The sequence below is a fragment of the Pseudomonas sp. W22_MBD1_FP4 genome, from assembly GCF_052113765.1.
Taxonomy (GTDB): domain Bacteria; phylum Pseudomonadota; class Gammaproteobacteria; order Pseudomonadales; family Pseudomonadaceae; genus Aquipseudomonas; species Aquipseudomonas sivasensis.
The window spans coordinates 1-114,484 of sequence record NZ_JBGQOI010000005.1 but is presented as its reverse complement, the minus strand read 5'-3'; the positions used below and the strand labels follow the sequence as shown (position 1 = coordinate 114,484).

Annotated in this window: 102 protein-coding genes and 2 pseudogenes (1 of these 104 cut by a window edge); 50 read left to right on the top strand and 54 right to left on the bottom strand. The window is 60.5% G+C overall.

All coding sequences use genetic code 11. The features are described 5' to 3' along the window. The 13 genes from ACEN2T_RS09085 to tssA form a co-directional block, all read right to left on the bottom strand. Nucleotides 1-2,582, bottom strand: the 5' portion of a protein-coding gene (locus ACEN2T_RS09085; protein WP_442116580.1) for an RHS repeat-associated core domain-containing protein. Its footprint begins 1,882 nt before the window's first position; only the first 2,582 of its 4,464 coding nucleotides appear in the window; its start codon is at nt 2,580-2,582; its stop codon lies off the left edge, out of view. Between the two features lie 152 nt (nt 2,583-2,734). Continuing rightward, nucleotides 2,735-3,745 (bottom strand): hypothetical protein, encoded by a 1,011-nt coding sequence (locus ACEN2T_RS09080; protein ID WP_032884443.1) that lies wholly within the window; start codon nt 3,743-3,745, stop codon nt 2,735-2,737. 6 nt (nt 3,746-3,751) lie between these two features. Beyond that, nucleotides 3,752-8,161 (bottom strand): RHS repeat-associated core domain-containing protein, encoded by a 4,410-nt coding sequence (locus ACEN2T_RS09075; protein WP_442116579.1) that lies wholly within the window; start codon nt 8,159-8,161, stop codon nt 3,752-3,754. Between the two features lie 12 nt (nt 8,162-8,173). Further along, the gene (locus tag ACEN2T_RS09070) at nt 8,174-8,605 is read right to left on the bottom strand and encodes a DcrB-related protein (protein ID WP_032884442.1); all 432 of its coding nucleotides are present in this window, start codon (nt 8,603-8,605) and stop codon (nt 8,174-8,176) included. A gap of 15 nt (nt 8,606-8,620) precedes the next feature. Then, a complete protein-coding gene (locus ACEN2T_RS09065) occupies nt 8,621-10,561 on the bottom strand; it encodes a type VI secretion system Vgr family protein (RefSeq protein ID WP_099601764.1) in 1,941 nt (646 codons plus the stop codon). A 159-nt stretch (nt 10,562-10,720) separates the two neighbouring features. Beyond that, nucleotides 10,721-13,396, bottom strand: a complete 2,676-nt coding sequence (tssH, locus tag ACEN2T_RS09060) for a type VI secretion system ATPase TssH (protein ID WP_032884440.1) — start codon at nt 13,394-13,396, stop codon at nt 10,721-10,723. Then, a complete protein-coding gene (tssG, locus tag ACEN2T_RS09055; protein ID WP_032884439.1) occupies nt 13,389-14,432 on the bottom strand; it encodes a type VI secretion system baseplate subunit TssG in 1,044 nt (347 codons plus the stop codon). The genes tssH and tssG overlap by 8 nt, the downstream gene beginning before the upstream one ends. Then, complete coding sequence (tssF, locus tag ACEN2T_RS09050) at nt 14,396-16,255, bottom strand: type VI secretion system baseplate subunit TssF (protein ID WP_095185221.1); 1,860 nt, start codon at nt 16,253-16,255, stop codon at nt 14,396-14,398. The genes tssG and tssF overlap by 37 nt, the downstream gene beginning before the upstream one ends. Next, entirely contained in the window at nt 16,252-16,767 is a 516-nt protein-coding gene (gene tssE / locus ACEN2T_RS09045; protein WP_005792513.1) for a type VI secretion system baseplate subunit TssE, read from the bottom strand. The genes tssF and tssE overlap by 4 nt, the downstream gene beginning before the upstream one ends. Nucleotides 16,768-16,859: 92 nt before the next feature. Then, nucleotides 16,860-17,348 carry an Hcp family type VI secretion system effector gene (locus ACEN2T_RS09040; protein ID WP_017735732.1) on the bottom strand — a complete coding sequence of 163 codons (489 nt, stop codon included), beginning with the start codon at nt 17,346-17,348 and terminating at the stop codon, nt 16,860-16,862. 171 nt (nt 17,349-17,519) lie between these two features. Next, nucleotides 17,520-19,016 (bottom strand): type VI secretion system contractile sheath large subunit, encoded by a 1,497-nt coding sequence (gene tssC / locus ACEN2T_RS09035; RefSeq protein WP_032884437.1) that lies wholly within the window; start codon nt 19,014-19,016, stop codon nt 17,520-17,522. 2 nt (nt 19,017-19,018) lie between these two features. After that, on the bottom strand, nt 19,019-19,525 hold the full coding sequence (tssB, locus tag ACEN2T_RS09030; protein ID WP_010207547.1) for a type VI secretion system contractile sheath small subunit: 507 nt from the start codon (nt 19,523-19,525) through the stop codon (nt 19,019-19,021). 54 nt (nt 19,526-19,579) lie between these two features. Further along, complete coding sequence (gene tssA, locus ACEN2T_RS09025) at nt 19,580-20,599, bottom strand: type VI secretion system protein TssA (protein ID WP_099601763.1); 1,020 nt, start codon at nt 20,597-20,599, stop codon at nt 19,580-19,582. A gap of 394 nt (nt 20,600-20,993) precedes the next feature. Between tssA and tagH the strand changes: the two genes are divergently transcribed. The 12 genes from tagH to tagQ all read left to right on the top strand — a co-directional run bounded on the left by tagH (nt 20,994) and on the right by tagQ (nt 37,981). Continuing rightward, nucleotides 20,994-22,325 carry a type VI secretion system-associated FHA domain protein TagH gene (gene tagH, locus ACEN2T_RS09020; protein ID WP_122681904.1) on the top strand — a complete coding sequence of 444 codons (1,332 nt, stop codon included), beginning with the start codon at nt 20,994-20,996 and terminating at the stop codon, nt 22,323-22,325. 57 nt (nt 22,326-22,382) lie between these two features. Next, a complete protein-coding gene (tssJ, locus tag ACEN2T_RS09015; RefSeq protein WP_122681905.1) occupies nt 22,383-22,892 on the top strand; it encodes a type VI secretion system lipoprotein TssJ in 510 nt (169 codons plus the stop codon). 18 nt (nt 22,893-22,910) lie between these two features. Then, complete coding sequence (gene tssK, locus ACEN2T_RS09010; protein ID WP_095185217.1) at nt 22,911-24,245, top strand: type VI secretion system baseplate subunit TssK; 1,335 nt, start codon at nt 22,911-22,913, stop codon at nt 24,243-24,245. A 6-nt stretch (nt 24,246-24,251) separates the two neighbouring features. After that, nucleotides 24,252-25,541 carry a DotU family type VI secretion system protein gene (locus ACEN2T_RS09005; protein ID WP_032884432.1) on the top strand — a complete coding sequence of 430 codons (1,290 nt, stop codon included), beginning with the start codon at nt 24,252-24,254 and terminating at the stop codon, nt 25,539-25,541. Then, on the top strand, nt 25,538-29,038 hold the full coding sequence (tssM, locus tag ACEN2T_RS09000; RefSeq protein ID WP_122681907.1) for a type VI secretion system membrane subunit TssM: 3,501 nt from the start codon (nt 25,538-25,540) through the stop codon (nt 29,036-29,038). The genes ACEN2T_RS09005 and tssM overlap by 4 nt, the downstream gene beginning before the upstream one ends. Beyond that, nucleotides 29,035-29,688, top strand: coding sequence for a type VI secretion system-associated protein TagF (gene tagF / locus ACEN2T_RS08995; RefSeq protein ID WP_095185215.1), 654 nt, complete (start codon nt 29,035-29,037; stop codon nt 29,686-29,688). The genes tssM and tagF overlap by 4 nt, the downstream gene beginning before the upstream one ends. Then, nucleotides 29,689-30,408 carry a PP2C family protein-serine/threonine phosphatase gene (locus ACEN2T_RS08990; protein WP_032884427.1) on the top strand — a complete coding sequence of 240 codons (720 nt, stop codon included), beginning with the start codon at nt 29,689-29,691 and terminating at the stop codon, nt 30,406-30,408. Then, nucleotides 30,405-33,377, top strand: a complete 2,973-nt coding sequence (locus ACEN2T_RS08985; protein ID WP_442116578.1) for a serine/threonine-protein kinase — start codon at nt 30,405-30,407, stop codon at nt 33,375-33,377. Before ACEN2T_RS08990 ends, ACEN2T_RS08985 begins: the two co-directional genes overlap by 4 nt. After that, nucleotides 33,377-34,081 carry an ABC transporter ATP-binding protein gene (locus tag ACEN2T_RS08980; RefSeq protein WP_032884425.1) on the top strand — a complete coding sequence of 235 codons (705 nt, stop codon included), beginning with the start codon at nt 33,377-33,379 and terminating at the stop codon, nt 34,079-34,081. Before ACEN2T_RS08985 ends, ACEN2T_RS08980 begins: the two co-directional genes overlap by 1 nt. Continuing rightward, complete coding sequence (locus tag ACEN2T_RS08975) at nt 34,081-35,265, top strand: ABC transporter permease (protein ID WP_442116577.1); 1,185 nt, start codon at nt 34,081-34,083, stop codon at nt 35,263-35,265. Before ACEN2T_RS08980 ends, ACEN2T_RS08975 begins: the two co-directional genes overlap by 1 nt. Beyond that, entirely contained in the window at nt 35,258-36,970 is a 1,713-nt protein-coding gene (locus ACEN2T_RS08970; RefSeq protein ID WP_442116576.1) for a formylglycine-generating enzyme family protein, read from the top strand. Before ACEN2T_RS08975 ends, ACEN2T_RS08970 begins: the two co-directional genes overlap by 8 nt. Before the next feature lie 84 nt (nt 36,971-37,054). Next, the gene (gene tagQ, locus ACEN2T_RS08965) at nt 37,055-37,981 is read left to right on the top strand and encodes a type VI secretion system-associated lipoprotein TagQ (RefSeq protein WP_442116575.1); all 927 of its coding nucleotides are present in this window, start codon (nt 37,055-37,057) and stop codon (nt 37,979-37,981) included. A gap of 70 nt (nt 37,982-38,051) precedes the next feature. Here tagQ and ACEN2T_RS08960 read toward each other — a convergent pair whose 3' ends face one another. Further along, on the bottom strand, nt 38,052-38,897 hold the full coding sequence (locus tag ACEN2T_RS08960) for a hypothetical protein (RefSeq protein WP_095185212.1): 846 nt from the start codon (nt 38,895-38,897) through the stop codon (nt 38,052-38,054). Between the two features lie 300 nt (nt 38,898-39,197). On the opposite strand from ACEN2T_RS08960, the gene ACEN2T_RS08955 reads away from it, so the two are divergent. Further along, nucleotides 39,198-39,572 (top strand): hypothetical protein, encoded by a 375-nt coding sequence (locus ACEN2T_RS08955; protein ID WP_003195530.1) that lies wholly within the window; start codon nt 39,198-39,200, stop codon nt 39,570-39,572. Nucleotides 39,573-39,648: 76 nt separating this feature from the next. Here ACEN2T_RS08955 and ACEN2T_RS08950 read toward each other — a convergent pair whose 3' ends face one another. From ACEN2T_RS08950 to exbB, 6 genes are all read right to left on the bottom strand, one after another. After that, nucleotides 39,649-41,049, bottom strand: a complete 1,401-nt coding sequence (locus ACEN2T_RS08950) for an aminoacyl-tRNA deacylase and HDOD domain-containing protein (protein ID WP_032884419.1) — start codon at nt 41,047-41,049, stop codon at nt 39,649-39,651. Between the two features lie 77 nt (nt 41,050-41,126). After that, complete coding sequence (gene recG / locus ACEN2T_RS08945; protein ID WP_032884418.1) at nt 41,127-43,202, bottom strand: ATP-dependent DNA helicase RecG; 2,076 nt, start codon at nt 43,200-43,202, stop codon at nt 41,127-41,129. Nucleotides 43,203-43,210: 8 nt separating this feature from the next. Further along, a complete protein-coding gene (locus tag ACEN2T_RS08940; RefSeq protein ID WP_003213305.1) occupies nt 43,211-44,131 on the bottom strand; it encodes a hydrogen peroxide-inducible genes activator in 921 nt (306 codons plus the stop codon). A 139-nt stretch (nt 44,132-44,270) separates the two neighbouring features. Beyond that, nucleotides 44,271-45,020: a TonB family protein gene (locus tag ACEN2T_RS08935; RefSeq protein WP_032884417.1), complete on the bottom strand. Its 750-nt coding sequence runs from the start codon at nt 45,018-45,020 to the stop codon at nt 44,271-44,273. Then, nucleotides 45,017-45,442: a TonB system transport protein ExbD gene (gene exbD / locus ACEN2T_RS08930; protein ID WP_032884416.1), complete on the bottom strand. Its 426-nt coding sequence runs from the start codon at nt 45,440-45,442 to the stop codon at nt 45,017-45,019. Before exbD ends, ACEN2T_RS08935 begins: the two co-directional genes overlap by 4 nt. A gap of 6 nt (nt 45,443-45,448) precedes the next feature. Continuing rightward, nucleotides 45,449-46,417, bottom strand: coding sequence for a tonB-system energizer ExbB (gene exbB / locus ACEN2T_RS08925; protein ID WP_032884415.1), 969 nt, complete (start codon nt 46,415-46,417; stop codon nt 45,449-45,451). Between the two features lie 189 nt (nt 46,418-46,606). On the opposite strand from exbB, the gene ACEN2T_RS08920 reads away from it, so the two are divergent. Next, complete coding sequence (locus ACEN2T_RS08920) at nt 46,607-47,458, top strand: SDR family oxidoreductase (protein ID WP_122756229.1); 852 nt, start codon at nt 46,607-46,609, stop codon at nt 47,456-47,458. Between the two features lie 26 nt (nt 47,459-47,484). Here ACEN2T_RS08920 and ACEN2T_RS08915 read toward each other — a convergent pair whose 3' ends face one another. From ACEN2T_RS08915 to ACEN2T_RS08885, 7 genes are all read right to left on the bottom strand, one after another. Further along, nucleotides 47,485-48,207 carry a hypothetical protein gene (locus ACEN2T_RS08915; protein ID WP_442116574.1) on the bottom strand — a complete coding sequence of 241 codons (723 nt, stop codon included), beginning with the start codon at nt 48,205-48,207 and terminating at the stop codon, nt 47,485-47,487. Nucleotides 48,208-48,284: 77 nt separating this feature from the next. Next, a complete protein-coding gene (locus ACEN2T_RS08910; protein ID WP_099601755.1) occupies nt 48,285-49,025 on the bottom strand; it encodes a hypothetical protein in 741 nt (246 codons plus the stop codon). Between the two features lie 56 nt (nt 49,026-49,081). Beyond that, a complete protein-coding gene (locus ACEN2T_RS08905) occupies nt 49,082-49,462 on the bottom strand; it encodes a RidA family protein (RefSeq protein WP_003176922.1) in 381 nt (126 codons plus the stop codon). Between the two features lie 40 nt (nt 49,463-49,502). Next, on the bottom strand, nt 49,503-51,608 hold the full coding sequence (spoT, locus tag ACEN2T_RS08900; protein WP_032884411.1) for a bifunctional GTP diphosphokinase/guanosine-3',5'-bis pyrophosphate 3'-pyrophosphohydrolase: 2,106 nt from the start codon (nt 51,606-51,608) through the stop codon (nt 49,503-49,505). Nucleotides 51,609-51,668: 60 nt separating this feature from the next. Then, the gene (gene rpoZ / locus ACEN2T_RS08895; protein ID WP_017735757.1) at nt 51,669-51,932 is read right to left on the bottom strand and encodes a DNA-directed RNA polymerase subunit omega; all 264 of its coding nucleotides are present in this window, start codon (nt 51,930-51,932) and stop codon (nt 51,669-51,671) included. Between the two features lie 167 nt (nt 51,933-52,099). Further along, a complete protein-coding gene (gene gmk / locus ACEN2T_RS08890; RefSeq protein WP_032884410.1) occupies nt 52,100-52,720 on the bottom strand; it encodes a guanylate kinase in 621 nt (206 codons plus the stop codon). Between the two features lie 10 nt (nt 52,721-52,730). Continuing rightward, on the bottom strand, nt 52,731-53,594 hold the full coding sequence (locus ACEN2T_RS08885; protein ID WP_095185208.1) for a YicC/YloC family endoribonuclease: 864 nt from the start codon (nt 53,592-53,594) through the stop codon (nt 52,731-52,733). Nucleotides 53,595-53,810: 216 nt separating this feature from the next. On the opposite strand from ACEN2T_RS08885, the gene rph reads away from it, so the two are divergent. After that, nucleotides 53,811-54,533 carry a ribonuclease PH gene (gene rph, locus ACEN2T_RS08880; RefSeq protein ID WP_017735760.1) on the top strand — a complete coding sequence of 241 codons (723 nt, stop codon included), beginning with the start codon at nt 53,811-53,813 and terminating at the stop codon, nt 54,531-54,533. 22 nt (nt 54,534-54,555) lie between these two features. Further along, entirely contained in the window at nt 54,556-54,924 is a 369-nt protein-coding gene (locus ACEN2T_RS08875; RefSeq protein WP_032884406.1) for a DUF4870 domain-containing protein, read from the top strand. Nucleotides 54,925-54,982: 58 nt separating this feature from the next. On the opposite strand, the gene ACEN2T_RS08870 is transcribed toward ACEN2T_RS08875, so the two are convergent. Then, nucleotides 54,983-55,762: an exodeoxyribonuclease III gene (locus tag ACEN2T_RS08870; protein WP_003195493.1), complete on the bottom strand. Its 780-nt coding sequence runs from the start codon at nt 55,760-55,762 to the stop codon at nt 54,983-54,985. An 82-nt stretch (nt 55,763-55,844) separates the two neighbouring features. Here ACEN2T_RS08870 and pyrE point away from each other — a divergent pair, with 82 nt between their 5' ends. Beyond that, on the top strand, nt 55,845-56,492 hold the full coding sequence (gene pyrE / locus ACEN2T_RS08865) for an orotate phosphoribosyltransferase (RefSeq protein WP_027608288.1): 648 nt from the start codon (nt 55,845-55,847) through the stop codon (nt 56,490-56,492). Between the two features lie 62 nt (nt 56,493-56,554). Here pyrE and argB read toward each other — a convergent pair whose 3' ends face one another. From argB to coaBC, 4 genes and pseudogenes are all read right to left on the bottom strand, one after another. After that, the gene (gene argB / locus ACEN2T_RS08860) at nt 56,555-57,460 is read right to left on the bottom strand and encodes an acetylglutamate kinase (protein WP_017735763.1); all 906 of its coding nucleotides are present in this window, start codon (nt 57,458-57,460) and stop codon (nt 56,555-56,557) included. A gap of 19 nt (nt 57,461-57,479) precedes the next feature. Next, nucleotides 57,480-58,901: pseudogene (locus ACEN2T_RS08855) on the bottom strand (phosphomannomutase/phosphoglucomutase); the annotation flags it as partial. A 240-nt stretch (nt 58,902-59,141) separates the two neighbouring features. Further along, nucleotides 59,142-59,597: a dUTP diphosphatase gene (gene dut / locus ACEN2T_RS08850; protein WP_442116573.1), complete on the bottom strand. Its 456-nt coding sequence runs from the start codon at nt 59,595-59,597 to the stop codon at nt 59,142-59,144. Nucleotides 59,598-59,602: 5 nt separating this feature from the next. Continuing rightward, complete coding sequence (gene coaBC / locus ACEN2T_RS08845; RefSeq protein WP_016970585.1) at nt 59,603-60,811, bottom strand: bifunctional phosphopantothenoylcysteine decarboxylase/phosphopantothenate--cysteine ligase CoaBC; 1,209 nt, start codon at nt 60,809-60,811, stop codon at nt 59,603-59,605. A gap of 143 nt (nt 60,812-60,954) precedes the next feature. Between coaBC and radC the strand changes: the two genes are divergently transcribed. After that, nucleotides 60,955-61,629, top strand: a complete 675-nt coding sequence (gene radC, locus ACEN2T_RS08840) for a RadC family protein (RefSeq protein ID WP_032884400.1) — start codon at nt 60,955-60,957, stop codon at nt 61,627-61,629. 27 nt (nt 61,630-61,656) lie between these two features. Here radC and ACEN2T_RS08835 read toward each other — a convergent pair whose 3' ends face one another. Further along, nucleotides 61,657-63,249 (bottom strand): ABC transporter substrate-binding protein, encoded by a 1,593-nt coding sequence (locus tag ACEN2T_RS08835; protein WP_032884399.1) that lies wholly within the window; start codon nt 63,247-63,249, stop codon nt 61,657-61,659. A 458-nt stretch (nt 63,250-63,707) separates the two neighbouring features. Between ACEN2T_RS08835 and rpmB the strand changes: the two genes are divergently transcribed. Then, a complete protein-coding gene (gene rpmB, locus ACEN2T_RS08830; RefSeq protein WP_003176907.1) occupies nt 63,708-63,941 on the top strand; it encodes a 50S ribosomal protein L28 in 234 nt (77 codons plus the stop codon). A gap of 11 nt (nt 63,942-63,952) precedes the next feature. After that, nucleotides 63,953-64,108: a 50S ribosomal protein L33 gene (rpmG, locus tag ACEN2T_RS08825; protein ID WP_003176906.1), complete on the top strand. Its 156-nt coding sequence runs from the start codon at nt 63,953-63,955 to the stop codon at nt 64,106-64,108. Between the two features lie 72 nt (nt 64,109-64,180). Here the strand turns inward: rpmG and ACEN2T_RS08820 are convergent, their stop codons facing one another. Beyond that, complete coding sequence (locus ACEN2T_RS08820) at nt 64,181-64,543, bottom strand: cupin domain-containing protein (protein WP_032884397.1); 363 nt, start codon at nt 64,541-64,543, stop codon at nt 64,181-64,183. Between the two features lie 230 nt (nt 64,544-64,773). Between ACEN2T_RS08820 and ACEN2T_RS08815 the strand changes: the two genes are divergently transcribed. Further along, nucleotides 64,774-66,267 carry an aldehyde dehydrogenase gene (locus tag ACEN2T_RS08815; protein WP_032884395.1) on the top strand — a complete coding sequence of 498 codons (1,494 nt, stop codon included), beginning with the start codon at nt 64,774-64,776 and terminating at the stop codon, nt 66,265-66,267. A gap of 150 nt (nt 66,268-66,417) precedes the next feature. After that, entirely contained in the window at nt 66,418-67,560 is a 1,143-nt protein-coding gene (locus ACEN2T_RS08810; protein WP_095185205.1) for an MFS transporter, read from the top strand. A 63-nt stretch (nt 67,561-67,623) separates the two neighbouring features. Here the strand turns inward: ACEN2T_RS08810 and ACEN2T_RS08805 are convergent, their stop codons facing one another. Together ACEN2T_RS08805 and ACEN2T_RS08800 are read right to left on the bottom strand one after the other, a co-directional pair. Next, on the bottom strand, nt 67,624-69,189 hold the full coding sequence (locus ACEN2T_RS08805) for a phospholipase D family protein (protein WP_442116572.1): 1,566 nt from the start codon (nt 69,187-69,189) through the stop codon (nt 67,624-67,626). Nucleotides 69,190-69,251: 62 nt separating this feature from the next. After that, a complete protein-coding gene (locus tag ACEN2T_RS08800; RefSeq protein WP_032884391.1) occupies nt 69,252-70,676 on the bottom strand; it encodes an aminotransferase-like domain-containing protein in 1,425 nt (474 codons plus the stop codon). Between the two features lie 166 nt (nt 70,677-70,842). Between ACEN2T_RS08800 and ACEN2T_RS08795 the strand changes: the two genes are divergently transcribed. Next, entirely contained in the window at nt 70,843-71,067 is a 225-nt protein-coding gene (locus ACEN2T_RS08795) for a DUF1127 domain-containing protein (protein ID WP_442116571.1), read from the top strand. Here the strand turns inward: ACEN2T_RS08795 and ACEN2T_RS08790 are convergent, their stop codons facing one another. Next, complete coding sequence (locus tag ACEN2T_RS08790) at nt 71,068-72,360, bottom strand: NAD(P)/FAD-dependent oxidoreductase (RefSeq protein ID WP_095185202.1); 1,293 nt, start codon at nt 72,358-72,360, stop codon at nt 71,068-71,070. Nucleotides 72,361-72,475: 115 nt separating this feature from the next. On the opposite strand from ACEN2T_RS08790, the gene ACEN2T_RS08785 reads away from it, so the two are divergent. After that, entirely contained in the window at nt 72,476-72,829 is a 354-nt protein-coding gene (locus ACEN2T_RS08785; protein WP_032884386.1) for a YkgJ family cysteine cluster protein, read from the top strand. Nucleotides 72,830-72,857: 28 nt separating this feature from the next. Here ACEN2T_RS08785 and ACEN2T_RS08780 read toward each other — a convergent pair whose 3' ends face one another. After that, nucleotides 72,858-73,346 (bottom strand): Lrp/AsnC ligand binding domain-containing protein, encoded by a 489-nt coding sequence (locus ACEN2T_RS08780; RefSeq protein ID WP_003176896.1) that lies wholly within the window; start codon nt 73,344-73,346, stop codon nt 72,858-72,860. A gap of 156 nt (nt 73,347-73,502) precedes the next feature. On the opposite strand from ACEN2T_RS08780, the gene dadA reads away from it, so the two are divergent. The 6 genes from dadA (at nt 73,503) to ACEN2T_RS08750 (ending at nt 79,603) form a co-directional block, all read left to right on the top strand. Then, nucleotides 73,503-74,804, top strand: a complete 1,302-nt coding sequence (gene dadA, locus ACEN2T_RS08775; RefSeq protein ID WP_032884384.1) for a D-amino acid dehydrogenase — start codon at nt 73,503-73,505, stop codon at nt 74,802-74,804. Further along, nucleotides 74,776-75,129 (top strand): RidA family protein, encoded by a 354-nt coding sequence (locus ACEN2T_RS08770; protein ID WP_017135862.1) that lies wholly within the window; start codon nt 74,776-74,778, stop codon nt 75,127-75,129. Before dadA ends, ACEN2T_RS08770 begins: the two co-directional genes overlap by 29 nt. A gap of 80 nt (nt 75,130-75,209) precedes the next feature. Then, the gene (gene alr, locus ACEN2T_RS08765) at nt 75,210-76,283 is read left to right on the top strand and encodes an alanine racemase (protein ID WP_442116570.1); all 1,074 of its coding nucleotides are present in this window, start codon (nt 75,210-75,212) and stop codon (nt 76,281-76,283) included. Nucleotides 76,284-76,399: 116 nt separating this feature from the next. Further along, the gene (locus ACEN2T_RS08760; RefSeq protein WP_003176893.1) at nt 76,400-76,948 is read left to right on the top strand and encodes a cupin domain-containing protein; all 549 of its coding nucleotides are present in this window, start codon (nt 76,400-76,402) and stop codon (nt 76,946-76,948) included. Nucleotides 76,949-77,129: 181 nt separating this feature from the next. Next, entirely contained in the window at nt 77,130-77,543 is a 414-nt protein-coding gene (locus ACEN2T_RS08755; RefSeq protein ID WP_032884380.1) for a c-type cytochrome, read from the top strand. A gap of 137 nt (nt 77,544-77,680) precedes the next feature. After that, nucleotides 77,681-79,603, top strand: coding sequence for an acetyl-CoA hydrolase/transferase C-terminal domain-containing protein (locus tag ACEN2T_RS08750; protein WP_442116569.1), 1,923 nt, complete (start codon nt 77,681-77,683; stop codon nt 79,601-79,603). Nucleotides 79,604-79,729: 126 nt separating this feature from the next. Here the strand turns inward: ACEN2T_RS08750 and ACEN2T_RS08745 are convergent, their stop codons facing one another. Further along, entirely contained in the window at nt 79,730-80,299 is a 570-nt protein-coding gene (locus tag ACEN2T_RS08745) for a xanthine phosphoribosyltransferase (RefSeq protein ID WP_003176890.1), read from the bottom strand. Between the two features lie 58 nt (nt 80,300-80,357). Beyond that, nucleotides 80,358-82,367 (bottom strand): DNA helicase Rep, encoded by a 2,010-nt coding sequence (gene rep, locus ACEN2T_RS08740; RefSeq protein WP_032884378.1) that lies wholly within the window; start codon nt 82,365-82,367, stop codon nt 80,358-80,360. Nucleotides 82,368-82,634: 267 nt separating this feature from the next. On the opposite strand from rep, the gene ACEN2T_RS08735 reads away from it, so the two are divergent. Then, nucleotides 82,635-84,308, top strand: coding sequence for a putative bifunctional diguanylate cyclase/phosphodiesterase (locus ACEN2T_RS08735; protein ID WP_032884377.1), 1,674 nt, complete (start codon nt 82,635-82,637; stop codon nt 84,306-84,308). On the opposite strand, the gene ACEN2T_RS08730 is transcribed toward ACEN2T_RS08735, so the two are convergent. Next, nucleotides 84,305-85,717 carry a NorM family multidrug efflux MATE transporter gene (locus ACEN2T_RS08730; protein ID WP_032884376.1) on the bottom strand — a complete coding sequence of 471 codons (1,413 nt, stop codon included), beginning with the start codon at nt 85,715-85,717 and terminating at the stop codon, nt 84,305-84,307. The two genes, ACEN2T_RS08735 and ACEN2T_RS08730, sit on opposite strands and share 4 nt — an antisense overlap. A 152-nt stretch (nt 85,718-85,869) precedes the next feature. Between ACEN2T_RS08730 and ACEN2T_RS08725 the strand changes: the two genes are divergently transcribed. Together ACEN2T_RS08725 and ACEN2T_RS08720 are read left to right on the top strand one after the other, a co-directional pair. Beyond that, on the top strand, nt 85,870-86,790 hold the full coding sequence (locus ACEN2T_RS08725; protein WP_032884375.1) for a LysR substrate-binding domain-containing protein: 921 nt from the start codon (nt 85,870-85,872) through the stop codon (nt 86,788-86,790). 177 nt (nt 86,791-86,967) lie between these two features. Continuing rightward, nucleotides 86,968-88,944, top strand: a complete 1,977-nt coding sequence (locus ACEN2T_RS08720) for a methyl-accepting chemotaxis protein (RefSeq protein WP_099601749.1) — start codon at nt 86,968-86,970, stop codon at nt 88,942-88,944. Between the two features lie 3 nt (nt 88,945-88,947). Here ACEN2T_RS08720 and ACEN2T_RS08715 read toward each other — a convergent pair whose 3' ends face one another. Together ACEN2T_RS08715 and ACEN2T_RS08710 are read right to left on the bottom strand one after the other, a co-directional pair. Then, nucleotides 88,948-90,444: a YifB family Mg chelatase-like AAA ATPase gene (locus ACEN2T_RS08715; protein WP_095185196.1), complete on the bottom strand. Its 1,497-nt coding sequence runs from the start codon at nt 90,442-90,444 to the stop codon at nt 88,948-88,950. A gap of 225 nt (nt 90,445-90,669) precedes the next feature. Then, nucleotides 90,670-90,930: an accessory factor UbiK family protein gene (locus tag ACEN2T_RS08710; protein WP_095185195.1), complete on the bottom strand. Its 261-nt coding sequence runs from the start codon at nt 90,928-90,930 to the stop codon at nt 90,670-90,672. A 421-nt stretch (nt 90,931-91,351) separates the two neighbouring features. On the opposite strand from ACEN2T_RS08710, the gene glnK reads away from it, so the two are divergent. The 4 genes from glnK (at nt 91,352) to sutA (ending at nt 94,128) form a co-directional block, all read left to right on the top strand. Next, on the top strand, nt 91,352-91,690 hold the full coding sequence (gene glnK / locus ACEN2T_RS08705; RefSeq protein ID WP_002555808.1) for a P-II family nitrogen regulator: 339 nt from the start codon (nt 91,352-91,354) through the stop codon (nt 91,688-91,690). Between the two features lie 34 nt (nt 91,691-91,724). Next, nucleotides 91,725-93,062 carry an ammonium transporter gene (locus ACEN2T_RS08700; protein ID WP_032884369.1) on the top strand — a complete coding sequence of 446 codons (1,338 nt, stop codon included), beginning with the start codon at nt 91,725-91,727 and terminating at the stop codon, nt 93,060-93,062. A 211-nt stretch (nt 93,063-93,273) separates the two neighbouring features. Further along, nucleotides 93,274-93,699, top strand: a complete 426-nt coding sequence (locus ACEN2T_RS08695; RefSeq protein WP_032884368.1) for a secondary thiamine-phosphate synthase enzyme YjbQ — start codon at nt 93,274-93,276, stop codon at nt 93,697-93,699. 102 nt (nt 93,700-93,801) lie between these two features. After that, nucleotides 93,802-94,128, top strand: a complete 327-nt coding sequence (sutA, locus tag ACEN2T_RS08690; RefSeq protein WP_032884367.1) for a transcriptional regulator SutA — start codon at nt 93,802-93,804, stop codon at nt 94,126-94,128. Nucleotides 94,129-94,234: 106 nt separating this feature from the next. Here the strand turns inward: sutA and ACEN2T_RS08685 are convergent, their stop codons facing one another. The 6 genes from ACEN2T_RS08685 to lptM are packed head-to-tail and all read right to left on the bottom strand — an operon-like array spanning nt 94,235 to nt 98,820. Then, entirely contained in the window at nt 94,235-94,930 is a 696-nt protein-coding gene (locus ACEN2T_RS08685; protein WP_032884366.1) for an HAD family hydrolase, read from the bottom strand. Then, nucleotides 94,927-95,826 (bottom strand): tyrosine recombinase XerC, encoded by a 900-nt coding sequence (gene xerC / locus ACEN2T_RS08680; protein WP_032884365.1) that lies wholly within the window; start codon nt 95,824-95,826, stop codon nt 94,927-94,929. Before xerC ends, ACEN2T_RS08685 begins: the two co-directional genes overlap by 4 nt. A gap of 2 nt (nt 95,827-95,828) precedes the next feature. Further along, the gene (locus tag ACEN2T_RS08675; protein WP_032884363.1) at nt 95,829-96,545 is read right to left on the bottom strand and encodes a DUF484 family protein; all 717 of its coding nucleotides are present in this window, start codon (nt 96,543-96,545) and stop codon (nt 95,829-95,831) included. A gap of 13 nt (nt 96,546-96,558) precedes the next feature. Next, a complete protein-coding gene (dapF, locus tag ACEN2T_RS08670; RefSeq protein ID WP_032884362.1) occupies nt 96,559-97,389 on the bottom strand; it encodes a diaminopimelate epimerase in 831 nt (276 codons plus the stop codon). A gap of 3 nt (nt 97,390-97,392) precedes the next feature. Then, entirely contained in the window at nt 97,393-98,640 is a 1,248-nt protein-coding gene (gene lysA, locus ACEN2T_RS08665) for a diaminopimelate decarboxylase (protein WP_032884361.1), read from the bottom strand. Nucleotides 98,641-98,649: 9 nt separating this feature from the next. Next, nucleotides 98,650-98,820 (bottom strand): LPS translocon maturation chaperone LptM, encoded by a 171-nt coding sequence (gene lptM / locus ACEN2T_RS08660; protein WP_010207449.1) that lies wholly within the window; start codon nt 98,818-98,820, stop codon nt 98,650-98,652. 238 nt (nt 98,821-99,058) lie between these two features. Here lptM and cyaY point away from each other — a divergent pair, with 238 nt between their 5' ends. The 3 genes from cyaY (at nt 99,059) to rnk (ending at nt 100,157) form a co-directional block, all read left to right on the top strand. Further along, nucleotides 99,059-99,391 carry an iron donor protein CyaY gene (gene cyaY / locus ACEN2T_RS08655; protein WP_032884360.1) on the top strand — a complete coding sequence of 111 codons (333 nt, stop codon included), beginning with the start codon at nt 99,059-99,061 and terminating at the stop codon, nt 99,389-99,391. A gap of 2 nt (nt 99,392-99,393) precedes the next feature. Next, nucleotides 99,394-99,612, top strand: a complete 219-nt coding sequence (locus tag ACEN2T_RS08650; protein WP_081797581.1) for a DUF1289 domain-containing protein — start codon at nt 99,394-99,396, stop codon at nt 99,610-99,612. Between the two features lie 131 nt (nt 99,613-99,743). After that, nucleotides 99,744-100,157, top strand: coding sequence for a nucleoside diphosphate kinase regulator (gene rnk / locus ACEN2T_RS08645; protein ID WP_032884359.1), 414 nt, complete (start codon nt 99,744-99,746; stop codon nt 100,155-100,157). Here the strand turns inward: rnk and ACEN2T_RS08640 are convergent. The 3 genes from ACEN2T_RS08640 to ACEN2T_RS08630 all read right to left on the bottom strand — a co-directional run bounded on the left by ACEN2T_RS08640 (nt 100,154) and on the right by ACEN2T_RS08630 (nt 103,796). Further along, a complete protein-coding gene (locus tag ACEN2T_RS08640) occupies nt 100,154-102,994 on the bottom strand; it encodes a class I adenylate cyclase (protein WP_442116568.1) in 2,841 nt (946 codons plus the stop codon). The genes rnk and ACEN2T_RS08640 overlap by 4 nt on opposite strands. A 167-nt stretch (nt 102,995-103,161) precedes the next feature. Beyond that, nucleotides 103,162-103,416, bottom strand: a complete 255-nt coding sequence (locus ACEN2T_RS08635) for a TIGR02647 family protein (RefSeq protein WP_003195403.1) — start codon at nt 103,414-103,416, stop codon at nt 103,162-103,164. Between the two features lie 95 nt (nt 103,417-103,511). Further along, nucleotides 103,512-103,796, bottom strand: coding sequence for a hypothetical protein (locus tag ACEN2T_RS08630; RefSeq protein WP_032884356.1), 285 nt, complete (start codon nt 103,794-103,796; stop codon nt 103,512-103,514). Between the two features lie 125 nt (nt 103,797-103,921). Between ACEN2T_RS08630 and ACEN2T_RS08625 the strand changes: the two genes are divergently transcribed. Then, the gene (locus ACEN2T_RS08625) at nt 103,922-104,581 is read left to right on the top strand and encodes a glutathione S-transferase family protein (protein ID WP_122756243.1); all 660 of its coding nucleotides are present in this window, start codon (nt 103,922-103,924) and stop codon (nt 104,579-104,581) included. A gap of 35 nt (nt 104,582-104,616) precedes the next feature. On the opposite strand, the gene argH is transcribed toward ACEN2T_RS08625, so the two are convergent. Further along, nucleotides 104,617-106,011, bottom strand: coding sequence for an argininosuccinate lyase (gene argH / locus ACEN2T_RS08620; protein ID WP_032884354.1), 1,395 nt, complete (start codon nt 106,009-106,011; stop codon nt 104,617-104,619). A gap of 390 nt (nt 106,012-106,401) precedes the next feature. On the opposite strand from argH, the pseudogene ACEN2T_RS08615 reads away from it, so the two are divergent. The 8 genes and pseudogenes from ACEN2T_RS08615 to ACEN2T_RS08580 all read left to right on the top strand — a co-directional run. Further along, nucleotides 106,402-106,518: pseudogene (locus ACEN2T_RS08615) on the top strand (sensor histidine kinase); the annotation flags it as partial. Beyond that, nucleotides 106,515-107,261: a LytR/AlgR family response regulator transcription factor gene (locus tag ACEN2T_RS08610; protein ID WP_095185190.1), complete on the top strand. Its 747-nt coding sequence runs from the start codon at nt 106,515-106,517 to the stop codon at nt 107,259-107,261. The pseudogene ACEN2T_RS08615 and the gene ACEN2T_RS08610, both read left to right, overlap by 4 nt. 138 nt (nt 107,262-107,399) lie before the next feature. Then, nucleotides 107,400-108,341, top strand: a complete 942-nt coding sequence (hemC, locus tag ACEN2T_RS08605; RefSeq protein WP_032884352.1) for a hydroxymethylbilane synthase — start codon at nt 107,400-107,402, stop codon at nt 108,339-108,341. After that, a complete protein-coding gene (locus ACEN2T_RS08600) occupies nt 108,338-109,099 on the top strand; it encodes a uroporphyrinogen-III synthase (RefSeq protein ID WP_442116567.1) in 762 nt (253 codons plus the stop codon). Before hemC ends, ACEN2T_RS08600 begins: the two co-directional genes overlap by 4 nt. A gap of 18 nt (nt 109,100-109,117) precedes the next feature. Then, nucleotides 109,118-110,233 (top strand): uroporphyrinogen-III C-methyltransferase, encoded by a 1,116-nt coding sequence (locus ACEN2T_RS08595; protein ID WP_032884350.1) that lies wholly within the window; start codon nt 109,118-109,120, stop codon nt 110,231-110,233. Between the two features lie 5 nt (nt 110,234-110,238). Further along, nucleotides 110,239-111,480, top strand: a complete 1,242-nt coding sequence (locus ACEN2T_RS08590) for a heme biosynthesis protein HemY (protein ID WP_442116566.1) — start codon at nt 110,239-110,241, stop codon at nt 111,478-111,480. 237 nt (nt 111,481-111,717) lie between these two features. Next, nucleotides 111,718-112,239, top strand: coding sequence for a disulfide bond formation protein B (locus tag ACEN2T_RS08585; protein ID WP_095185188.1), 522 nt, complete (start codon nt 111,718-111,720; stop codon nt 112,237-112,239). Between the two features lie 213 nt (nt 112,240-112,452). After that, entirely contained in the window at nt 112,453-112,911 is a 459-nt protein-coding gene (locus ACEN2T_RS08580; RefSeq protein WP_032884346.1) for an Rsd/AlgQ family anti-sigma factor, read from the top strand. A gap of 54 nt (nt 112,912-112,965) precedes the next feature. Here the strand turns inward: ACEN2T_RS08580 and ACEN2T_RS08575 are convergent, their stop codons facing one another. After that, nucleotides 112,966-113,643, bottom strand: a complete 678-nt coding sequence (locus ACEN2T_RS08575; RefSeq protein ID WP_099601744.1) for an FKBP-type peptidyl-prolyl cis-trans isomerase — start codon at nt 113,641-113,643, stop codon at nt 112,966-112,968. Between the two features lie 192 nt (nt 113,644-113,835). Here ACEN2T_RS08575 and ACEN2T_RS08570 point away from each other — a divergent pair. Further along, nucleotides 113,836-114,484 (top strand): AlgP family protein (locus tag ACEN2T_RS08570; RefSeq protein ID WP_442116565.1); only part of this gene is annotated, 649 nt, incomplete at its 3' end.

Here is a 114,484-nt window from a genome sequence, read left to right as displayed (position 1 = left end):
GTAACGCTGGTGATGCTGTTCAATGCATCGTAGTCATAGCGATGGGCGCTGCCATCTAGGTCGCGCTGCTCGACCAGGCGATCATTGGCATTCCACGTGAAACGATAACATTCGCCATTCTCGTTGGTCAGTGCTTGCAGCCGTGCGTAGCTGTCATAGCTGAATTGCACTTTGCGGCCGTGCGCATCCGTGCGCTGGCGAATGCGCCCGCGAGGGTTGTACTGATAATGAGTCGAGTGGCCTGACGGGTCGGTATGGACCGTCAATTGTCCACAGGCGTTACGTTGAAAATACTCGATACGACCATCTGGCAACTGCTGGCTGAGCATCCTGCCCATCGTGTCGTATGTGAAGGTTGTTCGTTCCCCTAGCGGGTCGGTAATGACCTGCAAATAACCGCGCTCGTCATAACTGAAACGCGTCGGGTAACCCGAACAATCAATATGCTCAACCAACTGCCCGAACGGGTTCCAGCGCATCTTCTTGCTTTTGCCGGTGGCGTCGATGATCTCCACGACCTGGCCGTGATCGTCATAGCGGTAGCGGGTGACGTAGCCCAGCGGATCGGTTTCGGCGATGCAGTTGCCGCGCTGATCGTAGCGATACGCCCAGCTATTATCGGCGGCGTCGGTCTCCACCAGCGGCAGTGCCCAGTGCTCAAGCCACAAGGTCGAGTCGCTGCGGCCCAGCGGGTCGGTCTCGCCGATCAGGTTGCCGGCGTCGTCGTAGCTGTATGCAAAGCGCCCGCCCAGCGGGTCGGTGGCGCTGAGCAATTGGCGCTCGTCGTTCCACTCGAACCGCCAGGTTTGCCCGAGGTTATCGCAGTAGCGAACGATCTGGTGCTGGGTGTTCCAGTGGCGGCTACTGACGCGTTGCAAGCCGTCGGTAATCCGCGTGATACCGGCCTGCAAGTCATAGTCGAACTGGTAGGCGTCGCCTTCGTCGGTCCAGTGCCGGACCACGCGCCATTCCACGTCTTCAACCAAGGCCCATTCGTAGAAACAGCGCAGACCGGTCGGCAACTGGTGCTCGACCATGCGCCGGCCGGCATCGTAGCTGAAGCGCCGCTGCACCTGGCCGGTGGCGTCGCGTACTTCAGCCAGATTACCGGCGGCATCATAGCCATAGCTGACCAGTACTTCGCGGCGTTGATCGGGGTAAAGACGTTCGAGCCGCATCACGTGGCCTTGATCGCGGATCAACTCCACTTGCGCCAAGTCGAACGTATCGCGCAGCCGGATCAGCCGCCCGGCTTCGTCGTAATCAACATGGATGCGGTTTTTGTTGCGGTTGCCGAGCTGGCTGAGGCGCAGCAAAGCCGGGTTGGTGGAAGGCTCAAATAAGCGATACAGACCGTCATCGCTTTCAATCAGCAACTGCCCGTTGAGGTGTCGCCGCACGGCCAGCCCTTCACCGGCGCTGAACACCGCGCCGCCCAGGGGAATACTGCCCATGTCGATAGGCCGGCCCTGTTCATCGGTGTAGACCAGCGTTTCGCCGCCCTCGGGATGGGGACGAATTTCGACGCACACCTCATACGGCACGCTCCAACCCGCACCGAACAAACCGCCCGTGCGTTCGTCACGGCTGTTGTAGAAACGCTGCCAATCAATCGGCAGGATGCCAGGCAGTACGAAATCCAGCTCATCATCGCCGCCCAACACCTTGGCGCCGGTGGCCGCATGCACCGGGTTCGACGAGCCCATCGCCGCGTTGGCCATGGCCCCCATCGCACTGCTCACGGCCATCGAGGTCGCGCCGCCGATCAACATGCACGGCAGCTTGCTGAAGAACTTGCCCTTGCCACCCTTGAGCATCAACAACGCTGTCACCGCCAGCCCCACACCCGGGGTCTTGCCGCTGCGAATCTCGCGCACCACCACCGAGCCGCCGCCGATGGTCACGTTCGATGAAATCAACCCGGACGACACCACGGTCGCATCGCACGTACTGCGATCACCACTGCGCACCGCCGGCTGGCCGTTGATCGTGACCTTGTTCGAGCCCTCGGCAAGGAACTGCGGTGGCATAGGTGGGTGCTTCATGCACACCACCAGGTCCAGCGGCTTGGGCACGGCGCCGGGAGCGGGGGTTGCCACTGTAGGACGCCACATCTGCGAGAAGAAACTCTCGGCCATGTCCAGGTAGCTGGCTTCTGGCTCAGGCTCGGGTTCTTCCAGCTCGGTGCCGGCCGGCGCGACGTGGGAGCTGATCGCCCCGGCGGCACGGGCGGCGGGGATGTTGTTGGTGAGGGTGTCGGTGGAGCCCGTGAGAATGTTCGCCTGCACCGTGGGCGGGAACAGCGCATTGCTGAAGCTATCGCATAAATTCGTCAGACCTTTATCTGCCCCCGTCTTGCTCATGGCCAGGCCGACAATCGTGCCCACCACCGCGCCCAGCAGGAAGCAACCCAGCCCGCCAGTGGCGACGGTAATGCCGGTGGCCGCAACCACGGCCGCGGTCGCCACGGCGGTGATCGCGATATTGGCCGCCACCTCCAGCACACCGCCAAGGATGTCGGCCATCATCGAAGTGTGGGAAAGCGCATCCCCCATCCGGGCCGCCCATAGGGCATCAGACATAGGCTGCTCTGCTGGGCCAATCGGTGTTTAGCACGTTACCTTCCATAGTCACAGGATCCTTGTGTTTTAAGGCATACAGGTCAATGCGGTCTTCAGGCGCTTGATCAGGATAGGGTTGCCCAGACAATCCAATGGCCTTGACGGCGTAGCGGCTATAGCGAATATAAAATGTTGTAGAACACGGTTGGGCTATCGTTTATCGAGGAAAGATCGTGATCTGTCAGAATATTCCTGAAGCATTCTTTTTTGACAGACATCCGGCGAGAGACGATTGCTTGCACCACTTTTTCGAACACGGCTTTATCACGGGTATGTTTTTTAAGTCTCAATATTTCTTGAGGTTTATTTTTAATAATATAAAAGGCGTAGTTCATTAGGATGATGTTGGAAACAAAAAGATTGTGTGTGGATTGAAGTGGGTTGACCGTATCAACGATAGCGTCAAATAACGTTTGCCTGTCGTTAGCGTAAGCATGCAGAAATACATCGGGATACATGAATTCGCTGTGGCAATCATTAAATCGGAAACGATAATTCGTGTCGTTGGGTTTTGTCAGTAGTGTAATAATACTTTTTTGGTAGTCTTTTAAGACGCTAAAGATTACATTTTCTTTTCGGTCGTCGGCCTTGATTGCCTGATAAATCAGGTCAATAACGTCCAGTAGTGGGGTTGGCCCTAGAATATCTGCGTTTAGTATCAGTTTATTATTTTTGATGCTGAAACGCTTATAAATTTCGTCTTCAATGCTCAGTTCGAAAAGCAGGGATTTGAGTATGTGGTTTTTGAACTGTTCATTCGCATCGATCTGATTGTTTTTCAAAGTGATCAATTGAATTATATAGAAGAAGATAAAGTAGTCTTTATTGGTCCGTTGACGGTTGTCTATTTCAAGTAAATAACCGAAGCGTGACAGGACTGACAGGAGGGCATAACAGTCCGGTTCTGTGAAGCCGAGCTTCGACATGGCTTTTTCGAAGGTACTGATGGAAAACAGGTCATGCCAGCGGCTCACATAAAGCGTAGTCCCATTGAGCTTTCTGGCGGCGACAGAGAGTAGAGAAGGCTCATCTTCTCGGTAAAAAACATCACCGAACTCTGTCGGACATGGCCGGATGTTCAGGAAATTTTCAAGCTTGTATGAAAGGAGGTTGAACAGGTCCATTTTCCGCTATCCGCATGTCTTCCACTTTCCGTTCGGGCCTTTTTTCTCGACTCGAAAGGAGGTAATGGTTTTGTTAAATTTGTCGAGTAATCGGTTACCGATTCCTTTTGCCTTGGGTTCATTCGTTTTTGACAGCACGCCATCTTTCAACCCTGTCTCTTTATAGTCAACGTCAGAAATATCCTTATGATTGTTGAGCATGCTGACCCCTTCATTGTTGACTGTGGCCACTACCCGATACTGTTCCTTTCCAGGGTTGAAGCCGGGGTTGCTGTCATGATTGACCCAGATGGCTTTCTCACCCCTAATATTCGGAACCAAGCCCCCCTTACCGCCGTTGGCAGCCTTAGAGGCGACAGTTTCGCTTTTGCCCATGTAGCGAATGATTTCGTCCTCTTTTAGTCCGAGCGGATCGATCCAGGTGAATGGATTCGGTGCATAGCGATAAAGATTGAGGCTTCCTGTCAGACCCAACGGGTCGGGGCTGGTGAAGCGTCCTATGTCTGGGTCATAGAAACGAAAGGTGTTGTAGTGCAATCCTGTTTCCCGGTCTAGGTACTGCCCCTGGAAACGCAGGTTCTGTTCCTCAATAAAGTAGGGCTCGCGGGTCTCATCGACTGTGTTGCCCCAAACCTGAAACTCTGCATGCCATAGCGGGTGACCGTCACTTTCCGTCAACGCGTGGGGCAGTCCATTGGGATCGTTGTGGTAGTAACGAATTCGTTGACCTTCACCAATACCATCGACCCTAGCCAGGGGCTCGTGACCATTATTGAGGTAGAGGTACAGGCTGATTTGACTATTTTTATGCTCTTTCAGTAATTGCAGGCCGTCCCAGTCGAAGCGGGTGTGGCCTATGAGCTGCCCTTTGCTGTTATGTTCGGTTTTCTCAATCCGTCGTCCCAGCGGGTCATAGCGCATTCTGACTACGCTTTCTCCCTCTGGTTTTTGCGTTCGGACTTCGATCAGCCGGTGATCAGTGTCATAGCTAAAATGCTGTAAACCGTGTCGTCTGCTGGATTTTTCAATCACTCTCCCGAACCCGTCGTAGCAGTACCGCTTATCCTGATAAGTGATCAGTTGGTTATGCGCTACCTGCTCTGTAGAACCGGATGAGCTGTCGAGAAGATTGGCAGCGGCATCGAAGCAAAATGATTCGTTCTGAGTTTGGCGGCCTCCCTGGGTTGCACGAATCCGCCCTGTCATATCGTAGTGCAGCAGTTGGCGTTGTTGTCCTTGTGGGCCCCGTTCGAGACGACCCACAAGATGGTCGCTGGGATCGAACTCAAAATGTATTTGTTCGGGCGCTGGCATCAAGGCCGCTAGGCTGGCATGCCGATGTTGGCGAGTGCGTAAGCGGCCGCTGCGGTCATATTCGCTTCGCGTACTGATGTGGCCTTGTGTCCGGATGACCTCTCGATACAGTCGATCATGCTCGAAGTCGCTTATTACATGGCCGTCGAGATTTAGCTGATGCAAATGGCCACTGCCATAGTGCAAGCGGTTAATCCGGCGGCCATCAGGCAATTGCGTCTGGATTAGATTGCCGAGTTCATCATAGTGATGCTTCAGGTTCCCGGCGGTGCTCTTTTCTTCGGTGAGATAACCCCGCGCGTCATAAGCGAAGCCCACTCGTTGTTGGTTGCCGTCGTTATCGATAGCGATTGCTTCGACTAACTGGTTCAACGGACTGTAGCGGAAGCAGGAGTGTCCATCTGGTGTGATTCGGGTTGTCAGTCGGCCCATCGCATCCCGTTGCAGATGCTGGACGATAGTTTTTTCATTGGTCTGCTGACCTGTTCGCATCGCCGCGATGGTCTCGACTCTGTTTACGTTATCGAGGGCATCGTATGTATAACGTTTCGCGCTGCCATCAAGGTTACGCTGCTCCGTCAACCGATCCCCATCATCCCAGGCAAACCGGTAACGTTCCCCGTTCTCGTTGACCAGCGCTTGCAGCCGACCAAAGTTGTCATACCCGAACTCCACTTGCCGGCCATGGGCATCGGTGCGTTGGCGCACCTGGCCCCGGCGGTTGTGTTGATAGCGCGTGGTGTGGCCGGCCGGGTCGGTATAAGCGGTCAGTTGGCCGCTGATATCTCGTTGGTACTGCTCGCTACGGCCGTCGGGTAATTGGCTGCTGAGCAAGCGGCCTTGGGCGTCGTAGTGGAATTGGGTACGTTCGCCGAGGGCGTCGGTGATGACTTGCAAAAAGCCCTGCTCGTTGTAGCTGAACCGGGTCGGGTACCCCGAGCAATCGATGTGCTCGATCAGTTGCCCGAACGGGTTCCAACGCAGCTTTTTGCTTTTACCCGTGGCGTCGATGATCTCGACGACCTGGCCATGGTCGTCATAGCGATAGCGGGTGACATGGCCCAGCGGGTCAATGGCGGCGGTGCAGTTGCCGCGCTGATCATAGCGGTAGCGCCAACTGTTGCCGGCGGCGTCGGTTTGCGCCAACGGCAGGGCCCAGTGCTCCAGCCATAACGTCGAGTTGCTGCGCCCCAGGGGGTCGGTTTCGCCGATGAGGTTGCCTGCCTCGTCGTAGCTGTATTCATAGCGGCCGCCCTGTGGGTCGGTGGCGTTGAGCAGTTGGCGCTCGTCGTTCCATTCGAACAGCCAGGTCTGGCCGAGGTTGTCGCTGTAGAGGGTGATCTGGTGTTGGCTGTTCCAGTGCCGGGTGCTGACACGCTGCAAGCTGTCGGTAATGCGTGTGGTGCCGGCCTGCAAGTCATAGTCGAACCGGTAGGCATCACCTTCATTGGTCCAATGTTTGACCACGCGCCATTCCAGACCATCTATCAGGGCCCACTCATAAAAGCAGTGCAAGCCGCTGGGCAACTGGTGCTCCACCATGCGTTGCCCGGTGTCATAGGCAAAGCGCCTTTGCACTTGGCCGCTGGCATCGCGTACCTCGGCCAGGTTGCCGATGGCGTCGTAATCGTAGCTTGCGAGTACTTCTCGGCGTTGATCGGGGTAGACGCGCTCGATGCGGGTCACGTGGAGTGGGTCGCGAATCAGTTCGACCTGAGTCAGGTCGAAGGTGTCGCGCAGCCTCACCAGGCCGTCGGCCTCGTCATAATCGAGATAGATGCGGTTGTCGTTACGGTCACCCAATTGGCTCAGGCGCAGCAGCGACGGGTTTGTCGGGGTGGGCTCGAACAAGCGGTACGCACCGTCGTCGCTTTCGATCAACAACTGCCCATTGCGGTTGCGCCGTACAGCAAGCCCCTCACCGGCGCTGAACACCGCGCCGCCCAAAGGAATGGTGCCCATATCGATGGGGCGCCCCTGTTCGTCGGTGTAGACCAGGGTGTCGCCGCCTTCGGGATGGGGCCGGATTTCGACGCACACTTCGTAGGCAACGCTCCAGCCCTTGCCGAACAGCGTGTTACGGCGTTCATCGCGGCTGTTGTAGAAGCGCTGCCAGTCAATCGGCAACAGGCCGGGTAGGACGAAATCCAGTTCGTCATCGCCGCCGAGCACCTTGGCCCCAGTGGCCGCATGGACCGGGTTCGACGAGCCCATGGCGGCGTTGGCCGCCGCGCCCATCGCACTGCTCACAGCCATCGACGCCGCCGCGCCGGCCAACATGCACGGCAATTTGCTGAAGAACTTGCCCTTGCCGCCCTTGAGCATCAGCAGCACAGTCACTGCCAACCCGACCCCCGGGGTTTTGCCGCTGCGAATCTCACGCACCACCACCGAGCCGCCGCCGATGGTGACGTCGGGGGAGATCAGACCGGAGGACACCACTTTCGCATCGCAGGTGCTGCGATCGCCGCTGCGCACCGCGGGCTGGCCGTTGATGGTCACCTTGTCCGAGCCTTCGGCCATGAACTGCGGCGGCATCGGTGGGTGCTTCATGCAAAGCACCAGGTCTTCGGGCTTAGTTTCTGTACCTGGCGCAGGCGAAGCCACGGTGGGGCGCCACATCTGTGAGAAGAACTCGCCGGCCATGTCCAGGTAACTGGCTTCGGCTTCAGGCTCTTCTTCCGGAGCCTGCATTTCCAACTCCGTGCCGGCCGGTGCTACATGGGAAACAACCGCCCCGGCAGCACGGGCAGAGGGGATGTTATTGGTAAAGGTATCGAGGGATCCTGTGAGGATATTGGCCTGTACCGTCGGTGGGAACAGCGCGTTGCCGATGCCCTCGCATAAATTGCTCAGGCCCTTGTCGGCTCCGGTCTTGCTCATCGCGAGGCCCACCACCACGCCGACTACTGCGCCCAGCAGGAAGCACCCCAACCCGCCCGTGACAACGGTGATCCCGGTGGCGGCCACCACCGCCGCCGTGGCCAGTGCGGTAATCGCGATGTTCGCCGCCACCTCCAGCACGCCGCCGAGAATGTCGGCCATCATCGAGGTATGGTCGAGCGCATCGCCCATCCGGGCCGCCCAAAGTGCGTCAGACATGCAGGCCGCTCATCAAAGCGCGTCGAACGACAGCGAGTTCTTGATCAACGCCCAATGCGCCGCCTCGGCATCACCCAGCTTATCCGCCTTCACATAACTCAACGCGAGCATCTTGCGTGTGCCCGGTATCACCAGGGCCAACTGATACTGGAACACCTTGTCATTGCCCTTGTTGAACTGGCTGCGCAGCTCGATGCCTTCGACCTCTTGCGCGGCGCCCAGGCGCACATCGACACCCGGTTGGTAGCGCAAGTCCTGCACCTGTTTTTCCAGGCGCTGGAGTTGGTCGTTGAAGTTGCTGTGCAGGGTTTCGCCTTCGGCCAGCAGGCTGCGGCTGACGATCAGGGACGTGCCCAGTTCGGGGAACTTGAGGATGTTGATCGTCGCGTCCTGCAACTCACTGGCGGGCAGTTGAAACTGGAATTCGTTGATACGGTACGTCATGGCAAACAGGTCTCGTCAGGAGCTTTTAGGTGCGGGGAACGCTGCCTTGATATTGGCGTCAATGGCGCCTTTCTGGCCTTGGCCATCCGGCGTGGCGCCGGGGCCGCCGCCGTTGTTCAGGTGCAGCACACCGCCGGTGTTGAACTCGGCATCGCCGCTGGCGTGGAAGCTGATATTGACGCCGCTCAGGTTGATCTGCCCGCTGGCGTTCAACTCCAGAATGCTTTTACCGCAGACCAGACGTAGGTTTTCGCCCACTTCAATCACGTAGCTCTGGCTGATACTGTCGGTTTTCCTCTTGCCCACAGAAAGGATGTCTTCCTGCTTGACGATGCGCACACGGTTATTCCCAATCGTCACCGTCTCGTCATGCCCAATGCTCTTATTGCGGTCATGCCCTACCGAGTGACTTTCGTCCACTTCGACGACGATGTCCTGGTTACGCTCGGCATGGATGTACAACTGCTCCAACCCCTTCTTGTCCTCCATGCGGATTTCATTGAAGTTGGCCGGTGTGCCGCCCTTGCTCGAACGGCTTTTCATGCCGCTCTGGGTCGCGTTTTCCGGCAGGTCGTACGGTACGGTCTGCTCAGCGTTGTACACGCGGCCGGTGATGATCGGCCGGTCGGGGTCGCCTTCAAGAAAGCTGACAATCACTTCCTGGCCAATCCGTGGAATCTGCATCGAGCCCCAGTTCTTGCCAGCCCAGGACTGCGATACGCGAATCCAGCACGAGCTGTTTTCGTTGGATTGGTCGTGGCGGTCCCAGTAGAAGTGCACCTTTACGCGGCCGTACTGGTCGGTCCAGATCTCCTCGCCTTTGGGGCCTACAACCAAGGCGGTCTGAGGGCCTTTGACGATGGGGCGGTGGGTGTTGGCCAGCGGGCGGAAGCTTTGTTGGGCGTCGATGCAGGTCAGGCTGCTTTCGAACTGCGCCGAGCCCGAGCCGCCGCCGCTTTCCAGGCTTTCCTGGACGATGTAATAGCGGCAGCCGACGATCAGGTATTCGCGGTTCTGGTCCTGGCGGCTGAAGCCAGTGAGGCTGAACAGGTGGCCAGAACCTAGCCCGCGCGCGTTGCCGGCGAACTCGATTTGCTCATGCAGGGTTTGCAGGGCTTCGATGCGGGTGCGCGCGTAGTGTTCGCCGTCGGCGCTTTGCACGTAGGTGCCGGGGTAGTCGTACAGCGGGTAGTCGCCGGCAGTGTGCGGGCGCGGCATGGCCGAGCGCACGTCGATGCTGGCGCTGGGGCGCTGGAAGTCGTAGTCGTTGAGCTCCAGGGAGCCCGGTTGCACTTCCTGCGCCAGGTGCCAGTTGTGCATGTGGTCGCGTTCGCGCTGCTGCTCGTCCTTGGGGTAATACGGGATAGACGCGTAGCCTGGCACCGTGGTGTGGGCGCCATAGGCGTCGGCCAGCACCAGCACGTGACGGTCCTGTTCATGGCGGAAGAAGTAGTAGATGCCTTCCTGCTCCATCAAGCGGCTGACGAAATCGAAGCTGGTCTCGCGGTACTGCACGCAGTACTCCCACTCGCGGTACGGCCGGCTCAGGGCGTCTTCGAAGTCGGAAAAACCCAGGTCGCGGAACACCTGCTTGATGATCTGCGGGATGCTCAGGTTCTGGAAGATCCGGCAATCGGAGGTGCGGCTGAGCAGCCAGAACCACGGGCGCAGCGTCACCTGATAACTGGCGAACTGACCCTGATCGATGTTCTGGCTGCAACGCGCGACGATGCCGTGGAAGTGCCGCTCGCCACCGTCCGCCAGTTGCACGCCGACGCTCATCGGCTTGCCCAGCAACTGGTTGAGGTCGATGTTGGCGTCCAGGGACGTCAGTTGCAGCTCATAGTTGAACAGTCGGCCCAGCTCTTCGCCGCCGCCCATTTCATTGAGCAGCAGCACATCCGGCCCGAGGGGGCTGGTGATCTTGGCCAGGCGTGAGGCTTGGTTGAATAGCATCGGGCGTCTCGAAAATGACCAAATAACCGAAGAAGCTGAGTTCAAATGTGGGAGGGGGCTTGCCCCCAATAGCAGTGTGTCAGTTGAGGTATCAGGCGACTGATTCACCGCCATCGGGGGCAAGCCCCCTCCCACACTTAAACCGCATTCCAACAGTCGTTATTCGGCGTCGCTGAAGTCGTAGTGCAATTCATTATCCCGGCTGCTGATGCGCACACCCGCCAGCGCCTTGCCCTCAAGCATGCGCGTGAGGAACTCACGGCTCATGTCCGGCAGCAGGCTGTTGGTGAGGATGGTGTCGATCATGCGTCCGCCGCTTTCGGTTTCGGTGCAGCGCGAGACGATCAGGTCGACCACCGCGTCGTCGTAGTCGAAAGCGACCTTGTGGGTATTCTCCACGCGCTTCTTGATGCGGTTGAGTTGCAGGCGGGTGATCGCCTTGAGCATCTCGTCGCTCAGCGGGTAGTAGGGGATCGTCACCAGGCGGCCGAGCAAGGCAGGCGGGAAGATCTCCAGCAATGGCTGACGCAGGGCCTTGGCGATTTCTTCCGGCTCGGGGATGTTCGCCGGGTCTTTGCAGACGCGGGAAATCAGCTCGGTACCGGCGTTGGTGGTCAGCAGGATCAGGGTGTTCTTGAAGTCGATCACCCGGCCTTCGCCGTCTTCCATCACGCCTTTGTCGAACACCTGGAAGAAAATTTCATGCACGTCCGGGTGGGCTTTCTCCACCTCGTCCAGCAGCACCACGCTGTAGGGTTTACGCCGCACTGCTTCGGTCAGCACGCCGCCTTCGCCGTAGCCGATATAGCCCGGTGGCGCGCCCTTGAGGGTCGACACCGTGTGAGCTTCCTGGAACTCGCTCATGTTGATGGTGATCACGTTCTGCTCACCGCCGTACATGGCCTCGGCCAAGGCCAGGGCGGTTTCGGTCTTGCCCACGCCGGAGGTGCCGGCGAGCATGAACACGCCAATCGGCTTGCTCGGGTTATCGAGGCCGGCTCGGGAGGTCTGGATGCGCTTGGCGATCATCTGCAGGGCGTGGTCCTGGCCGATGATGCGTTTCTTCAGGTGCTGGTCGAGGTTAAGCACCGTCTCCAGTTCATTGCGAGCCATGCGGCCCACCGGGATACCGGTCCAATCAGCGACCACCGAGGCCACGGCCTGGTAATCCACGGTCGGTAGGATCAGCGGAGTTTCGCCTTGCAGCGCGGTCAGTCGCTGTTGCAGATCGACCAGTTTCGCACGCAACTCATCGCTCTCGTTGTTACCCGCATCGCTGTCCACAACCCCGGCCTTTTCACGCAGGGTGGCACGGGTGGCGAGCAATTCATCCACCAGGGTTTTCTCTTCGGCCCAGCGGCTTTCCAGGGTCGCCAGGCGCTCACGCTCGGCGCTTAACAGGGTTTCGCTGTTGCTCTGGCGCGCACCAATGTCGATGCCGATGGCATGCTCGCGGGCGATGATTTGCAGCTCGGTTTCCAGGGCTTCGATGCGGCGGCGGCTGTCGTCCACTTCGGCCGGTACGGCGTGCAGGCTGATGGCGACGCGGGCGCAGGCGGTGTCCAGCAGGCTTACGGATTTATCGGGCAACTGGCGCGCCGGGATATAGCGGTGAGACAGCTTTACCGAGGCTTCAAGGGCTTCGTCGAGGATCTGCACCTGGTGGTGTTTCTCCATGGTCGAGGCCACGCCGCGCATCATCAGCAGAGCTTTGTCTTCCGACGGTTCAGCAACTTGCACGACCTGGAAGCGGCGGGTCAGCGCTGGGTCTTTCTCGATGTGCTTCTTGTACTCGGCCCAAGTGGTGGCGGCCACGGTACGCAAGGTGCCACGGGCAAGGGCGGGCTTGAGCAGGTTGGCCGCATCACCCGTCCCGGCGGCGCCACCGGCACCTACCAGGGTATGGGCTTCGTCGATAAACAGGATGATCGGCTTGGGCGAGGCTTGGACGTCTTCGATGACCTGGCGCAGGCGCTGTTCGAACTCGCCTTTCATGCTGGCGCCGGCTTGCAGCAGGCCGACATCAAGGCTGCGCAGTTCCACGTCTTTCAGTGCAGGCGGCACGTCACCGGCGACGATGCGAAGGGCGAAACCTTCGACCACGGCCGTCTTGCCGACGCCGGCTTCACCGGTGAGGATCGGGTTGTTCTGGCGGCGGCGCATGAGGATGTCCACCAGTTGGCGGATCTCTTCGTCACGGCCGACGATAGGGTCGAGCTTGCCGCTGCGAGCCTGTTCGGTCAGGTCGACGGTGAAACGCTTGAGGGCTTCCTGTTTGCCCATCGCACTCGGTGCCATGGCGCCGCTGGCCTCGCCTGGAACACCGGCGTTAAAGCCGTCGCTGGCGCTCAAGGCGTTTTCCGGCGAGTCGCCAACGTATTCATCAAAACGCTCGCTCAGTGCCTCGGCCTTGATCTTGTCGAATTCCGAAGACAACCCCAGCAGCGCGTGGCGCAAGCTTGGCGTCTTGAGGATGCCTAGCACCAGATAACCGGTGCGCACCTGGCTTTCGCCGAACATCAGGCTGCCGTATACCCAGCCGCGCTCCACGGCTTCTTCCACATGGGACGACAGGTCGGTGATCGACGTCGAGCCACGCGGTAGGCGGTCCAGGGCTTCGGTGAGGTCACGGGCCAGGCGCGCCGGCTCGACGTTGAACTGGCGGATGATGCGGTGCAGGTCCGAGTCCTGCAGTTGCAGCAACTGGTGAAACCAGTGGGCCAGTTCCACATACGGATTGCCCCGCAACTTGCAGAACACGGTGGCGGCTTCGATGGCCTTGTAGGCCACGCTGTTGAGTTTGCCGAACAGTGCGGCGCGACTGATTTCACCCATGCTCTGGATTCCTTGAGGTGGTGGCTTGATCGGCGTAATGCCGGGCCAGGATTAGGTCGTTGGCGTCATGCTCGGGATTGCCGAGCCAGGTGTTAAAGCCCAGGCGGAACTGGCCATTGAGTTGCAGCGCCGGTACTTCGGGTTGTTGCAAAACCAGGTTCAAGTCCCAGTCCAATTCATGGCCCAGGTACTCGGCCACCCACGCCACCAGCTCGTTGAACGGCTGACTGCCGGGCAGCATGCCCATGTAGTCGTCCAGCTTGAGCGGGCCCAGGCGGATACGGAATTTGTGCTGGCGGTCCCACACATGGCTGCCCAGGCAAAAGTCCACACCCAGCCGGTTGGCGCTGACACTCACACGGCTGCGCTCTGGCAGTTCCAGCCATTGGCCGACGTATTCTTCAATCTCCACCGGCAGGCCAAAATACTCGCCGAGGATTGCCTTCAAACCGTCTGGGTAACGGGTTTGCGCTGATAAGTGACCGCTGTAATGCAGCTTCGCCGTGTCGGGAATCAGCCCTTGGTTGAGCAGACTCGGCATGCCTCGACCACTTAAGGCGGCGAGGCGTGCAGACCAGTAGTCATCATCCGGTCGGTCATGGCTGACCGTCGGCCGCGCCTCGGCCCAAGCCCGATAAAACAGGCTTAGCAGGCGGTGGTGGAAGACGTCCAGGAACTGCTTGCTGGTGCTGTCAGCATTGTTGCGCTGGCGCTCGCGTACGTACTCGGTGATGTGCAGCGGCAACGGGCCGTTCGGGCCGCCGAGGCCAAAGAAGAACTGCTCCAGGCGTGCGGGTTTGCCATCGCCGCCGGGGTCGACCGACGCCAGGGTGGCCGGGGCGAACGTGCAATCGGCCTGTTGCCCCAAGCGTAGCGGGTCGTCTGCCAGGCGCAGGGAATGGCCCAGGCGCGGCAGGTCCGGCGATTCGCACTCGATACGCCGCAGCGCCTGGAAGAAATCGTATTCCCAGGGCTCCTGATGCATCGCATCCAAAGTACTCACAGGGTCGGACGACGCCCGGGCTTGGCTTTCCATCGCATGATCTCGCCGCGTTCGGTGGTACGGATCACCGTCTCGGTAAAACTGTTGATCGACACGTAGCGTGCCAGGAAGCGTTCCAGCACCGCACCGAGCAGGAACACGCCGGTACCGCGAAACGCGTTTTCATCGAACTCCAATGTGATCTCAAGACCGCGGCCAAATACGATCGGTCCGGGCATCGGCAGGCGCCGGGTGACGGCCTTGCTGCTGACGTCGCGCAGACCTTCGATCTGCAATTGCAGGGCGGCGTCATTGCTGTCGCCATACAGGCGCAGTAATTCGCGCAAGGCACCCGCGCCCTGGCCTTGTTCGCTCAGGGACAAATAGTTGAGCGACAACTGGCTGATCAGGCGCCAGGCCTTGGCATCATGGGCATGGCTGGCGCGCGGGCGACTTGGGCCGGCGACGCAACGCACGGATAAAACCGGCGCGCTGTCGGAGAGGGTGAAGTCGGTCTTGCCATTGCCCACGCTCATGAACAACGGCAAATCGCGATTCGTGCACAGCGCCGTCACGCCCAGTTGGCGCAGGTCGTGGCCGTAGGGCGCCTGGCGGCTGTCCACCAGGCTGACGAAGGTTTCGCTGCCCACGTAGGTAGAGCGTGGGCCATTGCGGCGTTGGTCGCTGGATAGCACGCGCGGCTCGCGACGCACCGTGTAGTACGCCTGGTCGCGGCCATAACGGGATGGATCGCGTACCGCATAGAACGGCAAGAATGGCTGCTCTGGCCCCGTACCGTGGCCGGTGATGCCGCTCAGCGAGTGAATCTCGAAATCCATCGGCCGTGTGCGGTCGGCGATCACGTGGTGCTCGTTGACCCGGTCGGACAAGTGGATGCGGTCCACGCGCTTCGGGAACAGGTTGATCGCCGGGGTGCAGAACGGCAGGAATTGCGCCGCGCCGACGCTGCCTTCCAGGCTCGGTTCGTGACGGTCGAACAGCACGATCAGCTCCAGCTCCTGGCCGTCGCAACGTTTGACCGCGCGGCTCAGTTCGGCGAATTCGACGAACAGGAAACGGTGGGGCAGGGCGAAGTATTCCTGCAACAACCGATAGCCCTGGAATGCGCGCGCAACGACCGGCATAGCCGCGTCGGCATCGTCGAAACCCCGGGAGCGCAGTGCGTCCTGGGGCAACCGCTCAACCCAATCGCCACCCGGCTTGCGCGCAAACACCGCGCAGGCGTTGCCCAGCAGTTGTTCGTAAAGGCGGAACGGCTGCTCGTCGGCGCCGCTGAGGTACAGCGGCAGGTTGTCCAGGTCGAGGCTGTTGAACGGCAATTCGGCGCCGGTGCGCAGGGTCAGGCGCAGGCCGGCCTTGGCTTTCGGCTCACTGGCGGCCAGGCGACCGAGTACGGCGGCGGGGTTGCCGAAGTACTCGGCATTGCTGACCTGCAACGGCCACAACGTCACCGGGTGTGCGGTGCGGTACTCGCAGCAGGTCTGGGTTTCGCGGCCCAGGGCGGCACGCAACACGGTATCGCGCGGCAGCGGGAAGCCGCTGGCCAGGGAGCCTTCGTCGGGGTCGGTCTGCAATTGCACCACGGTCATCGACGGGGTCGGCGCCAGGTAGTGCGGGTAAGCGATTTCCAGCAGGTTGTGGGTGAAGGTCGGGTACTCGGCGTCGAGTTTGAGCTGTACGCGGGCGGTGAGGTAAGCGAAGCCCTCAAGCAAACGTTCGACATACGGGTCGGCGCAGTCCATGCCAGACAACGTCAGCCGACTGGCGATCTTCGGGTATTCCTTGGCGAACTCGGCGGCGCTCTCGCGCACGTGATGCAGTTCTTGGTTGTACAGCTCCAGCAGACGCGGATTCATGGACGTCTCCGCTGGTCGGCATTGACCACGCGCACGTGGCCCGATTCAAGGTCGAGGTCGGTTTGCAGCAAAAGGCGCAACGGCACCGGCTGCGCCCACAGGTCGCCTTCGATCTCGAAACTCAGGGCGTTGTGATTCATCTCGCCATGGCCAACGCGGGCCTTCACCCGCAGGGTATGGCGAAGGATGCGCGGTTCAAAGGTGGCAATCGCCTGGTAGATCAGGGCTTCCAGAGCCTTGATATCGACACTGGAAACGCTGTTGCCCGCCAATGCAGGTAGGCCGTAATTGACCACCGAGGTACCGGCCGGGGTGTGCAGCGTGGCGTCGGCATCGAGCAACGACGTGGTATTGAGCAACCACGCCAGGTCGCGCAGCACCGAGGCTTTCAATTGGGTCAGGGACAGCACGCGTTTGTCGGCGCTTTCCTTGGGATTGGTTGGGTCGTCGTCAGTCAGCCGGTCCAGCAAGGACGGTTGCAGACGGTCGCGGGAAGCGATTTCAGTTACCACCAAAGCAGCTCCACGGACGGGTTGTGAGAGGGACGGTTGTTCTGAGGGGCAGGGCTAGTGGCCGTGGCATGAGACCACGGCCACCAGGGCTATCAGCGCTTGGTGTTGGAACGGATGTTCCAGCCAAACTTGATTGCGCCGCCGTCTTTGGTGCCGTCAGCTTTCTGCGGCTGGTAGTCAACCATCACTTGGGCGAAGTTCAGGGTAACGTTCTCGGTCAGGCGGTCATCGGAGCCCGAACCGCCGGTGCTCAGGGACGTGACCAGCACTTCTTCCAGGTTGATCACCATGTACTCGACCTGGCTTTCACCACCGGCCTTGCGCACAGTCAGCTTGACCTTGTCGATGTGCTTGCCGCTGGCGCAGTGCATCATCAGGTTCGGCGAAGCTTTGTCGACGTACTTGGTCAGCGACAGGTCCTGGATATTCACCTTGCCTGCACCACCACCACCGCCCACGTGCATGTTGCCGGACTGGGCCATGCCCCAGCTCCAGTTCAGTACGTCGATTTCGTCCTTGTGGGCCTTGTCCATGGACTCGCCCTTGATGTCGCCGATCTTGATGAAAATATCAACAGCCATGTTTTCTCCCTGTGTGGCGCTTGCCACTGAATTTGAGTAACTCCAAATGGGCAGTGCCTTTGTGTGGGAGGGGGCTTGCCCCCGATGCAGGCACCTCGGTGTGTCAGTCACACCCCAGTGATGCTATCGGGGGCAAGCCCCCTCCCACAGAAGAGCCAGCTCATCCGTGGGTTAGGCGCTTTTCGCCGAAGGCAGTTTCGATACCAGGCGCAGCGACACGGTCAGCCCTTCGAGCTGGTAGTGCGGGCGCAGGTAGAACTTGGAGTTGTAGTACCCCGGATTGCCTTCGACGTCTTCCACGATCACTTCGGCGGCAGCCAATGGGTGCTGGGCCTTGGTGGTTTCGGTGGAGTGCGCCGGGTCACCGTCGACGTAGTTGAGGATCCAGTCCTGCAACCAGCGCTGCATCTCGTCCTTCTCTTTGAAGGAACCGATTTTGTCGCGCACGATGCACTTCAAGTAATGCGCGAAACGGCAGGTGGCGAACAGGTACGGCAGGCGCGCGGCCAGGTTGGCGTTGGCGGTGGCGTCCGGGTCGTCGTATTCGGCCGGTTTCTGCAACGACTGGGCGCCGATGAACGCGGCGAAGTCGGTGTTTTTCTTGTGCAGCAGCGGCATGAAACCGTTCTTCGCCAGCTCCGCTTCACGGCGGTCGCTGATGGCGATTTCGGTCGGGCACTTCATGTCCACACCACCGTCGTCGGTAGGGAACGTGTGGGCCGGCAGGTTTTCCACTTCACCACCGGACTCCACGCCACGGATGCGCGAGCACCAGCCGTAGTGCTTGAACGAACGGTTGATGTTCACCGCCATCGCGTATGCGGCGTTGGCCCAGGTGTACTTGGAGCTGTCGGCGCCGTCGGTATTTTCTTCGAAGGCGAAAGCTTCCACCGGGTCGGTCTTGGCGCCATACGGCAGACGCGCCAGGAAGCGCGGCATGGTCAGGCCGATGTAACGCGAATCTTCCGATTCACGCAGCGAGCGCCAGCCGGCGTATTCCGGGGTGGTGAAGATCTTGGTCAGGTCGCGCGGGTTCGACAGTTCCTGCCACGAGCCCATGCCCATCACGGTCGGCGAGGCCGCAGCGATGAACGGGGAGTGCATGGCCGCGCAGACTTTCGACAGCTCGCCCAGCAACTCGACGTCCGGAGGCGACTGATCGAAGTAGTAGTCGCCGACCAGGCAACCATACGGTTCGCCGCCGAACTGGCCGTATTCTTCTTCGTACATTTTCTTGAAGATCGGGCTCTGGTCCCACGCGGTGCCCTTGAATTTCTTCAGGGTCTTGTGCAGGTCCGGCTTGGAGATGTTGAGCACGCGGATCTTGAGCTGCTCATCGCTCTCGGTGTTGTTGACCAGGTAGTGCAAGCCACGCCAGGCGCTTTCCAGCTGCTGGAAGTCCTGATGGTGGATGATCTGATTGACCTGGGCGGTGAGCTTGGCGTCGATGGCGGCGATGATCGATTCGATCGACTTGATCGCGTCGTTGGACACCAGGTCTGTTTGCGCCAGAGCCTGTTCGGCCAAGGTGCGCACAGCGGTTTCCACAGCTTCGCGGGCACGCTCGGTCTTGGGTTTGAACTCTTGCAGCAGCAGGTTGGCGAACTCGCTGGCTTCTTCGGTGGCACCCAGGATCTGGCTGCCTTCGCGGGCGGTATTGTCAGTCATGATTATTGGTCCCCTGCAGGCTTAGGCGCGCTGGCAAGTGCCTGAAGCAGTGCCGGGTCCTTGATTGCCTTCATGATGATTTCTTCAGCGCCGGTCTTGCCGTCCATGTAGGTCAGCAGGTTGGCCAGCTGGGTGCGGGCTTCGAGCAACTGGTTCAGCGAGTCGACTTTGCGCGCCACGGCGGCCGGGCTGAAGTCGTCCATGCTTTCGAACGTGATATCCAGGCTCAGGTTGCCTTCGCCGGTCAATTCGTTCGGTACGTGGAACGCTACGCGCGGCTGCATGGCCTTGAGGCGCGAGTCGAAGTTGTCGACGTCCACTTCAAGGAACTTGCGATCAGCCACTGGCGCCAGAGGCTCGGCAGGTTTGCCGGCGAGGTCGGCCATCACACCCATCACGAAGGGCAGCTGGACCTTTTTCTCGGCGCCGTAGAGCTCGACGTCGTACTCGATCTGCACCCGAGGCGCGCGGTTGCGCGCGATGAATTTCTGAGAACTTTGCTTCGCCACGTTGCTGCTCCTGGTCGCTTGAGCGACGGTGTTGTTACTGCGCAGTCGGACGGCTTACTCGCCGTCCGGCCCACGCAGGTTTTCAAATTGGGACATGCCATCGGGAATCAGATTGCGCACGATCGCGGCAAAGTCGGCATGCACCAGATTCTTCGCTCGGTTCAACAGCACCGGCAGCGGGCTCGAAGGCTCGTGACGGGTGTAGTACGCAAGGATCTTGTCCAGGCTGCGCAGTACATCATCGCGGCTGGCGATATCGCCGGCCGGGCGCGATGCCGCAGGGGCAGCGGCGTACTCGACCGAGGGGGCATTGTCGTCACTGACGGCCTCGGGTTCGCTGCTGCCTTGGGTGTCTGGAACCGCTTGATTAAGCACTTGCAGCGCCTGCTTGAGCGGTTGTTTCAAGAGGGTCAGGTCCACGCCTTGGGCTGAACCGACCTGGTCGCTGACCTGCTGCTCAATGGCTTCGCAAGCCGCACGCGCGGCGCTCAAGGCGTCGCGGGTGGCTTGCAGGTGTTCGGGGTCGCTGTCGAGGAATGCGGCGTTCAGTTGCTGGGCGCCGAGCTGTTCGTCGGGGAAATTCATCAGGCCGCTGGCATTCAGCGCGGCGCGCAGGCTCACGGGGCCGAAGGTGCGCGAGCGCGTGAGGATGCTTTCGCGCAGCAGGCGAATGGTCGCGTCACTGGTCAGGCCGGACAGGGCGTTGATGCGCACGGTCGGGTCGTTGTCGTCGTCGGCATCCAGGCGCGGGTGCAGGTCGGACCAGTATTCGCGCAACAGGGCGTCGATCAGTTTCAGGACGTCGGCCAGCCCGGCCACACCCTGGAGGGCGAGGGAACTTTGCAGGAGGAAATGGGTGATGCGCAGGTCTTTGCTGCGCTGCAGCAGGTCGAGGCTCTGCTGCTGGATGCTGCGCCAGTCCGGCGGCTCGGCGGGCAAGATGGAATCACCCATGCTGCGCTCAGGCTGGCCCTTGGCATCACGCTCCAGTTGGAGAAATTGCGCGTCATATTCCATGTCTTCGCCACAAGGCGAAGTCGCGGAAACGGCGGTGAGCAGCAACGGCACATCCACTGAAATTGATCTCCCTATCAGCCCGTTATATGGCGGGCAATTCATGCATTAGTTGCGCGAGGAACTTTGCATGTTTTCTTGGTCATATAAGCACGATGCTACTAATGTGCCATCATTGGTGTTCAAGAAGTTGTGCATTTTTGGTGTAGTAGTTAGGGCTTGTCAAGGTAAGCTATTCGCCCTCTGTGACAGATGTGCGGTGCTTAACAACCTGCGCGACTGGTGGGTCGAACGGCGCACCGGGACAGGATTTTTGTCATAGAGCCCAGTTAAGATCAGCGATCATGCTGGCATCGGCCGGTTGTAGACGGTCGGAGGCACGATCTGATGGGGAACTCGCGGGATTCTCTGTCCCGTGAATCGCTCGCGCGCGAAGTATCAGCAAGGAGGCAAGATGTCGCTGTGTTTGACTATCACTAGTTATCACAAGATTACCCCAGGGCAGTGCGCCGAAAAGTCCATGAACCAGGGCTCGATGGCGATCGGCCGCAGTTCGGATAATGACTGGGTATTGCCTGATCCTGAGCGGCTGGTGTCTTCACAACATTGCGTAATTCAATACAAAGATGGCCGTTATTATTTAACCGATAACAGCACAAACGGTGTGGAGTTGGTTAACGCCGGTGTTCGCATGCGCCGGGGTAATAGCGAGCTGCTGCAAAATGGCGAGCTGATCCGCATCGGCGATTACGAGATTCAAGCGCGTATCGACTTCAACGTTCAGGTCGCCGATAGCCAGCCGTTTGCCGGTGAATCGCCGAACAGCTTTGAGGCACTGATGGGGGCCGTGGTGAACGCTCCGGTGGCGACCCCAGTAATTGCGCCGCAGTTTCAGGGCGCCTCGTCGATGGACACCCTGCCGGACCTGTTCGACTTCCTCAGCCCCACCGCCGTGCCGCCGCCGACCGTGCCGGACCACGTGCCCTGCGAACAACACGACTTCCGTCCGCCGACACCTGTGGCTGTACCGGTGGTCGAAGCGCCCCCAGTGTCGGGCTCGGTGATTCCTGAAGACTGGGACTTGTTCGGCGACGCGCCAGCGCCGTTGGTCAGCGCGCCGCCACCCCCACCTCCAACCGCGCCGATCATCCCGCCGCCACCCGTGGTCGAGCCTATGCTCCCCGTGGCCGACAGCCAACAACCCGACCTCTTGCAAGCCTTCCTGCGCGGCGCTGGCCTCGACCAGTTGCGTCTGGACAAAGCCCAAGCAGAGGCCCAGATGGAAAGCATCGGCCGCAGCTACCGGCTGATGGTCGAAGGCTTGATCGATGTGTTGCGCGCACGCGCCAGCCTCAAGGGCGAATTCCGCATGCAGCAGACGATGATCCAGCCTGCTGAAAACAATCCGTTGAAATTTGCCCCGAATGCCGAGGAAGCGTTACTGCTTTTGCTTCGTCATGGAAACCAAGCGTTTATGGCGCCGGACCTTGCCGTGCGGGACAGTTTCGACGACTTGCGTGCCCATCAGTTGGCCGTGATGGCCGGGGTGGAAGCCGCAATCAAACACCTGCTCACGCGCTTCGAACCGGCTCAGCTGGAGGAACGCATGGGCAAGCCCGGCGGGCTGTCGAGCATTTTCAACGGCTCGCGCCAGGCCCAGTACTGGCAGCAGTTCACCGAGCTCTACAGCAATATTTCCCGCGAGGCCCAGGAAGACTTCCAGGACCTGTTCGGCCGCGAATTCAGCCGAGCCTACGAAGAACACAGCGCACGACAGCGTCGCTAATCGCCGCGCCGCAGCAATGGATCAACGGATAGCTAAGTACGTCATTGAGGACGCAGGATGATTCCCAGGTTTTTACTCGCAGTCGCCACCGCGCTGCTGCTGACGGCGTGTGCCAATGACGCCGTCAAACCCGAAGCGGCAGCCGAGGAGCAAGCGGATACCGCTGCGGTCGAGTTGCACTTCCACGCGATTTCCGGGCTTAACCCCGGCCCCAACGGCCAGGCCGCGCCGGTTCGGGTGCGCATTTTCGAGCTGAAAAACGCCGCCACCTTCGGCCGCTCCGACTACTTCGCCCTGGCGGACCGCGCCCAATCCACCCTCGGCCTGGACCTGCTGGACCAAGACGAAGTGATGGTCCAGCCCGGCCAACAACTGAGTATCCAGCGCGATCTCGACCCGTCCACGCGCCAGATCGGCTTGCTGGTGGGTTACCGCGAGTTGGACCGCGCGCAATGGCGCACGGTGATCAACGTGCCGGCGCGCCAGTACACCGAATACCAGATCAGCCTCGATGTGCGTGCCGTGCGCGCCGACGTCGTGGTTTCCCCATCCAGCCCTGCCCAATAACAAGCAATCGGAGCCCCCATGTCCTGGAACAATCGCGTGGTCTGGTCGGAAGGCATGTTCATCGGAACGCAGCACTTTCAGCAGCATGACCGTTACCTGGAAAACCTGATCGACGCCCGCAGCCGCCCGTTGGCCGCTGGTGCCTGGGGCTTTTCCGAGTTGCTGATCGACCAGGGCCTGCTGGCCCAGGGCAAGCTGGCCATCGTCTCGGCGCGTGGCCTTTTGCCCGACGGCACGCCGTTCAATATCCCCCAGGACGACCTGGCACCAAGCCCGCTGAACATCGACGACAACCTGCGCGATGGCCTGGTCTACCTGGCCTTGCCGCTCAAACGCGCGGGTGCGCGGGACACGGTTGACGAAGGTGAAGCGCTGGAAGCCGCACGTTACGTGAGCCAGGTGCGCGAAGTGCGCGACGACAACGCCCCGTTCGAAAACCGTGCGCCCGTGGCCGTGGGGTCCCGTGCCCTGCGCCTGCTCACTGCCCAGGATGGCATCAGCGATTACGCCGCCATCGGCCTGGTGCGTATCAAGGAAAAACGTGCAGACCGTGCCCTGGTGCTCGACGACACCTACATCCCTCCGGTACTGGACGTGGCCGCGAGCAAGCCGCTGACCGCGTTTCGCAGCGAACTGCTGGGCCTGTTGCACCAGCGCGGCGAAGCCCTGGCCGGCCGCGTGGTCGCCTCGGGCGCCGGTGGTGCGTCGGAGATTGCTGACTTCATGCTGCTGCAATTGGTCAACCGCGCCCAGCCGCTTATCCAGCATTTCAGCCAGTTGAGCCCACTGCATCCGGAGCGCTTCTTCAGCGAACTGGTGAGCCTGGCCGGTGAGTTCTCGACCTTTTCCACCTCGGGTCGTCGTCCCCAGGAATACCCGCAGTACCAGCACGATGACTTGGCCCTGAGCTACGCCCCGGTGATGGCGGCTCTGCGTGAAGCGCTGTCGATGTTGATCGATAGCAAAGCCACACCGATCCCGATTGTCGAGAAAGCCTACGGCATCCACGTGGCGATGCTCGCCGACAAAACCCTGCTCGACAACGCCAGTTTCATCCTGGTGGTGCGTGCCGATGTGCCTGGCGAAACCCTGCGCGGCCGCTTCGGCCAGCAGAGCAAGGTCGGCGCGGTGGAGCACATCCGCGACATGGTCAACCTGCAACTGCCGGGCATTGGCCTGGTGCCGTTGCCGGTGGCGCCGCGCCAACTGCCGTACCACGCGGGCAGCACTTATTACGAGCTGGACCGGGGCAGTGAGCATTGGCAGCAACTAAGCAACTCCGGCGGCTTTGCCTTCCATATCGCCGGGCAGTTCCCGGGCTTGAACTTGGCCTTCTGGGCGATCCGAGGATAATCCGCGATGCATCCCAATGATGACGACCGCACCCAGTTCATGCCCCGCCCAGGTGGCCGCGCGCCTGAACCTGTGCGCGCAGAGCCGGCTCCGCTGTCGATGCCGGCAGCACCGATGCTCACCGGCAAAAGCCAGGGCCTCAACCCGCTGGAAAGCGCCGCCGGCCCGCTGCTGGCTTTGCTGACGCGCCTGCGCAACACCATCGCCCACCCCGCGCCAGCTAGCCTGCGTGCGCAGTTGCTGGCCTACCTGCGTCAGTTCGAAGAGCGCGCCGAAGCCGCCGGCGTGGCGCGCAACGAAGTGCTGCTGGCCCGTTATGCGCTGTGTACCGCCCTTGATGAAGCCGTATTGAGCACGCCATGGGGCAGCACCAGCGATTGGGGTAAGCAAAGCCTGCTGATCACTGTGCACAACGAAGCCTGGGGCGGCGAAAAAGTCTTCCAGTTGCTCGACCACTGCCTGCAAAGCCCACGGGAACGTCTGTACCTGCTGGAGCTGTTGTACCTGTGCATGTGCCTGGGTTTCGAAGGCCGCTACCGCGTGATGAACGACGGTCGCAGCCAGTTGGAAGCCCTGCGCGAGCGCACCGCTGCGGCGATTCGCAGTGCTCGTGGCGAGCATGAGCGCGAGCTGTCGCCGCACTGGCGTGGTGTGACCGTGGCCCGTGATCGCCTGGCGCAATTCATGCCGCCGTGGATCGCCGTAGCCATTGGCGTGGCGCTGTTGTTGGCGTTGCTGTTCACCTTGCGCATGCTCCTGGCGTCGCAGGCGGAGCCGGTGTTCAAGAATATCCATGCCCTAGGCGAGATCCCGGTGCAGGCCATCGACCGTCCGGTGGCGCAGCCTAAAGTCATCGAGCGGCCGCGTTTGGCGGGGTTCCTGGCTGAAGACATCAAGGCCGGTCGCGTTGCCGTTGAAGATAAAGTCGACCGTTCCGTGGTCACCATTCGTGGCGATGAACTGTTCGCATCGGCCAGCTCCAGCATTGTCGATGACTACCAGCCGCTGATGCTGCGCATCGCCGATGCCATTCGCAAAGTGAAGGGCCAGGTGCGCGTGACCGGCCATAGCGACAATCGTCCGATTGCCACGCTGCGCTTCCCGTCCAACTGGGCGCTGTCCGAAGCACGGGCCAAGTCGGTGCTGGAAATCCTCGCGGCCAAGACTGGCCAAGCGGATCGCTTCAGTGCCGAGGGCAGAAGCGACACCGAGCCGTTGGCCACCAACAGCACAGCCGAAGGCCGCGCCCGCAATCGTCGGGTTGAAATCACCGTATTGGCGGAGGGCGTCGAGTGAAGGCGTTTTTCAGTTTTATGATTCGCTGGGTGATCCCGCTGCTGGGCCTGATCGCCTTGAGCCTGATCATCTGGTTTGTCGGGCCGTTGCTCGACGTGCTGATGCCGGAAGGGCGCCGTTGGGCGCTGATTATCCTGGTGTTCGCGGTGTGGATCGCCTACCGCGTGTTCCGCATCATCCAGGCGCGGCGCCAAGCGGCCGAAGTGATGCGCAGCCTGGCTGCCGAAACCCCGGCCGACCCCAACAGCGTGGCCACTGCCGAAGAGCTGACCACCCTGCGCCAGCGCATGGACGAAGCCCTGGCGCTGCTGAAAAAAGCCAAGCTCGGCGGTGACGAGCGCCGCAATCTCTATGAGCTGCCGTGGTACGTGATCATCGGCCCGCCGGGTTCGGGCAAGACCACCGCGCTGGTCAATTCCGGTTTGCACTTCCCGTTGGCTGCGCAGTTGGGCGCCGGTGCGGTGCGTGGCGTCGGCGGTACGCGCAACTGCGATTGGTGGTTCACCGATCAAGCAGTATTGCTCGACACCGCTGGCCGCTACACCACTCAGGACAGCAACTCCACGGTGGATAAAGCCGCGTGGCTGGGCTTCCTTGACCTGCTGAAAAAGCAGCGTTCACGCCGCCCTATCGACGGCGCATTTATCGCCATCAGCCTCTCGGATTTGCTGCTCGGCACTGATGCCGAGCGCGCTGCCCATGCTGCCGCGATTCGCCTGCGCATCCAGGAGCTGTACACCCAATTGGGCGTGCGTTTCCCGATCTACCTGATGCTGACCAAGCTCGACCTGGTGCCGGGTTTCATGGAGTACTTCGACAACCTGAGCAAGGAAGAGCGCGCCCAGGTGTGGGGCATGACCTTTGCCCTGGACGACGGTAAAAACAGCGACAGCCCTCTGGCCCATCTGCAAAGCGAATTCGCGGGTCTGGAGCAACGCCTCAATGAGCGTTTGGTTGAGCGTCTGCAACAGGAGCGCGACCCGGCGCGGCGCGACCTGATCTACGGCTTCCCGCAGCAGTTCGGCGCGTTGAAGGATTGCCTGCAAAGCTTCCTCGAAGGCGTGTTCAAACCCAACGCCTTTGAAGAGCGCGTGTTGCTGCGCGGTGTGTATTTCACCAGCGGTACCCAAGAAGGCAGCCCGATTGACCGCCTGATCGGCGCCATGGCCCAGAGCATGAACCTGGACCGCCAGCACCTGGCACGGCAGAGCGGCACCGGGCGCAGTTACTTCATCGAAAAACTCTTCACCGCGGTGGCGTTTGCCGAGCGTGGCTTGGTGGGGGTGAACCCGAAGGTCGAGCGGCGGCGCAAGTGGATTGCGCGCGGCGTGCTGGCGGCCACCGTGGCGTTGGTGGTGGTGGTCAGCGGCCTGTGGTGGGTGAGTTATCGCGCCAACCAGGCGTATATCGCCCAGGTCGACCAAAAGGTCGCGCCGTTGGGCCAGACGGTGCAGAACCTAAGCCCGGCGCAGCGTGAAGTCCTCGCCGTGCTGCCGTTGCTCAACGCGGTGAAGAACCTCGCGGGCGACTCGCCGAGCTGGTCCGAAGGTCTTGGCTTGTATCAGGGCGACATGCTCGAAGCCGAATCCGCCAGCGTGTACCGCAAGTTGTTGATCGCGGTCTTCGCGCCACGCTTGGTGACGCGCATCGAGGAGCAGCTGCACGGCGGTGGCAATTCCGATTTCCTCTACGAAGGCCTCAAGGCCTACCTGATGCTCGCCGACAGCGAGCATTACGACCCGGACTTCATCAAGGCCTGGATCGCCCTCGATTGGGACCGCAACCTGCCGCGCGACCTGCCGGCCGATCAGCGCCAGGCGCTGACCGGCCACTTGCAGGCGCTGTTTGATCGTCACCCTCCGAGCGCACGCCTCGATCCGCGCTTGATTGATGACCTGCGTCGCCAGTTGCAACAGCTGCCAGTGGCCCAGCGCGTCTACGACCGGGTCAAACGCCAGAAACTGCCTGAAGGCATCCCGGACTTCCGTATCAACGAAGCCGCTGGCCGAGATGCCGCGCTGGTGTTCAGCCGTAAAAGCGGCAAGCCGTTGGGCGAGCCGTTGAGTGGTTTTTTCACCGCCAAGGGCTATCGCCAGGCATTCCTGCTGAGCAGCCTGAACCAGACCGGCACCTTGGCTGAAGAGCAATGGGTGTTGGGCCGCGAGCAGGCCGATCAGCAGAACGTGGTCAGCCTCGCCGCCGATGTGCGTCGCCTGTACTTCCAGGACTACCAGCGCCAGTGGGATGCCTTGCTCGCCGACATCGACTTTGTGCCGATCACCAGCGTGGCCCAGGCGGCCGATGTCCTGCGGGTAATTTCCGGGCCGACTTCACCGCTGAAAAAGCTGCTGGTGGCGGTGGCCAAGGAAACCGATCTGCAAACTGAAGAGCGCCAATTGGCCGCCAAAGGCGTGCCGGTGGAAGGCGGCGTCGACAAGCTCAAGGAGCGCCTCGGCAGCCTGCTCGGCCAGGAGCAACCGACGGCCAATGCGCCGGCGGCGGCGGATGATCCGGTCACCGCGCACTTTGCCGAACTCAACAGCATCGTCAGTAAAAATGAAGGCGAGCCAGCCGCTATTGATGGCTTGTTGTCGGACATGAATGCGCTGTATGTGCAGGTCAGCGCCATGGTCGGTGCCAGTGGCGACGCGTTGCTCGGTGAGGCGAAGAACCAGGCGGCCGCTGCTGCCACGCGGGTCAGCCTGAACGCCGAACGCCAGCCGCCGCTGGTGCAGGGCATGGTCAAGTCGGTGGTCAACTCCACCACCAACAGCATGATGGGCGGGGTGCGTAACCAACTAAACGCGGCATGGGTCAGCGAAGTGGTCAACGTGTATCGCCAGTCCCTGGCGGGGCGTTATCCGATGTCGCCGGGCAGTGCGCGGGACGCCACGCTGGATGACTTCGGGCAGTTCTTTGGTGTGGGCGGGGTGATGGATAACTACTTCCGCAAATACCTGCAGCCGTATGTGGACACGTCTGCGCAGACTTGGCGCTGGCAGCCGGGCGCGGCGCAGAAGCTGGGGATCGCGCCGGGTGTTCTGCAAACCTTCCAGCGCGCCGCGACAATCCGCGATGCGTTTTTCCGCTCCGGGGGCACGCAGCCCATCGTTCGTTTCGAACTCAAGCCGGTGTCGATGGACCCGACCATCACCCAGTTCCTGCTCGACCTCGACGGCCAGCAACTGAGCTACGACCACGGTCCAAGCCGCCCGGTGGCGATGCAATGGCCGAACCCCGGCAGCATTGGCGTGGTGCGCATTTCCATCATGCCGCCATCGGCCAGCGGCCGTTCGGGCGTGACACTTGACGGCCCATGGGCGTGGTTCCGCCTGTTGGAGCAATCGGACCTCACCGCTGGCAACTCGCCGGACCGCTTCAACCTGCGGCTGCGGGTCGACGGCGCGAGCATCGCCTACGAGTTGCGCGCCAACAGTGCTTTCAACCCGTTCAAGAGCCGCGTGCTCAGTGGCTTCAGCCTGCCGGAGCGGCTATGACGACCCTGGGTTTCTACGGCAAGTTGGCCAGTCGCGGGGATTTTGTCAGCCGCGCCTTGCCCCAGAGTTTTGTCGGTCCGTGGGACAGTTGGCTGGCCGCGGGTTTGCTGGCCAGCCAGAACAGCCTGGGCGGTGATTGGCTCAACGTTTACCTGGTCAGTCCGCTTTGGCGTTTTGTACTGGCGCCGGGCGTGTGCGGGCCGGATGCGGCGGCGGGTGTGGTGATGCCGAGTATCGATCGGGTCGGGCGCTATTTTCCGTTGGCGGTGGTGGCCTTGCTTGATCACGACACCAATCCCGCCTCATTGGTAGGCGGGCCGGACACGTGGTTCGAGCATGCCGAAGAGCTCTTGCTCAGCACGCTGGACACCGGCGCGACCTTTGAAAGCTTCAACGATGGCCTCGATACCCTCGGCTTTCCAGCCAGTGAGCCGCGCGCGGTCGATAGCCGTTTCGCGGGCCTGCAAAGGGTGTCCGCCACCGTGCCCCATGGGCGCATGACCGCGCTCGCCGAACAGGCCTGCGAAGGCGCAAGCCTGTGGTGGGGCCGAGGCTCGGAACGTATTTCCCCTGGTTTATTACGGTGTCAGGGCTTGCCTGCCGCCGGTGATTTTGCGCAGTTTTTGCTCGGACAAGAAGGTGTGGTGTAGATGGGGGCGACGTACAAATCCGCGAGCAAAAGCCATGTGGGCATGGTGCGCCAAGTTAACGAAGACGCGTGCCTGGACCTGCCGGAAAACCGCCTGTGGGTGGTGGCCGATGGCATGGGCGGGCATGCGGCAGGGGACTATGTCAGCAGCCTGATCGTCGACAGCCTGCGCAGTGTGCCGTTGGGCCGCTCCCTGGACGAATACTCGGCGGCCCTACGCAATGACCTGATCCGCATCAACGCCGCCGTGCGCGAAGAAACCGCCAATCGTGGCGTGACCATGATGGGCAGCACCGTGGTCGTACTCGCCACGCGTGGCTTGCGCGGTGTATGCCTGTGGGCTGGTGACAGTCGCCTGTACCGCCTGCGCGATGGCGTGCTCGAAGGTATTTCCCGCGACCACAGCTACGTGCAAGACCTGCAAGACAGCGGCCTGCTCAGCGAAGCCGACGCTCGCGTGCATCCGCGCGCCAATATCGTCACTCGCGCCATTGGCGTGGAAGCCCAGCTTGAAGTGGCGGTGGTCGACCTGTTGATCGCCCCCGGCGACAGCTACCTGCTGTGCAGCGATGGCCTGAACAAGACCGTCGAAGACCATGAAATTCGCGAAGTGCTCAGCCACGACGCGCCGGATGAAATCGTGCGCAGCCTGGTGCACCTGGGGCTCAATCGCGGCGCGCCGGACAACATCACCGCCATCGTTGTGAAGGTATCGGCATGAACATTGTGATTCCTGGCTACGACATCGAAGGCGAGATCGGCGAAGGCGCCATGGCCAGCGTGTACCTGGCGACCCAGCGCTCGCTGGAGCGCAAGGTGGCATTGAAGGTGATGGCGGCGGCATTGGCAGCCGACCCGAGCTTCTGCGAGCGCTTCCTGCGCGAGGGCAAGACCCTGGCGCGCCTGTCGCACCCGCATACGGTGACCATCCATGACATCGGCAATGTCGGTGAGCTGTATTACATGGCCATGGAGTTCCTGCCCAACGGTACGCTCAAGGAGCGTATCGCCGCGGGTATGACGCCGGAACAGGGCGTGACATTGATCCGCCAGATCGCTTCGGCGCTGGGGTATGCCCACGCTCAAGGATTGGTACACCGGGACGTCAAGCCGGCGAACATCCTGTTCCGCGCTGACGGTACGGCGGTGCTCTCGGACTTTGGCATCGCCAAGTCCCTGGACGACCGCACCCAGTTCACCCAGGCCGGTTTCGCCGTCGGTACGCCGAGCTACATGAGCCCCGAACAGGCGCGGGGCCAGGAGATCGACGGGCGCGCCGACCTGTATGCGTTGGGCGTGGTGCTCTATGAAATTCTCGTCGGCAAGCTGCCGTATAGCGGCACCGACGCGCTCTCCACCGCGCTGGCGCACCTGACCGAACCGTTGCCGGAATTGCCGGTGCACCACGGTCGTTATCAGGGCGTGTTGCGTAAGTTGTTGGCCAAGGATCCGGCCGAGCGGTTCCCGGATGCAGCGGCATTGCTGCTGGCGCTGGACCAACTGCCGGCGGATTCGCCGGAAGCCACGCTGGTGCGACCACTGCCGATCCCGGTGAGTTTTGACCTGGCGGGTATCACGCCGGAGTCCATCGAAATCCCGACAGCCAAACCCGAGCCAGTGCGCCAACCGGTGGTGCCGACGACGCAGCACAGCGAGCAGCGTCGGGGGCCTGTGTTGGCGCTGGCAGCGGTGGCTGTGGCGGTTGCCCTGGCGATTGGCGGCGCTTCCTATTGGTGGCTGAGTGGCGATGATGAACCGGCCAAACCACCGGCCGCCGTAGTCCCCGCAGCAACACCCCCAGCAACACCCGCAGCGGCAGTGGTTGAGGCGGATGGCGGTCAACGTCCGCTGTTGATGGCGGGCAAGAAAACCCTGTTCCAGCGCGTCCTCAGTAAGCCGGGCGCGAAGCTTTCGGATGAGGCAGGCAGCGCGGCGGGCAAGGCGCTGCCGGCGTTCTCGGTGCTTTACGTGTACCAACGCAAAGACATTGAGGGTCAACCGTGGGTACGCGTCGGCACCGCCACCGATGGGCGCAGCGACGGTTGGTTGCCGGCCTCGCAAGTCAGCGACTGGAAACAAAGCCTGGTGCTCAAGTTCACCGAGCGCTCGGGCCGTGCGCCGGTGATGTTCCTGCGGCAATCGGGGGAAGTGGAAAAGCTGCTCGCCGACCCGGCCGCCGCCAAGAGCGCGCTGGCCAAAGCGCAGAAAAACAGCGAAGACAACGGGCAAATCCTTGCCCTGGAACCGACGGCCAGCGCCGTGCCGCAAAACCAGTTTTACCTGTTGCCGATCTTTGACTCCAAAGAGAGCTTCGACGAAAACGGTCAGCCGGTGCAGTTGCTCAATGTCGCTTCCATCGACCCCGGCAGCAGCGCCGTGGCCAAGCCCGCCACGCCGGTGATCAACGCCAATGCCGATGCCTTCCGCACTGCGGTGGTGCTGGTAGTGGATACCACCGTGTCGATGCAGCCGTATATCGACCAGATCCGTGACGTGGTTCATGAGCTGCAAACCCGCATCGCCGAACGCGGCGAACTCGATAGCGTCAGCTTCGGTATGGTCGGTTTTCGCAGCAGCATCAAGAAAACCCCTGGCCTGGAATACGTGGCCAAAACCCTGATCAGCCTCGACCAGGGGCGTGATCCACAACGCTTCCTCGACATGGCGCGGCAAGTCAAAGCGTCCAGCGTTTCCAGCCATTCGTTCAACGAAGACGCGTTTGCCGGGGTGATGCAGGCTGTGGACGGCATGGACTGGTCTGGTTATGGCGGGCGCATCATTCTGCTGGTCACCGATGCTGGCGCGCTGCGCAAGAACGACCCGTTCGCCGCCACCCAGATGAACGAAGCCGAAGTGCGCCAGGCCGCGCTGGGCAAGCAGATCAAGATCTACGCCCTGCACCTGCGCACCGACGCCGGCAAGAAAACTCACGCTGGCGCCGAGAGCCAGTACCGCATCCTCACCGCCGACGCCAACCCGCAGATCGGCGACTTGTACACACCGGTGCCCGGTGGTGATGTGCGCAAGTTGGGTGAGCGTGTCGACGAGATCGGCAGCGTATTCGCCAACCTGGTGCATCAAGTGCGCAGCAACACGCCGCAACCGGTCCCGCTGCTCAGTTCGGCACCGACCTTGGCGGATAAATCTGCCGCTGTTGGTTACGCCATGCACATGGACTTCCTCGGCCGCAAAACCGCGAGCCAGGCGCCGCAGCTGGTTAGCGCCTGGACTGCCGATCGCGACCTGACCAACCCGGCGCTGCCGGCGTTCCAGGTGTGCGTGATGCTGACCAAGTTGCAGCTCAACGATTTGCAGCAGTCGCTGAAACTGATCGTCGACGCGGCGCGCAAGACCCAGACGTCACCCAAGGATTTCTTCCAGGAAATCGCCAGCGCCTCTGCCTACATGAGCCGCGACCCGCAAGCCCTGCGCAAGGGCGGCAACTTGGCCGATGGCGGCATTCTCGGCGAATACCTGGAAGGCCTGCCGTACCGCAGCAAGTCGCTGAACATGACCCAGGACTTGTGGTTGTCGTTGAGCGTGGCCGAGCAGGAAGACTTTATCGACGAGCTGGATTCGAAAATCCGCCTCTACGAAACCTTCCATAACGACGTGGCCAATTGGGTCCGTTTCGGCGATGCCGAGCCGGGCGATGCGTTGTACCGCGTGCCGTTGTCGACGCTGCCGTAATGCTGACCCTGAGCGCGGTGCACAAGAGCCGGGGCGTCGGTAGCCAGCGCTATAGCCTGGTGATCCCGGCGCTGGCGCTGCGCGCGGGTGAGCAAGTGGCGATCGTTGGGCCCAGCGGTTGCGGCAAGAGCACCTTGCTGGATTTGCTGGCGTTGGTCCTGGCGCCGGATCAGGTGGGGCACTTCGAATTTAATGCGATCGACATTGGCAGTCTGTGGCGTGCGGATCAGCAATCGCGGCTGGCGCAGTTGCGCAGCCAGCACTTGGGCTACGTGCTGCAAACCGGTGGCCTGCTTGGCTTTCTCGATGTGCGCGGCAACATCGCCCTGTCCCGGCAACTGCTGGGCTTGAAAGACGATGGCAGTGTGGCGCGCCTGGCCGAGCAGTTGGAAATCAGTGACCAGTTGGCGAAGAAACCCTCGGCGCTGTCGGTGGGCCAGCGCCAGCGCGTGAGCTGCGCCCGAGCCCTGGCCCATGCACCGCAACTGGTGCTGGCGGATGAGCCGACCGCGTCCCTTGACCCGTTGAATGCCGAGCGCGTGATGCACGCCCTGTTGGCCCAGGCCCATGAGCACCGCGCCGCCTGTGTGATCGCCACCCATGACGAACCTCTGGCCCGTGCCAGTGGCTTGCAGATTCGGCGTATCAGTTGCCGCCGCGATGCCGACGGTGGCGTCACCGCCACCCTTGGGGAGGCGTGCTGATGCGCATCCCCTTGATCGCTTCCCTGGCCTGGCAGGATTACCGCAACGACGCGTGGCTGTCGGCCTGTTCGGTGCTGGCATTGGTGGCGGTGATCGCGCCGTTGCTGGTGTTATTCGGCCTGAAATTTGGACTGGTTAGCAGTTTGACCGAACGTTTACAGACCGACCCCGCCACCCGTGAAATTATTCCGTTGGGCGGTGGTCGATTCAGCAGCGCATTGATTGAGCAGCTTGCCCAGCGCCCCGATGTGGCGTTTGCCATACCGCGTACGCGGCAGATTGCGGCGACGGCGCAGGTGGGCGCGCTGACGTTGGAGATGCTGCCGACAGCGCCGGGTGATCCGTTGTTGGGTGCGCTGGTGCTGCCGCATGGCCTGAACCAGATCGTGCTGAGCCACACCGCTGCCGAGAAGCTTGCAGCGCGGCCAGGGGATCTATTGGAAACCCGCTTTGCCCGCCAGGTAGCAGGACGTGTCGAGGAGCAGCGCACAAAGGTACAGGTGGTTGCGGTACTGCCGCTGGAAGCCTTCGCGCGGGACGCTTTGTTCGCCGATCTGGCCCTGCTGGAAGCGGCGGAAGATTACCGCGATGGTCGCGCCGTACCGGCGTTGGGATGGACGGGCGAAGAGGTGGCGGTGGGCGAACTGCGGGTGTACCCGGCGTTTCGCCTGTACGCGCGCAATCTCACTGATGTAGAAACCTTGCGGGTGTATTTCGCTGGGCAGAACGTGTTGGTATCGACCCAGGCGAACACCATCGCCCAGGTGCAGTCGTTGAGCCGCAACCTGTCGATCGTATTCTGGGTCATCGCCGGGCTGGCGTTGGCGGGGGCGTTTGCGGCGATCTTCGCTGGGGCCTTGGCTGCCGTGGCGCGCAAGCGACGGGAATTGTCAGTGCTGCGCCTGTTGGGGTTTTCCACCGGCGGGTTGTTGTTGTTTGTAGTGGTGCAGGCGCTGTATAGCGCAGGGTTTGCGGCCTTGCTCAGCGCCGGGCTGTATGGCTTGGCCGAAGCAGCGTTGAACAAATTATTTGCGCAGGTGCCGGGCGAGTACGCCAGTCATCTGCTGGCGCGTCATTACGGCCTGGCCCTGGTTGCAGTCCTCGGCGTCAGCGCCGTGGCGGCGGCGTGTGGTGGCTGGCGAGTGGCGCGTATCCAGGCTTCTGAAGGAATCAGAGATGTATAAGTTACTGGGCGCCGTCATGGCGCTGAGCCTGGCCTCGATGGCCTGGGCCGATGAAGCCAGCGATAAACTGGACAACCCCAAACCGTTGCCGGATGACGTGAGCCTGCCGCTGCCATGCGAGGGCAACATGGTGTTCCGCTACGCCTACGTACTGGCCCAAGGCACGCTGGATGACCGCGAAATCAGCCTCGGCTACCCCTTCGCCGAAGGCGAGGCCGGTTACCAGCAGTCGTTTATTTCCGGCTATCGCCGCGACTTTATCAACGGCCAGTTCACCCTCAAGGATTTGCCGAAAGACTGGAACAAAGTCATCGCGCCGTTGATGCCGAAGACAGACGCCAAGACCCCACTCAAGCCGATGCTGTACTTCATCGGCAAGTACGAAGTGACCGCTCGCCAATACGCCCAAGTGATGGCCCAGGCGCAGTCCCTGGCCAGTGGCGAGCCGGCGCCGGCCTGCGATGCGCCGACCGGTATGGCCGGGCGTTTGCCCAAGGTGAAACTGTCGCGGTTTGAGGCCGAGCGGTTCTCTGCGGTGTACAGCGCCTGGCTGATGAAGTACCACCGCGACTTGCTACCGGTGAGCGGGCGCGGTTCGTCGGCGGAAGACGGCGGCCTTGGCTTTGTGCGCTTGCCCACTGAAGTGGAGTGGGAGTTTGCCGCACGCGGTGGCCAGGCGGTGAGCCGTCAGGATCTGGAGGGGCGTCTGTTTCCTCGTCGCACTGAAGGCAGCGAAAGCGATGGCCCTCTGGGTGATTACGCCGTGTTCAACCAAGTCGCCGGCGGCACTGGCCAGGCGGCGCGCCTGATGCCCATTGGCACCAAACTACCCAATCCAATTGGCATGTTCGACGTGATCGGCAATGCGGCGGAAATGGTCCAGGAGTCTTTCCAATTGGTCCATGCCGGTCGACGCCAGGGCACTTACGGCGGCTTTGTGGTCAAGGGCGGCAACTACCTGGAAGGCGAGGGCACGCTGTTCACTGGCATGCGCCGCGAATACCCGCTTTTCGCCGCCGACGGCACCGAGCAAAGCAATGAAACCACCGGTTTCCGCGTGGCAATTGGTGCGTTGTCGGCCCCGCGTTCACGTTACAAGGAGTTGTTTGCGCAGTGGCAAAAGGAAGGGCGCCTGGCCGCGCTGACCGACGCCATCGATGACGCCCAAGACCCGACCAAACGCCTGGACAGCATCATCGCCGCCAGCGTCGACCCCAAGCTGCAAGCCGAATTGGGGCTGGTTAACGAAGAGCTCAAGCGCAACGTCTCGCTGATCGCCCAGCAACGCGAAGAAGCGGCGGGCAACCTGATTCAGTCGGCTGCATTGGTGGCTGAGACCATCAGCAACTACAACATCCGCCTGGCCAACCTGCAGAAGAGCCGCCAACAGTCTCTGGACAATAAGGATGAGGCCAGCGCGAAGCTGTTTGATATGGCCATTGCCAACGGCCGCAGTGCCCTCGACGGCGCGGTCGCGATTTACATCGATAACTTGGCGACGGGCACGCGCTACACCGATGCGGTGATCCAGGCGCAGTTTCAAAGGATCAAGGAAGAGTTGGATCGCAAGCCAGTGCTCGGCAAGAGCCTGGTGACGCGCGCGACACTGTTCGTCCGCCATGTCGGCAACTACCGCAAACAACAGCGGGCTGACCCGGCGACGATCTTGAAGGAATTGCTCGCAGCGAGCGGTCAGCGGTCTTGATCGTTGGCTGTATAGCGAGCTTGGAAGGGACTCAGGCGGCAGTTGCCGCGCTGGGCAAGTCAAACTTAGAAGAGAACACAACCTATGCTTTTTTCCCGTAAGGCGGTTTCCAAGCGTCACCTGTTGCTGATTGCCGCTGGCTTCAGCACCGTGCTGACAGGCTGCGCCACATCGCCGGCCTCCAAGGTGGCGTCCAGCACCAAGGTCGAGTACTACCCCAACTGCTACGAGCCGGTGCAGCACTTGCGCGCCACCGATTCGAACATGACCAAGTCGGTTGTCACCGGCGCGGCCATCGGCGCGGCCGGCGGTGCACTGCTGGGCGCCCTGACCGGCGACTCCGAAAAGCGCGGCCGTAATGCTGCCATTGGCGCAGCGGGCGGCGCCCTCGCCGGCGGCGCGGCGGGTTACTACACCGAGCGTCAGAAGCAGATCGCCGACGACAACCAGCGCATTGCTTCGTATGCGGCTGACGTAAACAAAAGCGCCTCCGACATCGACCGCAGCACCGCGTATGCCAAAGCGTCGCAACAGTGCTATCAGAGCGCGTTCACCAAGCTGGTGGCTGACCGTAAGGCCAAGACCGTCAACGACACCGAAGGCCGCAAGCGCCTGGCGGAAATCGTCTCGGGCTTGAAGGAATCCAATGACCTGATTGTTGCAGTCAACGGCAAGGCCAGCGAAGACCTGAACAACTACACCCAGGCTTATGAGAAAGACCTGCAGCAGGTTGGCGTACAGCGTGCCGACGTGGTCACCGTGGCCCAGGCCGATTCAAAACCCGTTGTGACACAGGGCAAGAAGAAAGGTACAGGCACTAAACCGCCGAAGAAGCCGCCTCTTCCAACGGTCCCAACAGAAGCAGTGAGCACCGAAAAAACCTTCCAGACTGCCCAGACCAAGCAAGATGAGAGCAAGAAGGTCGCCAGCGCCGGTAAAGCGCAGATCGAAGGCACCTGCCGCGATCCAAACCTGGCCGACTGGGCGCCGGTGCCTTGCCCTAACGTTTAAGGGCGGCGCGTTGTCCTGACGCATTAACGCCAGTCGATAGTGGAATGATCGGCTGGCGGTTTTTGTGTATCTATGAGGCCGTCGGGGTCAGCCCGGCGATATCAAATTTGCCGTTTTCAAATTGGACAGTGGGTTGGCCGGGAACGAGAGCCTTGAAGCTCAGTTGGCCGCTCAGTCTTTGCGAGTCGGCATCGTACGTGTAAGTGACGGTTCCTTCGGTAGCCCGGTGTACGCCCGCAAATAATAACGTCGCAATCGCTGATTCCCCATTTTCGTTGTTGGTAATTGGCAGTGACGTTTCCCCTAGTTTTGATTTTGGAATGTGCAGGTAAACCCGCTTGTCGCCGTGCTTGTCAGTCACCGCGAGCACTTCGAGAAAGTGCGGGTGATTTTTAGGCTCTACAAACTGCATGCTCAGGATAGTTGAGTCAAAGGTATAGCCATCCGGGTCGACGGTGCCGCGCAGATACCCCTTAGTGTCTGTATCAAGTGATTGGCTGAATGTGACCTCACCCTCGGTTAACTCGGCTTCCTCACCACCAGACCCTACGCTTTTTACGGTGCAATCAAAGCTACCCTCGACCTGCTGCAACGATGCGTTCTCCTTGAGTCTGAATTCACCGGAAATGTCTTGGTAATAGTTCAGCAAGTTTGTATCCGGCGGAAGATAGATCAGGCCGACGATGTTTCCCGCTTGACCATCAAGCGTATAAGTACCCGGCGTGGCACCCAGGGCGACTTTCACGTCGAGGGAATAAATACGAAAGGGTGAAAAGGCATTCTGACTGGCATAAATCACCATATAGTTGTCTTTTACCGTAGCCCTGGTGATTTGTGAGACAAATTGATGAGTAGCACCGGACTGTGTGATTTTGACCCTTACTTGTCCCGCTCGAGTTGTTGTATTAGTTGTCATGCTGGCGCGCTCCTTTATACAGACTCTCTAAGGTTTAGTACTGGGCCAGACTAGTGCGCGTGCAGATCAAGGGATACTGTGATCCTTCACAGGTAATTAGAGTTTTTTTGAATACATGGTATTCGGGAATGGAATCAACGCGATATTGGCCGAGCGGACTTTAGAGGCTGAATTTAGACTGTTCAGTCATTGCGTGGCAGTAATAAAACGCAAGGAGGTGAACTAAAAAGCGATAGTGGCGTTCCCCAAAAGAATCGCTAAACTGCGCGAGCCGTTCACCTTTGCGAGGTCTGTGAGTTTATGAAATTTCGTCTTCTCCTCTGGGTGCTGGGCCTGATGATGGGCAAAGCCAGCCGGACCAATCCCGCCTTCCAGCAACAGTTGGGTGATAAAGACCTGGCGTTCCAGTTGCAGACCCTCGACGGCAAGGTTGCCCGTCACTTCATCGTCAAAGACCAACGTATTACCAGCCGCTCAGGTGTTCATCCTGCGCCGGCGTTCGCCATTGCGTTTAAAGATGCCGCGTACGGCTTCGCCACGATGCAGGCAAAGAACAAGCAACTGGCGTTCATGACGGGGATTCAGGACAAGTCGATCCAGATCAAGGGCAACCCGGCGCTGGTGATCTGGTTCCAGGGGTTGACCAAGTATTTGAAGCCGAAGAAAAAGAAGTAGGCGTTCAGGGAAACCAAGTTGGATTCATCGGGGGCAAGTCGCACCGCCCCCGATAGCTATCTGAGAGGCGACAGATTCAGTTTTGAGTGAACTGGGACGCCAACTCACGCAACAGCACTTCTGCATCCAGCACCTTGCTCACCACTTCTTCAGCCTTGTCACGGCTCAACCCCAGGCGCTCCAGCAACGCATCCGGGATCGCCTCATCCGGCCCAGAGCCAATCCCTCGGCTGCGCAACAGGCGCACGGCCAGGCAAACCAAATTCGGGTATTCGGCATATTGGCCGTCGTAGGTTGGGTCGTGCTGAAAGCGCAGGGCGGTGGACAGTTCGTCCGGCATGTCCCAGTAGCGCATCAACCAGGCACCGATCTGCTCGCGACTGATGCCCAGCAAATGTTGCTCCACGTAGCTGTGGCACAGATGCGGGTTGACCTCCAGGTGGCGGCAGATCAGCGAGAAGTGCGGCGGGAACACGTGGGCCAACAGCAGGTAACCGAAGTTATGCAGCAGGCCGGCCAGGTAGGTCAGGCCTGCTTCCGGGCGCTGGGCGCGGGGCATGGCACGGGTCAGGCCTTCGATCACGGCGGCGGTGTAGATCGACTGGTGCCAGTACGGCGTGGCCTGGTGAGGGTGGTCTTTGGGCAGGCTCAAGGTCTTGCCGAGGGCCAAGCCCAGTGCCAGGTTGATCACCAGATCGAAACCCAGTACGCGCACGATGGCGTCTTCTACTGAACGGATCTTGCCGGGCGACGCGTAGTACGGTGACGCGGCCCAACTGACCACTTGGGCCGCCAAGGCCGGGTCGGTCTCGACCACGCCGGTGATGTCGTCGATGGTGGCGTTAGGGTCGACGCGCAGCTTGATGATCTTCTGCGCGGTGTCAGCCAGTGGTGGAATCTCGATGGTCGCTTCCAGGCGCTGCTGGATACGGCGAGCGGTGAACGCCTGCATCGCCTGGGTGATTTCCTCACGGTCATCATTGGGGCGGTCGAGGTTCGGTCGGATATTACTCAGCGGCTCGCCGAAGTTTGCGGCGCTGGCTTTGGTGAGCATGGTCTTGAACGCATCGCTGGCGATCTCCAGCAGCAGCCCTGGCTCGCCCGAATGCACCAGCAGGCTCGGCTCGTCGAGCAGGCTGCCTTCGTACAGGCACGGCGAGCTGGTGAGTGCCGGCAGGCCTGGCAGCAGGCTCAGCTCATGCTTGTCCAGCATACGCTTGACGCGATCCGGCGACACCGCGATGAGGCGGCGACCGGTGAGTTCGGCGAGGCGGTTGAGGTCGAGCAACTGGTTTTGGGGGAACAGCACCATCAGTGCACCCACCGCATCTTCCAGCAGCACAGCCTGCACCTTTTGCGCAGGATTCAGGCCAGGGTGTTCAGCAACTTCCGTGTAGGGGATGGCGAGCTTTGCGAGCAGAGCCCGGATGACCGGTGGGGCGGTCAGCGGGGCTGTGGCGAGGGCAACTTCTGACATGGCCTGATCCAATTTCTTACAGTCATCGGAGTATAACCAGCTTGATACATTTGTAGGTCGCTTAAGTGAGTCAGGCGTCACACTTGGCCGTATTGCTGCCCATGGCGTAGCCAGCGATCCAACAGCGGGCTGACGTGATCCGGCCAGCGCTCCATCAGGGCCTGTGCCGCATCGCGCACGGCTGGCAGCAGGTCGGCGTCGCGCATGAGGTCGGCGACTTTGAATTGCAGCAGGCCGGTCTGGCGGGTGCCGAGCATTTCGCCGGGACCGCGCAGTTCGAGGTCTTTTTCGGCAATGACGAACCCGTCGTTGGTCTCGCGCATGATGCCCAGACGCTGGCGACCGATCTGCGACAGCGGCGGGTGATACAGCAGCACGCAGTGGCTGGCCGCGCTGCCCCGGCCGACGCGGCCGCGCAGTTGGTGCAGTTGCGCCAGGCCCAGGCGCTCGGGGTTTTCGATGATCATCAGGCTGGCGTTGGGCACGTCCACACCGACTTCGATCACCGTGGTGGCCACCAGCAGTTGAAGATTGCCGGCCTTGAAATCGGCCATCACGGCGGCTTTTTCGGCGGGCTTCATGCGCCCGTGGATCAGCCCGACCTTGAGTTCGCCGAGGGCACTGGTGAGGTCTTCATAGGTGGTCTCGGCGGCCTGGCAGGTCAGTTCTTCAGACTCTTCGATCAGCGTGCACACCCAGTAAGCCTGGCGCCCTTCGGCACAAGCGCCGCGTACCCGTTCGATCACTTCGACACGCCGGGTATCGGTGACCAGCACGGTGTTGACCGGGGTGCGGCCGGGCGGCAGTTCGTCGAGGATCGAGGTGTCGAGGTCGGCGTAGGCACTCATGGCCAGGGTGCGCGGGATCGGCGTGGCGGTCATGATCAACTGGTGCGGGTTCATGCGACCGCCCACGCCTTTCTGGCGCAGGGCCAGGCGCTGCTGCACGCCGAAGCGGTGTTGTTCGTCGATGATCACCAGGGCCAGGTTCTTGAACTTCACCTCCTCCTGAAACAGCGCATGGGTGCCCACCACCATCGGGGCGCCGCCGGCGATCTGCTCCAGTGCCGCTGCGCGGTTCTTGCCCTTGAGCTTGCCCGCCAGCCACGCGACTTCCAGGCCCAAGGGTTCGAGCCAGCGCTTGAAGGTGATGAAGTGCTGCTCGGCGAGAATCTCGGTGGGTGCCATCAGCGCCACTTGGTAACCGGCTTCCAGCGCCTGCAAGGCGGCGAGGGCGGCGACCACTGTCTTGCCTGCACCCACGTCACCCTGAATCAACCGGAGCATGGGCTCTTTTTGGCTGAGGTCGTAGGCGATTTCATTGCCTACACGTTGCTGGGCACCGGTCGGCGCGAAGCCAAGATTGGCCAGGTATTGCGCAGGCAGGCGCGTGGCCTTGGGCATCGCTGGGGCGCGCAGGGAACGCATGCTTTCGCGCAGGCGCTGCTGGGACAGTTGATGAGTGAGCAGTTCTTCGAAGGCCAGGCGGTGCTGGGCCCAGTGGTGACCCAGGGCCAACTCGTCGACGTCGGCGTCGGCCGGCGGGTGATGCAGGTAGCGAATTGCGTCGTCCAGCGGCGCCAGTTGGTAGTCGCGAGCCAGCTCCAGTGGGAGCCAGTCGGGCAGGCTTTTCGGGCCGAGCATGGTCAGGGTCTGCGTGCACAGTTGGCGCAGGCGTTGCTGGGTCAGGCCTTCGGTGAGCGGGTAGATCGGCGTGAGGGTGGTGTCCACCGGAGGCGGTTCGTCGCCGGTGATCGCGCGGTATTCCGGATGGTAAATCTCCAGGCCCGAGGCACCGGGTCGCGCCTCGCCATAGCAGCGCACGCGTGTGCCGCGTTTGAGGCCTTCCTTCTGCGCGTTGCTGAAATGGTAGAAGCGCAGGCTCAGACCGCCGGTGCCGTCCTGCAGGCGCACGACCAGGCTGCGGCGCTTGCCCATGACCACGTCGGCCCCGCTGACGGTGCCTTCCACTACAGCGTCTTGCCCTGGGCGCAACTGGCCGATGGGCACCACGCGGGTGCGGTCCTGATACCGCAAGGGCAGGTGGAACAATACGTCCTGGAGATTTTCCAGCCCGACCTTGGCCAGCTTCTCGGCCATGGCTTCACCGACACCCTTGAGTGCCGTCACCGACACCTGCGACAGCTCAGTCATACGGCTACTTAGCTCGCAGCAGGCGGCTTGGCCACCGAACAGAGGCGGATCGAGTCGGCGAGGATCTCAATGGCTTTAGGCCGTGGGAAGCTGGCACGCCAGGCGATTGCCACGGTGCGGAAGGGCACCGGAGGTGTGAGCGGGCGTACTGCAATAACGCCGGGGGCGTAGTGATGGCTATCCACCGCTGACAGCGGCAGGATCGAAATGCCCAGGCCGGAAGCGACCATATGGCGAATGGTTTCCAGGGAGCTGGATTCCACGGTGGTGTGCTTGGCGCCGTCGTTGCCTTTGGTCAGCGTCGGGCAGGCTTCCAGCACTTGGTCGCGGAAGCAGTGGCCCTCGCCAAGCAGCAGCAGGCTCTTGTCATTGAGCAGGCCAGCGTCGATGGTGTCTTTCTGCGTCCACGGGTGGGAGGCGGGCATCAGCACGTAGAACGGCTCGTCGTAGAGCGGCAGCGTGAGCACGTCGGCCTCGTTGAACGGCAGGGCGATGATGATCGCGTCCAGCTCGCCGTTGCGCAGTTTGTCGCGCAGCACGTGGGTGAAGTTTTCTTCGATATACAGCGGCATCTGCGGTGCGACGCGGTGCAGTTGCGGGATCAGGTGCGGGAACAGGTACGGGCCGACGGTGTAGATGGCGCCGACTTTCAGCGGAGCGGTCAGCTGGTTCTTACCGGCCTGGGCCAGCTCGCGAATGCTTTGCGCTTGTTCCAGGACTTTCTGGGCCTGGGCAACAATGCCTTCACCCACCGGGGTAAGGCGCACGGCGCTTTTGCTGCGCTCGAAAATCAGCACACCGAGTTCGTCTTCAAGCTTTTTCACGCCCACCGACAACGTCGGCTGGCTGACGTGGCAACGCTCGGCCGCATGGCCGAAGTGCTGCTCTTGGGCGAGGGTAACGATGTAGCGTAATTCTGTAAGAGTCATAGCAGGCGTCCATGAAGTTGCGGGCCAAGCATACCGGCTGCAATCGATAGACGCACGTTATCAGAAGTTTGTTGGGGATTGAGCGGGGGATTTTGCTGTTTGCTGAGAATGGCAAGGGTTGCCCCTTGCCACAGTCATATCAGCGGCGACGCTTTTCGATGTTGTACACGAACGGTGCAACGATCTCGACACTGCCGCTTTTCACCATGTCGGCCGGTGGCTTGGGCAGCGGTTGGGCACGACGGATCATGTCCAGGGTTGCACGGTCCAGGTCAGCGTTGCCGGAGCGGCCCACCAACTCGTAGGACAGCACGTTGCCTTCGGCATCGACCACGAAGCGCAAGCGGTTCAGGCCTTCCTTGCCACGGGCCTGGGCACCTGGCGGGTACTTTTTGTACTTCTGCAAATGCGCCAGCAGGGTGCCTTCCCAAGAGGCCTTGGCTGCAAGCTGCTGCGGCGACGGGCCTGGAGCCGGCTGCGCCGATTTTTCGGCCGGCGCTTTGGTCGGCGGAGCATCGCTCGGCGGATCCTCGGAAGGTTTCTCCTTGGGTGGCTCGATCTTTTTCTCTACCGGCTTGGGCGGCTGAGGTTTGGGCTTGGGCTTGACCGGCTTGGGCACCTGGATCGTCGGCTTGGGTGCCTCGGCCAGTTTCGGCAAAGGCAACTCTTCCACCGGTGCGGGCGGTTGCGGTGGCGTGACCACCTTCGGTGGAGCCGGTGGCGGCGGTGCTGGCATCGGCGCCAGGTCAATGACCATGGCGGCCGGCGGCAGCTGCACAGTGCGCGGCGCCGACCAATGGAGCGCGATAGCAATCGCGACGGCGTGCACGCCCAGCACGACGGCAAGGCTGGTGCCATAACGCGTCAGTTTGTGGCGCGTCGTGATCATTTCTTGGCTGCCGTCTCAAGTCCGACCAAGCCTACCTTGAGGTAGCCGGCTGCCCGCAGGGCATCCATCACGCTCATCAGGTCGCCGTAGTCCACGCCCTTGTCGGCCTGGAAGAAGATCGTCGTGTCTTTCTTGCCTTGGGTCTTGGCGTCGAGGACCTGGCCCAAGGTTTCAGCTTTGACTTCTTCTTCGCCCAGGAACAGGCGTTGGTCCGCCTTGACGCTGAGAAACACCGGTTTCTCGGGCCGCGGCGCAGGCTTGGCGCTGGACGCGGGCAGGTCGACCTTGATATCCACGGTGGCCAAGGGAGCGGCCACCATGAAGATGATCAGCAGTACCAGCATTACGTCGATAAACGGCGTGACGTTGATTTCGTGGTTCTCGACGAGTTCATCGTCGCCTTGATTCAAATGCAGGCCCATGGCCGATTACCCCACTTTCACCATGTGCGGTTGCGAGCTGCGCTCGGTAGGCAGGTGATCGAGGTCGCGGCTGACCAGCAGCAGGACTTCTGCCGACGCGTCGGATACCTGGGCTTTATAGCCGGCAATCGAACGGGCGAAGACGTTGTAGATCACCACCGCAGGAATTGCAGCAACCAGGCCCAGGGCGGTTGCCAGCAGGGCTTCGGCGATGCCCGGGGCAACGACGGCGAGGTTGGTGGTCTGGGTTTTAGCGATGCCGATAAAGCTGTTCATGATGCCCCACACGGTACCGAACAGACCGACGAACGGCGCGGTGGAACCGATGGTGGCGAGTACGCCGGTGCCGCTGCTCATGTTACGGCCGCAGGCTGCTACCAGTCGCTCCAGGCGGAACGCCACGCGCTCCTTGATGCCTTCCTTTTCACGGGTGTTGGCCGACAGGCGCATTTCTTCCAGTGCGTCATGCACTAAGGTATTGGCCAGGGTGCCCTTTTTGGTCGCGCTCTCGCTGGCTTCCTTGAGGGTAGTGGCCTTTTTCAGGTGGACGATTTCAGTACGCAGACGGCGCTTGGCACCCAGCAACTCGAAGCCTTTGGCGATCCAGATGGTCCACGTGATGATCGAGGCTATGGCCAGGCCGATCATCACGGCTTTCACCACGACGTCTGCGTTCTGGTACATGCCCCACGGCGACAGGTCATGGGCCATGCCCAGAGTGTTGTCTTCTTCCAGCACGACGCCAGTTTCGTCGGTGGCGGCTGGGGCAGCAGCCTGGGCTGGATCGGTGGCGGCTGGAGCGGCCGGGGCAGCAGCGTTTTGCTCGACGGCCGCCGGCGTGGCTGGGGCGTTGGCATCAGCGAATGCGGCGGTCGGCGCCAGCAGCACGCTGAACAGCATCGCAGCAATCGCGCGCCAGGCGCGGGACGGGCTGTGAAGCTTGGTTGGCGAAGCGGGGGTGGTATTACGTGTCATGCTGGCCGGACCTGAGAAGAAAAAATGAGTGATCGTCCTACCAGACCCTAGGCGGCCGAGGACAAATGGGCGGTCATTATTGCAAGTAATTCTTGTTAACAAAAGTAATACAGTAACTTTATTTGTGCTTTTTCTGGCCGCTGGTCAGCCGAGAAGGCTAACCTAGACCTTTGAGAATGGAGTTTTGTGATGTCTGCACCTTCTGTTGTGATTGCCGGATGCGGCGATGTGGGTAGTCGCCTGGCTAGCCAATTGCTGGCCTCGGAATGGGAGGTTTATGGCCTGCGACGCGACATTTCGCGTTTGCCCAACGGCGTGATCGGCATTGCCGGCGACCTCTTCAACAAGGATTGCCCCGACACCTGGCCTATTGGCGGGGTGGATTACCTGGTGTATTGCGCTGCCGCGACGGATCACGATGAGGCCGGTTATCGCGCGGCCTACGTGCAAGGATTGCAGCATGTGTTGGAGTGGCTAAAAGATTACGGTCAGGAACCCAAGCATTTGTTGTTTGTATCCAGCAGTAGCGTATATGGGCAACTGAATGGCGAGTGGGTCGACGAAACCTCTGAAACCAAGGCGAAGGGCTATTCCGGGCAGGTCATGCTGGAGGCCGAACAGGTCGCACTCAATAGCGGCATTCCTGCGAGCATTGTGCGTCTGACCGGCATTTACGGTCCGGGCCGCGAGTGGCTTCTGACCCAGGTACGCCAGGGTTATCGCGTGGCGATCGATCCACCTTTATATGGCAACCGCATTCACGCGGACGACGCGGCGGGTTTGCTGGCCTTCTTGTTGCGCCATGTGGAGCAGGGCGGTTCGCTGGATAAAATCTATATCGGCGTCGACGATGCGCCGGCTCCCTTGGCCGAGGTGGTGGCCTGGTTGCGTGACTACCTGGGCGTAACGGAGTGGTCCGAGGACGCCAGCGTGCGGCGTGCTGGTAGCAAGCAATGCAGCAATGCTCGCATCAAAGCGCTGGGTTGGGTGCCGACGTATCCGAGCTATCGAGAAGGGTATGCGGCCATTCTAAAAGGCTGAAGCCCCTCCCCACCGTTGGATCTGTGTTATTGCTGTTCTAGCAGCCATTGGCGCGGGCCGGGCGTGAACGTGGGTATTTCGTCGCTTTGCGCGCCGTTGATTGCCTGGAGGATTTCCATCTGCTTGCCCTTGCGCACGAAGATCCAGGTATTACCGACGTCTCCATTGGTCAGGAAAAGGGTGTTATTGCCTGCGCCTTGGGAGGCGCAGTCACCGTCCAGGCATAGTTCGTATCTGTCCGTTTTTGCAAGCCCTGAGACCTGGCCATCCGCAGCGAACGTTACAGTTTCACCTGTTCCTGGCCCCTCGATGATGCGCCATTTTCCACCCACGTAAGCGGCGTTCAGGGCCCTCCTGAAAGTGCTGCCCCACCTTTCTTCGGTTTTAGCGGTGTCGATAGGGCGGCTGAACACCTGTTCCTTCATATGCTCTTTGCCCAGTTGGATGAGCTGTTTGCCGTCGAGGCGCAGTGCGTCACTGCTATAGCCGCCATAGTCGACGGTCCAGGCGTCAGGGGATGTTTGCAACAGGTTGCCTTCGGCCATTTCGAAGCCGCTGCTCACCTGCGCCTTGCCGGCGTGGATATCGATATTCCATTCCAGATTTGAGCCCTGAGTGTTCAGCGATTGGCTCAACGCAGCGGCATCAAGGATTGTCTGGTTGATCCAGATGCCGCTGATATCCGTTTTCGGCGACGTATGGGTGCATCCGCCAAGCAGTAGCAGGCCGAAGGTAAGCAATGCGCGCATGGAGCCATCTCTGAGGGTAAGAAACCGTGGCGCAGGCTAAAGAAAAAGGAGCCTTTGGGCTCCTTTGTTCTGTATCACTATTTTTCCAGTAACCACTGACGTGGCCCAGGCGTAAACGAAGGCACCTCATCGGTCTGTGCAGTGTTGATCGCCTGGAAAATTTCCAGCTGTTTGCCTTTGCGGGCAAAAATCCATGGGTTACCCACGCCGTTGAGTTGCAGCCACATGCTGTCGTAGCCGCCGCTCATGGATGCGCAATCACCTGCCAGGCACAGTGAGTACCGATCGACGCCCGGTAAGCCGGCGACTTTGCCGTCAGACTGGAATTGCACCGTGGCCCCGCTGCCGAAGCCGTCGGTGATCTTCCAGTCGCCGCCCATATAGGCCGCATACAGCGCACGTTCGAAGTTCGCGCCCAGCGGCGCGCCTTCCGGGGCTGGATCTTTGGCGCGAGCAAACAGCTGTTCGGGCTCATTGTCGTTCGCCACTTGCAGCAGTTGTTTGCCTTTGCGCTTGAGCTCAGTGGCGGAGCTGCCGTAGAAATCCACGCTCCAGGCGCCGGATTGCTCGCCGAGCAGCTTGCCTTCGGCAACCTCAAAACCGTTGTAGTAGCGCGCCTGCGCCGCCTTGGAGTTGACCTCCCACTCGAGGTTCGGGCCAAAGCTCTGCAGTGCTTCGCGCAAAGGGCCGCCTTTGGCTGCCGCATCGATGGCGACCTGGTTGATCCAGGTGCCGCTCACATCCAGGTCGGCCGGGTTGCTGGCGCAGCCGCCGAGCATCAGGGCGAGCAACGAAGTGGCTACAAGCGCTTTGCGCATCATGAAATCCTTTTAAAACGAAGTCGGCGCGGCCTGTGAGGGCTGCGCCGGGTGTTTTACTCGATGACCAGAATCGCGTCCATCTCAACCTGCGCGCCCTTTGGCAGAGCAGCAACGCCGATGGCGGCGCGGGCTGGGTAAGGCTGTTCGAAGTACTTGCCCATGATCTCGTTGACCTTGGCGAAATGGCTCAGGTCGGTAAGAAAGATGTTCAGCTTGACGATGTCCTTGAACGAACCGCCGGCAGCTTCGGCGACGGACTTGAGGTTCTCGAAAACTTGCACGGTCTGTGCTTCGAAGCCTTCCACCAGTTCCATGGTCTTCGGGTCCAGGGGGATCTGGCCGGACATGTAGACAGTGTTGCCCGCCTTGATTGCCTGGGAGTAAGTACCGATGGCGGCCGGGGCCTTGTCGCTGGTGATAACAGTCTTGGTCATGAATGACTCCTTGTAATGGGGCGATGACTTATCTGAACAGCTATGCGCGCATGCGGGTGATGCGGATCACGCCGGTCAAGGCACGCAGCTTCTTGATCACGCGGGCCAGGTGCACGCGGTCGTGCACGCTGACCACCAGTTGGACAACGCTGATGCGACCATCGCGTTCGTCCATGCTGATTTTCTCGATATTGCCGTCGGCCGCGTTGACGCTGCTGGCCAGCAAGGCGATCAGGCCGCGCTGGTGTTCCAGCTCCACCCGCAGCTCAACGTTGAATTCGCCGGTGACATCCTTGGCCCACGAGAGCTGGATGCATTTTTCCGGGTTGTGGCGTATTTCGGTGATGTTGCGGCAGTTGTCCAGGTGCACGACCATGCCTTTGCCTGCGGACAGGTGGCCGACAATAGGGTCGCCCGGGATCGGCGTGCAGCACTTGGCGTAGCTGAGTACCAGGCCCTCGGTGCCGCGAATTGCCAGTGGGCCTTCGGGGCTTGGCAACTGCTCGCCTTCGCCAAGCAGGCGGCGGGCGACCACGTAAGCCATGCGGTTGCCCAGGCCGATATCTTCCAGTAAGTCTTCGACGGTTTCCTGGCGATACTCGTGGAGCATCGCTTGCACACGCTCCTGCGGGATCTTATCCAGAGCACTGTCGAAACCGTTGAGCACCTTGTTCAGTAGGCGTTCGCCGAGGCTGATGGACTCGGAGCGGCGCTGCAGTTTGAGGGCGTGACGGATGTGCGTACGCGCCTTGCCGGTGACCACGAAGTTGAGCCACGCCGGGTTCGGGCGTGCGCCAGGCGCGCTGACAATCTCCACGGTTGAGCCGCTTTGCAGCGGCTCGGACAGTGGGGCAAGGCGACGGTTGATCCGGCAGGCGATGCAGCTGTTGCCCACGTCGGTATGCACCGCGTAAGCGAAGTCGACCGCCGTGGAGCCTTTGGGCAGCTCCATGATCCGGCCTTTGGGCGTGAACACGTAGACCTCGTCCGGGAACAGGTCAATCTTCACGCTTTCAATGAATTCCAGGGAGTTGCCAGCACGTTGCTGCATTTCCAACACGCCTTTGACCCATTGGCGGGCGCGGGCATGGGTGCCTTTTGGCTGCTCGTCGCCACTGGACTTGTACAGCCAGTGGGCGGCGATGCCGTTGTTGGCCATCTCTTCCATTTCGCGGGTGCGGATCTGGATTTCTATCGGCACGCCATGCATACCGAACAGCGTGGTATGCAGTGACTGATAGCCGTTGGCCTTGGGAATCGCGATGTAGTCTTTGAAGCGGCCCGGCAGGGGTTTGTACAAATTATGTACAGCGCCCAGCACGCGGTAACAGGTATCAACCTTGTCGACGATGATCCGGAACGCGTACACGTCCATTATCTCGTTGAAGGCCCGACGCTTGCCGCGCATCTTCTTGTAGATGCCGTAGATGTGCTTCTGCCGCCCGCTGACTTCGCCCTCGATTTCGTCGATCGCCAGGCAATGGCTTAGCGACTCTTCGATCTTGTTGACGATTTCCTTGCGGTTGCCACGGGCACGCTTGACCGCTTGGTAGATGCGCGCCGAACGCATCGGGTGCATGGCCTTGAAGCCGAGGTCTTCGAACTCGATACGAATGGCGTGCATGCCCAGCCGGTTGGCGATGGGCGCATAGATTTCCAGGGTTTCCTTGGCGATGCGCCGACGTTTTTCGCCGGACAGCACTTCCAGCGTGCGCATGTTGTGCAGCCGGTCGGCCAGCTTGACCAAGATCACCCGGATGTCTCGGGCCATGGCCATGGCCATCTTCTGGAAGTTTTCCGCCTGGGCTTCAGCCTTGGTTTCGAAGTTCATCTGGGTCAGTTTGCTGACCCCGTCGACCAGTTCGGCCACGGTTTCGCCAAATTGCGCGCTGAGCGCTTCCTTGGCAATACCGGTGTCTTCGATCACGTCATGCAGCATCGCGGCCATCAGGCTCTGATGGTCCATGTGCATGTCGGCCAGGATATTCGCCACCGCAAGAGGATGGGTGACGTACGCCTCACCGCTTCGGCGGCGTTGGCCGTCGTGGGCTTGTTCGGCGTAGAAATACGCTCGGCGGACCAGGTTAACCTGGTCGGGGCCGAGGTAGGTCGATAAGCGATCGGCGAGGGCGTCTATGCTCGGCAAAGTGTGAACTCCTGCCGAAGGCTGTGACTCCGCGCCGTGCTACGTCGACCAGGCATAGGCTTAGACGGCCTCGTTGGACTCGTCCTCGAACGCTGCAAACAGCGGTTCGTCTTCAACGATCTCAGCGTTGGCGATGAACTCGTAGCTCATCAGGCCTTCAGCGATTTCACGCAGGGCTACAACGGTAGGTTTGTCGTTTTCCCACTGGACCAGGGGCTCTTTGCCGCCAGTGGCCAGTTGACGGGCACGCTTGGTAGAGAGCATGACCAGCTCAAAGCGGTTTGCCACGTGGTCTAGGCAGTCTTCAACGGTTACGCGGGCCATGATATTCCTCGGAGCGAATGCAAGATGCGCGCTGCCCGGTTGGGCGAGCGGACTGAGCAGTTTAAAAAATCACCAGCGTTTAGGGAAGCGCTGATTTTTCGCAGGCCCTCGCAAAACCGCTACAAGGGCCAATGTAAAGCCCTTACAGCCGTTTTGGGAAGACCCAATCAGCCAAGCAGTTCGGCCAGTAATTTGCCGAAACGCTGCTGTTGACGCTTTTGCTGGAGCTGATTCGTGCGGAAAATCGCCTTCAGGTCGTCCAGTGCGTGGGAAAAATCGTCGTTAATGATCAGGTAGTCGTAGTCGACGTAGTGACTCATTTCACTGACGGCTTCACGCATGCGGCCTTCGATGATCTCGTCACTGTCCTGACCACGATTGGTCAGGCGCTGATGCAAGGCTTCGAGCGACGGCGGCAGGATGAAGATCGAGCGTGCCTTGGGCATTAGCTGGCGAACTTGCTCGGCGCCCTGCCAGTCGATTTCCAGGATCAGGTCGTGGCCTTCGTCCAAGGTCTGCTGCAGGTGGCTCTGCGAAGTGCCATAGAGGTTGCCGAACACTTCGGCACGCTCCAAGAAGTCGCCGTGCTCAATCATTTTGACGAACTCGGTACGCTCGACGAAGTGGTAGTGCACGCCGTTCACCTCGCCCGGGCGCATGGCACGGGTGGTGTGGGAGACCGAGATGCGAATCTGCTCGTCAGCGTCGGTCAGGGCCTTGACCAGGCTGCTCTTGCCCGCGCCCGAAGGGGCGGAAATGATGTAAAGGGTGCCGGTGCTGTGGGTCATGTAGGTTGCCTTACTCAATATTCTGTACTTGTTCGCGCATTTGCTCGATCAACACTTTGAGGTTGACGGCAGCCGTGGTGCTGCGCGGGTCAAATGCCTTGGAGCCGAGTGTATTGGCTTCGCGGTTGAGTTCCTGCATCAGGAAGTCCAGGCGCCGACCGGCGGCGCCGCCGGATTTGAGCACGCGACGCACTTCGAGGATGTGGGTGCTCAAGCGGTCCAGCTCTTCGGCGACGTCGCTCTTTTGGGCCAGCAGGACCATTTCCTGCTCCAGGCGCGTCGGGTCGAGGTCGGCCTTCATGTCGGTGAAGCGGTCGAGAACCTTCTGACGTTGGGTGGCGAGCATCTGCGGCACCAGCTCGCGCAAGATGACCACGTCTGCTTCGATCGAAGTCAGGCGCTCGTTGATCAGGCGTGCCAGTTCGGCACCTTCGCGTTCGCGGCCGGCCTTGAGCTCCTTCAAGCCCTGATTAAACAGGGCGAGGGCTTCGGCATTGAGGGCTTGCGGATCGGAGGCGTCGGCCACCAGCACGCCGGGCCAAGCCAGCACTTCCAGAGGGTTCAGCGCTGCGGGCTGCTTGATCAGGCCGGCGATGGTTTCGGCGGCAGCGACCAGTTGCGCGGCGCGCTCGCGGTCTACCTGCAGCGGCTTGCCGGTGGTTTCTTCGGTAAAGCGCAGGGTGCATTCCAGCTTGCCGCGGGAGATGCCCTGGCGCAGTGCCTCACGCACGGCGCCTTCGAGGTCGCGGAAGGATTCCGGCAGGCGCAGGTGCGGCTCCAGGTAGCGGCTGTTGACCGAGCGCAGTTCCCAGCTCAGGGTGCCTTGGGCGCCTGCTTTTTCGACGCGGGCGAAGGCGGTCATGCTGTGCACCATGGAGGTACCTCGCGATGCAGTCCCGCAAACACGGGCTGATGGGTAAATTGAAGCCGACAGGCTGCGAAGGCGCAGGATTGTAGCGCAGTGGGGCGAGTGCGCCCAAACAATGGGCGATAGGCTGACCATTCGTAACCAGATTTTTAGAAGTGCCCCGAATCGGCTCGCGGCTCTATAATGCTCGGCAGTTTTTCGTCCTCAGTACAGGTATCCCCTATGAAACGTCCAAGTGGTCGCGTTGCCGATCAGCTCCGCTCGATCCGCATCACCCGCAACTACACCAAACACGCCGAGGGATCTGTACTGGTCGAGTTTGGCGATACCAAGGTTATCTGCACCGTCAGCGTTGAAAATGGCGTGCCGCGTTTCCTTAAAGGCCAGGGCCAGGGTTGGTTGACCGCCGAATACGGCATGCTGCCGCGCGCCACCGGCGAACGTAACCAGCGTGAAGCCAGCCGTGGCAAGCAAGGCGGCCGCACCCTGGAAATCCAGCGCCTGATCGGTCGCTCCCTGCGTGCAGCCCTGGACATGTCCAAGCTGGGCGACGTGACCCTTTACGTCGACTGCGACGTGATCCAGGCCGATGGCGGCACCCGCACTGCATCCATCACTGGCGCGATGGTGGCCTTGGTCGACGCACTGAAAGTGATCAAGAAACGTGGCGGCCTGAAAGGCGGCGACCCGCTCAAGCAAATGATTGCCGCTGTATCGGTGGGTATGTACCAGGGCGAGCCTGTGCTGGACCTGGACTATCTGGAAGATTCGGCTGCCGAGACTGACCTGAACGTCGTGATGACCAGCACCGGTGGTTTCATCGAAGTGCAGGGCACCGCTGAAGGCGCGCCATTCCAGCCGGCCGAGCTGAACGCCATGCTGGCCCTAGCCCAGAAAGGCATGACCGAGATCTTCGAACTGCAGAACGCCGCACTGGCTGACTAAGCTGACTTCAAGGAGAAGCGCCATGAGTGACAGTCAATTGCCGGTTCCGGCACCGACCAAGGAAGTTCGCCAATGGGCGATGTTGTGTCACTTCGCGGCGTTTCTGGGGTTGGTATTCCCCTTTGGCAGCCTTTTGGGGCCGTTGATCGTGTGGCAGATCAAGAAGGATATGGACCCGCTTATCGATGATCAGGGCAAGGAAGCCCTGAATTTCCAGATCACAGTGGCCATCGCCTGGCTGGTCTGCATGGTGCTGGGGTTTGTGGTGATCGGCTTTGTGTTGATGTTGGTGCTCGTGGTTGCGGCGCTGGTGCTGACGATCATTGGCGGCGTTAAAGCCAACAACGGCACAGCCTACCGATACCCATGGACCTGGCGTTTGGTCAAATAGTGATCGCCCACAAAAAAACCGACAGCGATGTCGGTTTTTTTGTGCCTGGAGAAAGACCTTAGATGGTCAGTGTCCAGTCGTAGTCCACGATCAGCGGCGCGTGCTGCGAGAAACGCGGCTGGCGCGGCAAACGTGCACTGCGTACGAACCGGCGCAGACCTGGGGTCAGCAACTGGTAGTCGAAGCGCCAGCCCAGGTTGAGCATTTCAGCCTGTTCATTGTCTGGCCACCAGCTGTACTGGTCGCCTTCGCGGCTGACTTCACGAAGGGCATCCACATAGCCCATGTTGCCGACAATCTCGTCCATCCAGGCCCGTTCCGGCGCCAGGAAACCTGGGGATTGCTGGCTGTCGCGCCAGTTCTTGATATCCAGCTTTTGTTGCGCCACGTACAGCGAGCCACAGTAAATGTACTCGCGACGTTTACGCCGCTGTTTATCCAGATAACGGGCGAAATCGTCCATTAGCTTGAACTTCTGGTTCAAGTCTTCATCGCCGTTCTGCCCCGAAGGAAGCAGCAAGGTCGCGATGCTGACCTTGTCGAAATCGGCTTGCAGGTAGCGCCCGTAGCGGTCGGCTGTCTCGAAGCCGAGGCCGCTGATGACCGCCTTGGGTTGCAACCGCGAGTACAAAGCCACGCCACCTTGGGTGGGCACTTCGGCATCGCAGGCATAAAGGAAGTAGCCATCCAGTTGGAAGGCTGGGTCGTCCAGTTCAAAGGCGGAGGCGCGGGTGTCCTGCAGGCAGATGACGTCGGCATTCTGAGCTTGCAGCCAACTGAGCAAACCACGCTCGACTGCAGCCTGAATACCATTAACGTTCACACTGATGATCCGCATAAATGGCCCCAAAAATCGCGTGCGTGTATGATACACGCCGTCTACCTAATTAGCTAAATCCGTGGTATCTGAGGCTTTTTTCATGCAGGCGTATCAACGCGATTTCATTCGTTTTGCCATCGATCGCGGGGTTTTGCGCTTCGGTGAGTTCACCCTCAAGTCCGGGCGCACCAGTCCGTACTTCTTCAATGCGGGCTTGTTCAACTCGGGTTCGGCCCTGGCTCAGTTGGGGCGTTTCTACGCGGCAGCCATTGTTGAAAGCGGTATTTCCTTCGACGTGCTGTTTGGCCCGGCCTACAAGGGTATCCCCCTGGCAGCTGCAACAGCCGTGGCCCTGGCGGAACACCATGGGCGCGATCTGCCATGGTGCTTCAACCGCAAGGAAGCCAAGGCTCATGGCGAAGGCGGCAGCCTGGTGGGCGCGCCGCTGACCGGCGACGTGCTGATCATTGACGACGTAATCACCGCCGGCACCGCCATCCGTGAAGTGATGCAGATTATCGCTTCCCAAGACGGCGCCAAGGCTGCTGGCGTGCTGATCGCGCTGAACCGCCAGGAGCGCGGCAACGGTGAGTTGTCGGCGATCCAGGAAGTGGAGCGTGATTTCGGTATTCCGGTGGTAAGCATCGTTTCGTTGAACCAGGTGTTGCAGTTCCTGGAAGATGATCCGCAGCTCAAGCAGCACTTGCCGGCAGTTAAGGCGTACCGCGAGCAGTTCGGCGTTCAGTAATCGCCGAACCATAAAAAAGCCCCGCTCAACCAAGTTGAGCGGGGCTTTTTGTTTTCAGCGTTTTAAGGGCGCTTGCGGTTGCTGATCAGCGTACCCACACCTGTATCGGTAAAGATTTCCAGCAGGATTGCATTCGGTACACGGCCATCAAGGATCAGCGAGCTGCCAACGCCGCCTTGCACTGCTTCCAGCGCGCAACGGATCTTCGGCAGCATGCCGCCGTAGATGGTGCCGTCGGCGATCAGTTCGTCCACCTGTTGAGTGGTCAAGCCGGTCAGCACCTTGCCTTCCTTGTCCATCAGGCCGGCGATGTTAGTCAGCAGCATCAGCTTTTCAGCCTTCAGCGCCTCGGCGACCTTGCCGGCGACGAGGTCGGCATTGATGTTGTAGGACTCACCGTTCGCACCCACGCCGATCGGCGCGATCACCGGGATGAAGTCACCCTTGACCAGCAGGTTCAGCAGGTCGGTGTTGATGCCGATCACTTCGCCTACCTGGCCGATATCGATGATTTCCGGCTGGGTCATTTCCGGCGTCTGACGGGTAACGGTCAGTTTTTTCGCGCGGATCAGCTCGGCGTCCTTGCCGGTCAGGCCGATGGCGCTGCCGCCGTGGCGGTTGATCAGGTTGACGATGTCTTTGTTCACCTGGCCGCCGAGGACCATCTCCACCACGTCCATGGTCTGCGCGTCAGTGACACGCATGCCATCGATGAAGTGACTCTCGATCGACAAGCGCTTGAGCAGGTCGCCGATCTGCGGGCCGCCACCGTGCACCACCACAGGGTTGATCCCCACGGCTTTCATCAACACGATGTCGCGGGCAAAGCCGGTTTTCAGCTCTTCGCTTTCCATGGCATTGCCGCCGTACTTGATCACCAGCGTCTTGCCGACGTAGCGTCGAATGTAAGGCAACGCTTCGGACAGGACCTTGGCGGTGTTGGCAGCGGCTTCGCGTTCGAGGGTCATTCAGGGCTCCGGTAAAAAATCAGAACGGTAATTGGAGATCAGGGGCAACACGTTTCAACTGGGCGTGGAACACGTCCTTGATGCGCTGCAACTCAGCCTCGGTATCCGCCTCGAAACGCAGCACCAGCACCGGTGTGGTGTTGGACGCGCGAACCAGGCCCCAGCCTTTGGCGTAATCGACTCGCACACCATCAATGGTGGTCAGATTGGCGCCTTCGCCCCATTGCGCGTCGTGCAGTGCGTCAATGATGCTGAATTTGCTCTCCTCGGTCACATGGATATTGATCTCTGGCGTAGAAATATCATTCGGGAAGGTCTGAAACAGCTCTTCGGCAGTGGATTTTTCCTTGCTGAGGATCTCCAGCAGACGAGCGGCGCTGTAGATACCGTCGTCAAAACCGAACCAGCGCTCTTTGAAGAACACGTGACCGCTCATTTCACCGGCCAACAGCGCGCCGGTTTCCTTCATTTTCTTTTTGATCAACGAGTGACCGGTCTTCCACATTAGCGGGCGGCCGCCGTATTCCTTGATCAGCGGCGTGAGGCGGCGGGTGCACTTCACGTCGAAGATGATTTCGGCGTTGGGATTGCGCGCCACTACGTCACGTGCGAACAGCATCAGCAGGCGGTCGGGGAATACGATCTCGCCGGTCTCGGTCACCACACCTACGCGGTCGCCGTCACCGTCGAAGGCCAGGCCTACATCGGCGCCGGTTTCCTTGACCTTGGCGATCAGGTCCACCAGATTTTCTGGCTTGCCTGGATCCGGGTGGTGGTTGGGGAAGTTGCCGTCAACCTCGCAGAACAACGGGATTACTTCGCAGTTCAAGGCTTCGAGCAGTTGCGGCGCGATCACACCGGCCGCGCCGTTGCCGCAGTCCACTACCACTTTGAGGCGGCGGGCGAGCTTGACGTCGCGGGTGATTTCGTCGGAGTAGCGCTGCAGGATGTCGACTTTGGTGATGCTGCCTTTGCCGCTGGTCAGGTCGTTGGTTTTCAGGCGGGTATGCAAGGCCTGGATCTGTTCGTTAGCCAGGGTGTCGCCAGCGATGACGATCTTGAAACCGTTGTAATCCGATGGGTTATGGCTGCCAGTGAGCATCACCCCGGACTTGCCGGCCAGGACGTTGGCGGCGTAGTACAGAGCTGGCGTTGGTACCAGGCCGACGTCGCTGACATGGCAGCCGGCGTCGGCCAGGCCTTGGATCAGTTGCTCCACCAGCTCCGGGCCGGACAAACGACCGTCACGGCCGACCGATACGTTGGGCTCATCCTGAGCCAGGCTCTGGGCGCCGATGGCGCGGCCGATCCAGTAGGCCGTTTCGGCAGTCAGGGTCTTGGGCACCACGCCACGGATGTCATAGGCGCGAAAGATGCTGTCGGGGAATGTCGGGGCTACTCGGGCTGCGGTACTCATCGCGGGGGGAAACTCCATCTGAAGGGGGCAAGGCTGGCCTTAAAGTGGCTGACCGGCAGGCTCAAACTGAAGGGTATGACGGTGTTTTCGGCAGAGAGTTCGTGGTGCAAAAATGCCATCGGCGTTTGGAAGCCAGGCTTATTTCTGCGTAATACGTTGATTTAGCTAGGGAAATCTCGCTGATAAATTCCGCGCATTCTTCATCCTGAAAAGCCATGCGGTGGCGTCTGGCCGGGCAAAAGCACCCGGCCACGTTCAGCTTAGTCAGAGACTGCCTGAATGCCCAAAGCCGCCTGCACCACGTTGGGTTTCGTCGAATTCCTGCACCAGTTCGAAGTGCGCCTGTACCACCGGCACAAGAACAAGCTGGGCAATGCGCTCGCCGACCACGATGTTGAATGCGGTTTGGCCGCGGTTCCAGCACGACACCATCAGCTCGCCTTGGTAGTCCGAGTCGATCAGGCCTACCAGGTTGCCCAGCACGATGCCGTGTTTGTGGCCCAGGCCGGAGCGCGGCAGGATCAGCGCAGCCAGACCAGGGTCGCCCACGTAGATCGACAGGCCGGTAGGGATCAGGACGGTCTGTCCCGGCTCAAGCAGGGTGTCTTGCTTGAGCATGGCACGCAGGTCCAGGCCTGCAGAGCCTGGGGTGGCGTAGGCCGGCAGTGGGAATTCGGTGCCGATGCGTGAGTCGAGGATCTTGGCTTGCAAAGCGTGCATGGAAATTAAACCTGGTTCAGCCGTTGGGCGATAAAAGAGATCAGTTGGCGGGCAATCTTGCCCTTGCTGGTCTGGGCGAAAAGGGTCGCGTGCAGGTCGCGGTCAATCACGCTGCAGGCGTTTTCCTCGCTGTTGAAGCCGATGCTCGGGTTGGCGACATCATTGGCAACGATCAGGTCGAGGTTTTTGTCTTTCAATTTGCGTGCGGCGTAGTCCAGCAGATGCTCGGTCTCGGCGGCGAAGCCGACGCTGAACGGGCGGTCAGGACGTGTGGCGATGGTGGCCAGGATGTCCGGGTTGCGCACCATTTGCAGGAGCAGGCCGTCGCCGCTTGTAGGGTCTTTCTTGAGCTTTTGCGGGGCGACGACTTCCGGGCGGTAGTCCGCAACCGCTGCCGAGGCGATAAAAAGGTCGCAGGGAATAGCCGCTTCGCAGGCCGCGAGCATGTCTCGGGCGCTGACTACATCGATTCGCGTGACGCGATCAGGGGTCGGTAGATGTACCGGTCCGGTGATCAGCGTGACGCGGGCGCCTGCCTCGACCGCGGCTTCTGCCAGCGCAAAGCCCATTTTTCCTGAGCTATGGTTGGTGATGTAACGCACAGGGTCGATGTTTTCCTGGGTCGGGCCGGCGGTGATCAACACGTGCTTGCCGGTCAGGGCCAAGTGCTGGAAGCACTCGGCGGCACACAGGGCCAGGTCGGTGGCTTCGAGCATGCGGCCCATGCCCACGTCGCCACATGCCTGGCTGCCCGATGCCGGGCCGAACACCTTGAGGCCGCGGCTTTGCAGGAGTTGGGTATTGGCCTGAGTGGCCGGATCGCGCCACATGGCCTGGTTCATCGCGGGGGCAATGGCAACGGTGGCGTCGGTGGCCAGTACCAAGGTAGTCAGCAGGTCATCGGCGATACCTTGGGCCAGGCGGGCGATCAGGTCGGCAGTGGCCGGGGCGATCAGCACCAGGTCGGCCCATTTGGCCAGTTCGATGTGGCCCATGGCGGCTTCGGCCGCCGGGTCCAGCAGGTCCAGATGAACCGGGTGGCCGGACAGGGCCTGCATGGTCAGGGGTGTGATGAACTCGCTCCCGCCACGGGTCATGACCACGCGCACTTCGGCACCTTGGTCCAGGAGCCTGCGAACCAACTCTGCGCTCTTGTAGGCGGCAATGCCGCCGCCGACGCCGAGAACGATGCGTTTCCGATACAGACGCTGCATTGGTTTGCCTTTCCAGTTCAGTGAAGCCAGTTCAGTGGTGCGTGCGATCTCCCCTCCCCAGGTGAAATCGCACGCAAAAAAGAGGGCCTACGATAACACAGCGTCTGCCCCGCAACAGCGGCGCACATGTACAGGGAGGTGGGATGAGTATTCGTGATTGGCCGGCGGCAGAGCGGCCCAGGGAGAAGCTTTTGGCGTGGGGCGCGGCGAGTCTGTCGGATGCTGAACTGCTGGCAATCTTCCTGCGCACCGGTGTCGCAGGTCGGAGCGCGGTGGACCTGGCGCGCCATCTGCTGGCGCAATTTGGCGGCTTACGCCCGCTGCTGGAAGCAAGCCAGGCGCTGTTCAATCAGCAACTGGGCTTGGGGCCGGCGAAGTTTGCCCAGTTGCAGGCGGTACTAGAGATGTCCCGGCGGCATATGGCCGAACAGTTGCGCAATGAATCGGCACTGGAAAGTCCGGAAGTCGTGCGGGGATACCTCAAGGCGCTGTTGCGTCATGAGCCCCACGAGATCTTTGGCTGCCTGTTTCTCGATTCAAAGCATCGGGTGTTGGGCTTCGAGGCGTTATCCGAGGGCACCATCGACGCTGCTGTGGTGTACCCCCGGCAAGTGGTCAAGCGCGCGTTGGCTTACAACGCGGCGGCGTTGATCCTTTGTCATAACCATCCTTCGGGAAGTGTGGAGCCGAGTGCAGCTGATCGAAAATTGACCAAAGTCCTGCAAAAAGCGCTGGAGATGGTGGATGTGCGGGTGCTGGATCACATCATCGTGGGAGATGGTGATCCGTTATCGATGGCGGAATACGGATGGATGTAACCCCACCCTTTCAGGTGGGGTTACGGTTCAGGGCTTGACGCTGACCTTCGAGAAATCCTGGCGCCCGAACGGACTTACTTGATAGCCGTCGACACTCTTGCGCGCGAGGGCGAACGCCGTCGGATGCGCCAGTGGCAGCCACAGCGCCTGCTGCTGGATTTGCGCCTGGGCCTGTTGATACAGCTTGCTGCGCACCCCTTGCTCGCTGGTGGTTTTGCCAGCACTGATCAGTTTGTCCAGCGCCGGGTCGCAGTAGCGAGCGAAGTTGGTGCCTGACTTCACTGCTGCGCAGGAAAACTGCGGGGTCAGGAAGTTATCCGGGTCACCGTTGTCGCCGGCCCAGCCCATGAACAGCAGGTCATGCTCGCCGGCTTTGGCGCGGCGAATCAGTTCGCCCCATTCGATCACTCGGATCTCGGCCTGGATGCCGACTTTGGCCAGGTCGGCTTGCAGCAATTGCGCGCCGAGGTTTGGGTTAGGGTTCAGCAGGCTGCCAGTCGGGCGTGTCCAGATGGTGGTCTTGAAGCCGTCCTTGAGCCCTGCGCGATTCAGCAGGGCCTTGGCCTTGGCGAGGTCCTGTGGATAACCCGGCAAGTCCTTGGCGTAGCTCCAGGTGTTGGGAGGATAAGGGCCGTTGGCGGCTTCGGCGGTGCCTTCAAATACGGCTTTGAGGTAGCTGGCCTTATCGAAGGCCAGATTGATCGCTTGACGTACTTCGGGTTTATCCAGGGGAGGGTGCTGGCTGTTGATCGCCACGAATGCAGTCATGAATGCAGCGGTCTTTTCCACCTTGAGGGCTGGGTCTTTCTCTGCCTCGCCTACATCCAGGGGCTTGGGCGACAGGGCGATCTGGCACTCATCGCGGTGCAGCTTCTGCAGGCGCACGTTGGCATCCGGCGTGATGGCGAAGATCAAGTTATCCACAGCCGGTTTGCCGCCGAAGTAGTCCGGGTTGGCTTTGTAACGAACCACAGCGTCTTTCTGGAAACGGCTGAAAATGAACGGGCCGGTACCAATCGGTTGGCTGTTGAGTTTCTCCGGCGTGCCGGCCTTGAGCAACTTGTCGGCGTATTCGGCCGGGTAAATCGAGGCGAAGCCCATGCTCAGGGCTGCGAGGAAGGTGGAGTCGGCATGATCCAGAGTGAAGCGCACCGTCAGCGGGTCGAGGGCATCGATCTTCTTGACCAGTGTTGGCAGTTGCAGAGACTGGGCGTGAGGGAAGCCGCTCTGGGCGATCTTGTGCCACGGGTTGGCCGGGTCGAGCATGCGTTCAAAGCTGAAGCGCACGTCTTCGGCGGTCAGGCTGCGGCTTGGGGTGAAATACTCGGTGCGGTGGAACTTCACATCCGGGTGCAGCTTGAAGGTGTAGGTCAGGCCGTCCGGCGACACTTCCCAGCTGTCCGCCAGACTTGGCACCAGCTTGCCGCTGGCGGCATCGAAGTCCACCAGGCGGTTCATCAGCACGTCGGCGGAGGCGTTGGTGGTGGTCAGCGAGTTGTATTGCACCACATCAAACCCTTCAGGGCTGGCCTCGGTGCACACGCTCAGGTTGGTGGCGGCAGAGGCCAGCGGCGCGATAAAGAGAGGGGCAAGCAACAGCGGTAGGGCAGCGAGGCGCATATTCGGTTTCCTTTGCAGATCGAAGGCCCATCTGCGAGTGCAGTCTGGAAAAGTCCTACCGTAGTGCTCTGATTGATAAATGACTAGCCCATTTTTGCCTGTGCTTTTGGCTCAAATGCTGTTTTGATGGCGCCTCAGATTGTTTCGCCGTGCACTTTACGGTGCGTGCGGGCGCTGAAAATCATTCTGTGCGACGAGCGGTCGGCTGTTGTGTCGGCCCCTCCTGGCAACGGTTCAGGCGCCAATGGTCGAGATTTACTCCGGTAAAAACACACTCGCTGTTGTTGCACCAAGGTCTTTCTGGTATAAAGCAGCGCTCTTTTCTAGGGGCCCGGTTCCTTCGCTTGTAGGTGTAGCCGGTAAGACCCTAAAGAAACGCGGCGCCTGGCGCCAAATGACTGAGAGATTAAGCGGCCAACCCATGCCGGGTTGGGCATGTGGTTTTAGAGGGCTGAGGCATGTCGAGAGTCTGTCAAGTTACCGGTAAGGGTCCGGTGACTGGGAATAACATTTCCCACGCAAATAACAAAACCCGTCGTCGTTTCCTGCCGAACCTGCAGCATCACCGCTTCTGGGTTGAAGAAGAGAAACGTTTTGTTCGCCTGCGTGTATCTGCTAAAGGCATGCGTATCATCGACAAGCGTGGCATCACTGTCGTGCTGGCCGAAATCCGTGCCGCTGGCAAGATCTAAGGAGCTCTATCATGCGTGAATTGATTCGAATGATCTCTAGCGCCGGTACTGGTCACTTCTACACTACCGACAAGAACAAGCGTACTACCCCGGACAAGCTCGAAAAGAAAATGTTCGACCCGCGCGTTCGCAAGCACGTGATCTACAAAGAAGGCAAAATCAAGTAATTGATTTTCTTCCTTGTGAAAAAAAGCCCGTCTCTCACGAGTCGGGCTTTTTTTTGCGTGGAATTTGGTTGATCAGGTCTTCTGTTCAAACACCACGTAGATCTTGCGGCATGGTTCCAGTACTTCCCAGGTGCCGCTGAAGCCAGCAGGAATCACAAAGCGGTCGCCGGCGCGCAAGGTCTTGGCATTTCCCTCGGCGTCGCGCAGCACGGACACACCCTGCACGATTTCGCAGTACTCATGCTCGGTGTAGCTGACCGTCCACTGCCCTACATCACCTTCCCAGACCCCGGCGCTCATCTGGCCGCATGGGCTGTTGTAGTGGTTGTAGACCGTTTGTTCGGGATCGCCCTTGAGGATTTTTTCGGCGGCAGGGCGATAGCGGTCGGGGGCGGTGGTGGCTTGGCTGAAGTCGACGATGTCCTGGATGCTCATGTGCGTGTCCCGTCTGGCCTGGGGTTGAAGTGCCCAAAGTCTATGTTTATTAAAATGAACATCGCAAGGGCGTTTACCCGCGTTATGTCAAATATATTGAAACATCCCCAGCCGCTGGTTTAGGGTGGCAGCTGCCTTTGAGCCGAACAGCTGGTTGGCGGGCAAGCATTCTTTGAGGCTGCCGGGGGACATCGCCTGGCCCTTGTATTCAATAAGAGGAGGACACTCGCATGACCACCCTGACCCGTGCCGATTGGGAACAACGCGCCAAGGATCTGAAGATCGAAGGCCGCGCCTACATCAATGGCGAGTACACCGACGCTGCTTCTGGCGACACCTTCGAATGCATCAGCCCGGTCGATGGCCGTCTGTTGGCCACTGTCGCCAGCTGTGACGCCGCCGACGCCCAGAGCGCAGTGGAAAATGCCCGCGCCACCTTCAATTCCGGTGTCTGGTCGCGCCTTGCGCCGGCCAAACGCAAAGCCACCATGATCCGTTTCGCTGCGCTGCTCAAGGCCAATGCCGAAGAGCTGGCACTGCTTGAAACCCTGGACATGGGCAAGCCAATCAGCGATTCCCTGAACATTGACGTACCCGGCGCGGCGAATGCCCTGAGCTGGAGCGGCGAGGCCATCGACAAGATCTATGACGAAGTCGCCGCCACGCCGCACGATCAACTGGGCCTGGTGACCCGCGAGCCGGTCGGCGTGGTTGGCGCCATTGTGCCGTGGAACTTCCCGCTGATGATGGCGTGCTGGAAACTCGGCCCGGCGCTGTCCACCGGTAACTCGGTGATCCTCAAGCCTTCCGAAAAATCTCCCCTGACGGCCATCCGCATCGCGGCCCTGGCTGTTGAGGCCGGTATTCCGAAAGGCGTTTTCAACGTGCTGCCGGGCTACGGCCACACCGTCGGAAATGCCCTGGCGCTGCACATGGACGTCGACACGCTGGTATTCACCGGTTCGACCAAGATCGCCAAGCAACTGTTGATCCGCTCCGGCGAGTCGAACATGAAGCGCGTATGGCTGGAAGCTGGCGGCAAGAGCCCTAATATCGTGTTCGCCGATGCGCCGGACCTGCAAGCTGCCGCCAACTCCGCAGCCAGCGCCATTGCCTTCAACCAGGGCGAAGTCTGTACCGCGGGTTCGCGCTTGCTGGTGGAGCGCTCGATCAAAGATACATTTCTGCCGCTGGTTATCGAGGCCCTCAAGGCCTGGAAACCTGGCAACCCGCTGGACCCGGCGACTACCGTCGGCGCGGTGGTGGATACCCAGCAGATGAACACCGTGCTGTCTTACATCGAAGCGGGTCACACCGATGGCGCCAAACTGGTGGCCGGTGGTAAGCGCATCCTGGAGGAAACCGGCGGTACCTACGTGGAGCCAACGATTTTCGATGGTGTGACCAACGCCATGAAGATCGCCCAGGAAGAGATCTTCGGCCCAGTCCTGTCGGTAATTACGTTCGACAGCGCCGAAGAGGCTATCAAGATCGCCAACGACACGGTGTATGGTCTGGCTGCAGCCGTGTGGACTGCTGATATTTCCAAAGCGCACCTGACCGCCAAGGCCCTGCGCGCCGGCAGCGTGTGGGTCAACCAATACGACGGCGGTGATATGACCGCGCCGTTCGGTGGCTTCAAGCAGTCGGGTAATGGTCGCGACAAGTCGCTGCACGCGTTCGACAAATACACCGAGCTGAAGTCGACCTGGATCAAGCTCTAAGCAACACCGCAGGCCAAATGTGGGAGGGGGCTTGCCCCCGATAGCCGTGTGTCAGGCACTAAAAGTGCCCAATGATTCACCGCGATCGGGGGCAATCCCCCTCCCACACTGCTTTGTGTGTCCTCAAGAATTATCCACAGGAGTGTGGCAATGCGTTGGGCGACCTATTTCGCCGTGTTGGCCTCGGTACTCAGTGTCGGTCTGGCCCTGGGGGTGAGCATGCCGCTGGTGTCCCTGCGCCTGGAAGGCTGGGGTTACGGCAGTTTCGCCATTGGCGTGATGGCCGCCATGCCGGCCTTCGGCGTATTGCTCGGTGCCAAGGTCTCCAGTCGGCTGGCCTCCTGGCTCGGCACTGCCAACCTGATGCGCCTGTGCCTGTGGGCCGGGGCTGTGTCCATCGGTTTGCTGGCGATTCTGCCCAGTTACCCGGTATGGCTGGTGCTGCGGCTGATGATCGGGGTGATTCTGACCATTGTGTTTATCCTCGGCGAAAGCTGGATCAACCAACTGGTGGTGGAGCAGTGGCGCGGCCGCCTGGTGGCGTTATATGGCTGCAGTTATGCCCTGAGCCAGCTCTCGGGGCCATTGCTGCTAGGCCTGATTGGGACCGACCATGACTACGGCTTCTGGGTCGGCGTTGGCCTGTTGCTGGTGGCGCCGCTGTTGCTGCTGGGACGCTCAGGTGCGCCCACCGCTGACTCGTTCAGCGTGACCTTCGCTGACCTGTGGCGCTTCTGTAAGAGCCTGCCGGCGATCGCCTGGGCGGTGGCGCTGTTCGCCGCGTTCGAGGCAATGATCCTGACGCTGCTGCCGGTGTATTGCCTGCAACAGGGTTTTACTGCCGAGATCGCCTTGGCGATGGTCAGCACGGTGGTGGTCGGCGATGCGCTGCTGCAATTGCCCATCGGTGCGCTGGCCGACTACCTGCCTCGACGTACGCTGTTTCTGAGTTGCGCGGTGCTGTTACTGGCGTCCAGCCTGGCGATCCCATTGACGTTGCACACGCTGTTGATCTGGCCGATATGGGTAGTGTTCGGCGCCAGTGCTGGCGGGTTGTTTACCCTCTCGTTGATCCTGATTGGCGAGCGCTATCGTGACGATGCGCTGGTGCGCGCCAATGCCCATATCGCTCAGTTGTGGGGAATCGGGTGCCTGGTTGGCCCGCTGGTGGCCGGTGCGGGCAGCCAGTGGATCAACGGGCATGCGCTGCCGCTGTTAATGGCAGCCGGGGCGTTGGGGTTGGTGGTGCTGTTGCTGCGCCAGGGCGCATTCGGTACCGCACAGCCAGCCTGATTTGAAAGGCGATCGAATGTGGAAGGGGGGCAAGCCCTCTCTCGCATTGGATCTTCATTGTGCTTAGAGCATGCGTTCCAGGCCGACCGAAGTGGCAAACCAGGCATTGAAGCGCCGCCACCAACTGCCAGGTTCGCGTGTCAGGGTGTGCAGTTGACCGTTATCTTCGGTCACCCACACCACTTTGCCGTCCTGCAGTTTCGCCTCATAACTCAAGGCGGGCGCCATGCCTCGCAGCGCCAGTTTGCGCACGTGTTCCGCCAGTTCGGGGCTGTCCACCAGGACACCGACTTCGGTGTTCCACAGCACAGAGCGTGGGTCGAAGTTGAACGAGCCGATAAACGATTTCGTCCGATCAAAGATCATTGCCTTGCTGTGCAGGCTGGAATCCGAACCTCGGAAGGTGCCCCGGCGAAACAAGTGCGGGCCGCTGCCACCCCCGTCGCCCGGTTGGCGGCGTAGTTCATAGAGTTTGACTCCGTGCTCCAGCAGCGCCTTGCGATACGGCGCATAGCCACCGTGCACCGCCGGCACGTCGGTGGCTTCAAGGGAGTTGGTCAGCAGGCTCACGGATACACCCGCGTCGGCGCGCCCCGTTAGGTACACCAGTCCTGGCTGCCCCGGTACGAAGTACGCCGAGATCATTATCAGCTCTTGGTTGACACCCTCCAGCTCCGGCGCCAGTTGGGTGGTCAGCAGCAGGCGTGGGTCTGGGTCGGCCTTGGACAGCACCTTGCTCGGCGCGTCCCACAACGCCTGATTCCAGGCCCAGATCAGCTCGCGACGCCAGATGTCCATGCGCGGTTGGGTCTGGTAGGCGCGCAGGCGGTTGTACAGCGCGTGATTCTGCTGGCGCGACTCGGCCAACGACGCCTCCAGGCGCACGCGCGCGACGGCCAGGTCGCCTTTGGAGGGGCTGTTTGAGACGAAGTCGTCGATGGGTTTGCTCAGGGCGCTGTTCCAGTACTGATCGAAACTGTGCCCGAGCTGCTCGGCCACCGGCCCGACGCTGAGCATGTCGATATCGGTGAAGTTCAGATTGGGCTCGGCGTCGAAATACTCATCCCCCAGATTTCGCCCGCCGACGATGGCCACGCTGTTGTCCGCCAGCCACAACTTGTTGTGCATGCGCCGGTGTTGCAGCGACAGGTCGAACAGGCGACCCATGGCCCGCGTCACACCCGTGCTGCGCCCCAGGTGCAGGGGGTTGAACAGGCGAATTTCGATCTTGGGGTGGGCGGCGAGGGTGGCGATGATTTGGTCGAGGCCGTCGCTGGTGGTGTCGTCCAGCAGGATGCGCACGCGCACGCCACGGTCGGCGGCTTTGAGCAGTTCATCTACCAGCATGCGCGTACTGATGCCGTCGTGGACGATGTAGTACTGCAGATCGAGGCTGGTCTGGGCGTTACGGATCAGCTCGGCGCGGGCCATGAAGGCTTCGCTGCTGTTGGGCAGCAGGCGGAAACCGGAGCGCCCTTGGTAAGGCGCGGCCTGGGCCTGGATCGAGCGGCCGAACGACGACTGTGCAGCCGGCAGTGCGTCGCTGGGGATGCGCTCAGTGCTCACCGTGGCGCAGCCACCCAGGCTCAGTGCTCCCAGCAGGAAAAGCGGTAAAAGCCGTCGAATCATCAAGGGAGGCGCTTCCAGATCAGGGCAGTTGTCGGCATATGACGGCAATTTCCCGCGAAAGGTCAGTCGGTCGACTCGGCCAACATCTTTATCGCGGCGGCACCGACCTTGCGTACCGCTTCTTCAATCTGCGGGGTTGGTTTAGCACCGTAGTTCATGCGCAGGCAGTTGCGGTACTTGCCCGACGCAGAAAAGATACTGCCTACCGCAATCTGTACACCCTGTTCCACCAGCACCCGGTTGAGCTTGAGGGTATCGAAGCCTTCCGGCAATTCCACCCAGAGCATGAAGCTGCCTTGGGGGCGGCTGGCGCGGGTGCCCGCCGGGAAATAGCGGCTGACCCAATCGAGCATCAAGTCGCGATTACGCTGGTATTGAGTGCGCATCCGCCGCAAATGAGGTTCGAAATGCCCGCCCTTGAGAAATTCGGCAATCGCGATCTGCGGTTGGGTCGCGGTGGAGCCGGTGCTGATGTATTTCATGTGCAGTACCCGCTCAAGGTAGCGCCCCGGTGCTACCCAGCCAATACGCAGGCCCGGCGCGAGGGTTTTCGAGAAGGAGCTGCAGAGCAGCACTCGGCCGTCTTCGTCGAAGGATTTGATAGTGCGCGGGCGCGGGTAGCTGTAGGCCAATTCGCCATAGACGTCGTCTTCGATGATTGCCACGTCAAAGCGTTGGGCCAGGGTCAGCAGTGCGCGTTTGCGTGCCTCCGGCATGATGTAGCCCAAGGGGTTATTGCAGTTGGGGGTCAACTGGATGACCTTGATCGGCCACTGCTCCAAGGCTAGTTCCAGTGCTTCAAGGCTGATGCCGGTGATGGGGTCGGTGGGAATCTCCAAGGCTTTCATGCCCAGCCCCTTGAGGGTCTGCATGGCGCCGTGAAAGCTCGGCGAGTCCACCGCGACGATATCGCCAGGATCACAGATAGCGTGGATGCTGGCGGACAGCGCCTCATGGCAGCCAGTGGTGATTACGATGTCTTCGGCGGTCAGTTGGCAGCCGGAATCCAATGACAGCCGTGCGATTTGCTCACGTAATTCCATACAGCCTAGGATGTTGTCGTAGTAGAGCCCTGGCAGATCCTGACGCCGGCTTACGCGGGCGAGGCTGCGCAACAAGGGCTTCAGGGTGGGCGACAATACATCCGGCATGCCGCGGCCCATCTGTATGACGTCTTTGCGTGGCACGGCGCGAATCAGTTCCAGCACTTGGTCCCACTGGGAGATTTCCACCGGCCGCTGTGCTGGCCGGCCCACCTCCGGCAATGCCGGCAGCTCGCGGCCGACGGGTACAAAGTAGCCGGACTTGGGCTTGGGCATCGCCAGACCGTTGTCTTCCAGCACGCGATAAGCCTGTTGCACGGTGCTCAGGCTGACCCCATGTTCCACGCTTAAGGCCCGTACAGATGGCAATCGATCACCGGGGCGATAGAAGCCCTGTTCGATACGAGTGCCCAGCAATTCGGCGAGGTTGACATAGAGGGTCATGACGGTCGCTCCCAATGGACCAGTACAGATAGGGGGAAAATACAGGATTCAGCCGCTCAGAGGCAGTGTCTGTATGGATTTAATAAAGGTGGGTTGAATCTGTAATGGTTTTTGCCGATCGCCCATTCTTGTCACTCAAGGCAACACGCCACTGAGGGGCAACAAAATGAACGGCATGAGCGATGTGAGGCTGGCGTTACACAGTCAGGAACTGGAAGCAGGGCAGCAGCGGGCACTGTCTGTGCTGACGGGTAACCGCTGGAGCCTGTTCTGGCATCGTCGCCATACCCGCAAGGCCCTGCTGACACTGACCTGCGAGCAATTGCAGGATATCGGGCTGACTGTCGAACAGGCCCGCCAGGAAGGCTTGAAGCCTTTCTGGCGCGGTTGATCACACCAGCTCTTTGAGGCGGTGCCAGAGCATCCCCAGCGCCAGAAGCGGCGAGCGCAGGTGCTTGCCGCCGGGGAAGGTGATGTGCGGCACCTTTGCGAACAGATCGAAACGCCCTTGCTGCTGGCCGCTGATGGCTTCGGCCAGCAGCTTGCCAGCCAGGTGCGTGGCGTTTAGGCCATGGCCCGCGTAGGCCTGGGCGTAATACACGTTGGGTTGATCCGCCAACCGGCCGATCTGCGGCAAGCGATTGGCGCCGATGCCGATCATGCCGCCCCACTGATAGTCGATTTTTGCGTCGGCCAACTGTGGGAATACCTGTAGCATTTTCGGCCGCATGTAGGCGCTGATGTCCTGGGGATCACGGCCGGAGTAGTGGCACGCCCCCCCGAACAGCAGGCGACGGTCGGCGGACAGGCGGAAGTAGTCCACCGTCACTCGTTGGTCGCACACCGCCATGTTTTGCGGTAACAGGCTGGCGGCCTGAGCTTCGCTCAAAGGTTCGGTGGCGATGATGTAGCTTCCGGCGGGCAGCACTTTGCCGCTCAGGTGTGGGTTGAGGCCGTTGAGGTAGGCGTTGCAGGCCAGCACCAGAGTCTTGGCACGCACATGGCCATTGGCGGTATACACCTTGACCTCGGGGCCGTAGTCGATGCGCGTCACTTCGGACTGCTCAAACAACTGTACGCCCAACCCCTGTGCGGCGGCCGCTTCGCCGAGCGCCAGGTTCAGCGGGTGCAGGTGGCCTGAACCCATGTCGATCATGCCGCCCACATAGCGGTCGGAACCGATCACACTGCCCATCTCGGCGGCTTGCAGCAGGCGCACCTCATGGCGATAGCCCAGGCTGCGCAGTTCTTCGGCGTCTTCGGCCAGGCCGTGCAGGTCACGAGGCCTGTTGGCAAGGTCGCAGTAGCCCCACGTCAGGTCGCAGGGGATCTGGTAGCGCTCGACACGCTCGCGCACGATCTCCACAGCCTCCAAGCCCATCAACTTCATCTCGCGCACGCCATCGGCGCCGATCACGTTGGTGAACTGGTCCAGGCCGTGGCCGACGCCGCGAATCAGTTGCCCGCCATTACGCCCGCTGGCGCCCCAGGCGATCTTGCGCGCTTCCAGCAACACCACGCGCAAGCCGCGCTCGGCCAGTTCCAGGGCGGTGTTAAGCCCGGAAAACCCCCCACCGATAACACACACGTCGGCAGTCACTTCGCCTGTCAACGCCGGGTAATCGGGTTGCGGCACGCTGCTGGCGGCGTAGTAGGAAGCGGTGTGCCGGGCGCTGGCGATCATGGGCGGAATCCCTGTTTGGAAAATTTGACGCAGGATACAACGGTCGGGCGAAGCTGTCTGCGCAGGGCGTTTTGCGTCAGAATCCACGCCTATTCGCCGTTTGGTACGTGTTTCGATGAGTTGCAACAGTCAGAAAGTCAGCGCATTGCGCCGTCAGATTCCTTCGTTCGAGTGCGTCCCCGGTTGTCACGACTGCTGTGGGCCGGTGACCACATCGCCCGAGGAAATGTCGCGCCTGCCGCGTAAGACCGCCGCCGAGCAGGACGCGGCCATGGACGAACTGAACTGCGTGCATCTAGGGCCCAACGGCTGCACGGTGTATGACGAACGGCCGCTGATCTGCCGGTTGTTCGGTACCACTTCGACCTTGCCGTGCCCTAATGGGCGGCGGCCGGTGGAGCTGATTCATCCACGGGTGGAGAAGCAGATCCATGAGTACATGGCGAGCACCCGGCAAGTACTCGTCTAGTGGGTGAGCTCGATCAAAATTGCGTCGGTTAGTCAGGAATCGGCAGGTTCAGGCTCTCTTTCACCTCTTCCATCACGATATAGCTCTTGGACTCCCGCACATGGGGCAGCTTGAGCAGAATGTCCCCCAGCAATTTGCGGTACGACGCCATCTCGGAAATCCGCGCTTTCACCAGGTAATCGAAGTCGCCGGACACCAGGTGGCATTCCAGCACATGGGGCAGTTTCAGTACGGCGCGGCGGAACTCTTCAAAGGTGTCGCCGGATTTGTAATCGAGGCTGATCTCGACAAATACCAGCAAACTGCCCTTCAAATGCTGGGGATTGAGCCGCGCGTTATAGCCCATGATGATCCCTTCACGCTCCAGCCGGCGGACCCGTTCGGTGCATGGCGTGGTCGACAACCCGACCTTTTCCCCCAGCTCTGTGAACGAGATACGCCCGTCGGTCTGCAGGATGCGCAGGATGTTGCGGTCGATCTTGTCCAGTTCCCGTTTGGTCTGGGTGTTGGTACGCATAGGGGATACGCCTCTGTGAAAAGGGTTTTTGCCGAGAATTGTCGCCAAATATAGGCATTTATATAGTGAAATGCACTGGTGATTGCTTTTTATACTGCGCCCATCATTGCTCGAATAACACACGTCAGCGGCTAAGCCCGCGATGAGGATATAAAAATGCGCGTTCTGGTCTTGGGTAGCGGCGTCATTGGTGTGACCAGTGCCTACTATTTGGCTCGGGCTGGCTTTGAAGTCGTTGTGGTCGACCGTCAGCCCGCTGCTGCCATGGAAACCAGTTTCGCCAACGCCGGCCAAGTGTCCCCAGGCTACGCTTCGCCGTGGGCCGCGCCAGGTGTGCCGCTCAAGGCCATCAAATGGCTGCTGCAACGCCACGCACCGCTGGCGATCAAGGCCACGGCCGACATCGATCAATACCTGTGGATGGCGCAGATGCTGCGCAACTGCACCGCCAGCCGTTATGCGGTGAACAAGGAGCGCATGGTGCGCTTGTCCGAGTACAGCCGTGACTGCCTCGACGAATTGCGCGCCGAGACCGGCATTGCCTACGAAGGTCGCAGCCTGGGGACTACTCAACTGTTCCGCACTCAGGCCCAGTTGGATGGCGCCGCCAAAGACATCGCTGTATTGAAAGAATCCGGCGTGCCCTTCGAACTGCTCGACCGCGCCGGCATTGCCCGCGTTGAGCCGGCCCTGGCCAATGTCACCGATATCCTCGCAGGTGCCTTGCGCCTGCCGAACGACCAGACTGGCGACTGCCAGATGTTCACCACCCGCCTGGCCGAGATGTGCAAGCAGTTGGGCGTGGAGTTTCGTTTTGAACAGGACATCCAGCGCCTCGACCGCGCCGGTGACCGCATCAACGGCGTGTGGATCGACGGCAAGCTGGAAACCGCCGACCGCTATGTGCTCGCCCTCGGCAGCTACTCGCCGAAGCTGCTCAAACCGCTGGGAATCAAGGCGCCGGTTTACCCGCTCAAGGGCTACTCGCTGACAGTGCCGATCACTAACCCTGCGATGGCGCCGACTTCGACCATTCTCGACGAGACCTACAAGGTCGCGATCACCCGTTTCGACAACCGCATTCGCGTCGGAGGCATGGCTGAAATAGCCGGTTTTGACCTGTCGCTTAACCCGCGTCGGCGTGAAACCCTGGAGATGATCGTCAACGACCTTTATCCTCAGGGCGGCGATCTGGCAACCGCCGAGTTCTGGACCGGCCTGCGCCCGACTACACCCGACGGCACACCAATTGTCGGTGCCACCCCGTTCAAGAACCTGTTCCTGAACACCGGCCACGGCACCCTCGGTTGGACCATGGCCTGCGGTTCCGGTCGTTTGCTGGCTGATCTGATGGCTAAGAAAACCCCGCAGATCAGCGCCGCAGGCCTCGATATTTCCCGTTACGGCAACCACCAGGAGTCCGCACAACATGTCAATCCAGCGCCAGCTCACCAATGAGCGCATGAGCCAGATCGTAGTCCACAGCGGTACCGTGTATCTGGCCGGGCAAGTCGGCGACGACATGAACGCCGGGATTGAACAGCAGACCCGTGAAACCCTCGCCAATATCGAGCGTTTGCTGGACCTGGCCGGCACCGACAAGACCAAGCTGCTGTCGGTGACGATCTACCTGAAAGACATCGACGCCGATTTCGCCGGCATGAACGCGGTGTGGGACAAGTGGCTGCCAAAAGGCGTCGCTCCGGCCCGCGCCACTGTCGAGGCCAAATTGTGCGAACCAGAAATCCTGGTAGAGCTGTCCGTCGTGGCCGCGCTGCCTTAAACAACGATCCCTCTCCCGGTGCCGAAGCTGTTGGTCGGTGCCGGTTTTTTCTTCACTTAGCCGCCTAGAAGCCTGCCGCCATGCGTCCTGCCCGTGCCCTGATCGACCTCCAAGCCCTGCGCCACAACTACCAACTGGCCCGTGAAATTACGGGGGCCAAGGCCCTTGCCGTGGTCAAGGCCGACGCCTACGGCCATGGTGCCGTGCGTGTGGCCCAGGCGCTGGAAGCCGAGGCAGACGGGTTTGCCGTGGCATGCATCGAGGAAGCCATGGAGCTACGTGCCGCCGGTATTCGGGCGCCGGTGCTGCTGCTGGAAGGTTTCTTCGAAGCCGACGAGTTGCCGCTGATCATCGAGCATGATTTGTGGTGCGTAGTGCATTCTTTGTGGCAACTGGAGGCGATCGAACAGGCCAAACTGAGCAAGCCCCTGACCATCTGGCTCAAACTGGATTCGGGCATGCATCGCGTCGGCCTGCATCCAAAGGATTATCACGAGGCCTACCAGCGCCTGCTGGCCAGCGGCAAAGTCGCGAAAATTGTATTGATGAGCCACTTTGCTCGCGCCGATGAACTCGATTGCGTCAGCAGCAACGAGCAAGTCGCGGTGTTTGAGGCGGCGCGCCAAGGCCTGGCGGCCGAGGTCAGCCTGCGCAATTCGCCGTCGGTGCTGGGCTGGCCGAGCATGACCAGCGACTGGGTGCGCCCCGGCATCATGCTTTATGGCGCGACGCCGTTTGGCGAAGACCACACCATCGCCGCACGTCTGCAGCCGGTGATGACCCTGGAATCGAAAGTGATCTGTGTACGCGAACTGCCGGCCGGCGAGCCAGTGGGCTACGGCGCCCGGTTTATCACGCCTAAACCGATGCGTATCGGCGTGGTTGCCATGGGTTATGCCGACGGCTACCCGCGCCACGCGCCTACCGGCACGCCTGTGTTGGTGGCGGGGCAGCGCAGCCAATTGCTGGGACGCGTGTCCATGGACATGCTGTGCATCGATCTAACTGACGTCCCTGAGGCAGGTCTTGGCTCTACGGTGGAGCTGTGGGGCAAGAACATCCTCGCCAGTGAAGTCGCGGTTGCCGCTGAGACCATTCCCTACCAGATCTTCTGCAACCTGCGCCGGGTGCCAAGGCTCTATTCCGGCGCTTGACGGTCAGGCACGAACACAGCTTCCTGGGATTTAGGCCCAAGTGTTGTAAATACTGAACGCTGTCGCCATGATAACGCTCAATTACAACAAAGCCTGAATCCTAGGAGGCTCCCGCATTGGACGTCGGCGAACGACTGCAATCCATCCGCAAGCTGAAGGGTCTTTCCCAGCGTGAACTCGCCAAGCGCGCGGGCGTCACCAACAGCACCATTTCGATGATCGAAAAAAATAGTGTCAGCCCCTCGATCAGCTCCTTGCGCAAGGTGCTGGGCGGCATTCCCATGTCCATGGTCGAGTTCTTTTCCGAAGAGATCCTCCAGGAAATACCGACACAGATCGTCTATAAAGCCAATGAGCTGATCGACATCTCTGACGGCGCCGTCACCATGAAACTGGTGGGTCGAGCGCACCCGAGCCGGGCCATCGCGTTTCTCAACGAGATCTACCCACCGGGCGCCGACACTGGCGAAGAAATGCTCACCCACGAAGGCGAAGAAACCGGGATTCTGGTGGAAGGTCGCCTTGAATTGGTGGTCGGTCTTGAAACTTTTGTGCTCGAAGCTGGCGATAGCTACTACTTTGAAAGTACCAAGCCCCATCGTTTTCGCAATCCGTTCGACGTACCGGCGCGACTAATCAGCGCAGCCACACCCGCGAACTTTTAAGAATAGAGGCGTCCTGCCAGCGTTGCAGAGACACCCGAGCTGTATTCCGCGAGGCTGAATCTCCCTTTATTTAATAGGGTTGTTTCGGCCCGGCGGGCTAACCGTTATACTTTCGTCGCCTGCGAAACCGTGGCCGCAGGCGTGAATAGCCACCATTGAGGGTGAACGCGTGAACCTAATTATGAAAATGCTGGCTGCACCAGCAACCGTATTGGCCCTATGGGCTGTGAGCGCACAAGCTGCGACCAATGATGACATTGCCAAGCGTCTGGAGCCGGTGGGCCAGGTCTGCGTCCAGGGTGAGGAATGCAAAGGCATGGAAGTCGCCGTGGCAGCGGGCGGCGGCGGCGGCGCGAAAACGCCGGATGACATCATCGCCAAACACTGCAACGCGTGCCACGGTACCGGCCTGCTGAACGCGCCGAAAATCGGCGACACCGCCGCCTGGAAAGAACGCGCCGACCACCAGGGCGGCCTCGACGGCATCCTGGCCAAGGCGATCACCGGCATCAACGCCATGCCACCTAAAGGCACCTGTGCTGATTGCTCGGATGAAGAGCTTAAAGGCGCGATCAAGAAGATGTCCGGCCTGTAACCTGCCGATCTTCGCCAAAAAAGCCGCTTACGAGCGGCTTTTTTGTGCCTGTGATTTACCCGTCGAGGCTGTTCTTTGCAGCAAAGACCCGGCAAGCTCGGTCCAACCCCTAATCATGGAATGTTCAGGAGGGTCGGATGGTGCAGTTGTGTTCAATCGAGCAAGCAGTTGACGACGTATTGGCGCGTTTGCCAGCGCATATTCACATAGGCATGCCGCTGGGCCTGGGCAAGCCCAATCTGTTCGTTAATGCGCTGTACCGGCGTATCGCCAAGCTGCCGGAGCGGGCGCTGACGATCTATACCGCGTTGAGCCTGGGCCGTCCGACGATGGGCGATGGCTTGCAGAAGCGCTTTCTGGAACCCTTTATCGAGCGAGTGTTTGGGGATTACCCGGAGTTGGAGTTTCTCGCCGCGCTGCACTCAGACAGCTTGCCGAAGAATATCCACGTGCAGCAGTTCTTCATGCAGCCCGGTAGTCTGCTGCACAGCACGTCGGCCCAGCAGGATTACGTCAGCAGCAACTACAGCCACGCCGCCCGCGATATCAACGCCGCTGGCCTGAACCTGGTGGCACAACTGGTCGCGAGCAGCGCGGAACACCCGGACCGCCTGAGCCTGAGCTGCAACCCCGACATCACCCTCGACCTGCTGCCCATGATCGCCAAGCGCCGTGAAGCGGGCGAAACCGTTTTGATCGTTGGGCAGGTTCACACCGATTTGCCCTACATGCCCGGCGATTCCGAGTTGGGCATGGACGCGTTCGACTACCTGATCGATGCTAAGGACAGCACCACACTGTTCTCCACGCCGAACATGCCGGTGGGGTTTCAGGACCATTTCATCGGCCTGCATGCCAGCACTTTGGTGCGCGATGGCGGCACCTTGCAGATCGGTATTGGCTCCATGGGCGATGCGTTGACCGCCGCCTTGCTGGCGCGCCAAGCCGATAACGAAGCTTACCGCCTGCTGCTGACGGATCTGGATGTGTATCAGTGGGCACCGCTGATCAGTCATGAAGGCGGTGTCGATCCCTTTGCCCGTGGCCTTTACGGTTGCAGCGAAATGTTCGTCAACGGCCTGCTGGTGCTGGCGGATGCGGGGATTATCCGGCGCAAGGTCTACCCGGATGTGGCCACTCAGGAACAAGCCAACGCCGGTTTGCTGGATGATGCGGCGCAGCCCGATGGGGTATCGATCCACGGTGGCTTCTTCCTCGGGCCACGCAGTTTTTACCAGCGTTTGCAGGAAATGACCCACGCCAAATGCCTTGAATTCAACATGACCCGCATCAGCTATATCAACGAGCTGTACGGCCAAGAAGAACTCAAGCGTTTGCAGCGCCAGGATGCACGGTTTATCAACAGCGCGATCACGGTGACGTTGCTGGGCGCAGGCGTGGCCGACCAGTTGGAGGACGGCCGCGTGCTCAGCGGTGTGGGCGGACAATACAACTTTGTGGCTCAGGGGCATGCGCTGGAAGGCGCGCGCTCCATCCTGATCCTGCGCAGTTGGCGTGAGTCGGCGGGGGAGGTCAGTTCCAATATCGTCTGGGAGTACGGACACTGCACCATTCCCCGGCACCTGCGGGATATCGTCATCACCGAGTACGGCATTGCCGACCTGCGCGGGCAGACGGATGCCAAGGTCATTGAGGCGTTGCTCAACATCACCGACTCGCGCTTCCAGGCCGACTTGATTGAGCAGGCGCAAAAGGCTGGCAAGTTGCCCAAGGATTTCCAGATGGATCCGCGCTTCACCGACAACACGCCGGAGCGGCTCCAGGGTATCCAGGCGCGGCATCGGCGTTTGTTCCCGGAGTATCCGCTGGGCAGCGATTTCACGGACGAAGAGCGGGATCTGTTGCGCGCATTGAACTGGCTCAAGAGCAAATTCAAGCTGACGGAAATTCTGGAGTTGGGCAAGGCGGCGCTGGATGCACCGGAGCCGGAGGCGTTTCCCGAGCACCTGAAACGGATGTGCCTGGATAAGCCGGAGGGGTTGAAGGAGGATCTGTATCAGCGCTTGTTACTCGCAGGCCTGCAGGCCACCGCGCACTAACAGACAAAAGAGGGCAAATGTGGGAGGGGACTTGCCCCCGATTGCGGTGTATCAGTCACCGAAAATATTGGCTGACCCACTGCTATCGGGAGCAAGCTCCCTCCCACATGTTGAGCGGTGTTGGCTTCAGATGAAGGTAACCACGCCACCGGCCAGCGATTTCACCCGCGCCAGCGACTCAACCCGATAACCCTGCGCATCCAGCTCTGCACGGCCACCCTGGAACGACTTCTCAATCACAATCCCCAAACCGGCAACGGTCGCACCGGCCTGCTTGATGATCGAAATCAGCGCCTGGGACGCCTTGCCGTTGGCTAGGAAGTCATCGATCACCAGTACACGGTCGCTGCTGGTCAGGTGGCGCGGCGAGATGGCCACGGTGCTCTCGGTTTTCTTGGTGAAGGAATACACCGTTGCCGACAGCAGGTTTTCGGTCAGGGTCAGGGACTGCTGCTTGCGGGCGAAGATCACCGGCACGCCCAGGTTCAGGCCGGTCATGATCGCCGGCGCAATGCCCGAGGCCTCGATAGTGACGATCTTGGTGATGCCCGAGTCCTTGAACAGTGCGGCGAATTCATCACCAATCAGCTTCATCAGCGCCGGGTCGATCTGGTGGTTCAAAAAGGCGTCGACTTTGAGTACCTGATCGGAAAGCACGATGCCTTCTTCGCGAATTTTCTTGTGCAGTGCTTCCACGGAAAGCTTCCTCTAATGGCGCGGTCTGCGCCGAAAGTAGATTAAAAAGTAGTCGATTCTAGCGCTTTAACATCGCGCGTATGTCCGCCAGGGCGGTGTTGCCGCGTACGGCTTTCACCTCGGTCGGGGTGTCGTCATTGCCTTCCCAGGCCAGGTCATCCGGCGGCAGTTCATCCAGGAACCGGCTGGGGGCACAATCGATGATCTCGCCGTATTGCTTGCGCTTGGCGGCAAAGGTGAAGGCCAGGGTCTGACGCGCGCGGGTAATGCCCACGTAGGCCAGACGCCGTTCTTCCTCGATGGTGTCGGCTTCAATGCTGGAGCGGTGCGGGAGGATTTCTTCTTCCATCCCCATGATGAACACGTAGGGGAATTCCAAGCCCTTTGAGGCATGCAAGGTCATCATCTGCACACCTTCGGCGCCGTCTTCCTCTTCCTGCTGACGTTCGAGCATGTCGCGCAGTACCAGCTTGCCGATGGCGTCTTCGACGGTCATCTCGCCGTCTTCGTCTTTTTCCAGGGTGTTCTTCAGGGCTTCGATCAGGAACCAGACGTTGCCCATGCGGTAATCCGCAGCTTTGTCGCTGGAGCTGTTGGTGCGCAGCCAGTTTTCGTAGTCGATGTCCATGACCATGCTGCGCAGGGCGCTGATCGGGTCTTCGCCTGCGCACTGCTCGCGAACCTTGTCCATGAAGCGCTTGAAGCGCGCCAGGCGATCGGTGAAGCGCGTGTCCAAGTGCTCGCCCAGGCCGATCTCGTCGGTGGCGGCGTACATCGAAATCTTGCGTTCGGTCGCGTAGTTGCCGAGTTTTTCCAGGGTCGTCGAGCCGATTTCCCGGCGCGGCACGTTGATCACGCGCAGGAAGGCGTTGTCGTCGTCCGGGTTAACGATCAACCGGAAGTAGGCCATCAAGTCTTTCACTTCCTGGCGTCCGAAAAAGCTGTTGCCCCCCGACAGACGATATGGAATCTGGTGGTGCTGCAACTTCAACTCGATCAGCTTGGCCTGGTAGTTACCGCGATACAGGATCGCAAAGTCGCTGTAGGGCCGATCGGTACGCAGGTGCAATGTGAGCAGCTCGACGGCCACGCGCTCGGCTTCGGCGTCTTCGTTGCGGCAGCGGATTACGCGGATCTCATCGCCGTGGCCCATCTCACTCCACAGCTGTTTTTCAAACTCGTGGGGGTTGTTCGAGATCAGCACGTTGGCGCAGCGCAGGATGCGGCTGGTGGAGCGGTAGTTCTGCTCCAACATCACCACTTTCAAGGACGGGTAGTCGACCTTGAGCAGCATCAGGTTTTCCGGGCGGGCGCCGCGCCAGGCGTAGATCGACTGGTCATCGTCGCCCACCACGGTGAACTGGTTGCGCTTACCGATCAGCAACTTCACCAGCAAGTACTGGCTGGCGTTGGTGTCCTGGTATTCGTCCACCAGCAGGTAGCGCACCTTGTTCTGCCACTTTTCGAGGATGTCGGCGTGTTCCTGGAACAGCTTGACCGGCTGCAGGATCAGGTCGTCGAAGTCCACCGCGTTGAACGCCTTGAGCGTGCGCTGGTAGTGGGTGTAGACGATGGCCGCGGTCTGTTCCTTGGGGTTGCGCGCGTTTTCCAGGGCCTCGGCGGGCAGGATCAGGTCGTTTTTCCAGGCGCCGATCATGTTTTTGATCTCGTCGACGCCGTCGTCGCCTGCGTATTCCTTCTGCATGATGTCGGTCATCAGGGCCTTGACGTCGGTCTCGTCAAAGATCGAGAAGCCCGGTTTGTAGCCCAGCCGAGCATGCTCCTTGCGGATGATGTTCAGCCCCAGGTTGTGGAAGGTACACACCGTGAGGCCACGGCCTTCGCCACCCTTGAGCAGGCTGCCGACGCGTTCTTTCATCTCGCGCGCGGCCTTGTTGGTAAAGGTCATGGCGACGATGTACTGGGCGCGGATGCCACAGCTCTGGATCAGGTGTGCGATCTTGCGGGTGATCACGCTGGTCTTGCCGGAGCCAGCACCGGCGAGCACCAATAGAGGGCCGCCGACGTAGTTCACGGCTTCTTGCTGCCGGGGATTGAGTCGGGACATACAGAATTCAGGGAGTCGTTGTTCAAAAGGGCGGGCATTTTAACAGGCTGGCAAGATTCTGCTGCTCTGGATCGACGGTGTGACGTACCACTCGATCTAAATTTGCCGGTTTTGCTACTTTGCCGCAGGATGTCGAGGCTTTTTGCGGTTAAAACAGCGACAAATGCTTACACCTGCGTATTTGATAACCCCTATCATTGGTCATTATCAGGCCGCACGTCATAATGCCCGCCGCCAACGAAACTTTGCAGAGTCTAGGGAGCTAGCTTGTCTACGCCTGTCGAACCCTTGCGTTTGCTGCTACTGGCCGATACGCCTGAGTGGGCAGCGTTGTTGCGCGAGTGCCTGGCGCCGATGGGCGATGGGGCTGTGCTGATCAGCGCGCCAAACTGGGACTCGGTAAGTCGTCTGTTCGAAGATGACACCAGCGCCGTGCTGTTGACCACGCCCAGCCTGCAACCCGGCCCTGGCCGTTGCAGCTTGTCGTGCGTGGTGTTGTTGGAGCAGGAACCGTTGGTTTCTCCGCTTGGCGTGAGTGATTGGCTGATCCGTGATGCATTGGACGCCGACACACTGCGCCGCTGCCTGCGCCATGTTCGTGAGCGCGGCTTGCTGGAAAACACCCTGCAACGCCTGGCCGAACAAGATCCGCTTACCGGTATCGCCAACCGCCAGGGCTTCCAGACCCTGCTGGCGGCGCGGCTGGCCGAGAACGAGGGCCGTGGCCTGGCCCTCGGTCACCTGGACCTCGACAACTTTCGCCACGCCAACGATGCCCTCGGCCACCAGGCTGGCGACCGTTTGATCCTGCAAGTGGTCTCGCGGCTCAAGAGCCAGCTCGAAATCGGCGACCAATTGGCACGCCTGGGCAGCGACGAGTTCGCTTTGCTGATTGACACCCGCCGTGCACCCCAGCGTGCAGAGTGGATGGCCGAGCGCATCACCGAAGCCATGGCCGAACCGTATTGGGTGGATGGCGAAAGCCTGCTGATCGGTTGCAGCCTGGGCGTGGCCCATGCCCGCGCCCGCGCTGGCGCCGACCCATTGATGTGGCACGCCCATATCGCCATGCAGCAAGCCAAGAGCACTCAAGGCTGCACCTTCCATATCTTCAACGAGCGCATCAACCGCAACGCGCGCAGCCTGGCCGACCTGGAAAGTGAACTGCGCCGCGCCTTGCGCCGGGATGAGTTGGAGCTGCACTACCAGCCGCGCCTGGACCTGGATGACGGCCACATTGTCGGCCTCGAAGCCCTGGTGCGCTGGCGCCACGGCGAGCGCGGCCTATTGCCGCCCAGCGAATTCGTCCCCCTGGCCGAACAGAGCGGCCTGATCGTGCCGTTGGGCTACTGGGTGATCTCCCGCGCCCTACGCGATATGCAGGACCTACGCGAGCGCGGCCTGCCGCCGTTGCACATGGCGGTCAACCTGTCGTTCCGCCAGTTTCAGGACAGTCAGTTGCTCTCTACCCTCAGCCGGCTGATTGCCGAGCGCGGTGTGGAAGCGCAATGGCTGGAGTTCGAGCTGACCGAAACTGCCGTGATGCGCCGCAGCGATCTGGTCAAACAGACCATGGATGCCCTAGGGCGGCTGGGTGTGCGGTTTTCTTTGGATGACTTCGGCACCGGTTTCTCGTCGTTCGTGCACCTCAACAGCTTGCCGATTGCCTTGTTGAAAATCGATAAGAGCTTTGTCGGTGGCATGGAAGAGCGCGAAGAGAATCGCAAGCTGGTGCACGCGATGATCAACCTGGCGCACAACCTGAATCTGGAAGTGGTGGCTGAGGGTGTGGAGACTCCGGAGCAGTTGGCGCTGCTGAGGCTGTTTGGCTGCGATCAGGCTCAGGGTTACTTGATCAGCAAGCCGCTGCCGTTGCCGGAGTTGGTGGAATACCTGACATTCGGCAAGGGCCAGCAGACGCTCGCTGGCGAAGTGTTCTAATCCGGCTGAGTGGCCCGGAACCCTTGGCGGGTTTCGGGTACTGCACCTTCCAGACCAATCATGCGCTTCATCTTCGCTTCAAACGCCCAAGTCAGGCTGACTGCCGCACACGCCAGCCCCAGCGCCAATCCCCACCACACGCCGGTCGGCCCCCAGCCTAGGGTGAAAGCCATCAACCACGCCGAAGGCGCGCCGATTAACCAGTAGCAACCCAGGCCCACCAGGAAGGTGGTCTTGGCATCCTTGAGCCCACGGATGCAGCCCATGGCGATGGTCTGGACGCCATCAAACAGCTCGAACCAGGCCGCGACGGCCAGCAGGCTGACGGCAAGCACGATCACCTCGTGGAATGCCGGGTCGTCATGGTCGAGGAACAGGCCGATCAGCGGGTCGGAAAACAGCCACAACACCACGGCAAATCCCAACATCACCGCCGCGCCAAAACTGATGCCGACACGACCGGCCATGCGCGCTTGCAGCAACTGCCCGGCGCCATAGTGCTGGCCGATGCGCATGGTCACCGCATAGGACATGCCCGCTGGCACCATGAACGCCACCGAGACGATTTGCAGGGCAATCTGATGCGCCGCCAATTGCGTACTCCCCATGGTGCCCATGCACAGCGCGGCAAAGGCAAACAGCCCGACTTCTACTGCATAGGTGCCGCCAATCGGCAGGCCCAGACGCCACAACTCGCGCAAGTACTGGGTGTTGAGGCGCAGCAGGCCCGCGCTCAGCGGGTAAGCGGCGTAAGCGCGGTTGCTGCGGATGTACCACATCAGCGTCAGGGCCATGCCATTGGCGACGATGGCAGTGACCAGGCCAATGCCCATCAAGCCGAGCTTCGGCAGGCCGAACATACCTTCGATCAAGGCGTGGTTGAGCAGGTAGTTCAGCACCGTGCCGCCGAGGCTGATCACCATCACCGGAGTGGCCTTGCCAATGGCGCTGGTGAAGCCGCGCAAGGCCATGAAACTCAGGTAGCCGGGCAGGGCGAACGGTAGCATGGTCAGGAATTGCCCCGCCGACTGCACATTGGTATCGGTCTGGCCGAACATCAGCAGCACCGGCTTCAAGTTCCATAACAGCAGTGCCGCCGCCAAGGCCATCAGCCAGGCGAGCCAGAGCCCGGCCTGGGTCAGGCGAGTGGCACCTTCGATGTCGCCAGCGCCGTGACGGATTGCCACCAAGGTGCCCACGGCGGCAATCACTCCGATGCAGAAGATCGACACGAACGAATAGCTCGCTGCACCCAGGCCACCACCGGCCAGCGCTTCAGGGCTCAGGCGAGCCATCATCAAAGTGTCGGTCAGCACCATCAGCATGTGCGCCAACTGTGAGGCAATCAACGGCCCAGACAGCCGCAGAATGGCCCAGAGTTCGTTACGCGCTGGATGCTGCATGATCATCACACTCAGAAAGTCAGAGGGTTGGAGAGGGTTGGATTCTCGGCCCTCTCAGCTCATTGCACAAAGGGATAAAAGCGATCATCTACATGATTAAAACTCATGCCTGACTGATTCTGGTACGGTTTCGGCATCCTGCTGTCGGAGCTTTCCTCATGTCTCGTCGTCTTCCTCCTCTTTATGCCTTGCGTGCATTTGAAGCGGCCTCCCGGCATAACTCCTTTACCCGCGCCGCCGAGGAACTGTCGATTACCCAAAGTGCGGTGAGCCGACATATCCGCACGCTGGAAGAGCATTTCGCCTGTCGCCTCTTCCAGCGCAGCGGCCGTAACCTACAGCTCACGGAAGCGGCGCGCCTGCTGTTGCCCGGTGTGCGCGAGGGGTTCGCGGCGCTGGAGCGGGCCTGCCATACCCTGAACGCCGAAGATGACATCCTGCGCATGAAAGCGCCGTCGACCCTGACTATGCGGTGGTTGTTGGCGCGCCTCAGTCGCTTCCGCGCATTACAGCCAGGCAATGAAGTGCAATTGACCAGTGCCTGGATGAATGTGGATGAAGTGGATTTCAACCAGGAGCCTTTCGACTGTGCGGTGCTGTTGAGCTACGGGCACTTTCCGGCGGATTGGGAAGCCAGCTATTTGTTTCCTGAGCTGTTGATACCGGTGGGCGCGCCGAATCTGTTGGACGATGGCCCATGGGATGTAAATCGACTCGCTGGTGCCGAGTTGCTGCACCCCACGCCCGACCGCAGGGACTGGCGCAATTGGCTGGAGCGCATGGGGCTGTCGAATCAGGTTTCGCTCAAGGGTGGGCAGGTGTTCGATACCCTGGAGCTGGGCATGATCGCCGCCGCTCGCGGTTATGGCGTCTCCATGGGCGATCTGCTGATGGTGGCCGAGGATGTGGCGCAGGGACGTTTAAGCTTGCCGTTGCCGACGGCGGTAGCGAGCAGGGAAAATTACTATTTGGTGTGGCCGAAAACCCGTCCGGGCGGCGAGCGCTTGCGACGCTTGGCGGATTTCCTCCAGAGCGAAGTGCAGGCCATGGTTTTGCCCGATGTCGAACGGCTTGATTGAATAATTCTGGCTCTATCACGCAACCGTTTGCGTGATACCCCTGCGATTCGCTCAAGTATTGCAAAGCGCCGCCGAAGTAGGGGTGTTGGAACCATCGTGCACCAACGTTTCCCACCAGATAATTTGCCGAGCAGCGCTATGAGATCAGGATGATCCTGGCCTCGGCCAGGAGCTTTCATGTCTCAACCTCGCGCCCGGATCGCCTCGCAGTTAGGTCTTGCATTAGCCGTGATTTTGGCTGTCGTCATCAGCGGCAGTACTGTTTTCGCCTTGCGTTCCCTTGACTCCGCCAACCTCGATACCCGCGAGGAACACTTGGCCAGCGAGGCACGACTGCTGGCCGACCAACTCAATACCTTCCACAGCACGCTGCGCGAGAGCACCCAGCGTCTGACCGGATTGTTTGAAAAGCGCTTCAGCGCCGGGTTGCGTGTGCAGGCTGATCAAATGGTCGCGGTGGCTGGGGTCCAGACGCCGAGCCTGTTGCTGGGCAGCGAAGTGCTCAACAACAACTTCACTGAAGTCGATGAGTTCAAGCAGATGTCCGGCGGCGTGGCCACGGTGTTCGTGCGCAGCGGCGACGACTTTGTGCGCGTCAGCACTTCCCTGACCAAGCAGGACGGCAGCCGCGCCATCGGCACCGTGCTTGACCGCCAGGGTCCGGCTTACCAGCGCGTGCTCGGTGGTCAGGCGTATATCGGCCGCGCGGTGTTGTTCGATCGCTCCTACATGACCCAATACAGTCCCGTACGAGACAGCAGCGGCAAAGTGATCGCTGTGTTGTTCATCGGCTTTGACTACACCGACGCCCAGGCCGCGCAGTTTGAGAACCTCAAGCGCTTCCGCATCGGTCAGACCGGCTCCCTGGCGTTGCTCGACGAGCAGAAGCGTTGGCTGGTACCGCCCGCGGGTGTGCAGGCCTTGGACCAGTCGGTTGCGGTGATGCTGGACCTGGCCAAGACCCCAGGCAAAGGCCGCTTCTGGAGCGATAAGAACGAAGACTTCTACAGTGTTTCGGTACCGTTCGACGGCGGTCCTTGGGCCGTCGTCGCGAGCATGCCGAAAGCTGAAATCCGTGCAGTGACCTGGGCGGTCGGTATTCGCCTGGTGATCGGCAGCATACTGGCGATGTTGCTGGCGGTAGGCGCCACGGTCTGGTTGCTGCGCAGCAAACTGCAGCCGCTGAGTGATCTGGTGCGCCAGGCCGAAGCCTTGGGCGCGGGGGACTTGAGTGCGCGCCTCAACGTGTCCAGCCATGATGAAATCGGCCAACTGGCCCGCAGCTTCAACCAGATGGGTGAAGCGCTCTCGACCATGGTTTCCCATATCCGCAAGGCGGCCGAAGAGGTCAACAGCCGTGCCCAGGCACTGTCCGGGTTATCCGGCGGGGCCTATGACGGGATGGAGCAGCAGTCTGGCGAAATCACCAGCATGGCTGGTGCGGTGGAAGAGTTCAGCGCCACTTCGCTGAATATCGCCGACAACATGGGCAACACCGAGCGTCTGGCTCAAGAGAATGCCCAGCAAACCCGCATCGGCCGCACCTCGATGCAGGAGGCGTCGTCGTCGCTGGAACATATCGCGACCGCGCTGAATAGCACGGCCACGGTGATCAATACCCTGGGCCAGCGCTCCCAGGAAATCGGCGGCATCGTCGGTGTGATCACCTCCATCGCCGAACAGACCAACCTGCTGGCGCTGAACGCCGCCATCGAGGCTGCTCGCGCAGGTGAGCAGGGCCGTGGGTTTGCCGTGGTCGCTGACGAAGTGCGTAACCTGGCCTCGCGTACCCGCGAAGCCACCGATGAAATTTCCGGGATGATCCAGAGCATTCAGAGGGAAACCGGCAACGCCATCAGCACCATGGAGCACGGCAACACGCTGATGCAGGAAGGCCTGTCGCGCAACGCCGACGTGGCGTCGGCCCTGGCACGTATCGACGAGCAGAGCCGTTCGGCCGGTCAGCAGTTCGCGGCGATTACCACGGCGACTCAGGAGCAGAGCAGCACCGCGACATTGCTCAGCAGCAATTTGCAGAGCATCGCACTGGCCAACAGCGAGCAGCGGGAAGTGGTGTCGAACCTGGCGATTACGGCCAAGGAGCTCGAGACGTTGGCGGCGGGCTTGCGTCATGAGGTGGATCGCTTTCGCTGAGGCTCAATTGAGGGAGGCCGGACGGTACTGCAAGGCCTCCTTCAAGTGGTCCCGCGTGATGGCATCCACCTGATCCAGGTCCGCCAATGTGCGTGACACTTTGAGCAGCCGATGAGCCGCACGCAGCGACAATGTCAGTCGCTCGCAGGCGCTTTCCAGCCAGCCTTCGTCGGCTTTCAAAAGTTGGCAGTGCTCACGCAACCTCGGTAGATCAAGGAAGGCGTTGGCACAGCCTTGGCGCTGTTGCTGACGCTCCCGAGCATCTGCCACCTGGGCTGAGGCCGTTGCCGTCGTATCTCCAACCTGCTGGGTTGGATTCAGCGCAGTTGTTTCCCGCGCCACGGTGAGGTGCAAGTCAATCCGATCCAGTAACGGTCCAGACAGCTTATTGCGATACCGCTGGACCTGCTCCGGTGTACAGCGACAACGCCCAGTGGGTTCGCCCATATACCCGCAAGGGCAGGGGTTCATCGCTGCCACCAGTTGAAAACGCGCTGGGAAACTCACGCGGTCGCGGGCACGGGAAATCACGATATGCCCTGACTCCAATGGCTCACGCAAAACCTCCAGCACCTTGCGATCAAACTCCGGTAACTCATCCAGGAAAAGCACGCCATGATGCGCCATGGTGATTTCCCCAGGCTGCGGTTTCGATCCACCGCCCACCAGTGCGGGCCCTGACGCAGAGTGGTGCGGCTGGCGAAACGGCCGGTGTGGCCAATGGCTCAGCGGTGCGAGGCTGACCACCGACTGAATTGCCGCCACTTCCAGGGCCTCCTGCTCGCTCAGCGGAGGCAGCAAACCGGGCAAGCGGCTGGCAAGCAAGGTCTTGCCGGTGCCCGGTGGCCCGCTGAACAGAAGGTTATGTGCGCCCGCTGCTGCAATCAACAACGCCCGCTTGGCGGAGAGTTGGCCTTGCACTTCGCTCAAATCCGGGTAGGGCTTGTTCAGGTACAACAAACCATCGGATTTATAGGGCTCAATCGGCACTTGTCCGTTGAGGTGCGCCACGACCTGCAGCAAGTGATCCACGGCAATCACCTTCAGCCCCGACGCCAGGCAAGCTTCCTCTGCATTCGCCCGCGGCACTATCACGGTGCGCCCAGCCTTGCGCGCCGCCAAAGCGGCTGGCAACACACCTTTGACCGCACGCACTTCGCCGGACAACGCCAACTCACCCAGGCATTCAATGTCATCGAGCATCAACGCTGGCACCTGCACACTGGCGGCGAGGATCCCCAGTGCAATCGCCAAATCAAAACGCCCGCCGTCCTTGGGCAGGTCGGCGGGCGCGAGGTTGAGCGTGATGCGGCGGGAGGGGTATTGCAGGGCGGAGTTGAGGATGGCGCTGCGTACTCGGTCCTTGCTTTCCTTGACGGCGGTTTCGGGAAGGCCCACCAGCGTGAGGGACGGGAGACCGTTGGCCATGTGCACTTCGACGGTGACGGCTGGGGCTTCTACGCCGATCTGGGCGCGGCTGTGGACGATGGCGAGGGACATGCTCGTTCCTTGAAAGAGAGGCCGCTTCCTGCGGGTTTTTCAAGGGTAGACGAGGGGTGGGGCTAGTGAGGGAGGGAGGTTTTACAGAACGTATCCAGAGAACGACGCAGAACAAATGTGGGAAGGGGCTTGCACCCGATAGCAGTGGGTCAGTTGATAAATATGTCACTGACCCACCGCCATCGGGAGCAAGCCCCCTCCCACATTTTGGCCTAGTTGCGTCAGTTACTCGGCCGTCGGGGTTAGCCGCGCTTCCAGTTCAGCCACCTTCGCCTCCAGGCTCTCCAGCCGCGCACGCGTGCGGGCCAGCACCACCATTTGGCTATCAAACTCTTCCCGGCTTACCAGGTCGAGCTTGCTGAAACCGCTTTGCAGCAAGGCCTTGAACTGGCTTTCGATTTCATTGCGGGGCAGAGGGGTTTCGCCGCTGAACAGGCGAGAGGCGTGGCCGCTCAGGGCGTCGAGTAGGTCTTTGGGCGCGAGCATGGGAAATATTCCGGAAACTGTTGGCGGGCAGTGTATCACGCAGCGTCTATAGTCTTTTTCGCGGCCTGCAGCGCACGCTTTTCGCGCATCGGGCTGTGCGACGGCGCACTGTTTTCGTGCGCATTGCAGCTGCCAAATAGTCCTGTGGGTGAGGTTAAGTGGGCAAAGGACTGATTTCAGTGATTTTTACGGAGCTGGCAAGGTTTCTGCTTAGACGATCATGACCCATGCACTGATGCAGTCGCTGTGACGAATGCAGTGCGCCGACGGATCAGGGGTACAGGTTTCGTCACCAGTGGTTCGCTGGCGTCGCAAAGGCAACTGCCCTTGCGACGATGCGTTACAAAGCCAGGCACTGCGCTTAGACTTGAGACGGGTTTGTTTTCCTGGGGCAAGTCCACCAATTCGGGAGAGAGTTTTCATGAAGCTAGTCACTGCCATCATCAAGCCGTTCAAGTTGGACGATGTACGCGAGTCGCTGTCCGAAATCGGCGTGCAGGGCATTACCGTTACTGAGGTCAAGGGCTTCGGTCGGCAGAAGGGTCACACCGAGCTGTATCGCGGCGCGGAATACGTAGTCGATTTCCTGCCGAAGGTGAAGATTGATGTCGCCATTGACGACAAGGATCTTGACCGGGTTATCGAAGCGATAACCAAGGCCGCCAACACCGGCAAGATCGGTGACGGCAAGATCTTCGTGGTCAATCTGGAACAGGCTATTCGCATCCGTACCGGCGAAACCGATACCGACGCAATCTAAGCCGCCAAACCCCAACGCCCCAGGAGAAAACAATATGACTCTGCGTAAATTCGCAGGGCTCGGAGCCCTGTTGTCCATCGTAATGCCAAGCCTGGCCATGGCGGCAGACGAAGTGGCTGCTCCAGTCCTCAACTCTGGCGACACCGCCTGGATGCTGACCGCCACCGCACTGGTGCTGTTCATGACCATTCCCGGCCTGGCGCTGTTCTACGGCGGCATGGTCCGCTCCAAAAATATTCTGTCGGTGATGATGCAGTGCTTCGCCATCACTGGCCTGATCAGCATCCTGTGGGTCGTCTACGGCTACAGCATTGCGTTCGATACCACCGGTATGGAACAGGGTGTGGTCAACTTCAATTCCTTCTTCGGCGGCATGGGCAAGGCGTTCCTGGCGGGTGTGACCCCAGCCAGCATCACCGGGCCTGCGGCGTTGTTCCCGGAAGCGGTGTTCATCACCTTCCAGATGACCTTCGCCATCATCACCCCGGCGCTGATCGTCGGTGCCTTCGCTGAGCGTATGAAATTCTCTGCGATGCTGATCTTCATGGGCATCTGGTTCACCCTGGTTTATGCGCCAATCGCGCACATGGTCTGGAGCGGCAACGGCGGCCTGATGTGGGACTGGGGCGTGCTGGACTTTGCCGGCGGCACCGTGGTGCACATCAACGCCGGTGTGGCTGGGCTGGTGGCGTGCATCGTGCTCGGCAAGCGTAAAGGCTTCCCTACCACTCCGATGGCACCGCACAACCTGGGTTACACCCTGGTGGGCGCGGCAATGCTGTGGATCGGTTGGTTCGGCTTCAACGCCGGCTCCGCTGCTGCGGCCAACGGCACTGCTGGCATGGCGATGCTGGTCACTCAGATCGCTACCGCTGCTGCGGCGTTGGGCTGGATGTTCGCCGAGTGGATCACTCACGGCAAGCCAAGTGCACTGGGCATCGCCTCGGGCGTAGTCGCTGGCCTGGTAGCTGTTACACCAGCCGCCGGTACCGTTGGCCCGATGGGCGCTCTGGTAATCGGCCTGGTGGCCGGTGTGGTCTGCTTCTTCTGCGCGACCAGCCTCAAGCGTAAGCTGGGCTACGACGACTCCCTGGACGCATTCGGCGTGCACGGTATCGGCGGCATCGTCGGTGCGATCCTCACAGGTGTATTCGCAGCCCCTGCTTTGGGCGGCTTCGGCACCGTCACTGACATCGCGGCTCAAGTCTGGATCCAGTGCAAGGGTGTTGGCTTCACCGTGATCTACACGGCGATCGTCACCTACGTCATCCTCAAGGTGCTCGATATGGTCATTGGCCTGCGTGTTACCGAAGAGGAAGAGGCTGTCGGCCTCGACCTGGCGCAACACAACGAACGCGGCTACAACTTGTAAGTGCGCGTAAAAAAAATGCCCGGCTTGCCGGGCATTTTTTTGCCTGGTGTTTGTCAGTCGTAAGACGCTGTGCCGGTTTTTGCGCAAAGTTTGTGATCGGCCGCACACGGCACTTTTCAGTGTGCGAATGTCTTACAGGCACGTAGGCGTATTCGGCACTTTGTTTTTTCCCAGAGCGCGCTAGAATGCGCGCCGATGGGCGGAGAACTCTATGTGGCAACAGACCTTGATTACCCTGCGGGCCAAGCCCCGGGGCTTTCACTTGGTGACCGATGAGTTGCTTGCCGGCTTGCCTGAACTGAAGGCGTGTCGTGTGGGCCTGTTACACCTGTGGTTGCAGCACACCTCGGCTTCTCTGACCGTCAACGAGAATGCCGATCCGGCGGTTCGCCGTGACTTCGAACGTTTTTTCAACTTGCTGGTGCCGCAAGGCCGTGCCGGGTTCGAACACAATGACGAAGGTCCGGATGATCTGCCGGCGCACTTCAAGGCCAGTCTCCTGGGCTGCCAGCTGAGTTTGCCGGTCAAAGCCGGCCGCTTGGCGATGGGTACCTGGCAAGGTGTTTATCTGGGCGAGCACCGTGATCATGGCGGTGCTCGTAAAGTCCTCGCCACCTTGCACGGTGATGGGGCGTAAGCCACTGGTTATCCAGTGGATGTTGATTTTTCCCTGGCGGCCTCGACAGAGGGCGAAGCTGGGCTATAACTAATCTGCTTTTCGCAAGTCATGAGGTAGAACATGAGCGACGATGATCTGGAAAACGACGAACTCGAAGTAGGTGACGAAGACGACACCGAAGAAGGTCTTGAAGCTGCAGCGGAAGACGTTGCGGACGACGATGGTGGCGATGATGCGCCTGCCCCTGCGGCCAAAGGCAAAGCCAAGGCAGCTGTTTCGGTAGATGAATTGCCGAGCGTTGAGGCCAAGAACAAAGAGCGCGATGCTCTGGCCCGTGCGATGGAAGAATTCCTCGCTAAAGGCGGCAGAGTGCAGGAAGTCGAGGCTAACGTGGTGGCAGACCCACCCAAGAAGCCGGATAACAAGTACGGCAGCCGACCTATCTGAGGTCAATCACCTGCTTGTAAGAAAAAGCCCGCCGTCGCTGCGGGCTTTTTCATGCTTGCTGATTTATTTGAGCTTCGTGGTGATCCCCATATTGGGATCTCTAGTACTACTGCCACTTGCGGAGTAATTCCGGCAGCTCCGTAAGGCTACGAATCTCCGCGTCGGGGCGTTTATCCCCTTCCCACACCTTGGCGCTGGGGTTAAACCACACGGCCCGCAGCCCCGCCTGCTGCGCCCCCGCAATGTCGTCCCCGGGATGGTCGCCAACATGCACCGCTGCGCTGGCATCCACTCCGCCGCGTTGCAGTGCTTCCTGGAACAGCCGCGCATCCGGCTTGGCAATACCAATATCTTCAGCGCGCAGCGCAAAGTGAAAGTAGTCAGCCAGGCCCACACGCTGCACATCGGCATTGCCATTGGTGATCACACCCAGCAGAAAGTGCTGGCGCAGCGCTTGCAACATCGGCTCTGCTTCAGGGAAGGGAGTGAGCTGATGACGGGCGTGAATGAACGCCTCGAAGCACACGTCTGCCATTTCCGTGGCTTGCGGCTGTGGATATCCGGCCTCCTCGAAGGCGTGCATCAGCACCCGGTGGCGCAACACGCTGATGCGGTGTTTGAGCTCCGGATGACGCTGCAGCACCTGTTGGCGCAGGCTGGCGAAATGCTCCAGTGGCAGGTCGCCGACGTTGGGGGCATGCACGACCAGCCATTCGCGCATCGACGCCTCGGCGCTGATGATGACGGGTACGTTGTCCCAGAGTGTGTCGTCCAGGTCGAAGGTGATCAGCTTGATACTCATGAGTCGCCGCCCTTGATGCGTTTGGCCCGTGGATGGGCGCTGTCGTACACCGTTGCCAGGTGTTGGAAGTCCAGATGGGTGTAGATCTGCGTGGTCTTGATATCTGAGTGGCCCAGCAACTCCTGCACGGCGCGCAGATCCTGGGACGATTCCAGCATATGGCTGGCAAAGGAGTGCCGCAGCATATGCGGGTGCAGGTTTTGACCCAGTTCGCGCTCCCCGGCGGCTTTGACCCGCACCTGAATAGCCCGCGGCCCCAGTCGCCGGCCTTGCTGGCTGATAAACACGGCGTCGTCCGCCGGGTTGGCCAACGCCCGCAGTGGAAGCCAGAGTTGCAGGGCTTCGCGGGCCTTCCTACCCACCGGCAGGACGCGGGTTTTGCTGCCCTTGCCGAGTACTTGCACCAGGCCGTCTGCCAGGTCCAATTGGTCTAGGTTCAGGCCGGTGAGTTCCGACAGGCGCAGGCCCGAGGAATAGAAAAGCTCCAGGATCGCCTGGTCGCGGTGGGCCAGGAAGTCATCCTCTACGGCGCCATCAAGCAATTGCAAAGCGCGGTCGGTATCCAGTGTCTTGGGCAGGCGCCGTTCGCCCTTGGGCGGAGACAGGCCGTTGGCCGGGTCGTGGTCGCACAGGCCTTCGCGGTTGAGGTAGTGATAGAGTCCGCGCACAGCCGACAGCAGGCGAGCCAGGCTGCGCGAGGATTGGCCCGTCTGGTGCAAGCGCGCGATCAGGCTGCGCAGGCTTTGGATATCCAAGGCCTTCCAACTGGTGACCTGCTGTTTTTCGCAGTAGGCCAGGACCTTGTTCAAGTCCCGCCGGTAGGCTTCCAGTGTGTGGGGCGACACCTGGCGCTCGTTGCGCAGGTGAGCGCAGTAAGCGTCCAGTTGCCGTTCCATGGCTAGCGCACCGCGCGCAGGGCGGTGGTGAAGCGCGGCAGGACGCGGCCCAAAACTTCGGCGATATAGGTCAGGAACAGCGTGCCCACCGAGCTTTTGTAGTGCGCAGGATCACGGCTGGCGATAGCCAGCACGCCATGCAAGCCTTGATGGCTGAGGGCGACGACAGCTGTGGAGCCGATCTCCTTGAGCTGTTCGGGACCAAACAGGAAGTCCAGCTCATGCTCGCGCAAGGTGCCGCTGATGGTCTTGCCTTCGGACAACAGGCCGCCAATCGCGGTCTGTGCGTCGCTGCCGCTGACCCAGCGGCCTACAGGCATCGGGTTGTCGCTGAATAGGATCAGGCTGACAAATGGCACTTGGAAGTCCTGGCGCAGGCTGTCTTCCACGGCGATCACGGTTTCTTCCAGGCTGGTGGCGTCCATCAGCGCAAGGATCAGGCGACGGGTTTTGTCGAAAAGGCGGTCGTTGTCGCGGGCGACGTCCATCAAGTGCGAGAGCTTATGACGCATCTCGATATTGCGCTCGCGCAGGATCTTCATCTGTCGCTCCACCAGCGACACGGTGTCGCCGCGCTGGTGGGGGATGCGCAGCGCCGGCAGCAGTTCTTCGTGCTCGACGAAGAAATCCGGATTCGCCTCAAGGTACGCCGCGACAGCAGCGGCCTCCAGACTTTCGCTCGGGGTTGCGGGTGCGGGTACTTGAGGCTTATCGGTCATTAGCTTGGCTCACTCATAGACGGACCTGTCCTTCGTATACACGCGAGGCCGGCCCGGTCATCAGCACCGGGTGGCCAGGGCCTGCCCATTCGATGGACAGGCGTCCACCGGGCAGGTCGATCAGCAGCGGCGAATCCATCCACCCCTGGCTGATCGCGGCCACGGCAGCGGCGCAAGCACCGGTGCCGCAGGCCTGGGTTTCGCCGGCGCCGCGTTCCCACACACGCAATTGCGCGCGGGAACGGTCGATCACCTGCAGGAAACCCACGTTGACCCGTGCCGGAAAGCGCGGGTGGTGTTCGATCTTCGGCCCCAGTTCATGTACGGGGGCATTGTTGATGTCGTTGACCCGCAACACGGCATGGGGGTTGCCCATGGAGACGGCCGCCAAGTCGACGATCTTGCCGTCGACATCGACTGCGTAGCTGGTGGCCTGCTCGCTGGCCTGGAACGGAATATCCGCTGGCACCAAGCGCGGCGCGCCCATGTTGACGCTGATTTGGCCGTCGCTGCGAATATCCAGCTCGATCACGCCGCTCTTGGTCTCGACGCGGATCTGGCGCTTGGCGGTCAGGCGCTTATCCAGCACGAAACGCGCGAAACAGCGTGCACCGTTGCCGCACTGTTCCACTTCGGAACCGTCGGAGTTGAAGATCCGATAACGGAAATCCACCTCCGGGTTGCTTGGCGCCTCGACGATCAGCAATTGGTCGAAGCCAATCCCTGTATGCCGGTCGCCCCACTGTTTAGCGTGCTTGGGCAGGATGTGCGCGTGCTGGCTGACCAGGTCGAGGACCATGAAATCATTGCCGAGCCCGTGCATCTTGGTAAAACGCAGCAGCATGGCTTACTCCGGCAGCAGGCTTTCGCCAGCATACAACTCGGCTACCGTCTCGCGGCGACGCACTTCAAACGCTTGATCACCGTCCACCAGTACCTCGGCGGTACGGCCGCGGGTGTTGTAGTTGGAACTCATGACAAACCCGTAGGCACCGGCCGAATGCACGGCCAGCAGATCGCCTTCCTCCAGCGCAAGCTGACGATCCTTGGCGAGGAAGTCGCCGGTTTCGCAGATCGGGCCGACGATGTCATAGGCGCGAGCTTCGCTGTCGCGAGGCGTCACAGCGGTGACATTCATCCAGGCCTGGTACAGCGCCGGGCGGATCAGGTCGTTCATCGCCGCGTCGACGATGGCGAAATCCTTGTGCTCGGTGTGCTTGAGGTACTCGACCTGGGTCAGCAGCACGCCGGCGTTGGCGACGATGTAGCGGCCCGGCTCGAACATCAGCGTCAGGTCGCGGCCTTCGATGCGCTCGCGCACGGCCTGGATATAGTCGGCAATCAGCGGCGGCTCTTCATCGCGATACCGCACGCCCACGCCGCCACCGAGGTCGATGTGGTGCAGGTAGATACCGCATTCGCCCAGGCGATCAATCAGCGCCAGCAGGCGGTCGAGGGCATCTAGGAACGGCGGCAGAGTGGTCAGTTGCGAACCGATGTGGCAGTCGACGCCCAGCACTTCCAGGTTCGGCAACTGCGCGGCGCGGATATACACGTCCTCGGCGTCAGCAATGGCGATGCCGAACTTGTTCTCTTTGAGACCGGTGGAAATGTACGGGTGGGTGCCAGCATCGACGTCCGGGTTGACGCGCAGGGAGATCGGCGCGCGTACGCCCATTTCGGCGGCTACGACCTGCAGGCGCTCCAGCTCGTCGGTGGATTCGATGTTGAAGCAATGCACACCGACTTCCAGGGCACGGCGCATGTCTTCGCGGCTCTTGCCGACGCCGGAGAACACGATCTTGTCAGCCTGGCCACCAGCTGCCAGTACCCGCTCCAGCTCGCCACGGGAGACGATGTCAAAACCAGCGCCCATACGCGCCAGGACATTCAGTACACCCAGATTGGAGTTTGCCTTGACCGCGTAGCACACCAAGTGCGGTACGCCGTCCAGTGCGTCGGTGAAGGAGCGGTATTGAGCTTCGATGTGAGCGCGTGAGTACACGTACGTCGGGGTACCAAAGCGCTGGGCAATCGCGGACAGCGCCACGCCTTCCGCGAACAGCTCGCCGTCCCGGTAGTTAAAAGCGTCCATGGAGCTCCCTTATTCGTAGGTGTCGTGCTTATGCGCTTTGGATGGCTTTTGCGACGATTGCGCCTGTTCATTCGGGTCTTTGCTGTCATCGGGCAGGTACAGCGGGCCTTTTTGACCACAGGCACTAACGAGGCAAGCGACCGCGACGAGCGCAGCAAGGGAAGAGATCAGGCGCTTCATGGCGAAATCCTTGAATATGCATTAATTGCGCCCGAGTATACCGACCACCCGCCAGCTTGCCTATGCGCCGAAATACCCGTCCGGCGGGGGTTTGCCGACATGAAGGTGAAGCGGGCTACGCTGGCAGAGGATATTTCATACCGTCATCGGTAATGAAATCGGTATCCTTTGCAATCGGCGAGGCTCGCCCGTATCGTGCGGCGCTTGAGCAAAACCAGACACTTTTGAGGTTGCCACAATGAGTTTGACCGAAGCCCGTTTTCACGATCTGGTGGATGCGACCCAGCAGGCGCTGGAAGATATTTTTGACGACAGCGGCCTGGACGTGGACCTGGAAAACTCGGCCGGCGTGCTGACCGTCAAGTTCGAGAGTGGCCAGCAACTGATCTTCAGTCGCCAGGAACCCCTGCGTCAGCTGTGGCTGGCGGCGCGCTCCGGTGGCGTTCACTTCGACTACGACGAAGAAAGCGGCAAATGGCAGTGCGATAAGAGTGAAGAGTTGTTGGGCGAGATGCTCACGCGCCTGGTCCACGAATATACCGGCGCCGAGCTGGATTTCGACGAGATTTGACCGTGACTGAGCCTGCGCCCGTACGTCCGCCAAAGCCGCTGTTCAGTAATGTCAGCCCGGCGGTGCCGTCACCTTGTATCAGTTTGTGTCGTCTGGACGAGCAAAAAGTCTGCCTCGGCTGCTTTCGTCACGTTGAAGACATCCGCGAATGGCGGTCCGCCGACGATGCCCGGCGCAGGGTGATCTGCGCCGAGGCCGAGCAGCGCAGGGCGCACGCCTGAGGCTGTCTTGTTTATTTGTGACGCTGTGGTAGTGTCCGGGTACGCCTCAACTCATCGAGGCCCGCGAGAACCCCGCCTTTTTTTGGCGGGGTTTTGCTTTTTTGTGCAGAAAAAAGGAGTCTGCCTGAATCATGACCACCGCACCGTCCATCATCCTCACCCGTCTTGACGTGCAGCGTCTGGAGCAACTGATCGACCGCTTGGGCGACGAAACTCCCGGCGTCGAAGCGTTGCAAGCCGAACTCGATCGCGCCGAAGAAGTGGTTGGCCACGATGAAGTGCCTGCGGGTGTCGTGACCATGAACTCCAGCGTACATTGCCGTGAGCAAGGCAGCGGCAAGGACTACCACCTGACACTGGTCTATCCGAAAGATGCCAATGCAGACGCCGGCAAGATCTCGATCCTGGCACCCGTGGGCAGCGCGTTGTTAGGCCTGAAAGTGGGCCAGCATATCGACTGGCCGGCACCTGGCGGCAAGACCCTCAAGCTTGAATTGCTCAGTGTTGAAGGCCAGCCAAAAGACGGCGGCGCCTTCACTCTCTAAATCTGGCTCAGCGCCTCGTTGAGCGACAGCTCCAGCTCGGCCTTGTAGCGCAGGTAAAGGTTGCTCGGGCTCTGCACATCACCGAGCAGGCCCGATAGATCCAGGTCGGTGATGTAGCAACGGTAGCGCTCGGTTTCCCGGCGCTGTCCAACGATCTCCTGGGCGACCACGGCAAATAGCTGGTCGCCGAATTCCAATTCGGAAAACTCCCGCTGATTGCAGTACAGGGTAATGCCCACCTTGCCGTGTGCTGCTTTGCCGATAATCGCCTGCACGTCGTAAAACGGTTTGTTCGTTGGATTGTGCGGCGCCGGCCGAGGTTCGATCCCGCGGGCGCGTCCGCTTCCTGTCGGCAATAGTTGGTAATACAAGGACTGCACCGCGCCCAGGGGTTGTTGCGTGTCCAGCGGCGACAACGCATCCCGCCGATAGATGATGGATTGCAGAAAGCGCTGCAAAGGCGCCAACAGGCTCTGCTCATCATGAAACGGCAGGCGCTGCTGCCAGAGCGCGTTGAACTCATCCAGCACATACAGCTCGGCGAAATCCTCATTGACCCGGTAGAACACTTGCACGCAATCAGCCATGCCCATGGGCAGCAGCAGCGCCAGGTCGTGGTCTTCCAGGGCCATCGTGTCCAGATGCAGCGGGCTGTAGCTGGCCAGCTCTTCGCTGAGGTAGGCGATCAGCGCGTCCTGGGTTGCCAGTGACACATGGGTGGCTTGGCCCGGCATCAACTCCATTACGTGGTAGTGCTGCTGAACTTGCAGCAAGTAGCGGTGGTTGGACTGACCCAGCAGCAGGTTCTGCGCGGTGTCGAAGATTTCCTCCACGCGCTGGGCAATGAACTGCGCACGGTTATGACAGAAGCAGCGCACCCGCAGACGCGGCAGGCGGTCTGATGGCAGTTGGTTGAGGTAGTCGCGCAGGCAATCGAGCAAAGCGTGCGGGCCGTCGTAACGGCTGACCATCACTTCGTTCCAGCTGTTGAGCGTGACTTGGTCCAGGGTCAGCACCAGGTTATCGCGAACACCGGCATAACTCAGGGAGTCGGTGCGCTCGGTGGTCATCAGGATGTTCAGGTCGCGGTGATGCTTGAGCGGGTCGACGCCGACGTTGATCAGCAGCAACACTTCCTCGGGCACCGCCGATCGCAGCAGGCTTATTTCATCGACGCTGGTCAGGGGCAGGGCGACCGTTTGTTGCAGGCTGCCAAGCAGGTTGAACAACTCGAATTCGGTCATGTCGCTGGTGCCGGGGTGCAGCGCCAGGCGCGTGCTGCTGTCGATTACACCGTTGCGATGGCACCAAGTGAGCATTTCCAGCAGGTCGCGGCTGCGCTTGATCGGCGCAAAGTGTTCCCACTCCAGGGCCGTGAGGTTGCCGTTGTACAACCCCCAGTGATGCTGGCCCGGTTCCTTGCGGTTGGGCGACTGCACCAGGGTCAAGGTGTCCTCAGCCAGGTCCGGTGCGATGCCGGGGTTGATGAATTCGACCTTGCCGGCCTTGCGCTCAAAAGCGGCATACAGGCGCCGGCCCAGCACGTTAAGGTCGCGCTTGTTGATCAGACTGACGGTCTGTTCGGTCCGGGCAAACTGGGTCAGGAAGCGATAGCTGTAGTTCAGCTCGCTGACCAGGGCGCGGCGTTCCGAGGCCACCTGACGCACTTTCCACTGGCTGCGGCTGTCCAGCAGGGCGAGTTGACGCTGGTCCCAGCTCCATTCGCGTGCCAGGCGCTCCAGCAACAGTCGCTGCCAACTGCTGGTGCGTTGGCCGGCGGTTAGCTTGCGATTGACCTTCAGGTACAGCGCGCGGCGTACCAATTCCAGGCGTTCGGGCTCGTTGCGTGCTTTGAGGTATTCCTCGATGCGGCGGTACACCACGATGTATGGGTCCAGCTCATCCAGGTCCATCTGGTTCGCGAACACCGCGCGCTTGAAGCGCAGGCTCAGGCAATGCACGTTGGGGTGTTCGCTGGCGTAGACCTCAGTCAGCAGCAGTTTGAGCACCGATTTGTAAGGTGACTCGATGCCTTTGAACAACTGCCATAGACCGGCTCCGATGAATTCGCCGGGTGGAATATGTGCCAGGTGGCCGAGGTCAAGGGTTTCATCGGCGCGGATAAACCGCTTGGAGAGCAGTGTGTGGGTGAATTCGGCGTAACGGGTCTCTTCGTATACCGGCACCAGCCACCAAATCGGCGTGCGCCCGGCCAACCAGATGGCTGTGCGGTAGAACTCGTCCAGCAGCAGGTAATGCTGGGTGGTACCGCAGTCGTCGGAGCTCAGTTGGGTGTCGCGCTCGCCGAGTACGAAGCGCGTTGGCTCGATCAGGAAGAAGTGTGCCTCGGCACCCATGGTGAGGGCCCAGGCTTCTAGCAATTGGCATTTCTTGCGCAGTTCGCCCAGCTCGTTTTCGCCCAGGTCGGGGGCGTGGCACACCCATACGTCCATATCGCTCTGATCCGCTTGGGCGAGGGTGCCAAGGCTGCCCATCAGGAATAGGCCATGGATAGGCTTGGGCTGATTGACCGGGCGCGGCTTGTAAGAGAACGAGCGGGTCAGGCGTTGGGCTTCGGTCAAGGCCTGAGCGTCGGGCTCGAAATTCGAAAGCCCGGCTGGCGTGCTGCCCGAAACATAACCGGGCAACAGCGGATGATTAACGTGAAAAAACAGTGGCAGGAGGGTCAGCACGCTTTGCTGGCGCGGCGTCAGCCCCTCGACGGCACGCGCCATGCGCCCCTCATTGAGGGCCATGAAGCGCGCGCGCAATTGGGCCAGCACCTTGCGGTCGATGCCTTCGTCCAAGTCAGGGCGGATTTCATGGGTGCGGGTCATGTCGAACTCGGTGGCTCGCAGGGCCCGACGTGGGCGGCCGTGTAGGAGTTTACAGCCAGTGGCGTAGGAGGTTTAGGGGAAATGGTCTTTGACGCCAGAATTTTAACTGGCCCACAGCAACGCCCTTGGAATCCGCAGTGAGCGGACTCCATGGGCGGTATCGGGTATCAGGCTGCTTCTTTGGTGCTGGCAGTGGTCAGAATAGTCAGCAGGGTTTGGGCCTGCTCTGCGGCGTCCCGACCGAGGCTGGTCAGATAGCCACCGTCTGGCTGGTCGATAAGTCCTTTGGCATGGAGGCGCTTGGCAGCGGCGATGGCAGTAGGAGCGGCGGTCTGATGGACCTTCAGACCTTCCTTGGTGCTGTCCAAGGGGAAGAGTACAAGGATTTCCAGTTCGGCAACCAATTCAGGGGTATACGACATAAGGACTCCAGACTTTCTAAAATTTATTAGAGGCTAGCAGGCCATAAGGTGAACGCACTTTGCCGAACTGTCCAGCGTGTTGCTGCGTGCCGGGATTATTCCTTTTCAGGCGGCAACTCAGGCAACGCCCGCAGCGCGGTTTCATACCATTCGGTATTGAAGGCGCGGTCCTCGTCCAGCATCGCGTCGATCTCGAACGCCAGCACGTGGGCCATAAGATTCAGGATGTCTTCGCGTTCATAACCCACCAGGGTCAGTTTGTTGAAGGTCGCCTTGGCGGCGGGGGGATTGTCGCTTTCGATCTGGTTCTCGATCGCTTCGATCAGGGTGTTTTCGGTGAATTCTTCTTCGTCACTGTCGATATCGGTCGGCTCGCTCATGGCAGGCTCCTCAAGGAAAGGGCGCCAGTCTACCTCCATTCAGGCAGGTGATGCTGCTGGTCAGGCTGGGCGTCAAGATCTATAACTCTTGCAGCCAACCCCGCACACGGCCTGGAGGCTTTGCGATGCTCAAGCTCTACGGATTTTCGGTCAGCAACTACTACAACATGGTGAAACTGGCGCTGTTGGAGAAAGGGCTCCTGTTTGAAGAGGTGCCTTTCTACGCCGGTCAAACCCCGGAAGCCCTGGCAATCAGTCCGCGCGGCAAGGTACCGGCGCTTGGCGTAAAGCAGGGGTTTATCAACGAAACCAGCGTGATACTCGAATACATCGAGCAAACCCAGGAAGGCCCTTCGCTGTTGCCGGCAGACCCATTCCAGCGTGCCCAAGTGCTGGCGCTGTGCCGGGAAATCGAGCTGTACATCGAATTGCCCGCCCGCGCGTGTTTTGCCGAGGCGTTTTTCGGTATGCCGGTGCCGGAGGCGATCAAGGAAAAATCCAAGGCTGAGTTGCTGCTGGGGATTGGTTCTTTAGGTCGGCACGGCAAGTTCGCGCCTTACGTTGCGGGGGAAAGTTTTACGATTGCGGATCTGTATTTCATGTACAGCGTGAACCTCGCCTGTGGCGTGGGCGAGAAGCTGTTTGGATTGGATTTGCTGGCTGAGTTGCCAAAGGCGAAAGTGTTGTTGGAGCGATTGCATGCCATGCCCAACGCCCAAAAGGTGGCAGCGGACCGGGAGGCGGCGATGCCGGCGTTTATGGCGATGATTGCGGCCAAAAAGTGATCAAGTGTGGGAGGGGCAAGCCCCTCCCACATTTTTTAGCGGCTGGCGAGCAACGCCTGGCCGCGTACGACCGCTGCCTTCACCTGCGCGGGCGCAGTGCCGCCGATGTGATTACGCGCATTCACCGAACCTTCCAGGGTCAGTACGGCGAACACATCCTGCTCGATCTGGTCGCTGAACTGGCGCAGTTCTTCCAGGCTCATTTCTGCCAGGTCTTTGCCGGTTTCCACGCCGTATTTCACTGCGTGGCCGACGATTTCGTGGCAGTCACGGAACGGTAGGCCACGGCGCACCAGGTAGTCCGCCAGGTCCGTTGCCGTGGAGAAACCGCGCAATGCCGCTTCACGCATGATCGCGTGTTTTGGCTTGATCGCCGGGATCATGTCGGCAAAGGCACGCAGCGAGTCGCGCAGGGTGTCGGCGGCGTCGAACAGCGGTTCCTTGTCTTCCTGGTTGTCCTTGTTGTAAGCCAACGGCTGGCCTTTCATCAGGGTCAGCAGGCCCATCAGTGCGCCGAATACGCGGCCGCTCTTGCCGCGGACCAGCTCTGGCACGTCGGGGTTTTTCTTTTGCGGCATGATCGAGCTGCCGGTGCAGAAGCGATCCGGCAGGTCGATGAACTGGAATTGCGCGCTGGTCCACAGCACCAACTCTTCGGAGAAGCGTGACAGGTGCATCATCGCAATGCTGGCGGCGGCGCAGAATTCGATGGCGAAGTCACGGTCCGAGACGCCGTCCAGGGAGTTGCCGCCCACAGCGTCGAAGCCCAGCAGTTGCGCGGTGTACTCGCGGTCGATTGGGTAAGTGGTGCCAGCCAGCGCGGCGCTGCCCAGTGGCATGCGGTTGGCGCGCTTGCGGCAATCGACCAGGCGCTCGTAGTCGCGGCTGAGCATTTCGAACCAGGCCAGCAGGTGGTGACCGAACGTCACAGGCTGGGCGGTTTGCAGGTGAGTGAAGCCGGGCATGATGGTGTCCGATTCGCGTTCGGCCTGCTCCAGCAGGCCTTTTTGCAGGCGCGTTATTTCGGACAGGATCAGGTCGATTTCATCGCGCAGCCACAGGCGGATATCGGTGGCCACTTGGTCGTTACGGCTACGACCGGTGTGCAGTTTCTTGCCGGTCACACCGATACGGTCGGTGAGGCGGGCCTCGATATTCATGTGCACGTCTTCCAGGTCGACGCGCCAGTCGAACGTACCGGCTTCGATCTCACCGCGGATGGTGGTCAGGCCGTCAATGATGCTGTCGCGCTCGGCGTCGGTCAGCACGCCGACTTTGGCCAGCATCGTCGCGTGGGCGATGGAGCCCATGATGTCGTGGCGGTACAGGCGCTGGTCGAAGGTGACGGAGGCGGTGAAGCGGGCGACGAAGGCGTCGACGGGTTCACTGAAGCGGCCGCCCCAGGACTGGTTGGTCTTGTCGGTGCTCATGGATTCGCTCGTGGTCTGCTTAATAAAGAGGCGTGGAAGTCTGCCGGCGATAATAACAGGGTTGCCCGTGGAGGCGGTGCTGCGGGTCGTCGGCATTTTTATTTGTGCAAAGGATGGCTAAGTGCCTTGCCGCCGAACGCGTCCGGGAAGAGACTGGAGGTAGATGTTTATCGAAACGATATTTGACGATTGCGCAATATCGTTCCGGTGAGCGTCTACAGTTGGACTGATAGTGTGTGAATGCACCAAAGTCGGGTATTGCGGTCAGAGCCTGACTATCCATTTAAAAGGGGGGTATTCGGATTGTGTATCAGCAAACCCTACGACGATGCCCGATGGCAGCAGGTCTTGGGCGCTATTGAACAGGTCCGGGTAAATATGGGTGCCGCTGTCAGGGCACTTTTTGCCGCTCGCGCTAGTCTTAGCGTGGATCGCTGTGACGCAAGTCACCGCACCTGTCTACGCTATCCTTGTGCGAGACTCACGCAGGAATCCAGCGCTATATGAATGTCCTGATCGTTGATGACGAACCCCAAGCCCGCGAGCGACTGACCCGCTTGGTCAGTGAACTTGAGGGTTATACAGTCCTTGAGCCGAGTGCCACCAACGGGGAGGAGGCGTTGACGCTGATCGACAGCCTCAAGCCCGACCTGGTGTTGCTCGATATCCGCATGCCGGGCCTTGATGGCCTGCAAGTCGCCGCCCGGCTGAGCGAGCGAGAATCGCCACCCGCCGTGGTGTTATGCGCCGCGCAAGAAGAGTTTGCTGAGCAGACGCTGGAAGCCAGTGGCGTCAGCTTTGTGATTAAACCAGTGACTGCCGAAGCCTTGCTCAAGGCCATGAAGAAAGCCGAGCGCCCCAACCGCGCCCAACTGGCAGCCTTGACCCAGCCTGCCGCCCAAAGTGGTAACGGGCCGCGCAGCCACATCAGCGCACGTACGCGCAAAGGGATTGAGCTGATTCCACTGAGCCAGGTTGTTTATTTTATTGCCGATCACAAGTACGTGACCCTGCGACATGAGGCTGGCGAAGTGTTGCTCGATGAGCCGCTCAAGGCCCTTGAGGATGAGTTCGGCGAACGCTTCGTGCGTATCCACCGCAATGCGCTGGTGGCCCGCGAGCGGATCGAACGTCTTCAACGCACACCTCTGGGGCACTTCCAGTTGTTCCTTAAAGGGCTTAACGGCGATGCGTTGATCGTCAGTCGACGCCATGTCGCGGGCGTGCGCAAAATGATGCAGCAGCTTTAGTTCGAGGGCTGTAGCGAGGCCTGCATTCCTTATCCCGGTGCGACGTGGCCAGGGAGGCCCCGCACTTGCTGATTCAAATCAAAGCGCAATTGCCTGAGCTGTTATTATCTGCCGTATCTATTCAGTACGGATTGATCCATGTCCTCTCGCGAAATCCGCATCGCCACCCGTAAAAGTGCTCTGGCCTTATGGCAGGCCGAATACGTCAAAGCACGCCTTGAGCAGGCCCATCCCGGCCTCACGGTGTCCCTGGTGCCCATGGTCAGTCGCGGCGACAAGCTGCTTGACTCGCCACTGTCGAAAATCGGGGGCAAGGGCCTGTTCGTCAAGGAACTGGAAACTGCGCTGCTGGAAAACGAAGCCGACATCGCCGTGCATTCGATGAAAGACGTGCCCATGGACTTTCCCGAAGGCCTGGGCCTTTTTTGCATCTGCGAGCGCGAAGACCCGCGTGATGCCTTCGTTTCCAACACCTATGCATCCCTGGATGAGCTGCCGCTGGGCAGCATCGTCGGCACCTCCAGCTTACGTCGTCAGGCCCAGCTGCTGACCCGCCGTCCAGACCTGCAGATCCGATTTCTACGTGGCAACGTCAACACTCGCCTGGCTAAGCTGGATGCTGGCGAATATGACGCGATCATCCTGGCTGCCGCTGGTTTGATCCGTCTGGGTTTCGAAGATCGCATCACCTCCGCCATCAGCGTCGAAGACAGCTTGCCAGCGGGTGGGCAGGGCGCCGTGGGCATCGAATGTCGCACCGCCGACAGCCAAATCCACGAACTTCTCAAGCCGCTCGATCACCACGATACCGAAGTGCGTGTCACAGCCGAGCGAGCTCTGAACAAGCACCTCAATGGCGGCTGCCAAGTGCCGATTGCTTGCTACGCCGTGCTCGAAGGTGAAGACCTGTGGCTGCGTGGCCTGGTCGGCGACCCTGACGGCGGCACCTTGTTAACGGCCGAAGTGCGCGGGCCGCAGCGTGATGCCACGGCCTTGGGTATCCAGGTCGCTGAAGAGCTACTGGATAAAGGCGCTGGTGCCATTCTGCAAAAAGTCTACGGTGAGGCCGGTCCGCAGTGAGTGGGTGGCGAGTGCTGCTGACGCGGCCTGCAGAGGAATCGACCGCCCTGGCGGCGTCGTTATCTGAAGCCGGCATTTTCAGCAGCAGTTTGCCCCTGCTGGACACTGAGCCTTTACCCATCACGCCCGAGCAACAGGCTGTCTTCCGTGACCTGCATCGCTATTGCGCGGTGATCGTGGTGAGCAAGCCCGCTGCGCGCCTTGCCCTGCAGCAGTTGGCTCATCATCCCAAACCAAAAATGCCTTGGTTCAGCGTCGGCGCCGGAACTGCGCAGGTACTGTCCGATCAGGGCCTGAGCGTTCACTATCCCCAAAGCGGCGACGACAGCGAGGCCTTGCTTCAATTACCGGCGTTGCGCGAGGCTATCGCGTGCCGCGATTCACGGGTGTTGATTCTGCGTGGCGAGGGCGGTCGAGAGTTGCTGGCGGAGCGTTTGCGCGAGCAAGGTGCTAGTGTCGACTATCTGGAGTTGTACCGCCGTTTCCTGCCGACCTATGACGCCGGTGTGCTGGTGCAACGCATCCAGTTGGAACGCTTGAACGGCCTGGTGGTCAGCAGTGGGCAGGGTTTTTTGCACCTGCAAGCCTTGGCCGGCCCCGATTGGCCACAGGTGGCACAGCTGCCGTTGTTCGTGCCCAGCCCACGAGTCGCCGAGATGGCACGGGCTGCTGGCGCAGAAAAAGTTGTGGATTGTCGCGGCGCGAGTGCCGCGGCTTTGTTAGTGGCGTTACGGAGTCATCCCGTTCCCACTCTCTGATACGCAAAGGACGGATACGTGAGCGAAACAGCCTTGCCTAAAGATGAAACCCAACCCGCACTCGATGCGCCGGTTGAGTCACCGGTCACCACGCCGCGCCGTGGCAATGGCCTGGCAGTTGTCGCCTTGCTGCTTGGCGCCGTGGGGGTTGCTGCCGGGGGTTGGGGGATCTGGCAGGTCCGCGCCCTGCAAGCCAGCAGCCAGCAGCAGCTGGGTCAGGTGCAGACCTTGGATGACCAATCCCAGTCCCTCAAGCAAAGTCAGCAGCAACTGGCTGCGCGCTTGGCCCAGTTGCCGGGCGCTGACGAGTTGGAAGAGCGCCGCCGTCTGGTCGCCCAGTTGCAAGGTGATCAGCAGCGCCTTAACCAGCGTCTGGAAACCGTGCTGGGGGCCAGCCGTAAAGACTGGCGCCTGGCCGAGGCCGAGCACCTGATCCGTCTGGCGAGTTTGCGGCTGTCCGCCCTGCAAGATATCAACAGTGCCCAGGCGCTGGTGCAGGGTGCCGACGAGATTCTTCGCGAGCAGAGCGATCCAGGTTCCTACGCTGCCCGAGAACAATTGGCCAAGAGCCTGGCCGCGTTGCGCAGTACCGAGCAGCCGGACCGTACCGGGCTCTACCTGCAATTGGCAGCCTTGCGTGACCAAGTTGTGCAGTTGGCAGCCATTGCCCCTGAATATCAGCTCACCGAGCCCTCTGGGCAGGGGCGTCCAAGCACCGATACGGATAGCCGCTGGAGACAGTGGTGGGAGCAGATTTCCCGTTACTTCCGCATCGACTTCAATCCCGACGATAACATTCGGCCACTGCTCGCCGGTCAGGGGCTGAACCAAGTTCGCCTGGCCCTGAGCCTGGCGCTGGAGCAGGCGCAATGGGCGGCGCTCAATGGAGAGTCGGCGGTGTACAGCCGTTCGCTGGGCGAGGCGCGCAGCGTGTTGCAGGACAACTTCAACCAGGACAATCCGCAGAGCAAGGCGATGCTGGCGCGTATCGCCGAGCTTGAGCCAAAAGCTGTGTCGGTAGTGACACCGGACCTGGCGGCGAGTCTGGCTGCGGTGCAGGCGTACCTAGAACGTCGTCATGTGTCTGCTGACGAAGCTAAGGCGGCGGCTGGCAAGCCGGCGATCCAGGAGTAGAGCCGATGAAGCGTTTCTATGTGATCCTGGTGCTGGTGGTTGCGATCGCCCTGGCACTCGCTGTGGGCATTTCGAAACACACCGGCTATGTGCTGATTACCTATCCTCATGTGCTGCATTACGAGTCGAGCCTATGGGCGACCGTGGTAGCAGTGTTTGCCATCGGCCTCGCCATTTACCTGATTCGCGTGTTGCTGAGCCTGGTGACCACCTCCGGTGGCGTGGTCAACCCGTGGTCTCGGCGTAACCGCAGTCGCCGTGTGCAGATCGCCATCGAACAGGGCCAGATGGACCTCGCTGAAGGCCGCTGGGCCAGCGCTGAGCGTCATCTGCATCGTGCAGCTGAAGCTGAGCGCCAGCCTTTGTTGTACTACCTGGGCGCGGCCCGTGCGGCGAATGAGCAGGGTCGGTATGAGGAGTCCGACGGTTTGCTGGCGCGTGCGCTGGAGCGTCAGCCCCAAGCGGAGTTGGCGGTCGCGTTGAGCCATGCGCAATTGCAGTTGGACCGTGGCGATACTGACGGCGCGTTGACGACCTTGCAGGTCATGCACGAGCGTCATCCCCATAACGCCCAGGTATTGCGCCAATTGCAGCGTTTGCACCAGCAGCGAGGCGACTGGTCTTCGGTCATCCGACTGCTGCCGGAGCTGCGCAAGGACAAAGTGCTGCCTGCCAGCGAACTGGCCGAGTTGGAGCGCCGTGCCTGGGGCGAGAACCTGAGCCTGGCTGCTCAGCGCGAAGAGCAGGGCGAAGCGGGTTTGCAGTCCCTTGAGCGGGCCTGGCAGCAACTCACTTCGGCTCAGCGTCAGGAGCCGCAGTTGGTGCTGGCTTACGCTGAGCAACTGCGCCAGCTGGGCGCCGATGCCAAGGCGGAGGAGGCGTTGCGCGGTGCTATCAAGCGCGGCTATGACAGCCACCTGATTCGTCTGTACGGCCTGTTGCGCGGCGGTGACCAGGCCCGGCAATTGAAGTTTGCCGAGGGGTGGCTCAAGGATCATCCGGGTGATGCCAGCCTGCTGCTGACGTTGGGTCGTCTGTGCTTGCAAAACAGCCTGTGGGGCAAGGCACGGGATTATCTGGAAAGTAGCCTTCAAGTGCAGCGTAATCCTGAGGCGTGTGCCGAGCTGGCGCGGTTATTGGCCCAGTTGGGTGATACCGAGCGCAGCAACCAACTGTTCCAAGAAGGTTTGGGTCTGCTGGATAACAGCTTACTGGCCTCTCCCCTGCCAGTTCCTACCCGGTCTTGATGTAGGAAAGGAATGGAGGGTTTGCTCAGATACGTCTGAGAGTTAGCCCTTCAATGCCCAGCAGATGCTGGGTTTTAAGCGCTCTACTGCAAACTCCTACACTGGGATGCTCGAAGTCTTTCATGCTTATGCGGGATATCCCTGCGATCTCACAGAACTGTCTGCTCTGTCGCGTATTGAAAGGGGTCGGGCCTTTCCTCTACCGTAACGACCTATCTCTCGCTGTGCGGATAAAGCATGTCTTTGGCCCCTTCACGCTCCTTGTTTTTTCTTGCGTTCATGGCGGGTGCGCTGACGTTGGGCGCGTCCTTCTATCTTGAGTTCGGTGCATCGTTACGCCCGTGCTTTCTGTGCCAGATACAACGGGCCTTTCTGGCCGCATTCACGCTCATCAATCTGGTTGCCGCTATCCATTCATCCAGTCGATCCACTTACTACCTGTACGGGCTGACGAGCATGGGATGTGCATTGTTGGGTGCCGTTACCGCTGTGCGTCAGGTGCTGCTGCAAAATGCCGCACCGGATCAGGCCGCCGATTGCTGGCCCAGCCTGAGCCACATGATCGATAACCTCTCGGTGTGGCAGGCCTTGCGATTGGTGGTCGAGGGTACCGTCGATTGTGTGGAAATAAGCTGGACGCTGTTCGACTTGAGCCTTCCCGAATGGAGCCTGTTGTTCTTCCTGGGCATGCTAGTCCTCGGTGTCATACAGTTTTCACGGCTGTATTTGAGCCGTCCCTTGCGTCCGGTAGGGCGCTGAACGAAGGTCGCGGTTTGTAGGATGGGATTAAACACTTGTATGAACTTTCTCTCCTGCGTACCTTGAAGCCATAGTCGTGCGGGCATAATCTGGCCCGCACGCGTTATTAAAACCGTTTGCTTGTCAGATGCGGCCTTGTCCCGCTGCGGCTTACTCCTTGAAGTGTTGCGCGGGCATCAGGCGGCAGCGCCCCTATAGGGAAGAGAGATCATCATGCTGGAAAGTTGTCAGAATGCTCAGGAACGCTGGGGTGGGGTGCACAAGCTGATCGACAGCTGGTTGAAGGCACGTCACGAACTGGTTCGGGCCTTTGATGCTCTCGGCGCCAAGCCTGAGGCACTGGGTGAGAATCGCGAGCCGTTGCAGGATTTCTGTGGTGTCTTGGTGGACTACGTGTCGGCCGGCCACTTCGGCGTCTACGAGCAGCTGACCAAGGAGGCCGAAGCCTTCGACGATCAACGTGGTCTCGACTTGGCCGAAACCATTTACCCACGCATTGATGTCATCACCGAGAAGCTGCTGGCGTTCACCGACCTGTGTGATGCCGGAAACTGCGTTGCCGAAAAATTCAAGGAGTTGGGCGCGCTGTTGCATGAGCGCTTCGAACTGGAAGATTGCTTGATCGAAGTGCTGCATAATGCCCACAAGGAAGAGCCAGCCACTCAGGCTTGATCCTCAACGGTGATTTAAAAAAACGGTGCGCATGACGCACCGTTTTTTATTGGATCATTGGCGAGTGCCGAGTAACTCGATCTCGAATACCAATGGCGTGTAAGGCGGGATCAACTCGCCCGCGCCGTCGGCGCCGTAGGCTTGGGCTGATGGAATCACCAGGCGCCATTTCGCTCCCACCGGCATCTGTTGTAACGCACTGCTCCAGCCGCTGATCACACTGTCCAGGCGAAACCACTGGGGCTGTGTGCTCTGATCGAAGACTGTGCCATCGGGTAACCGCCCAACGTATTTCACTTGAACCTGATCATTAGCTCCAGGTTTGCTGCCGCTGCCGGGTGTCAGTTCCGTGAGCAGGATACCGTCAGCTAATTCGCGCACCCCTTTTGCCGTTTTTTCCTTGGCTAGAAACTGCTGTTCAGCTGCGAGCGACTTTTCACTTTTGGGTGCTTGGGCGTCGGCTTCGGCCTGCGCTTCATGCTGGGCAAGAATCTGTTCGATGCGCTTGTTATCCAACGCCAACGGCTTGCCTTGATAGGCTTGATTGAGGCCCTCGATCAACGCCTGGATCTGCAGGTCCGGCACTTCCTGGCGCAGGCGTTCACCGAGGCTGGCGCCCAGGCTGTAGGCAAGGTCGTGCTGCTCTTGGTCTGCCGTTTTGGAGGGTGATTGCTCGCCCGCATTGGCTACGGAAATTGCCAAGCCCAGAACAAGAAAAAGGTAACGCGACATGGGCATTCTCCCGCCGAAAGTGCGACGGATTATGCCAGTGTGAAAGGGTAAAAAGTGTCGCGTGTTTTCGATATATCGATAAGAATTTTCGTACCGTGCAACGCAAGGCAAACGATACTGTCAACATGCCCTAGCGGCGGTAAGAGCAGAGGGCTAGTATGAGCCGCACCCACGTCAGCCAGGAGGTAAACCATGTCGGCCAAACAGAAGCCTGTTAATACCCCGTTGCACTTACTCCAACAACTGTCGAGCAGCCTGCTCGAACATCTGGAAAGCGCGTGTTCCCAAGCGTTGGCCGATGCAGAAAAACTGCTCGCCAAGTTGGAAAAACAACGCGGTAAGGCGCAAGAAAAGCTGCATAAATCCCGTACCAAACTGCAAGACGCCGCCACCGCCGGCAAGGCCAAGGCACAAGCTAAAGCCAAAGACGCTGTCAAAGAACTTGAGGACCTGCTGGACGCCCTCAAGGATCGCCAAGCTGAAACGCGCGCGTACATTTCCCAACTCAAGAAAGATGCTCAGGAAAGCCTGAAATTGGCCCAGGGCGTTGGTCGTGTTAAAGAAGCCGTGGCGAAAGTGCTGGGCGCTCGTACACCTGCAAAAGCAGTTGCAGCGAAGGCACCCGCCAAAGCCGCCGCCAAGCCAGCTGCTAAGGCTGCTGCTGCAAAACCAGCCGCTAAGCCAGCTGCTAAGACTGCTGCTGCAAAACCAGCCGCCAAGCCAGCTGCTAAGACTGCTGCTGCAAAACCAGCCGCCAAGCCAGCTGCTAAGACCGCTGCTGCAAAACCAGCCGCCAAGCCAGTTGCTAAGACCGCTGCTGCAAAACCAGCCGCCAAGCCAG

Coding starts and splice junctions, on each gene's coding strand:
- ACEN2T_RS09080 (WP_032884443.1), bottom strand. CDS start 3,745: ATGGACCTGTTCAACCTCCTTTCATACAAGCTTGAAAATTTCCTGAAC.
- ACEN2T_RS09075 (WP_442116579.1), bottom strand. CDS start 8,161: ATGTCTGACGCACTTTGGGCGGCCCGGATGGGCGATGCGCTCGACCAT.
- ACEN2T_RS09070 (WP_032884442.1), bottom strand. CDS start 8,605: ATGACGTACCGTATCAACGAATTCCAGTTTCAACTGCCCGCCAGTGAG.
- ACEN2T_RS09065 (WP_099601764.1), bottom strand. CDS start 10,561: ATGCTATTCAACCAAGCCTCACGCCTGGCCAAGATCACCAGCCCCCTC.
- tssH (WP_032884440.1), bottom strand. CDS start 13,396: ATGGGTGAAATCAGTCGCGCCGCACTGTTCGGCAAACTCAACAGCGTG.
- tssG (WP_032884439.1), bottom strand. CDS start 14,432: ATGGAAAGCCAAGCCCGGGCGTCGTCCGACCCTGTGAGTACTTTGGAT.
- tssF (WP_095185221.1), bottom strand. CDS start 16,255: ATGAATCCGCGTCTGCTGGAGCTGTACAACCAAGAACTGCATCACGTG.
- ACEN2T_RS09040 (WP_017735732.1), bottom strand. CDS start 17,348: ATGGCTGTTGATATTTTCATCAAGATCGGCGACATCAAGGGCGAGTCC.
- tssC (WP_032884437.1), bottom strand. CDS start 19,016: ATGACTGACAATACCGCCCGCGAAGGCAGCCAGATCCTGGGTGCCACC.
- tagH (WP_122681904.1), top strand. CDS start 20,994: ATGTCGCTGTGTTTGACTATCACTAGTTATCACAAGATTACCCCAGGG.
- tssJ (WP_122681905.1), top strand. CDS start 22,383: ATGATTCCCAGGTTTTTACTCGCAGTCGCCACCGCGCTGCTGCTGACG.
- tssK (WP_095185217.1), top strand. CDS start 22,911: ATGTCCTGGAACAATCGCGTGGTCTGGTCGGAAGGCATGTTCATCGGA.
- ACEN2T_RS09005 (WP_032884432.1), top strand. CDS start 24,252: ATGCATCCCAATGATGACGACCGCACCCAGTTCATGCCCCGCCCAGGT.
- tagF (WP_095185215.1), top strand. CDS start 29,035: ATGACGACCCTGGGTTTCTACGGCAAGTTGGCCAGTCGCGGGGATTTT.
- ACEN2T_RS08990 (WP_032884427.1), top strand. CDS start 29,689: ATGGGGGCGACGTACAAATCCGCGAGCAAAAGCCATGTGGGCATGGTG.
- ACEN2T_RS08985 (WP_442116578.1), top strand. CDS start 30,405: ATGAACATTGTGATTCCTGGCTACGACATCGAAGGCGAGATCGGCGAA.
- ACEN2T_RS08980 (WP_032884425.1), top strand. CDS start 33,377: ATGCTGACCCTGAGCGCGGTGCACAAGAGCCGGGGCGTCGGTAGCCAG.
- ACEN2T_RS08975 (WP_442116577.1), top strand. CDS start 34,081: ATGCGCATCCCCTTGATCGCTTCCCTGGCCTGGCAGGATTACCGCAAC.
- ACEN2T_RS08970 (WP_442116576.1), top strand. CDS start 35,258: ATGTATAAGTTACTGGGCGCCGTCATGGCGCTGAGCCTGGCCTCGATG.
- tagQ (WP_442116575.1), top strand. CDS start 37,055: ATGCTTTTTTCCCGTAAGGCGGTTTCCAAGCGTCACCTGTTGCTGATT.
- ACEN2T_RS08960 (WP_095185212.1), bottom strand. CDS start 38,897: ATGACAACTAATACAACAACTCGAGCGGGACAAGTAAGGGTCAAAATC.
- ACEN2T_RS08955 (WP_003195530.1), top strand. CDS start 39,198: ATGAAATTTCGTCTTCTCCTCTGGGTGCTGGGCCTGATGATGGGCAAA.
- ACEN2T_RS08950 (WP_032884419.1), bottom strand. CDS start 41,049: ATGTCAGAAGTTGCCCTCGCCACAGCCCCGCTGACCGCCCCACCGGTC.
- recG (WP_032884418.1), bottom strand. CDS start 43,202: ATGACTGAGCTGTCGCAGGTGTCGGTGACGGCACTCAAGGGTGTCGGT.
- ACEN2T_RS08940 (WP_003213305.1), bottom strand. CDS start 44,131: ATGACTCTTACAGAATTACGCTACATCGTTACCCTCGCCCAAGAGCAG.
- ACEN2T_RS08935 (WP_032884417.1), bottom strand. CDS start 45,020: ATGATCACGACGCGCCACAAACTGACGCGTTATGGCACCAGCCTTGCC.
- exbD (WP_032884416.1), bottom strand. CDS start 45,442: ATGGGCCTGCATTTGAATCAAGGCGACGATGAACTCGTCGAGAACCAC.
- exbB (WP_032884415.1), bottom strand. CDS start 46,417: ATGACACGTAATACCACCCCCGCTTCGCCAACCAAGCTTCACAGCCCG.
- ACEN2T_RS08920 (WP_122756229.1), top strand. CDS start 46,607: ATGTCTGCACCTTCTGTTGTGATTGCCGGATGCGGCGATGTGGGTAGT.
- ACEN2T_RS08915 (WP_442116574.1), bottom strand. CDS start 48,207: ATGCGCGCATTGCTTACCTTCGGCCTGCTACTGCTTGGCGGATGCACC.
- ACEN2T_RS08910 (WP_099601755.1), bottom strand. CDS start 49,025: ATGCGCAAAGCGCTTGTAGCCACTTCGTTGCTCGCCCTGATGCTCGGC.
- ACEN2T_RS08905 (WP_003176922.1), bottom strand. CDS start 49,462: ATGACCAAGACTGTTATCACCAGCGACAAGGCCCCGGCCGCCATCGGT.
- rpoZ (WP_017735757.1), bottom strand. CDS start 51,932: ATGGCCCGCGTAACCGTTGAAGACTGCCTAGACCACGTGGCAAACCGC.
- gmk (WP_032884410.1), bottom strand. CDS start 52,720: ATGACCCACAGCACCGGCACCCTTTACATCATTTCCGCCCCTTCGGGC.
- ACEN2T_RS08885 (WP_095185208.1), bottom strand. CDS start 53,594: ATGGTGCACAGCATGACCGCCTTCGCCCGCGTCGAAAAAGCAGGCGCC.
- rph (WP_017735760.1), top strand. CDS start 53,811: ATGAAACGTCCAAGTGGTCGCGTTGCCGATCAGCTCCGCTCGATCCGC.
- ACEN2T_RS08875 (WP_032884406.1), top strand. CDS start 54,556: ATGAGTGACAGTCAATTGCCGGTTCCGGCACCGACCAAGGAAGTTCGC.
- ACEN2T_RS08870 (WP_003195493.1), bottom strand. CDS start 55,762: ATGCGGATCATCAGTGTGAACGTTAATGGTATTCAGGCTGCAGTCGAG.
- pyrE (WP_027608288.1), top strand. CDS start 55,845: ATGCAGGCGTATCAACGCGATTTCATTCGTTTTGCCATCGATCGCGGG.
- argB (WP_017735763.1), bottom strand. CDS start 57,460: ATGACCCTCGAACGCGAAGCCGCTGCCAACACCGCCAAGGTCCTGTCC.
- dut (WP_442116573.1), bottom strand. CDS start 59,597: ATGCACGCTTTGCAAGCCAAGATCCTCGACTCACGCATCGGCACCGAA.
- coaBC (WP_016970585.1), bottom strand. CDS start 60,811: ATGCAGCGTCTGTATCGGAAACGCATCGTTCTCGGCGTCGGCGGCGGC.
- radC (WP_032884400.1), top strand. CDS start 60,955: ATGAGTATTCGTGATTGGCCGGCGGCAGAGCGGCCCAGGGAGAAGCTT.
- ACEN2T_RS08835 (WP_032884399.1), bottom strand. CDS start 63,249: ATGCGCCTCGCTGCCCTACCGCTGTTGCTTGCCCCTCTCTTTATCGCG.
- rpmB (WP_003176907.1), top strand. CDS start 63,708: ATGTCGAGAGTCTGTCAAGTTACCGGTAAGGGTCCGGTGACTGGGAAT.
- rpmG (WP_003176906.1), top strand. CDS start 63,953: ATGCGTGAATTGATTCGAATGATCTCTAGCGCCGGTACTGGTCACTTC.
- ACEN2T_RS08820 (WP_032884397.1), bottom strand. CDS start 64,543: ATGAGCATCCAGGACATCGTCGACTTCAGCCAAGCCACCACCGCCCCC.
- ACEN2T_RS08815 (WP_032884395.1), top strand. CDS start 64,774: ATGACCACCCTGACCCGTGCCGATTGGGAACAACGCGCCAAGGATCTG.
- ACEN2T_RS08810 (WP_095185205.1), top strand. CDS start 66,418: ATGCGTTGGGCGACCTATTTCGCCGTGTTGGCCTCGGTACTCAGTGTC.
- ACEN2T_RS08805 (WP_442116572.1), bottom strand. CDS start 69,189: ATGATTCGACGGCTTTTACCGCTTTTCCTGCTGGGAGCACTGAGCCTG.
- ACEN2T_RS08800 (WP_032884391.1), bottom strand. CDS start 70,676: ATGACCCTCTATGTCAACCTCGCCGAATTGCTGGGCACTCGTATCGAA.
- ACEN2T_RS08795 (WP_442116571.1), top strand. CDS start 70,843: ATGAACGGCATGAGCGATGTGAGGCTGGCGTTACACAGTCAGGAACTG.
- ACEN2T_RS08790 (WP_095185202.1), bottom strand. CDS start 72,360: ATGATCGCCAGCGCCCGGCACACCGCTTCCTACTACGCCGCCAGCAGC.
- ACEN2T_RS08785 (WP_032884386.1), top strand. CDS start 72,476: ATGAGTTGCAACAGTCAGAAAGTCAGCGCATTGCGCCGTCAGATTCCT.
- ACEN2T_RS08780 (WP_003176896.1), bottom strand. CDS start 73,346: ATGCGTACCAACACCCAGACCAAACGGGAACTGGACAAGATCGACCGC.
- dadA (WP_032884384.1), top strand. CDS start 73,503: ATGCGCGTTCTGGTCTTGGGTAGCGGCGTCATTGGTGTGACCAGTGCC.
- ACEN2T_RS08770 (WP_017135862.1), top strand. CDS start 74,776: ATGTCAATCCAGCGCCAGCTCACCAATGAGCGCATGAGCCAGATCGTA.
- alr (WP_442116570.1), top strand. CDS start 75,210: ATGCGTCCTGCCCGTGCCCTGATCGACCTCCAAGCCCTGCGCCACAAC.
- ACEN2T_RS08755 (WP_032884380.1), top strand. CDS start 77,130: ATGAAAATGCTGGCTGCACCAGCAACCGTATTGGCCCTATGGGCTGTG.
- ACEN2T_RS08750 (WP_442116569.1), top strand. CDS start 77,681: ATGGTGCAGTTGTGTTCAATCGAGCAAGCAGTTGACGACGTATTGGCG.
- rep (WP_032884378.1), bottom strand. CDS start 82,367: ATGTCCCGACTCAATCCCCGGCAGCAAGAAGCCGTGAACTACGTCGGC.
- ACEN2T_RS08730 (WP_032884376.1), bottom strand. CDS start 85,717: ATGATCATGCAGCATCCAGCGCGTAACGAACTCTGGGCCATTCTGCGG.
- ACEN2T_RS08725 (WP_032884375.1), top strand. CDS start 85,870: ATGTCTCGTCGTCTTCCTCCTCTTTATGCCTTGCGTGCATTTGAAGCG.
- ACEN2T_RS08720 (WP_099601749.1), top strand. CDS start 86,968: ATGTCTCAACCTCGCGCCCGGATCGCCTCGCAGTTAGGTCTTGCATTA.
- ACEN2T_RS08715 (WP_095185196.1), bottom strand. CDS start 90,444: ATGTCCCTCGCCATCGTCCACAGCCGCGCCCAGATCGGCGTAGAAGCC.
- ACEN2T_RS08710 (WP_095185195.1), bottom strand. CDS start 90,930: ATGCTCGCGCCCAAAGACCTACTCGACGCCCTGAGCGGCCACGCCTCT.
- glnK (WP_002555808.1), top strand. CDS start 91,352: ATGAAGCTAGTCACTGCCATCATCAAGCCGTTCAAGTTGGACGATGTA.
- ACEN2T_RS08700 (WP_032884369.1), top strand. CDS start 91,725: ATGACTCTGCGTAAATTCGCAGGGCTCGGAGCCCTGTTGTCCATCGTA.
- ACEN2T_RS08695 (WP_032884368.1), top strand. CDS start 93,274: ATGTGGCAACAGACCTTGATTACCCTGCGGGCCAAGCCCCGGGGCTTT.
- sutA (WP_032884367.1), top strand. CDS start 93,802: ATGAGCGACGATGATCTGGAAAACGACGAACTCGAAGTAGGTGACGAA.
- ACEN2T_RS08685 (WP_032884366.1), bottom strand. CDS start 94,930: ATGAGTATCAAGCTGATCACCTTCGACCTGGACGACACACTCTGGGAC.
- xerC (WP_032884365.1), bottom strand. CDS start 95,826: ATGGAACGGCAACTGGACGCTTACTGCGCTCACCTGCGCAACGAGCGC.
- ACEN2T_RS08675 (WP_032884363.1), bottom strand. CDS start 96,545: ATGACCGATAAGCCTCAAGTACCCGCACCCGCAACCCCGAGCGAAAGT.
- dapF (WP_032884362.1), bottom strand. CDS start 97,389: ATGCTGCTGCGTTTTACCAAGATGCACGGGCTCGGCAATGATTTCATG.
- lysA (WP_032884361.1), bottom strand. CDS start 98,640: ATGGACGCTTTTAACTACCGGGACGGCGAGCTGTTCGCGGAAGGCGTG.
- lptM (WP_010207449.1), bottom strand. CDS start 98,820: ATGAAGCGCCTGATCTCTTCCCTTGCTGCGCTCGTCGCGGTCGCTTGC.
- cyaY (WP_032884360.1), top strand. CDS start 99,059: ATGAGTTTGACCGAAGCCCGTTTTCACGATCTGGTGGATGCGACCCAG.
- rnk (WP_032884359.1), top strand. CDS start 99,744: ATGACCACCGCACCGTCCATCATCCTCACCCGTCTTGACGTGCAGCGT.
- ACEN2T_RS08640 (WP_442116568.1), bottom strand. CDS start 102,994: ATGACCCGCACCCATGAAATCCGCCCTGACTTGGACGAAGGCATCGAC.
- ACEN2T_RS08635 (WP_003195403.1), bottom strand. CDS start 103,416: ATGTCGTATACCCCTGAATTGGTTGCCGAACTGGAAATCCTTGTACTC.
- ACEN2T_RS08630 (WP_032884356.1), bottom strand. CDS start 103,796: ATGAGCGAGCCGACCGATATCGACAGTGACGAAGAAGAATTCACCGAA.
- ACEN2T_RS08625 (WP_122756243.1), top strand. CDS start 103,922: ATGCTCAAGCTCTACGGATTTTCGGTCAGCAACTACTACAACATGGTG.
- argH (WP_032884354.1), bottom strand. CDS start 106,011: ATGAGCACCGACAAGACCAACCAGTCCTGGGGCGGCCGCTTCAGTGAA.
- ACEN2T_RS08610 (WP_095185190.1), top strand. CDS start 106,515: ATGAATGTCCTGATCGTTGATGACGAACCCCAAGCCCGCGAGCGACTG.
- hemC (WP_032884352.1), top strand. CDS start 107,400: ATGTCCTCTCGCGAAATCCGCATCGCCACCCGTAAAAGTGCTCTGGCC.
- ACEN2T_RS08590 (WP_442116566.1), top strand. CDS start 110,239: ATGAAGCGTTTCTATGTGATCCTGGTGCTGGTGGTTGCGATCGCCCTG.
- ACEN2T_RS08585 (WP_095185188.1), top strand. CDS start 111,718: ATGTCTTTGGCCCCTTCACGCTCCTTGTTTTTTCTTGCGTTCATGGCG.
- ACEN2T_RS08580 (WP_032884346.1), top strand. CDS start 112,453: ATGCTGGAAAGTTGTCAGAATGCTCAGGAACGCTGGGGTGGGGTGCAC.
- ACEN2T_RS08575 (WP_099601744.1), bottom strand. CDS start 113,643: ATGTCGCGTTACCTTTTTCTTGTTCTGGGCTTGGCAATTTCCGTAGCC.